Here is a 94,526-nt window from a genome sequence, read left to right on the forward strand (position 1 = left end):
CGGCTGAACTCCACAAACGCACCCGGCGTCGACATCACCGTCACACCACCGGCCAACGCCAGATCACACTCACCCGACCGCAACGCCTGCGCCGCAAGGTGGAGGGCGACCAGGGACGACGAGCACGCCGTGTCCACCGTCACCGCCGGACCCTCAAGACCCAGCACATACGACACCCGCCCGGAGAACACACTCGCCGCATTCCCCGTCCCCACATAACCGCCGAAGTCACCCTCCGACAACGACAACAACGCCGGATAGTCCTGGCCGTTCGTCCCCGCGAACACACCCGTCCGCGAACCCCTCAACGACCGAGGATCAATACCCGCCCGCTCCACCGCCTCCCACGACGACTCCAACAACAACCGCTGCTGCGGATCCATCGCCAACGCCTCACGCGGCGACACACCAAAAAACCCCGCATCGAACGCGTCGACATCGGCGAGGAAGCCACCGAGGCGGGTGTGGCTGGTGTAGGGGCCGTCGGGGGCGCTGAGGAGGTCGAGGTCCCAGCCGCGGTCCTGGGGGAAGCCGACGATGCCGTCGCGGCCCTCCGCCAGCAGACTCCACAGGGCCTCGGGCGAGTTGGCGCCGCCGGGGAAGCGGCAGGCCATGCCGACGATCACGATCGGGTCGGAGGACACGGCCGCGCCGGTGACCTGGGGGAGGTCGCTCGCGTCGGAGACGACGCCGCCGAGTTCGCCGTACAGGAAGTTCGCGAGCGCCGCCGGAGTGGGGTGGTCGAAGACGACCGTCGCCGGCAACCTCACCCCACACTCCGCGCCAAGAACGTTGCGCAGCTCCACCGCGATCAGCGAGTCCACGCCCAGGTCACGGAACGCACGGTCCGCGGGCACCGACTCCGGACCCGGGTATCCGAGCACGGCGGCCGCGCGGGTGCGGACGGTGTCGAGGAGTTGGGCGCGCTGCGCCTGGGCGGTCAGTCCGGTGAGGCGGTCGCGCAGGGCGTTGGCGGGGGCGGGCCGGTCGGCCGTGGCCTTGGGCGCCGCGTACAGCTCGGCGAGGAGCGGGCTGGTGCGTACGGCCGTGAAGGCGGGGCCGAAGCGGGTCCAGTCGATGTCGGCGACGAACGCGACGGCGGCCGACGCGGCCGCGGAGACGGCGAGGGCGTCGAGCCCGGCCGCCGGTTCCAGCAGGTTGACGCCACCGCGGCGCTGCCGGTTCTCGGAGGAGCTGTCGGCGGCCATGCCGCCGCCGGCCCACGGCCCCCACGCGACCGAGGTCGCGGGCAGCCCCTCCGCACGACGCCGCTCGGCGAGAGCGTCCAACATGGCGTTGGCGGCGGCGTAGTTGGCCTGCCCCGCGGAGCCGACGGTGCCGGCGAAGGAGGAGAAGAGGACAAACGCCGACAGGTCCCGGTCGCGGGTGAGCTCGTCCAGGTGCAGGGCGGCGTCGACCTTGGCGCGGACGACCGTGTCGAACTGCTCGGGGGTGAGGGTGTCGAGGACACCGTCGTCGAGGACGCCCGCGGTGTGCACGACGGAGTCCACGGGGTGGCTGGCCAGCAGCGCGCGGACGGCGTCGCGGTCCGTCAGGTCGCAGGCGACCAGGGAGACCTGGGCGCCCGCGGCGGAGAGTTCGGCCTCGAGTTCGGTGGCGCCGGGGGCCTCGGGACCGCGGCGGCTGACGAGGACGAGGTGCGCGGCGCCCCGTTCGGCGGCCCAGCGGGCCACGTGGGCGCCGAGGGCACCCGTGCCGCCGGTGATCAGGACCGTGCCCTCGGGCGTCCAGGGCGTCTCGGGTTCGCCGGTGACGGGGGTCAGCCGACGGGCGAGTACTCCGCCCGCGCGCACGGCGACCTGGTCCTCGTCGGTACCGCCGGACAGGACGGCGGCGAGCCGGGAGACGGTACGTCGGTCGAGTTCGGCCGGGAGGTCGATCAACCCGCCCCAGCGGTCGGGCTGTTCGAGCGCGGCGACCCGGCCGAGGCCCCAGACGGCGGCGGCGGCGAGCAGCGGCGGGGCGTCGTCGCGGGTGGCGGCGACCGCTTCGCGGGTGAGGGTCCACAGCGGCGCGGTGACTCCGCTGTCGCCGAGGGCCTGGATCAGCAGGGTGGTGGCGAGGACGGCGTCCGGGGTGCCCGCGCGCTCGCCCGGCGTGAGGGCCAGCGTCGACACCACTCCCCCGACGGGGGTCTCCCCCGCGGCGGAGGCGAGGAGCGCGGCGAGGGTGGCGCGATCGGCGTCGCTGGGGCAGGGCACGGTGACGAGCTCGGTGGCGCGGCCGGCCAGGGTCTCCGTCAGGGCACCGTGCCAGCCGTCGTGGTCGAGGCCGGCCGGGGTGACGAGCAGCCAGCGGCCGGCCAGCCGCGCCTCGCCGGGCAGCCCGGTCACGGGGCGCCAGGTCACCTGGTGGCGGTGGCCGCCCTCGGCGGGGTCGGCGGCTGAGCCGTCGGCGCGGTAGGAGCGCTCCAGCCAGTAGCGGTCGCGGCGGAAGGCGTACGTCGGCAGCTCGACCCGGCGGCCACCGGGCAGCAGGGCCGACCAGTCGGGCGTACGGCCGTGGATGTGCAGGCGGGCGACGGCGGAGGTCAGCGACTCGGCCTCGGGGCGGTCCTTGCGCAGGACGGGCACGAACAGCGCGTCCGTGTCGTCCGGGGCGCCGGACTGGGCGAGGGCGGTGAGGGTGCCGTCGGGGCCGAGTTCGACGTAACGGGTCACGCCCTGCTCGGCGAGGGTACGCACACCATCGGCGAACCGAACCGCCTCACGCACGTGCCGCACCCAGTAGTCCGCCGACTCCAACTCCCCTGCGGCGGCGAGCTGTCCGGTGACATTGGAGACGACCGGGATCTGCGGCTCGGCGTAGGTGACACTCTCGGCGACCGCACGGAACGCGGCCAGCATCGGCTCCATCAGCAGCGAGTGGAAGGCGTGCGAGACCCGCAGCCGGGTGGTACGGCGGCCGAGGGCGCCGATCTCGTCGGCAACGGCCTGCGCGGCAGCCTCCGTACCGGAGATGACAACGGCGCGGGGGCCGTTGACCGCGGCGAGAGACACGTCACCGGTCAGCAGGGGCAGGACTTCGTCCTCGGTGGCCTCCAGCGCGAACATCGCGCCACCGGAGGGCAGTTCCTGCATCAGACGACCACGCGCGGACACCAGACGAGCCGCGTCCTCCAGCGACAGCACACCCGACACATGCGCGGCAGCCAGCTCACCGACGGAGTGCCCGACGAGGAAGGCGGGACGTACGCCCCACGACTCCACCAGCCGGAACAGCGCGACCTCGATCGCGAAGAGGGCCGGCTGCGTCCACCCGGTCTCGTTCAGCAGCTCGGCATCGTCACCGAAGACGACACTGCGCAGGTCACCGTCGAGGTGCGCGCATACGGCGTCGAAGGCTTCGGCGAACACCGGGAAGGAGTCGTACAACTCCCGCCCCATACCCAGCCGTTGCGCACCCTGACCCGAGAAGAGGAAGGCCAGCTTGCCCTCGCCCTTGGTGGTGCCGGTGTGAGTGTGGTCGGCGGGGCGGCCCTCGGTGACGGCGGTGAGGGCGGCCAGCAGGTCGGTGCGGTCCTTGCCGAGGAGGGCCGCGCGGCGCGGGAGCGCGGCGCGGGTGGTGGCGAGGGACCAGGCGAGGTCGTGGAGGTCGGTGTCGGGCCGTTCGGTGAGCAGGGCGGCGAGCCGGGCGGCCTGCTCGCGCAGGGCGTCCTCGTCCTGGCCCGAGAGCACCCAGGGCAGGACGGGCAGGGCCGTGCGCTCGGTGGTCTCGGCGGCCGGTTCGGCGGCGGGGGCCTGCTCGATGACGGCGTGGGCGTTGGTGCCGGAGACACCGAACGCGGAGACGGCGGCGCGGCGCGGGCGGTCGAGCTCCGGCCAGTCGCGGGACTCGGTGAGGAGCTTGACGTTGCCGGCGCTCCAGTCGACGTGGGAGGAGGGGGTGTCGACGTGGAGGGTGGGCGGCAGGACGCCGTTGCGCAGGGCGAGGACGGTCTTGATGACGCCGACGACGCCGGCGGCGGCCTGGGTGTGCCCGATGTTGGACTTGGCGGAGCCCAGCCACAGGGGGCGGTCGGCGGGGCGGCCCTGGCCGTAGGTGGCGAGCAGTGCCTGCGCCTCGATGGGGTCGCCGAGCGCGGTGCCGGTGCCGTGCGCCTCGACGGCGTCGATCTCGGTGGCGGGCACACCCGCGTTGGCGAGGGCGGCGAGGATGACGCGCTGCTGGGAGGGGCCGTTGGGGGCGGTCAGGCCGTTGGAGGCGCCGTCCTGGTTCACCGCCGAGCCGCGCACGACGGCGAGGATCTGGTGGCCGTTGCGGCGGGCGTCGGAGAGGCGCTCGACGACGATGACGCCGACGCCCTCGCCCCAGCCGGTGCCGTCCGCGTCCTCGGAGAACGCCTTGCAGCGGCCGTCGGAGGCGAGGCCGCCCTGCTGACCGAACTCGATGAAGGCGCCGGGGCTCGACATGACGGTGACGCCGCCGACGACGGCGAGGGAGCACTCGCCGGAGCGCAGCGACTGGGCGGCCAGGTGGAGGGCGACGAGGGAGGAGGAGCAGGCGGTGTCGACGGTGACCGCGGGGCCTTCGAGGCCGAGGGTGTAGGCGACGCGGCCGGAGACGACCGACATGGAGGTGCCGGTGAGCAGGTGGCCGCGGACGTCGTCGGGGACCTCGCGCAGTCCGCTGGTGTAGCCCTGGTCGCTGCATCCGACGAAGACGCCGGAGCGGCTGCCGCGCAGGTCGGCCGGGTCGATGCCGGCGCGTTCGAACGCCTCCCAGGTGGCCTCCAGGAGCAGGCGCTGCTGGGGGTCCATGGCCAGGGCCTCGCGGGGCGAGATGCCGAAGAAGGCCGGGTCGAAGCGGTCGGCGTCGAAGACGAAGCCGCCGCGGCGGTGGCCTTCGCCGTCGGACCCGTCGGCGTCGGGGTCCCAGCCCCGGTCGGCGGGCCAGTCGGTCACGGCGTCGGTCCCGGACACGAGCAGGTCCCAGAAGTCCTCGGGGGAGCGAACACCTCCGGGCAGTCGGCAGCTCATGCCGACGACGGCCACGGGCTCGGTGTCCCGGGACTCCAACTGGCGCAGTCGGCTGCGGGTTTCATGCAGATCGACGGTGAGCCGTTTGAGGTAGTCCCGAAGCTTCGCTTCATTCGTCATGGACTGCCCCCATGCTGTTGTGGTGACGGAACGGTCGCACCTCGTGCGGCTTTGGACAGCATGTCTCGCCGACAACCCGTTCCCGGGGCCCCGACGGGCTTCTCTGGGGAAACCCTTGAAAATCATCACCGCAGGCCGGAGGGGTACGGGAAACCTCAGGCCGTACCGCCGCCACAGGGGTCGTACCCGCTCGGCTCACGCAGGGGCTTCGGCGCGCACTTCGCACCGCCGGCTTCAGTCCCGGGTCGCTGCGTCGGAGAGATCGTCTTCGCCTTCGCGGTCGGCTTCGCGTCGCCCTCGCCGTTCGAGCTGCCCGCAGGCGCCGTTGTGGGCGCGCATCGAGCCGCGGTCGCCGGTCTGCCGATTCGGTGTACCTGCGTACCTCGACCCCGCGCGGGGCGGGCCGGGATCAGGGTTCGGTCATGGAGGGCAGCAGGTGGTCGCGGATGAACTCCCTTGCGTTGATCTCCTTGTTGACGCTGTTGTCGCTGGTGTTCTCGCTTGTTACGAGCACGACGTCCGCGCCGGGGATGACGTAGACGAACTGGCCGCCGTATCCCCAGGCGAAGTACATCGAGCGTCCGGAGACGGTCTGCATCCACCAGCCCTCGGAATAGGCGAAGGTGTCGTCGACCTGTGTGGTCCGGGCTTGCGCCGCCCGCACCGCAGCACGTGGTACGAGCTGCCGGCCGGCCCACTTGCCGTCGTGCAGGTAGAGCAGGCCGAACTTGGCCAACTCCCGTGGCGTCAGGTAGACGTTGTACCCGCCGGAGAAGACGCCTTGCGGGTCACGGCCCCAGTGCTCGGCCGTGATGCCCATCGGTCCGAACAGGTATCTGTGCGCGAACTGGCAGGTGCTCATGCGAGTGGCCTTCTGCAACACGGCCGAGACGACGTGCGTATTGCCACTGCTGTAGTTGTACGTCGTGCCAGGAGCGGACACGAGCGAACGGCCGAGAATCGCCCGGACCCGGTTCGACGCCTTCTCGACACGGCTCTCGGTCGAATCCTCGGTCCAGTCGAGACCCGACGTCATGGTCAGCATGTGCCGGATGGTGATCTTTTTCTTGTCCGGCGACGTACTGCCGAAGTACTCCGGCAGATAGTCGGCCACCGGGTCGTCCAGGCTTCCGATGTAGCCCTTCGCGATGGCGATGTGGACCAGTGCCTGCAGAATACTCTTCGACACCGAGTGGACGTTGTTGCTCCGCCGTGCGCCACTCCCGCGGTAGTACCGCTCGGCCACGAGACGGTCGTGCCGGACGACCAGCGCGCTGAACAACGACGCGTTGTTCCCGAGCTTGGTCAGCCCCGTACGCAACAGGGTCGAATCCATCCCCTGCTTCTCCGGCGGGGTCGGCGACCAGTCCGCACCGTCGTCTCGGGGATCCGTGTACGTCGGATTGCTCTCGTAGAACGCCCGGCCGTCACCTGCGATCCGGTCGCAATCGACGGCCGTCGTCCTGGCCGCCTCCGTGGCTGTCGACTTCGAGGACGCCGCCCCGGCGCACCCGGCCAACGCCAGGAGCGACAGCATCGGCACCACCCAAGCAATCCGCCGTACGTCCGACCGGCCCGCCCGGACGTACGCACCGGCGGCGACGGCAACGGCGACGGCGCGGGAGCGAATCCGCCGCGATCTTTTCTTTCGCGATCTCATACCTGGCTTTGCTTCCCTCAATACGAAACGACGGCGCCGACCTCGCCGTTCCTCTTGGGCACCCGGCCCTGCCGTCACTCATAGCGCATCCGATCGATCAGCCACTCGCAATAACCGAAATTGAAGGAATCTGACCGTTCCGAGTTGCAATCTGACCGCACTCCCGAAGGGGCCGCACAGTGGCCGAGGGGCAGTCCGCCGAGGGGAGGGCGTCGAGGGCGGGCTCCCACGGGTGGGCACGGCGATGACCGCCTCGCGCAGCTCGGCGACACTGCGCCGAACGGCCGGGTGCCGGTCCGGGGACGACCCGTCCGAGGGACCCGATCAGATAATGCACGTGAACCGGTATCGATTCGCCAACTGCCTTGCCACTCAACGTAAAACCCGCCGGGGCCGGTGGGCCGGTTCGGCTTGTCGGTAGCCTTTGTCGTCGTGACGCGTGTCTGGATCCTGCCGATGCTGCTGGTGCTCTGCGGCTCAGTCCTCGCGGCCGGACTGATCGTCGGCGGAACCCCCGGCGCAGCCGTAGCGCTCCTGCTGGTCTTCGTGCTGCTCGCGGGCGTGAACTCGCCTCTGGTCTTCCCGAGGTCGATCAGCGCGTCGGAGGCACAGCGCCGCAGCGCGGTCGACGGCCGGCCGGTCGTCTTCTGGCGGCCGGGCTGCACTTACTGCATGCGACTGCGCATCCGGCTGGGCCACAGCGCCCGACGGCTGCACTGGGTCGACATCTGGCGCGACCCGGCCGGAGCCGCAGTGGTGCGGGCGGCCAACGACGGCAACGAGACCGTGCCGACCGTCGTCGTGGCGGGCCGACCGCACACCAACCCCGACCCCGCATGGGTACGCGAGCAACTGCCCCGCTCCACATGATCGGAAACGGTGCCACATCACAGAGGCGTCCGCATACTCGGTGGGCCGACCCTCACCGGAGAACAGGCATGCTGGCGCTGCGCCAGTCGTTCAGGCGCTTGCGGATGCTGGAAACCATGGGCAGGGCATCGGTGTCGGCGGGTGCGAACCAGGCCACCTCCGTGGACTCCTCGGACACCGTCGGCCGCCCTCCCACCATCTGTGCCGTGAAGCAGATCGAGAACTCTTGCCGGACTTCACCATCGTCGTAGGCGAACACATGACCGGGGTTGGTGTAGGTGCCGACAATGCCAGTCAGCCGCACGTCGTAGCCGGTCTCCTCCCGGGTCTCCCGAACAGCGCAGTCGGGCAGGGACTCCCCGATGTGCATGACACCTCCGGGCAGGGCCCACATCCCGTTGTCGCTGCGGCGCTGGAGCAGGATACGGCCCGCGTCATCGACCACCACGACGGACGCAGCGGGTACAAGACTGTTCGCCGCGGGTGCATCCGGATCGTCCTCGTAGTCACGCCGTCCCATCTGTCTCCTCCCACACTGGCCTGCCCCGACCCCACAGTTCTTCGACGTGCGCCGCGAAGCGGTCGAACATCCCGTCGTCCTGGTACCGGCGCAGGTGAAGGGTGGGTGCGTCGTGCCCCACCGAGTGCGGAAGCAACGGCGTGACGATCATGTCGTCATCGAATCGGAAAACGGAAAGGTGCGCGTGCCCGCCACTGAACCGCGCATCGATGCCCGGCTCACTGCGGATCTTCTCCAGTTCTGCCAAGGTGACGCGGATTCGTGTCGACAGAGTGAGCGCAACGCCCTCGTCCGTATGCCTTGGCCCCACTAGAGGCCACTCGGTCAGTTTTCCTGTGCCTGATGCAGAGGGTCGCGCATCATTGTTGCGAAGACCGGTGAGTCGTCGAACGGCTGCTGGCTGCCGATCTGCTGATAGCCCCAGGACTCGTACACGGCCTTCAGGCGTCCCTCGGACAGAGCCGGATTGACCAGCAGGGTGACGCGTTGTTCCGTGCGCCGCGAGAGCAGTTCCTCATGGAGGGCTCGGGCCGTTCCCTTGCCCTGGGCACCTCGCCACGGCCGACGCACAAGGATCTCGTTCAGGGCCAGGGTTCTGGCACCGTCTTCCTTGACGTACGCGTCGGGCAGAGACACCCGTTCCGAGGACCACCATCGGGTGTCCTCGCCGAGCGGTACGGCAAAGACGTAACCGACCGGTTCACCGCCCTGGTACCCGACGACAGCTTCCCAGCCGGGGCGGGACGAGTAGGCCGTCAGCCGCTCGTCAAACCTGTCCCGGTGGTAGAACGGGCGTTCCATCAGGCCGAATTCACCACGCACTTCCACGTGAATGTCGACGATGAGCCGACGTACCTCCGCCACGTCTGTGGTGCGGTGGTAGACCGTGCCGCTCATGCCGCTGCCCTGTGATCGAGCCACGCACCAGTCTGGGAGCTGAGTGGCGCCACAGCTGTGAGCCGGGTGGTGAAGTCGTTCAAGAGCATGTGTACGCGACCGCGCCCGGCCATCTCCGCCGGGACCCTACGGGCCGACGCGACAGCAGGCTCCACGTCACCCTGGCCCAGCTGGGCCAACGCCAAGTTGGCGTAGGTCAGGGCCCGGTTCCGCTCCAGGTCGGGCCGCAGCCCGCCGAGGCATCGGTGCGCGTGCCGCTCGGCGTCTTCCCACTTCCCGAGCCGGAGGTAGGCAAAGGTGGCCAGGCTGTCCAACTCGGCCTGGTCGTAGAAGCTCATCCACGACGGGCGGTGCTTCGCCCTGTCGGCGCGGTCGAAGCTGGCCTGCGCCAGGCCGATCGCACGCAGTGCGCTGCGGTCGTCGTTCATGTCCGCGTGAAAGGTGGCGAGCCGGGCGAGGGCGAGGGATGCGTACAGCGGATCGCTGCGCGTGATCGACGTGGCTCGGGCTGCCTCGCCGGCGGCGATCGCATCGGCGGGGCGACCGAGGTGGCGGTACATGATCCCGGCGTGGCCCCACACGCGATACAGGATGTGCCGGTTGTTGGCCAGGCTTGCGAGGGTGACGGTCTGGTTGAGGTAGGGCTCCGCCTGACTCAAGCGACGTCCGTCGACAGCGGCCCACATCGCGCTCGCGGTGAACGCCGCGGCGACACCGTACAGCTCGGACCGGATGCGACTGGACGCGAAGTGACTGTTCTGCATGCGCATGGTCTCTTCGGCGAGCGTGGCCGCATGCTGTTGCAGCTCCTGCGTTCCTCCGTACTTGTTGTCCATGCTGACGACGGCTGCCAACTTCGCGTTCATCCTGTCCACATCGGCCGAGCCCAGTCGGCGCTGAGTGTCGGAGGGCGCGGTGAGTGAAGCGCCGGCGGCGGTGGCGGCGGCCAGAAAAGCGCGTCGATACACGGGGTCGTCCTCGGGTACTGGGGGAAACTCTGTGTTCTTGATCCCCCGAGGAACGAAGCCTAACTCCGCGGCCGTTCGCCCCGTCACCCTTTGAAGCGCCCCCCTCAGGAGGGGGTTCGGTGATCGATGTTCGCCGTTGAGGAGCTTGTAGATGTGTCTCTCGTGGACCGTCCCGTAATGGCCGGTCAGATCGCTGATTGCCGTGTTGACCAGGGATGTCAGTTCCCTGATGGGCATTTTGTGGTCGTGTAACCACGACGAGAAGGCATCGTTCCGTGTCCCCGACATAACAGAACGTTAGGGTCTACGGCTCCAGCAAGAGTAAAGAGATAGTCAAAACGGCAGGGGGGTTGCACCCGACTCCGAGCCGATACGGCATCCACGCGAGTGCCCGGACCGCGGTTACCTGGCTGTACATGAGCCAGCAGGCGGTGCGGCATGCCCCTTCCGCTCGCTCCCTCCTGCCCCCAGAGGACGCTATGACGACGACAGCCGTACGGCTGTCCCGCGCGGTCCTATACCGCGACCGGGACGTGATGGACGAGCGGATCGAGCTCCGGTCCAGCACCCGTGGCACTCAGCCCTGCTCTGAAGACGCCGCCCGCGCAGGCGCCATACGCCGGATCGCCGCCGCGCGCCTTCGGTACTGCAGCCTGGACGCCCTGCGCGACGACGTGATGCTGGTCGTCTCCGAACTGGTGACCAACGCCGTGCTCCACGCCGGTACGAGCGAAATCCGCGTGACCATGGCAGTCCGGGACGGCTTCCTGGTCATCACGGTCGTCGACGGCGTTCCCGGGGCTGCGGCGACCAGGCACACGGACGGAAACTCGGAGTCCGGCCGGGGCCTGGAACTGGTCGAAGCCGTGGCAAAAGAACATGGCGGTTCCTGGGGAACGAGCAACGCCGGCGCGAAGACATGGTGCCGCCTCGCACTGCCCCCGCAGACACAGCCGTGAGCGCGTACGTCATCGCCCTCCAGCTGGGCGATCGATGCCCCGCCACCGGCCATTCCTTGAAATCCAGGCCCCCGCTGACAGTGAAGAAGAGATCGTCCGTGACCAACATCAACGCGCTGGACCCGGGCGCCTCGCCACTCGATTACTACGGATCCGAACTCCGCCGCCTCCGGGAAAAAGCGGGCCTGACACAGCGACAACTCGGTGACATCGTCGCCTACACGGGATCACTCGTCGGCCAGATCGAGACCGCCAGGAAACTGCCCACGGCGGAATTCAGCGAACGGGCCGACACCGCCCTGGAAACGGGCGGATCGCTGTCCCGGCTCCTGGACCTGGTCATGAGGAGCCAACTCCCCCGCTGGTTCCAGCAGACCGCGGAGCTGGAAGCACGGGCGACCGAGATCTGCGCCTTCCAGCTGGGCATGGTCCACGAATTGCTGCAGACCCGGCCCTACACCCATGCCGTGCTCACCGCGTTCCACCAGACCGGCCCCGAGGACGCGGCCACCGCGCGACCGACCCGGCAACACATCCTCGACAAGGAGAAACCACCGGTCCTCTGGATGGTCCTCAGCCAGGCCGCACTGCACCAGCAGATCGGAGACCGGGAGACCATGCACGGGCAACTCACCCACCTGGCCTCCTTCGAGTGCCACACCCGGGTCAACATCCAGGTACTGCCCTTCTCGGCCGGAGCACACCCGGGACTCACGGGCCCCTTCACCGTCTACCGATTCGCGACCGACCCGGCCGTCATCCGCACCGAGGGATACGGCAAAGGCCACCCCACGGCGGAACCGGAGACGGTCGAGACCTGCTCACTCCGATACGACCACCTCCGGGCCGCCGCACTCTCCATCAAGGACTCGGCGGAACTGATGCGACGAACAGCGGAGTATTGCTACGGAGACGCGACATGAGTCCACCCGCAGCAGCGACCAGGACAGCAATGATGCCGGGCTGGATCAGCTAGCGCACCCGCAACCCCCGCAGGAGCAGGTCGACCGCCGCCTCGAAGTCCCGGTCCGCGTCCGGGCGTTCCCACTCCCGTGCGTAGCAGGGGTCGTGGTAGCGGCCGGAGAGGTGGAAGAGCGTGCGGCCGGTGGACGCCGGGTCGCCGGGGGCGAAGACGCCCTCGGTGATGCCCGCCGCCACGATCCGGGTGAGCTGGGCGGTCAGTTCGGCGATGTGCCCGGCGACCGCGTCCACGTTCTCCCCGGCCAGCACCAGATAGGTGGCGAACAGCTCCGGGTCGTCACCCGTCTGTCCGTCGACCGCATCGGCCGGCACCTCACCGCCCGGTGGAACCTCCCGGCGTGCGCGGGGCGGCCGTTGCTGGATGCTGCGGCCCGCGACCGCGCGTTCCGCGACTTCGGCGGTGCGGTCGAGGTGGCCCGCGCGTTCTACCTCGGCGCTCGCGCGGACACTCCGACGGTCTCCGTGGGGACCGGCTCGTGTGCGGACTGCCCGGCCAGGGCCAGGGTCCGAACCTGACGGATCAGCAGCGGAACGACGGCGGCGAGCACAATCACCAGGGCGCCGCCCGCGAGGGTGGCGCGGACTCCGACGGCGCGGGAGACCGGGCCCGCGAGGAGGTAGCCGAACGGTACGGGGACGAGCTGCCCGAGCGTCGAGTACGACAGTGCCCGGCTCAGCCGGTCGGCCGGGATGCGCTCCTGTACCAGGCCGGACCATACGGTCATGCTGACGGCGAGACCGGTTCCGGCCGCCACCGTCGCGGCGACGAGCACCGGCAGCGGGGCGGCGGCGCCCATCGCGGCGAGCGGCAGCGCGAGCGACCCGGTACCCGCGCACACCACGCGGCCGACCAGCCGGGGCCGCCACATCAGCGCGACGGCGGCCCCGACCACCAGTCCGGCCGTGAACCCGGAGACGACCAGGCCCCACAGTCCGGCGCCGCCGAGAAACCGCTCCCCGTAGACCGGGCCGAGGAGCTGGTACCCGACCATCCACACCGGCACGACGAAAGCTCCTTGCACGACCATCACCCACAGCCAGCGGCGAGAGCGGAAGTCGCTCCAACCGTCCCGCAGATCGGCCAGGAAACCCGTCTTCACCTTCACCACGCCCGGCTTGAGGTCGATCCGGGCGAACAGGAGGGCGGAGGCCGCGAAGGTGGCCGCGTCCCATCCGATGGCCCAGGCCGACCCGACCGCGGCGACGAGGAAACCGCCGATAGCGGGGCCGCCGACCTTGACGAGGTTCTGCGCGATCTTCAGGAGGGCGTTCGCCGCGTGCCGGGCCTCGGCCGGCACCACTTCCTTGACGATGCCGCCCGCGGCCGGGGTGAAGAACGCCGAGGCTGCGCCGCAGATCCCGGACATGAGCACCAGGTGCCACACCCGGGCCGTGCCGGACCACAGCAGCACCGCGGCGAGGCCCTCGGCGAGCGCACACACGATGTTGGACCACACCATGACCCGGGCGCGCGGGAGCCGGTCGGCGACGACTCCGCCCACCAGGAGTAGAAGGATCTGGGGCGCGACGCTCGCCGCCAGGACCAGGCCGAGGGCGCCCGCTCCCCCGCCGATGTGCAGCACCGCGAACGCCAGGGCGATCGGCGAGACCGCCGATCCGGTCCACGACAGCACGCGCGCGGTGAAGTGCAGCCGGTACGGCCGCAGCGCAAGGGGCGCCCCTGCCTCCCGGACCCGGGACGCCCAACCAATTCGGGGGCCAGGCCCCGCCGTCCAGTTCAGCAGCCGCGCTTTTCGCAAGATCCAACTCCGCCCAGGAACAACGAAATCCCGGCGGCGAGACGCCACCGGGAAGACTGCCCCGACTCTAGGGCACAAGAAAGATCGCCTGTCGCAGACGCAACAGCCCGCACCCGAAGAACTCCGGTCCAGCCAGATATCGCCCCACGCACACGGCACAGCCGGTCACAGACGACCGACGAAGACACCAAGGTGATCACGCTCACTGCACAGAACGGCCCGGTCTTCTGAAGACCAGGCCGCTCTGTGCAGGGTGCCACGCGTTGATCCTGCTGTAGCAGAAGTAACGCTGTAAACATTTGACTGCGGAGGCGACGGGTGTCGTCCGTTCAGTCGCTGCGCCGGCCTTCGTCTCCTGGGTTCTCGTCCCGCCTCTGGCGCTCGGCGTCCACCAAGGCGTCCATGATCGTCACCATGTCCCGCAGCGATGGCGGCTCCTCCCCGGTGTGCCGAAGGGCCATCTGGCCGCCGCGGAGGAATTCGATGCTTGAGTGCAGGACACCTGCATAGAGGCCGTTGATCTGTGACTTCAAGTAGTCGGCGAGGGCTGGTCCTTCCGGCCTCGACAGGTATCCGTGTTCCACCTCGTAGTACTGCTCCAGCGGCGAGCTGTATTCGACACGTGCGCTGCGCTTTCCCTTGACGAGGTACTCGATCAGCGTGTGGGTGAGGTCGACCTCACTCCCGATCTGCCGGTAGCTCCCGGGCTGCGGCGTGGTCACGAACTTCCGGCCGCCGCTCGCGTCGGCCGGCGCCAGGGCCCGCTGTCTCAGGTAGTCGAGCCGCTCGCTGACCAAGTCCCGGTAGTAGAACTCCCGGGGCTCGCGCTCGCGGGGCGGCTGCACCGGCTCCGCGCCGCGCAGAAGCGCCCGGATGCGGTGCGGCGGGATGCCGGTCTGCTGGCGGATGTGCTCGACGTCGAGCACATCGTCGCGCCCCTTGCCGTGACGCCCGGCCGCCTCATCGAGCTCGCCGAGGAGCCGGGCGATGTCGGCGGCGGTTACCTCGCGGGGCGCGTTCACCTGAGGGTCTCCAGGGGGCCAGGGCAGACGGGTGTGCGCAGGCAGCGTATCCGTGCCAAGGCCACCGAAACCATCGCTCACGGATACGCCGAGGGCTGTAGTCATTTGTTGACAGCGGTGCGGCGGGTGAAGAAGGATCTCGATCGCTCCACCAGCGGGATCGGCCTGCCGCTCTCCGGCTGTCTGTCCCGTTTCTCCCTGTTCCCCGCGACACGGAATCCGGTGTGATGACACCCCATGCAGACCATTCCCCCCGTACCCCGGCCTCGCGGGCTGCGGGCTGTCCTGTCCGTCACGGCAGTGCCGTGCCCCTGTCGAGCCGGCAGATGGTCGGTGATCCTGCCCAGTTCTACGCCGGACTGCGCCGGCAGGCCCGGGGCAAGGGCGTGGTGCAGGTGGCGTTGGACGGCGATGTTCCGGCCTATCTCGTCATCGGGCATGCGGCCTGCGAGGCCGTTCTCAAGGAGCCCTCCCGCTACACCCGCGACCTCAGGCGGTGGCGCGTGCTGAAGGAGGGCAGGCTGCCGCCGACGTGGCCCCTGGCGCCGCACGTCCAGTGGATGCCCAACATGCTGCACGTCGACGGCGAGGAACACCACAGGCTGCGCGGCGCCTTCACGAACAGCCTGGCCAAGGTCAGCGCCCGCCGCCGGCAGGCCGTCACCAAGAAGGCGGCCAACAGGCTGATCGACAACCTCTTGGAGGCGGGGCATCCCCGGCTCGGGGCGGGGCATGCCGATCTCGTCAGCCAGTACGCCCGCCCGCTGCCGGTGCTGGTCCTGAGCAGGATCTTCGGCTTTCCCGAGGAGGATGAGCCGCAGCTCCAGGAGGGCATCAAGACGCTTCTGGAGGGAGGTGAGGGGGCTCTCGCTGCCCACGCGGAGATCACTCAGATCATCCGTGCCCATGTCGAGCGGCGCCGCTTCGTCCCCCGCGCGGACATTGTCTCCTGGCTGCTGGAGGCGGGGCTGACCGCCGACGAGGTGGTGTGGACGGTATGGCTGGCGTTCATCTCCGGCATCGCGTCCACCACGGCGTGGCTGGCCAATACGGCCGATCTTCTGGTGCGGGCCGACGGCACGCTGTCCCATCTGCGCAGCAAAACGCAGGACGAAGCGGGTGTCATGGAGCGGGTGCTGTGGGACCACACTCCGGTGCAGCAGGTCATCGGCCGGGTCACCACAGTTGACGTGGAGCTGGGCGGACTCGCCGTCCCCGAGGGGGCGTTGCTGATCGTCAGCCTGGCCGGCGCCAACCTCGATCCCCGCTTCGGCGAGACCGAGGCTCTGCGCCGCTCCTACACCGAGGGCAACCTCTCCCATCTGTCCTGGGGCCTCGGTAGCCACGAATGCCCTGCCGAGCCGCTGGCCCGCTCCACCGTCCGCGGGGGAGCCGAGCAGTTGCTGACCCGCCTGGACGACCTCGCCCTGACCTACCCCGACCAGCCCACGCAGTGGAGCCGGTCGATCATCGTGCGCGTCCCGGACGAGGTCGTGGTCTCCTACGACCCCGCTCGGGCACGTGAACGCGCCCACACCCTCGACCTGACGGGAGATCACTGATGGACCTTGCCACCGAGTCGGAGCTGTTCCAGCTCGACGGAGAAGCCACTGATGTGCTCGGGGAGGCACGCCGCCTGCACGCCCGCGGTCGCCTTGTCCCGGCAGTGGCCGACGGGATCAGATGCTGGGCCACCGGGGACCACGAGGTCGCCATGGCGGTGCTGAAGGGAGACACGTTCAAAAAGCATCCCCGTCACTGGGCGGACCTCCGCAACGGCCTCGTCCCCGACACCGTGCCGATCCTGGAGTTCGTCACGATGCCCGGCATGCTCAACGAGGACGACCACCGACACCGCGAGCTGCGCGGTCTGGTCAGCAGCGCCTTCACCCCGCGCCGTGTCGAGGAACTGCGCCCTCGCATCGAGGCCATCGTCGACGAGCTGATAGCCGAACTCTCGCAGGCATCACCGGCATCACCGGACTCGTTCATCGACCTGCGCCACCGCTTCGCCTTCCCCCTGCCCATGCAGGTCATCTGCCACCTGTTCGGTCTGGACCTCGTCAGCAGCGAGACCCTCGCCTGGGACTACGCCACCCTCCACGACAGCCGCAGCAGCCCCGAGCAGGCCGCCGAGGCAAAGGCCGCTGTGCTCGCCGTCATTGCCGGTCTGATCGCCGACAAGCGGCAGAACCCCGGAGACGATCTGGCCTCCGCTCTGATCGGGGCCACCAACGGCGAGGGCGCCACGCTCGATGACGAACTGCTGCTCTACACGCTGATGCTGTTCCTCTTCGCCGGGCACGAGACCACGACCAACCTCATCAGCAACGCCCTGAAGGCCCTGTCGCAGCATCCCGACCAGCTCGCCCGGGTCCGAGCGGGCGAGGTTCCCGTCAAGGACGTCGTGGAAGAGGTGCTGCGGTACAACTCGCCGATCCACTCGATCATGTTCCGGTATGCCACCGAGGACACGGAGGTGCCCGGCACGGATGTCACAGTGAAAAAGGGCGACGCAGTGGCCGTCTTCGTGGCGGCCACCGGCCGGGACACCGCGGTCTTCGGCCCCCAATCGGACGTCTTCGACCCGTCCCGCCGGCCGGCGGCGAGTCATCTGTCCTTCGGCCAGGGCGCCCACTTCTGCATCGGCGCCCCGCTGGCCCGCATGATGGCCACCACCGCACTCACGAAGTTCCTGCGCCACTTCGACTGGGACCCGACCGGCGCCCCCGCCACCAGGCCGATCAGCTCGTACTCCTCCAATGCGGACACCGCGTACTTCGCGCGGCTGTCCCCGCGCAAGGACGTGCCTCTCGCCGCGTGACGGCCACCGGGGCGCGGCATACCTGCGAAGGCCGCGCCCCTTACGCACGAGAGGTGAATCCCACCGACACGATCAAACCCGGCTGATAGTCTCGCTCCGCAGGTCAACGGGCACAGCCCGTCACCAAGTAGCAGGGGAAAACGGGGAACGGGGAGCGTGAGACCAATGCACCACAGCCGTCCGGGCGCTCGACCAGGCGCCGCGAGCGGAGCTCGCTCCGGCACAGCAGTTGAGCCGACCAGCGCATGAGCCCTACCGGCGCACAGCCCCCACGCCGCGCCGGCCTCGCACGGCTCACCGGGACCGCCACCCGCGTCAGGACAGCCGTCCGGGAGCACCGGTCCTGGTCCCGTGAACGGCGTGACGCACTCGCCTACTTCCACGACGAACTCGGACTGTCCGCGGGCGCAAACGTCCAAGACGTCCTGGACATCATCGGCGAGCAGCGTGGCCGCCGCCTCCGGACCCATGTGCTGTCCTCCCTCCCGCCCACCGTGAGCGGCGTGGCCCTGCTGGGAACCACGGACGAGGACATCATCGGCATCAGTGACCGGCTGAGTCCCTGGCAGCAGGCCCACGTCAAGCTCCACGAGGCGCGGCACTTCGGCCCGAGCGGCTTCGCCCGTACCGGGTCGGCCAACGACCATTCCACCACCGTGCACACTCACTTCGCCGGCGTCAGCCTCCAGAGCCTGGAAGCCCACATAGCAGCCCTGCCTCCGCGGCTGCGGGAGGAAATCCTGTCCCGCCCCATGCGACTGCGGGAGACCTTCACGGAGGACGAGGAGCGCATGTGCGAGGTCTTCGCCCATGCCGTGATGCCTCTCCTTGCCCTTGATGCCACCGACAAGCGCACCGGCCCCCTGACCACCGCCTTCAGCAACCGCAGGTCTATCTGATCATGGTGCCGCTGCGGCTCCTCACCGTCGCCAACCTGATCATCGCCGTGTCCACCATCGGCCTCAGCACGGTCAAGGCACTGGCACTGCGTCGGCAGCGCCGGGAATGGTCACTGCGCCTTACCGCCTCAGTCCTGATCTGCGCCGGCATCATTTTCCTCCTCGCCACCCCCGGCCCCTTCCGGCTGGTCGGCGCCCTGCTCCACTCACCCAACATCTGCGCCCTGATCGTCCCGGCCGCCACACTGGCGTGCGTCGCCCACGCCCATGCCCTCAGCCAGCTCTGGCAGCCCGACAAATCCGACCCGGCCTCCCTGCGCCGGACTGCCTGGCGCTGGGGACCCGTCTACGGCGGCGCCATCACCGCCATGACGGCCCTGTTCTTCCATGCGCCCCTGGGGCCGGCCGCGCCGCTCAAGTTCGCCGCGGTGTACGCCCACGTGCCGGAGGTCGTCGCCCTCCACCTTGTCTACTGGAGCACGCTGATCCTGACCGTCGTGGTGACCGTGCGCGAGTGCCGGAAGGTCACCATCCCCGGCCGCCCCGAGCTCCGCGAGCATCTCGCGCGGTGCATGGCCGCGTTCGGTCTGGCACTCGGCTTGGACCTGGTGAATGTCGTCTTGACCGCGACCGCGCTGTTCGGCACCGCTGCCGGCCCCCACCGCCTCGATGCGCTGGCCGAAAGCGCGTGGCTGGCCACCATCGCCAGCTGTATCGCCGCCAACGCGGGCCTGGGCGCCATGGTCCTGTACTCGCGCCGCGCCGAGCGCCGCGACAAGCGCCTTGTCACGCCCCTGCACGACCTCGTGGTCAGGAACGACCCCGCGGCCCAGGCGGACCCGAGCATCGTCCTGGCACCGCGGTGGTCACTGTGGGCAGGCTTCAACACGGCCATGGAACTCACGTCGGTCATGGCCGAGCTGGAGGACGGGTTCGGACGACTCAGCCCGTGGTGGAGCGCCCTTGCCCCGATGGCAGTCACCCGCCTCGCCCAGGACCAGCCGGACGGGAGACAGGACGCAATCGCCGACGACACGGCAGACATCTGGGACCTGACGGCCGCCCAGGTGGCCGCCACCCTGCTCTACGCGGCCCACGCCCGCAACCAGGGCCTCCCCGCCCTGCCCCCGCAGATCCAACTCACCCGGTTGCCCGGCTCCGACACCGAACCCCACGCCTGGCGCCAGCACCTCGTCCGCGTATCCCAGCACCTGGACCATCCAGTGGTCACGAAGGCCGTCACCCTCGTCAGCAAGGCCCAGGAAGCCAGCCCCACCCGCTAGGCACGCAGCGGATTCCGGTCATGCTCCGCGTCACTCCGTGTTCTCCGGCCCCCCCAGGGAACGGCTCTACCGAATCCACCACTCGGGAAGGGCCGTGCCCATGGGAATGCAGGCACCGAACATCGGAGCACTGCGAGCGGCGCTGTTCGGCGAGCTGCTGCGGAAAATCGCGGCACCGGTCAGGGCACTGCGGCGACGCCGGTAGACGGCACCGCCCCGTTCCTCCGGCGCCCTGGACGGGCTCAGCACTTCCGGAGAAACGGGGCCACGGTGAGTACCGTTACGACTGTTCCTCGGCGGGCAACAGCCGGAGCATGACCCCGAAGTTCGGGCTGTCCGGGAACGGACGCCGGGTGCCGATCCTGCGGTACCCCCAGGTCTCGTACAGGGCCTCCACCTTGGGGTGATCAGGGTCGACCAGGAGCACCGCCAGGGCTTCCGGCCGGCCGGCGATCAGTGCCTCGTGCAGCCGCTTGGCCGTGCCGGTCTTGCGCCACCGTGGACGCACCATCAGCTCCGAGACGGAGAAGGTGGAGGCGTCCGCCGGCGGCTCGGGCAGGTGCTCACGCCACCACTCCCTTCCCTCGCCGGCCGGGGCGCCGTAGGCAAACCCGACCGGCTCGTCCCCGTCGTAGCCAATGACGCAGACGTATCCCGGGTGGCCGCCCCAGTGATCCACGAACCACGAGAAGCGTTCATCGAACTCGGTCATGCTGTCGGCGTAGACGTCCGCGTGCACGTCCAGGAGCGTCTGCCGGATGGTCGGCAGGTCCTCGTGGGTGAAGCGTCGGAGTTCGACGGCGGTGGTCAAGGGCTGCTCCATTCGGTCCGGTAGCGGTCGGCCCACTCGTGTGCGATGCGCACGGAGGGAGCACGGGCGATCAGGTCGCGCTGGAAGTCGCCGAGGAGCTGCCGCAACCGCCAGGGAAGCGGATCGCCCTCCATGATCGTGAAGACGCTGCCGCTGGTGGCACACCCCTGCTCGACCTCGTCCTGATGCAGCTGCGCAAGGGCAAGCCGGGCTGTGGTGAGCGCCTTGTTGCGCCGGTAGGGCTCGGGCAGAGCGGCAAGGGCCCGGTAGGAGGCCGCTTCGGCCTCTGCGGGGTGGCCCATGACGTCTCTCACGATGGCGGTGAGGGAGGCAAGCTCGGCCGGCCCGTAGAAGGCGATCCACGCCGACGGGGGCCGCTCATCCACCCGCGACATGGCGTCCTCAGCACGCTCCAGGCAGGTCAGAGCCCCGCCATGGTCGCTGCTGTGGGCCAGGCCGACCGCGGTCCGGGCGTGGGCGAGCGACGCGTGCAGCGGACTGTGCCGGGCGATCTCTGTCCCCTGGGCGGCCTGCGAGGCGGCAAGGGCCTCGGTGAAGTCGTGGCGCTGCCGCGCGAGCATCGCCCGCAAGTTCCACACTTTCATGGTCATGTCGGAGTCCTGCGCCATGCCCGCGAGCGTCAGGGCCCGATCCAGGTGGCGGTCGGCCCGATCGAGCCGCCCCGCGTCGATCAGGAACCATGCCGCTGCCGAGGTGAAGTCCGCGGCGACCGCGGACAAGTGGCGCTGCACGTGCTGCGTCGCCGCGGAATCCTTCCGGAGAGCGAGCGCCTTGGCGGCTCCGTCGAGGGCGGTCTGTTCCAGGCCGTGGCCACCGCGTTTGTCGTCCAGGACGATCAGACGCTCCACCTCTTCGCGCAGCCGGATCACGTCGGACATACCGACCTGCAACGGCCGGACCGGGGCGGGAGAATGGGGGAGGGCAGCGGCGGCTGCGGCGCCGGCGGCCGTGCCGATGAAGGTGCGACGGTCCGGCGACGGTCCAGGGCGGGACGGGGGAATGAAGCCCAGTTCTTCCGGAGTCATACCGAACTCGTCCCGCAGCACGCGCCGTTGGCGTTCACGCGGCCAGCGGATCGTTCCATTGAGCCAGTCCCGGACGTGCCGACCGGAAATTACCCCGGGCGACCCTGTCAGTTGCTCGATGCGTTTGTTGAGCCGGTCGGCTAACTCGCGCTGCTTCAGTCCTGCTTGGTGCATGGCCGCCGCCAGGCGGAGGTTCTTCGGCACACCCTCACGGTAGCCCCGCCCTGGGGTGCTGTTCCCGCGTAGGTAAAAACTTCCGGTCCACCACCGGAAGAATCCTGTACTCCTGCTGTAGTCATTTGTTTACTGGTGGGGGCGAGGTAGCCGGAGTTCTCGAATCCACCGGCCTCGCCTGCCAGATCCGTCGATCCGGAGACCTAGGGCATGACGCTGACTGTGCTGGACGGCATGAGGGCTGCCTGTATGCGGCCTGGGCAGGCTGTCTATGAGGTGTCGATCGCCCGTGACCGGGCGTCGGACCCGGGCCGCCTGACGCAGGCCGATGCGGTCTGGCCCGGTCGGCTGCGCCGCATCGTCCGGGCGGCGCTGGCCTACTGGGGACGGCCGGATCTGATCGAGCCGGCCGAGCTGCTGACGACCGAGCTGGCCACCAACGCGCTCCGGCACGGCACCGGCACCGTCGGATTCCGCCTGTGTGTGCGTGACGAGCATCTGGTGATCGAGGTCCGCGACGGTTCGCCGCAGCGTCCCGTACTACGCCGTGCCGCCCTGGACGACGAGAGCGGCCGGGGGCTTGTGCTCGTCGATGCGCTCGCCGACGCATGGGGCACCAGTCCCGACGGCACCACGACCTGGTGCCGTCTCAGTCTCCGTAAAGGACCTGACGCCGTGGACCGTGTCGAGCCCCTGCCCCTGGTACGCAGGTACCCGACCATCAGGCTGGCAGCGGACGCCAAGTCCGTCATACGGGCCCGCCTGAACGCCCGTACGAGCCTGACCGTCATCGGGTGGGCGGGCAGCGTCGACGCCGCCGCCGCGGTTCTGGCCGACCTGGTGCACAACGCCCTCCTCCACGGCCTGCCGCCGACCAGCACCGCAACGATCAGCGTCGACCTCGGCATCACCGAGGACGGACGGCTCGTCATCGACGTCTGCGACCCCACCCCCCGCTTCCCCGACTTCACGGCGGCCTTGCAGAACGGGCGAGGTCTGCAACGAATCCAGCAACTCGGCGCTGGACTCACCTGGTTCATTGACCCCACGCTCTGCGGGAAGACAGTCCGCGCCACCCTGACACCGGGGCCGGTGGACCTGTGACAGCCGCCATGCCGAGTACGACCGTCACGGCCACGCCCGCGTGCCGGCCGGCCTCTGACATGTACAGCCGCCGCGTGCTCCTCGGTCACCGCTACGACGTCGTGGTCACCGGCGGCGGCCCGGAAGGCCGCACCATGGCCGTCGTGCTCGATGAGTACCAGCATGGATGCGGCCCCGTCATCGAGGACCCCGAAACCGGCTGGCTGTACTGGCTGGTCCCCCCGGGGTCCGCCCGCACCTGGTCTCCGCACACCCATGGCGTGTGCCTCGGCAGCCCACGCACGATCAGGCTGCCCTCACCCCAGCGGACGGCGCCGTCCGGCGCGTACTGGCTGCGGCCGTACGCCCACGACCGGCCGGTGCCCGTCCAGGCGCTGCGCGAGCTCCTGGCCCGCTTCCGGCCCGTGCCGACCCCGCACACCACCCTCGCCGCTCACCTGAACCAGATCACCCGTTCAGGCACCATTCCTCCGCAGGCATCCCGCGCCGACACGAAAGGGCCTGGTCGATGACACACCACAGACCCGATCTCGACTGGGCCCTGCGTGACCTGGTCGAGAGCATGCACGAGATCCGCCTGGCGCTCACCGCTTCCAGCGACGGCAAGGCACTCGCGGTGTACGGCAGCGGCAGCCGGGACGATGCCGACCGTTTCGCTGCCGTCGTCGCGGGCTTGCAGGCCCTGTCCACGCCGGTCGCCGAGCAGTTCCCCCGCGCGGGGGGTCTGCTGCGCCTGGCCATGATCGAGGTCGACGGCGGTCATCTCTTTGTCGTCCGCGCCGGCACCGAGTCCTACCTCGGCGTGCTCGCCGAAGAGGGGCTCGATCAGGGGCTGCTCGGCCATCAGATGCGGGATCTCGCCCGGCGGATGGGCGAACTGCTCGGTACTTCCCGGCGCGACAGGCCCGCCCCTTAAGCCCCGTGCCTCCGGTGAGTGCCATGCCCTTCCCCCGGGGCGCCGGAGGCACGGCCAGACGGCCCACCGCTGCCGGTAGGCACCATGCCTACCTCCCCGAGGCAGCGGTGGGTCCCCCATTCCGCATCACGAGCCGGGCCCAAGGACCGCACGACGACCAAGGAACGCCAGGTGCGCCACCTGTGCCCAACGGCTTCCGGCGTCCGACCGTCCGCGTGTGGTCGCCGCGGGCGGGGTCCACAGCCGGCGCGAGGCATTAGCCCCTATTTCCCTCTCTGTCCCTTTTCCTAACGAAAGACATGTCATGGCCATCAATACGGACGAACTATGTGTGGCGTCATGGAACGTCGCCCACAACGGACGCCGACTCGACAGTAAGGATTCGCGACGCCGTCCTGCGCACAGCGTCCTCGCCCGCTTCGTCCCTCACGTCGTGTTCCGCCACGAACTGACCGGCGCCTCGGCCAACAGCCGGGCCGAGCTGTACGAGGAAGCGAACAAACTCGCATTGCTGCCGTTCATGCCCGAGACGAAACCTGGCCGCAGTCGCAACCCGCCGGGAATCATGATCGATCCCCACCTCTTCGAGGTCGTGGCCCAGACCGATCACGACCTGCCGTGGAAGCCGGTCTGCCATGTCCGAGTCCGGCTCAAGGGCTGTCCCAAACCACTGGAACTGGCATCAGCCCATCTAACCCATTTCGATCCCACGATGCGTGCGACGGAGGCCCGGAGACTCACCGTGCTCGCCGACCACGGCCGCACTGCCCTGATCGGACTCGACGCCAACAGCTACCCCCACCGAAGTGCCGACGAGACCACCGACCCCCTCGTCTGGAACGCAGTCGACGACCCCGTCCACTTCCAGCAGCGCACCATCGAGCGCCACGGCCGACGGGTCAGCGACACCCGGCCCTCCGAGATTCTGACCGGCGGCCGGCTGCCAGTGTTCACCGACCTCGCCCATCACGCCGGTACCACCCTGCACCAGGCCGGTGCCATGGAGGCCACCGCGAGCCTGACCCGTACGGATCAGGGGCCGCCGCAGCGTATCGATTGGATCATCGCCACCCCTGACCTGACACCCGCCCTGCGCAGTGTGGAGGTCGTCGCAACCGAGGAGGTGCGGCTGCGGACTGACCATGGACTCCTGATCGCCCGGTTCAGCCTGTCCGACATATGCGACATCCTCATGTCCTGATGACGGCAGACACGCGAGGGCTCCGCTACGTGGAGCCCTTTCCCTTCGTCGCGGTCAGCCGGAAGCCCCGCAAGCCCATGGCCGGAAGGACAGGTCGGCCAGTCGGGGTGACGAACCAAAACCCGCTCCACAGGACTCAAGGAAGACCGCAATTGCCCGTGACCAACATCAACGTGCTCGATCCGGGCGCCTCGCCGCTCGATTACTACGGTTCCGAACTCCGCCGGCTCCGGGAAAGAGCGGGCCTGACACAGCGACAGCTCGGTGACATGGTCGCCTACACGGGATCACTTGTCGGTCAGATCGAAACCGCCCGGAAGCTGCCCACGGCAGAATTCAGCGAGCGGGCCGACACCGCTCTGGAAACGGGCGGATCGCTGTCCCGGCTCGTGGACCTGGTCATGAGGAGCCAACTCCCGAGCTGGTTTAAGGAGATCGCGGAGCTGGAAGCACGGGCGACCGAGATCTGCACTTTCCAGATGGGCATGGTCCATGAACTGTTGCAGACCCGGCCCTACATCCATGCGGTACTCCGCGCGTTCGAAGAGACCGAACCCGAGGACCGGACCGCCGTGCGGCTGACCCGGCAGCGCGTCTTCGAGAAGGAGAGACCGCCGGTCTTCTGGATGGTTCTCGGCGAGGCCGCACTGCACCAGGAGATCGGGGACCGGGAGATCATGCGTGGGCAACTCGCCCATCTGGCCACCTTCGAGTGCAACACCCGGGTCAACGTCCAGGTCCTGCCGTTCTCGGCCGGAGCGCACCCGGGGCTCACGGGCTCGTTCACCGTCTTCCGGTTCGGGACCGACCCGGCCGTCGTCCACGCCGAGGGGTACGGAGGCGGGCACCCGACGGCAGACGCGAAAACAGTCGACAACTGTTCGCTCCGGTACGACCACCTCCGGGCCGCCGCACTGTCCATCAAGGACTCGGCGGAACTGATGCGACGCATGGCGGAGGACCGCTACGGAGAGCAAGTGACGTAAGTCCCCTTACCGCAGCGACCAGGAAAGTGATGGTGACCGAGCCCGTCACCACCCGGTGTCGGCCCCGGGTGAGGTCGTCGACGCTCGCCCGGGGCCACTCGAACGGAAGCAGGGAGCTCAGTCGTACGGGAGCCCCGTGTCCTTTTCCAGGGTCGTGCGCAGCGCGGAGAACGCCTGTTGGAGGGACGTGAGGGCCTCGCCGATGCGCCAGGCCGCGCGGTCGCGCGGGCCCACGGTGTTGGAGACCGTGCGGATCTCCAGGACGGGCACGTCGTGCGCGGCGGCGGCCACGGCGACGCCGAAGCCCTCCATGGCCTCCGCGCCGGCGCCGGGGTGCGCGTCCGCGAGGGCGCGGGCGCGTTCGGCGGTGCCGGTGGCGGTGGACACGGTGAGGACGGGGGCGTGGAGGGCGCCGAGGGCGCGGGCGGCCTCGGCGGCGAGCCGGGGCGGGCTGTGGACGGTGGTCCTGCCGAAGCCGAGGGTGTCGACGGACAGGAAGCCGTCCGGGGAGTCGGCGCCCAGGTCGGCGGCGACGATGCGGTCGGCGACGACGACGGCGCCGAGGGGTGCGTGGGGTGCGAAGCCGCCCCCGATGCCGGCGGCGATCACGAGGTCGTAGGGCTCCTCGCGCAGCGCGCCCGCGGTGAGGGCCGCGCTCGTGGCGGCCGCCGCCGCGGCGGGGCCGACCCCCGCCGCGAGCAGGTCGGCCCGCAGCGGCCCTGGGGCGCTGCCCGTGCCGGTGCGCTTGAGCACATGGCCGGGCAGCGCGTGGTCCGCGGGGGACGCGGCGGGGTCCAGGCCCCGGGCCGCGGCCTCGCGTTCCGCGGTGACGGCGGTCACCACGAGGAGGCGCAGGGGCGGCAGGGCCGTCGCCGTCATGACGGGAGCTGCACGCGGCCGTGGTCGCCGATGACGAACCGGTGGGCGGCGGGCAGCCGGGGGGCGAGGGTCACCTGGACGTTGCGGCCGATGAGGGACGCCTCGACGCGCCGGATGCGGTCGAAGGACGAGTCGCGCAGCACGATGGAGTACTCGATCTCGCTGGCCATGATGCGGCAGTTCTCGGCGACGGAGGTGGAGGGGCCGATGTAGGAGTCGGTGATGATGCTGCCGGCTCCGATGACGGCGGGTCCGACGATGCGCGAGTTGCGCACCTCCACGCCGGCGTCGAGGTGGACGCGGCCGATGATCTCGCTGCTCTCGTCGACGTAGCCGTCGATGCGGGTCTCCAGGCGTTCCAGGAGGGTGCGGTTGACCTCCAGCATGTCGTTGACGTTGCCGGTGTCCTTCCAGTACCCGGTGATCACGGTGGAGCGCACCGTGGAGTCCTCCTGCTCGACCAGCCAGCGCAGGGCGTCGGTGATCTCCAGCTCGCCGCGCGCGGAGGGCTCGATGGCGCGTACGGCGTCGTGCACGCGCGGGGTGAAGAGGTAGACGCCCGCGATGGCGAGGTCGCTGCGCGGCTTGCTGGGCTTCTCCTCCAGGTCGAGGACGTTGCCGCCGTCGTCGATGATGGCGACGCCGAACGCGGTGGGGTTGGGGACGCGGGTGAGCAGGATCTGCGCGTCGCAGCGGTCCTTGCGGAACTCGTCGACGACGTCGGTGATGCCGTCGAGCACGAAGTTGTCGCCGAGGTACATGACGAAGTCGTCGTCGCCGAGGAAGGGGCGGGCGATGAGGACGGCGTGGGCGAGCCCGAGGGGCTCGCTCTGCGGGATGTAGGTGACGTCCAGTCCGAAGGCCGAGCCGTCGCCGACGGCGGCCCTGATCTCGTCGGCGGTGCCGCCGACGATGATGCCGACCTCGGTGATGCCGGCCGCGGCGATGGCTTCGAGGCCGTAGAAGAGGATCGGCTTGTTGGCGACCGGGACCAGTTGCTTGCTGGAGGTGTGGGTGATCGGTCGCAGTCGCGTACCGGATCCCCCCGCGAGCACGAGAGCCTTCACAGTTCCAGTTCCGTCCGGTTGACGTTGACGTGGGGCCGGGGCGGCGGCCGGAGCCGGCCGCCGCCCCGAGGGATCGGTCAGGCGCCGCCGAGTTCGTTCTCCAGGAAGCGGCGCAGTTCGTCGTCCGACACCTCGTCGGGGTGAGTGGTGCCGGTGGCCTGCCGCGCGGCGGGCGCGGCGGCGTCGAGCTGGTCGAGCAGCCGCTGGAGCCGGCTGCGCAGTTCGTCGTGCAGGTCGGCGTCGGCCAGGACCTCGGTGAACTGTCCTTCCATGTGGTCGAGTCGGACCAGCACCGAGTCGCCGTCGGCGGCGGTGCCGGCCGCGGCGGTGAGGGCGGGAGCCATCCGGGTCAGCAGGTGGTCGGTGAGCCCGGCGGGCGTCGGGTAGTCGAACAGCAGGGTGGCCGGGAGCCGGACGCCGGTGAGGGCGCCGAGCCGGTTGCGCAGTTCGAGGGCGGTCAGGGAGTCGAAGCCGACCTCCAGGAAGCCCCGTTCGGGGTCGATGGTGTCGGCGGAGCCGTAGCCGAGGACGAGGGCCGCCTGGGTGAGCACTGTCTCCAGGAGGGCGCCCTGCCGCTGGGGGGCGGTCAGGTTCGCGAGGCGGGCCAGCAGGGCGTCGGCGGAGTCCGTCCCGGTGCCGCGGGCGGGGGCCGTGGCCTGGCCGGCGGCGCGGGCGGCCCGCGGGGTGCGGGCGGGGACGAGGTCGCGCAGCAGGTCGGGCACGGTGCCGTCGGAGGAGCGCAGCGCGGCCGGGTCGAGCGCGGCGGGCGCGAGGAACGCGTCCGGGGTGGCGAGGGCCGCGTCGAGCAGGGTGAGGGCGTCGGGCGTGGCCATGGGCTGCAGGCCGCCGCGCCGCATCCGCCGCAGGTCGGTGTCGCCGAGCTTGCCGGTCATGCCGCTGCGTTCGGCCCACAGGCCCCAGGCCAGGGACAGGGTCGGCCGGCCGTCGGCGCCGCGCCGGGCGGCGAGGGCGTCGAGGAAGGCGTTGGCGGCCGAGTAGTTGCCCTGTCCGACGCCGCCGAAGGTGCCGGCGAGGGAGGAGAACAGGACGAGGGTGACGGGTCCGGCGTCGCGGGTGAGGGTGTCGAGGTGGAGGGCGGTGTCGGCCTTGGCCCGCAGGACGGTGTCGAGCCGTTCGGGGGTGAGGGCCTCGACCACGCCGTCGTCGAGGACGCCCGCGGTGTGGACGACCGCGGTCAGCGGCCGGTCGGCGGGCACCGTGGCGAGCAGGGCGGCGAGGGCGTCGCGGTCGGCGGTGTCGCAGGCGGCGACGGTGACCTCGGCCCCGTGGCCGCGCAGTTCGGCGGCGAGTTCGCTCATGCCGTCGGCGTCGGGGCCGCGCCTGCTGGCCAGCAGCAGGGAGGCGGCGCCGTGTTCGGTGACGAGGTGGCGGGCCACCTGCCGGGCGAGCACGCCGGAGGCGCCGGTGACGAGGACGGTGCCGGGGCCGGCGAAGCCGGTGAAGTCGCCGGTGTCGGTGTCCTGGACGCGGGTCAGGCGCGGGGCGAGTGCGGTGCCGTCGCGCAGGGCGGTCTCGTTCTCCCCGCTGGTGAGGACCCCGGGCAGCAGGTCGAGGGAGGCGGTGGTGCCGTCGTGGTCGAGGAGGCCGAAGCGGCCCGGGTTCTCGGCCTTGGCAGTGCGGATCAGCCCCCATACGGCGGCCTGTGCCGGGTCGGTGGCGGCGGCGTCGGCGGGTCCGGTCGCGACGGCGTGGCGGGTGGCGAACACCAGCCGGGCCGGGGCGAACGTGTCGTCGCGCAGCCACTCCTGGGTGAGCCGGAGGGCGTGGTGCGTGGTCTCCCGTGCCGCGGTGGCGTGGTCGGTGCGGTCGCCGGTGGCGGGCAGGGCGGCCAGGACGGTCTCGGGCACCGGGTCGCCCGCGGCGATCGCGGCGCGCAGGGCGTCGAGACTGTCGTACGGGGTCAGCGGGCCGGTGTGGCGGGCGGCGAGGGCGGTGAGGTCCTCGTCGGCGCCGACAAGGGCGAGCCGTGCAGTGGCGGTGCCCACGGAGGCGGGCACCCAGCGCAGCCGGTGCAGGGCGGCCGCGGAGGAGCGGCCGGCGGCCACCCGCTCGGTGTCGACGGGCCGCAGGACGAGGTCCTCGACGGCGGCGACGGGGGTGCCGGCACCGTCGGCGACCTCGACGGCGTACCGCTGTCCTCCCCGGGGGGTGAGGCGGACGCGCAGGGCGGCGGGCCCGGCGGCGGTCACCGTCACGCCGGTGAAGGAGAACGGCAGGAGCGTGGGTCCGTCGGGGTCGGCGTCGGGGGCGAGGGCGACGGTGTGCAGGGCGGCGTCCAGGAGCGCGGGGTGGACGGCGAAGTCCTCGGCGCGGTCGAGGTGTCCGCCGTCGGCCGGGGCGATCTCGGCGTACACCTCGTCGCCGAGGCGCCAGGCGGCGCGCAGTCCGCGGAAGGCGGGTCCGTAGTCGAAGCCGTTGTCGGCGATGCGCTCGTAGAGGCCGCTCACGTCGAGGGGCTGGGCGCCGGCGGGCGGCCAGGCGGCGGGGGCGGCGGCCGGCGCGGGGGCCGGTTCGTCGGTGAGGGTGCCCGAGGCGTGCCGGGTCCAGGGTTCGGCGGACCCCTCGAAGGCGGAGAGCGGCCGGGTGTGGACGCTCAGGGCGCGGGCGCCGGACTCGTCGGCGGGGGCCACGGTGACCTGGAGCTGGACGGCTCCGGTGGCCGCGAGGACGAGCGGGGTCTCCAGGGTGAGGTCGGCGACGCGTGCGGCGCCGGCCCGTTCCAGGGCCTGGAGGGCGAGTTCGAGGAACGCCGTGCCCGGGAGGAGCACGGTGTCGCCGAGGGCGTGGTCGCGCAGCCAGGGCTGGCGTTCCACGGAGACGGTGCCGGTGAGCAGGACGCCGTCGGAGCCGGCCAGCGGGACGGCGATGTCGAGCAGCGGGTGCCCGGCGGCCTCCAGTCCGGCCTGCGCGATGTCCCGGGCGCCGGGGGTGGCCTGGAGCCAGTAGCGGTCGCGCTGGAAGGCGTAGGTCGGCAGGTCGACGCGGTCGGCGGCGAGCGGGGCGAGCAGCGTGGCCCAGTCGGGGGCGTGGCCGCGGGCGTGCAGCCGGGCGAGTCCGGTGGTGAAGGACTCGGTCTCGTCGGTGTCGCGGCGCAGCAGCGGGACGAGGGTGGCGTCGCCGGTGACATTGTCGCCGGCGAGGGCGGTGAGGACACCGCCGGGGCCGATCTCGACGTAGGTGGTGACGCCCTGTTCCTCCAGGGTGCGCACGCCGTCGGCGAAGCGGACGGCGTGGCGGACCTGGCGGGCCCAGTGGCCGCGGTCGTCGCGTTCGGCGTCGCCGTAGGGGGCGCCGGTGACGGCGGAGACCACGGGCACGACCGGTGCGCTGTGCGGGAGTTCGGCGGTGCGGGCGGTGAACTCGTCGAGCATGGGGTCCATGCGGGGCGAGTGGAAGGCGTGGCTGACGTTGAGCCGGCGGGTCTTGCGGCCCTGGGCGGCAAGCGCGTCGGCGACTGCGGTGACCGCGTCCTCGTCGCCGGAGACGACGGTGGCGAGGGGGCTGTTGACGGCGGCGACGGAGGCCCGTCCCTCGTACGCACCGAGCAGGGCGAGCACCTCGTCCTCGGCGGCCTGTACGGAGATCATGGCGCCGCCCTCGGGCAGGTCCTGCATGAGCCGGCCGCGGGTGGCGACGAGCAGGCAGGCGTCCTCCAGGGTGAGCACCCCGGCGACGTGGGCGGCGGCGATCTCGCCGACGGAGTGGCCGAGGACGACGTCGGGGGTGAGGCCGGTGCTCTCCACGAGCCGGTAGAGGGCGACCTCGACGGCGAACAGCGCGGCCTGGGTGTGGACGGTCTGGTCGAGCAGGGCTGCCTCGGGGGTGCCGGGTTCGGCGAACAGGATGTCCCGCAGGGGGAGTTCGAGGTGGGGGTCGAGGTGGGCGCAGACGGCGTCCAGGGCGTCGGCGAAGGCGTCGTACGCGGCGTACAGCTCGCGTCCGGTGCCGGGCCGTTGGGCGCCCTGGCCGGAGAAGAGGAAGGCGACCTTGCCGGAGCGTGCCCGGTCCGTGGTGAGACGGGGGTGTTCGCGGCCCTCGGCGAGGGCGGTGAGCGCCTCGGTGAAGGAGTCGAGGTCGCCGGCGACGACCACGGCGCGGTCGTCGAGCACGGCCCGGCCGGTGGCCAGGGACCAGGCGATGTCGGCCGGGTCCACGGCGCCCGGCCGTGCGGTGAGGTGGTCGAGCAGCCGGCGTGCCTGTCCGCGCAGGGCGGCGGCGCCGCGGGCGGACAGCAGCCAGGGCAGGGCGGTGGCGGCAGCGGCCGGGACGGCCGGAGTGACCGGGGTGACCGTGGTGGCCGGGGCGGTGGCCTCGGCCACCGGGGTCCCACCGGCCGGCAGGGCGGCGGCCTCGGCCACGGGGCCGGCGTCGGGTTCCTGGAGGATGACGTGGGCGTTGGTGCCGCTCACGCCGAAGGAGGAGACACCGGCGCGGCGCGGGTTGTCACCGCGCTCCCACGGGCGTTCCCGGTCCAGGAGGCGTACGGCGCCGGAGGACCAGTCGATGTGCGAGGACGGGTTGTCGGCGTACAGGGAGCGGGGCAGCACCCCGTGCCGCATCGCCATGACCATCTTGATGATGCCGGCGACGCCGGAGGCGGCCTGGGTGTGGCCGATGTTGGACTTCACCGCGCCGAGCCACAGCGGCCGGTCCCCGGGACGGTCCTGCCCGTAGGTGGCGAGGAGGGCCTGGGCCTCGATGGGGTCGCCGAGCTTGGTGCCGGTGCCGTGCGCCTCGACGGCGTCGACGTCGGCCGGGGTGAGGCCGGCGGTGTCGAGGGCGGCGCGGATGACGCGCTGCTGGGCGGGGCCGTTGGGGGCGGTGAGCCCGTTGGAGGCGCCGTCCTGGTTGACGGCCGTACCGGCGACGGTGGCGAGCACTTGGTGGCCGTTGCGGCGGGCGTCGGACAGGCGCTCCAGGAGGAGCAGGCCGACACCCTCGGCCCAGCCGGCGCCGTCCGCGTCGGCGGAGAACGCCTTGCAGCGGCCGTCGGGCGACAGGGCGCGCTGCCGGCTGAACTCGATGAAGGTCTCGGGGGAGGAGATGACGGTGACGCCGCCGGCGAGGGCGAGCCCGCACTCACCGGAGCGCAGGGCCTGCACGGCGAGGTGCAGGGCGACCAGCGAGGAGGAGCAGGCGGTGTCGACGGTGACGGCCGGGCCCTCCAGGCCGAAGGTGTAGGAGATGCGGCCGGAGGCGACGCTGCTGGCGCTGCCGGTGGCGATGTAGCCCTCCAGGCCGTCGGGGGCCTGGCGGACGCGGCTGCCGTAGTCGTTGTAGTTGGATCCGACGAAGACGCCGGTGCGGCTGCCGCGGACGACCGCGGGGTCGATCCCGGCCCGTTCGAACGCCTCCCAGGAGGTTTCGAGGAGCAGCCGGTGCTGCGGGTCGACGGCGACGGCCTCGCGGGGCGAGATGCCGAAGAAGGCGGGGTCGAATTCGTCGGCGTCGTAGAGGAATCCGCCGTGCCGGGCGTAGCTGTGGCCGGCCTTGTCGGGGTCGGGGTCGTAGAGGGTCTCGACGTCCCAGCCGCGGTTGTCGGGGAAGGGCGAGATGGCGTCGGTGCCGTCGGAGACGAGCTGCCACAGCTCCTCGGGCGAGGTGACGCCGCCGGGGAAGCGGCAGCTCATGCCGACGATGACGATGGGGTCGTCGGTGAGGACCTGCGGGCGGACGGCGACCGCGCCGGCGGAGGCGGCGGTGTCGGCGCCGAACAGTTCGGTGTCGAGGTGGGCGGTGAGCGCGGCGGCCGACGGGTGGTCGAAGGCCATGGTGACGGGCAGCCGCAGGCCGGTGACCTCGGCGAAGCGGTTGCGCAGCTCGACGGCGGTCAGCGAATCGAAGCCGAGGTCGCGGAAGGCCCGGCCCTCCGGGACGGCGTCGGCGTCGCTGTGGCCGAGGACGGCGGCGGCCTGCTTGCGGACCTCCAGCAGGAGCGCGGTGCGGCGCTCGGCGGGGGCCAGCCGGGCGAGACGGGCGGGCAGCGGCGGCCCGTCCTGCGCGGCGGTCTCCTTCTCGGCGCGCTCGGTCTCGCCGGCGGCGGGGCTGTCGGGCAGCTCGGGCAGGGCCGCGAAGGCGCGGGCGGTGACGAGCTTCCAGTCGACGTCGGCGACGACGAGGAACTCGTCGTCCTGGTCGAGCGCCTGCTGGAGGGCGGAGACGGCCAGTTCGGGCTCCATGGGCGGCACGCCGTCGCGGCGCAGCCGCTGGGCGACCTCGTCGCCGACCATGCCGCCGCCGGCCCAGGTGCCCCAGGCCACGGAGGTCGCGGCGAGGCCGTCGGCGCGGCGGTGCGCGGCGAGCGCGTCGAGGAACGCGTTGGCGGCGGCGTAGCTGCCCTGGCCGGAGCGGCCGAGGGTGCCCGCCATGGAGGAGAACAGGACGAACGCGGAGAGGTCGAGGTGCCGGGTGGCCTCGTGCAGGGCGAGTGCGGCGTCGACCTTGGGGCGCAGGACGCCGTGGGTGCGCTGTGGGGTGAGGCTGTCGATGACGCCGTCGTCGATGACGCCGGCGGTGTGGAAGACGGCGGTCAGGGTGCCGCCGCCCGGCAGGTCGTCGACGAGTCGGCGCACGGCGTCGGGGTCGGCGACGTCGCAGGCGACGACGGTGGCGGGGGTGCCGAGTTCGGCGAGTTCCGCGACGAGCTCGGCGGCGCCGGGGGCCTCGGGGCCGCGCCGGCTGACCAGGACGAGGTGTTCGGCGCCGCCGCGGGCCAGCCAGCGGGCGACGTGGTGGCCGACACCGCCGGTGCCGCCGGTGATCAGGACGGTGCCGCCGGGGGTCCAGGCCGGCCCGTCGGGGCGCGGTCCCTCGCCGGCCCGGACGAGCCGGCGCACGAACAGACCGGAGCCGCGCAGGGCGACGTGGTTCTCCTCCATGCCGCTGGCGAGTGCGACGGCCAGGCGTCGGCCGGCGCGCTCGTCGATCGTCTCGGGCAGGTCGATGAGACCGCCCCAGCGCTGCGGGTACTCGGTGGAGGCGATCCGGCCCAGGCCCCAGGAGGCGGCCTGGAGGGGGTGGTGGAGCACGTCGTTGCGGTGGACCGAGACGGCGCCGCGGGTGGCGCACCACAGGGGCGCGTCGACCTGGGCGTCGCCGAGGGCCTGGAGCAGGGTGGTCATCAGCACGAGGCCGGTGGGCAGCGCGCAGCCGTCGTCCCAGGGCCGTTCGTCCAGGGCGAGCAGGGACAGGACGCCGCCGTCCACCGGGCCCCGTTCACTCTCCTGCCGCAGCAGGTCGGCGAGGCGCCCGCGTTCGGCCTCGGCGGTGCCGACGACGAGGGTGCGCGTCTCGGTGGCGCGTGCGGCCACGGCGGAGGTCACGCTCCGTACGAAGGCGTCGTCCGCGTGTCCTTCGGGGACGACGACGAGCCAGGTGCCGTCCAGGGTGGTGGCGGAGGCGATCCGTTCCGGGCGGGGGTGCCAGGCGATGCGGTAGCGCCAGCTGTCGACCGCCGAGCGTTCACGCTGGTTGCGGCGCCAGGAGGAGAGGGCCGGGACGACCTCGCCCAGGGCGGAGGCGTCGTCGAGGCCGAGGGTACGGGCGAACTCCTGGAGGTCGCCGTCCTCGACGGACTTCCAGAAGGCCTCGTCCACCGGGTCCACGACACCGCCGGCCAGGACGGAGGCGGAGGTGAACACGGGCGCGGGCGACTCCAGCCAGTAGTGCCGGCGCTGGAAGGCGTAGGTGGGCAGGTCCACACGGCGCGGGTCGTACGGGGCGAAGGCCGGCGTCCAGTCGACGTCGACACCGCGGGTCCAGGCCTCGCCGAGGGAGGTGTAGAAGCGGGTCAGACCACCCAGACCACGGCGGAGGGTGCCAGTGACCAGGGCATCGACACCGGCCGACTCCACCGTCTCCTGAACCGGCACGGTCAGCACCGGGTGCGGGCTCATCTCCAGGAACGCGCCGTGCCCGGAGCCGGCCAGCTTCCGTACGGCGGGCTCCAGCTGAACCGTCTGCCGCAGATTGGTGTACCAGTACACCGCATCCGTGACCGCGGACTCCAGCCACTCCCCCGTCACCGTCGACAGGAACGGCACCTCGGGAGTGCGCGGCTGAACGTTCGCCAGCTCCCGCAGCAACTCGTCCTGGATCAACTCCACATGGGCCGAGTGCGAAGCATAGTCCACCTCGATGCGGCGCACCCGCACCCCACGACCCTCAGCCTGCCCAACCAACTCGTCCAGGGCATCGGCATCACCCGAAATCACCACCGAGGTCGGCCCGTTGACCGCGGCGACGGAGATACGACCGCCCCAGTCGGCGATGAGCTCCTCGGTGTCGGCGACGGACAGCGACACGGAGACCATGCCACCACGACCGGCCAGGGCGATGATCGCCCGGCTCCGCAGCGCCACGACCCGCGCACCGTCCCGCAGCGACAACGCACCCGCCACCACGGCAGCGGCGATCTCACCCTGCGAGTGACCCACCACCGCGGCAGGCCGCACACCGAACGACTCCCACAGCGCGGCAAGGGACACCATCACAGCCCACAACACCGGCTGCACCACATCCACCCGGTCGAAACCGGGAGCACCCTCGACACCACGAACGACGTCGACCAGCGACCAGTCCACGAACTCGCCCAACGCCGCCGCACACTCGGCGAACCTGGACGCGAACACCGGCGAAGAATCGAGCAGTTCAACGGCCATGCCGACCCACTGCGCACCCTGACCCGGGAACACGAACACGGGGTCGACGGTCTCGCCGGTGTGCTGGGTGGCACCGCGGACGAACGCGGGGGTCTGCCCGGAGCCCTCGGCGAGGGCGGCGAGGGCGGCGAGGAGTTCGTCGCGGTCGGCGCCGACCACCACGGCCCGCTCCTCCAGCGCGGCACGGCCGGTCACCAGCGAGTGTGCGACGTCCACCACACTCAGGTCACCGGCCTCCACGGCCGACATCAGCCGCTCCGCCTGCTCCACCAGGGCCTTGTCCGACCGTGCCGACAGCAGCCACGGCAGCGCCGGCGGGGTGCCGGCGTCGGCCAGGGCGGCCGGCTGCGGTTCGGGCTGTTCGAGGATGACGTGGGCGTTGGTGCCGCTCACGCCGAAGGAGGAGACGGCGGCCCGCCGGGGGTGTCCGTCCTGCTCCCAGGTGCGGGCCTCGGTGAGCACCTCGACCGCGCCGGTCGACCAGTCGATGAAGGGCGACAGGGACTCGGAGTGCAGCGACTTCGGCAGCACGCCGTGGCGCATCGCCTCGACCATCTTGATGATGCCGGCCATGCCCGAAGCGGCCTGGGTGTGACCGATGTTGGACTTCACCGAACCCAGCCACAACGGCCGGTCCTCCGACCGCTCCTTGCCATAGGTGGCCAGCAGCGCCTGCGCCTCGATGGGGTCACCGAGCTTGGTACCGGTGCCGTGCGCCTCGACCACGTCCACGTCACGGCTGGTCAGGCCCGCGTTGGCGAGGGCGGCGCGGATGACCCGCTGCTGGGAGATGCCGTTGGGGGCCGTGAGGCCGTTGGAGGCACCGTCCTGGTTGATCGCCGAACCCCGCACGACCGCAAGGACCTCGTGCCCGTTGCGGCGCGCGTCGGACAGCCGCTCCAGGAGCACCATGCCGACGCCCTCGGCCATGCCCATGCCGTCGGCGTAGGCGGAGAAGGGCTTGCTGCGGCCGTCGGTGGCGAGTCCGCGCTGCCGGCTGAAGCCGACCAGGCCGATGGGCTCGCCCATGACGGCGGCGCCGCCGGTCAGGGCGAGGGAGCACTCGCCGGCGCGCAGCGCGCGGATGGCGAGGTGCATGGCGACCAGGGCCGAGGAGCAGCCGGTGTCCATGGTGACGGCGGGGCCTTCGAGGCCCAGGGTGTAGGAGATGCGGCCGGAGGCGATGCTGGTGACGGTGCCGGTGATCAGGTGGCCTTCGAGGCCGTCCGGGATCTCGGCGCGGGCGCCGTAGCCCTGGTGGGAGACGCCGACGAAGACGCCGGTCTGGCTGCCGTGGAGGCTGTCGGGCGCGATGCCGGCCCGCTCCAGGGTCTCCCAGGTGGTCTCCAGGAGGAGGCGCTGCTGCGGGTCCATCGCCATGGCCTCGCGGGGCGAGATGCCGAAGAAGCCCGCGTCGAACTCGGCCGCGTCGTGCAGGAACCCGCCCTCGCGGGCGTAGGTCTTGCCGGCCCGGTCCGGGTCGGGGTCGTAGAGGTTGTCCACGTCCCAGCCGCGGTCGGTGGGCAGCAGGGAGACGGCGTCGGTCTCCTCCAGGACGAGGCGCCACAGGTCCTCGGGCGAGGTGACGCCGCCGGGGAAGCGGCAGCCCATGGAGACGATGGCGATGGGCTCGTCGTCGTGCGGGACCGCGACGACGGTGGCGGCCGGCCGGTCCGCGACGGCGGCGACGTCGTCGGGGACGAGGGACGTGCGCAGGAAGCGGACGAGGTCGCGCACGTTGGGGTGGTCGAAGACGATCGTCGCCGGCAGGCCGAGGCCGGTGGCGGAGTTGAGGCGGTTGCGGAGTTCGACGGCGGTGAGGGAGTCGAAGCCCATCTCGCGGAAGGCGCGGGTGACGGCGATCTCCGAGCCGTCCGCGTGGCCGAGGACGCCGGCGACCTCGGTGCGCACCAGTTCGGACAGGGTCCGCTCGCGTTCGGCGGCGGCCATGCCGGCGAGTTCGGCGCGCAGGGTGTCGGCGCGGCTGACCGTGCCGGCGACGACGGCCTCGTCGGCCTTCATCACCTCGGCGACCTCCGGCACCTCGTGCAGGAAGGGGCGCGGGTGGGCGGCGGTGAAGACGGGGACGAACCGCTCCCAGTCGATGTCGGCGACGGCGAGGAAGGTGTCGTCGTGGTCGAGGGCCTGGCGCAGTCCCTCGACGGCGAGCTGCGCGTCCATGAAGGGGATGCCGCGCCACTTCAGCTGCTCGCGGACGATGTTGACGGCCATGCCGCCGCCCTCCGGGCTCCAGATGCCCCAGGCGAGAGAGGTGCCGAGCAGGCCGCGGGCGCGGCGGTGGTCGGCGAGCGCGTCGACGTAGGCGTTGCCGGCGGAGTAGGCGCCGTGGTCGCCGCTGCCCCAGGTGCCGGCCACGGAGGAGTAGAGCACGAACGCGTCGAGGCGGTCGTGGTCGAAGAGGGCGTCGAGGTTCTCGGCGCCGCGGAGCTTGGCGCGCAGGCCCTCGGCGAAGTACTCCTGGTCGGTCTCGGCGAGCGGCGCGAGCAGGCCGACGCCTGCGGTGTGCACGACGGAGCGGATGGCGGGTCCTTCGGCCTCGACCTCGGCGATCAGCCGGGCGAGGGCGTCGCGGTCGGCGACGTCGCAGGCGGCGACGGTCACCCGGGCGCCCAGTGCGGAGAGTTCGTCGCACAGTTCGCGGGCGCCGGGCGCGTCGAGGCCGTGCCGGCTGGTGAGGACGAGGTGTTCGGCGCCGCTGCGGGCCAGCAGGCGCGCGGCGTGTCCGCCGAGTCCGCCGGTGCCGCCGGTGACCAGGGCGGCACCGCTGGTGCGCCAGGTGCGCGGGGCGGTGCGGCCGGCGAGGGGGGAGCGGACGAGGCGGCGGATGTGGGTGCCGGAGGGGCGCAGCGCGAGCTGGTCCTCGTCACCGGCGTTGGCGAGGGTGGCGACGAGCGCGGCGCCGGTGCGGCCGTCGAGGGTGGCGGGCAGGTCGACGAGGCCGCCCCACAGCTTGGGCTGTTCGAGGGCGATGACGCGGCCGAGGCCCCAGGCGGTGGCCTGGAGCGGGTGGCGGACCAGGTCGCCGGCGCCGACGCTGGCGGACTCGGTGGTCAGCAGCCACAGCCGGGTGTCGGTGCCGGAGTCGAGGAGGCCCTGGAGGAGGGCGACGGACTGGGTGAGGCCGACGGTGGGGCCGTGGTGGCCGGGGGCGGGCCGCTCGTCGAGGGCGAGCAGCGACACCACGCCGCGGACGGGGCCGGCGGCCGCGACGATGTCGGAGAGCTGTCCGGCGACGGCCGTGCGGTCGAGGTCGGTCTCGTTCATGACGACGGGCACGGTGACGGCGCCGGCCTCGACGAGGAGGCGGGTCACGGCGCCGACGGCCTCGTCGTCCTGCCGGGTCTCGGGGACGACGACGAGCCAGGTGCCGTCGAGCCGTGCGACGGGGCCGCCCGGTTCGGGCCGGGTGCGCCACACGACGCGGTAGCGCCAGCTGTCCAGGGTGGAGCGTTCGCGGCGGGCGCGGTGCCAGGTGGAGAGCGCGGGGACGACCTCGGCGAGGACGGAGGCGTCCTCGATGCTGAGGGTCCGGGCGAAGGCCTCCAGGTCGCCTTCCTCGACGGCCTTCCAGAAGGCGTCGTCCACCGGGTCGGTGGCCGCGGCGGTGGCCTTCGGGCCCTCCAGCCAGAAGTGCTGGTGCTGGAAGGCGTACGTAGGCAGCGCGACGCGGTCCGGCCCGTACGGGGCGAAGGCCGGGGTCCAGTCGACGGCCAGGCCGTTGGCCCAGGCTTCGCCGAGGGAGGTGTAGAAGCGGGACAGGCCACCGAGGCCACGGCGGAGGGTGCCGGCCACGAAGGCGTCGGCCCCGGCGGACTCGACGGTCTCCTGGACCGGGACGGCCAGGACGGGGTGGGGGCTCATCTCCAGGAAGGCGCCGTGCCCGGAGTTCGCCAGCTCACGGATGGCGGGCTCCAGTCGCACGGTCTGGCGGAGGTTGGTGTACCAGTACGCACCGTCGGTGACCGCGGACTCCAGCCACTCCCCCGTGACCGTCGAGTAGAACGGCACCTCGGGCTCACGGGGTTCGACCGGGGCCAGAACCTCCAGCAACTCGTCTTGGATCAGCTCGACATGGGCGGAGTGCGAGGCGTAGTCCACCTCGATGCGGCGCACCCGCACGCCCCGGCCCTCGGACTGCTCGACCAACTCGTCCAGAGCGTCCGCGTCACCGGAAATCACCACCGACGTCGGCCCGTTCACGGCCGCCACCGAAATCCGGCCGCCCCAGTCGGCGATGAGCTCCTCGGTGTCCGCCACCGACAGCGACACGGACACCATGCCACCACGACCCGCCAGGGCGATGATCGCCCGGCTCCGCAGCGCCACGACCCGGGCACCGTCCTGAAGCGACAACGCACCCGCCACCACGGCAGCCGCGATCTCGCCTTGCGAGTGACCCACCACAGCGGCGGGCTTCACACCGTACGACTCCCACAGCGCCGCGAGGGACACCATCACGGCCCACAGCACCGGCTGGACCACGTCCACCCGGTCGAAGCCCGGAGCACCCTCGGCCCCGCGGACGACGTCGATCAGGGACCAGTCCACGAACTCGTCGAGCGCGTCGGCGCACTCGGCGAACCGGGCCGCGAACACCGGGGACGAGTCGAGGAGTTCGACCGCCATCCCCACCCACTGCGCACCCTGACCCGGGAACACGAACACCGGCTCGATGTCCTCGTTCTCGGCGAGGCCGCGGGCGACGGTGGCGGGCTGTTCGCCGCGGGCGACGGCCCGCAGGGCGGTGAGGAGTTCGTCGTGGTCGGTGCCGACCACGACGGCCCGCTCCTCCAGAGCGGCACGACCGGTCGCCAGCGTGTGCGCGACGTCCACCGCGCGCAGGTCGCCGGACTCGACCGCCGACAGCAGCCGCTCCGCCTGCGCCACCAGCGCCTTGTCCGAACGCGCCGACAGCAACCACGGCAGCGCGGGCGGGTCACCGGCGGCGACCGGGGTCGCGGCGGCGACCTCGCCGGTCGCCTCGTCACCCTCGGCGACCTCGGCGCCTTCGTCTTCGGGTGCCTGCTCCAGGACGACGTGGGCGTTGGTGCCGCTGCCGCCGAAGGAGGAGATGCCGGCGCGGCGGGGCCGGTCGGTCTCGGGCCAGTCGACGGCCTCGGTCAGCAGCTTCAGGGTGCCCGTGGACCAGTCGACGTGCGTGGTCGGCTCGTCGAGGTGGAGGGTCTTGGGCAGGTGGGCGTGGCGCAACGACTCGACGGTCTTGATGACGGCGGCGACGCCGGAGGCGGCCTGGGTGTGGCCGATGTTGGACTTGATCGAGCCGAGCCACAGCGGGCGGTCCGCGGGGCGGTCCTTGCCGTAGGTGGCGAGGAGCGCCTGGGCCTCGATGGGGTCGCCGAGGGTGGTGCCGGTGCCGTGGGCCTCGACGAAGTCGATGTCCTGGGGGGTGAGTTCGGCGTTGGCGAGGGCGGCGCGGATGACGCGCTGCTGCGAGGGGCCGTTGGGGGCGGTCAGGCCGTTGGAGGCGCCGTCCTGGTTGATGGCCGAGCCGCGGACGACGGCGAGGATCTGGTGGCCGTTGCGGCGCGCGTCGGACAGGCGCTCCAGGAGCACCACGCCGATGCCCTCGCCCCAGCCGGTGCCGTCGGCGCCCTCGGCGAACGGCTTGCAGCGGCCGTCCGTGGCGAGGCCGCGCTGCCGGCTGAACTCGACGAAGTTGCGGACGCTGCCCATGACGGTGGCGCCGCCGGTGACGGCCATGGAGCACTCGCCGTTGCGCAGGGCCTGCATGGCGAGGTGCAGCGCCACCAGTGAGGACGAGCACATGGTGTCGAGGCTGACGGCGGGGCCCTCGAAGCCGAAGCTGTAGGAGAGGCGGCCGGACAGGACGGCCGCGGAGCCGCCGGTGAGCAGGTGGCCCTCGACGCCGTCGGGCGCCTTGGTGCCGTCGCTGGCGTAGCCCTGGTTGCTGGAGCCGATGAACACACCGGTGCTGCTGCCGCGCAGGGTGCCGGGGTCGATGCCGGCCCGCTCGAACAGTTCCCAGGTGGTCTCCAGGAGGAGGCGCTGCTGGGGGTCCATGGCGACGGCCTCGCGGGGCGAGATGCCGAAGAAGCCCGCGTCGAACTCGGCGGCGTCGTAGAGGAAGGCGCCCTCACGGACGTAGCTGGTGCCGGTGTGCTCGGGGTCGGGGTCGTAGAGCGACTCCAGGTCCCAGCCGCGGTCCGTGGGCATGGCCCCGACGGTGTCCGTGCCCACGGTCACGAGGTTCCAGAGTTCCTCCGGCGAGCGGACGCCACCGGGCATCCGGCAGGCGGTGGCCACGATGGCTACCGGCTCGTGCGCACGGGACTCCAGCTCGGTGAGCTTGCGGCGGGTCTGCCGCAGGTCCGTGGTGACCCGCTTGAGGTAGTCGCGGAGCTTACCCTCGGTGTTTTCCATGGCAAAGTCAGCCCTTCGAGAATCGGGAGCCAGGACGGGTTTCCGCTCAGGAGATCCCGAGTTCCCTGTCGATCAGGTCGAACATGTCCTCGTCGGAGGCGGTCAGCAGTTCTTCGTCGACCGCCGCCTCCCCCGGCTCTTCGGATGCCGCCCAGGTGTCGAGCAGCGTGCGTACCGCCACCGTCAGTTCCTGCCGTGCGGCGGGGTCGGACGCCTGTCGCCAGGCGGCTTCCAGCTGTTCCAGGCCGGCCGGGACGGGACCGGCCGGGGTGCTGCCTGCGGGCGGCAGCAGCTCCGCGTCCAGGTGTTCGGCGAGGGCGTTCGGCGTGGGGTGGTCGAAGACGATCGTCGCCGAGAGCCGGGTGCCGAAGACCGTGCCGAGCCGGGTGCGCAGTTCCAGCGCGGTCAGGGAGTCGAAGCCCATGTCGCGGAAGGCGCGTCCGGCCTTGACGGTCTCGGAGGGGCCGTGGCCGAGGACCGCGCCCACGTGGGTGCGGACCAGGTCGACGAGCCTGCGCCGCCGCTTGGCCTCGGGCAGCGCGGTCAGTTCGGCGATCAGCTGGGCGGCCGCGTCGGTCTCGTCGTCGGGCGTCCCGGCGGGTTCGGCCTCGCGGGCGGCGAGGAGGTCCCGCACCTCGGGCACCTCGTCGATCAGCGGACGGTGGCCGTGGGCGCAGTAGGCGGGCAGGAAGCGGTCCCAGCGGATGTCGGCGACGACGAGCGTGCTCCCGCCCTCGGCGACGGCGCCGCCGAGGGCGCGCACGGCGAGTTCGGGTGCCATCGCGGGGACGCCGCGCCGCAGGAGCTGTTCGCCGACCTCCTCATCGACCATGCCGCCGCCCGCCCAGGCTCCCCAGGCGATCGAGGTGGCGGTCAGCCCCTGGGAACGGCGCTGTTCGGCGAGGGCGTCGAGGTGGGCGTTGGCGGCGGCGTACGGGCCCTGTCCGCCATTGCCCCAGACGCCGGCGCCGGAGGAGAACAGCACGAACGCGTCGAGCGGACGGTCGGCGAGCAGGTCCGCGAGGTGCCGGGCGCCGAGGACCTTGCCGTTCATCACGGCGGTCACGTCCTCGGGGCTCAGTTCGCCGAGCGGCCGTGCCGTCTCGACCGCGCCGGCGGTGTGCACGACGGCGGTGAGCGGCAGGTCGTCGGGGACGGTGTCGAGCAGCGCGGCGAGCGCGGCGCGGTCGGCGACGTCGCACGCCGCAAGGGTCACCCGGCAGCCGAGCGCGGTGAGTTCGTCGCGCAGGGCAGCGGCGCCGGGCGCGTCCGGACCGCGCCTGCTGGTGAGGATCAGGTGTTCGGCACCGCCCGCGGCGAGGGACCGGGCGACGTGGCCGCCGAGGGCGCCGGTGCCGCCGGTGATCAGGACGGTGCCGCGCGGCTGCCAGGCGTCGCCGCCGTTCCGCAACGGCGTGCGGACCATGCGGCGCACGCTCACCTCCGTGCCGCGCACCGCGAACTCGGTCTCCCGGCGCCCGTCGTCGGCCGCCGCGGGCGCGGCGAGCAGGGCGGGCAGCCGGGTCACGGCGGAGACGGTGCCCTCGACGGGCAGGTCCACGAGTCCGCCCGAGCGGTCGGGGTCGTCGAGTCCGACGACGCGGACGAGTCCCCAGACGGCGGCCTGCGCCGGGTCGGGAGCGGTGTCGGCGCCGCCGGTCGCGACCGCGCCGCGGGTCAGGCCCCACAGCCGGCCGGTGACCCCGGCGTCGTCGAGTGCCTGGACGAGGGTGGCCGTCGCGAGCAGTCCGTTCGAGACACCGGAGCCGGGTGCGCTCGCGGTGGTGTCGAGGGCGAGCAGCGACAGCACGCCGGCGGGCGGTGCGCCGGGCACGTCCACGAGCAGCCGTTCGGCCAGCTCGGCGCGGTCCACGCCGGGCTCCAGGGGAACTTCGACGACGTCGGCCCCGGCGGCCCGCAGGACGTCCGTGGCGGCGGTGGCCAGGGTGTCGCCCTTGAGGGCGGCCGGCACCACGACGAGCCAGGTGCCGCCGTCCAGGCCCGCGCCGGGCACGGGCTGCTCGGCCATCGGCCGCCAGACGACCCGGTAGCGCCAGTTGTCGAGGGTCGTACGGTCGCGGCGGGCGTGGCGCCAGGAGGACAGGGCCGGGACGATCTCGGCGAGCGCGGTGGTGTCACCGAGCCCGAGGGTCTTCGCGAACGCCTCCAGGTCGCCGTCGTCGACGGACGTCCAGAACTCCTCGTCCACCGGGTCCGCCGCCGTGGCGGTGGCCTTGGGCGCGTGGAGCCAGTAGTGCTGGTGCTGGAAGGCGTAGGTCGGCAGTTCGACCCGGTGCGGTGCGTACGGGGCGAAGGCCGGGGTCCAGTCGACGGTCAGGCCGTTGGCCCAGGCTTCGCCGAGGGAGGTGTAGAAGCGGGCGAGGCCGCCCAGGCCGCGGCGGAGGGTGCCGATGACCAGGGCGTCGGCCCCGGCGGACTCGACGGTCTCCTGGACCGGGACGGTCAGGACGGGGTGGGGGCTCATCTCCAGGAACGCACCGTGCCCGGAGGCCGCCAACTGGCGTACGGCGGGCTCCAGTCGCACGGTCTGGCGGAGGTTGGTGTACCAGTACGCCCCGTCGGTGACCGCCGACTCCAGCCACTCACCCGTGACGGTCGACAGGAACGGCACCTCAGGAGTACGCGGCTCGACCGAAGCCAGAACCTCCAGCAACTCGTCCTGGATCAGCTCCACATGGGCCGAGTGCGAGGCATAGTCCACCTCGATACGACGCACCCGCACACCCCGGCCCTCGGACTGCTCCACCAACTCGTCCAGAGCATCCGCGTCACCGGAGATCACCACCGACGTCGGCCCGTTCACAGCCGCCACCGAGATCCGGCCGCCCCAGTCGGCGATGAACTCCTCCGTGTCCGCCACCGACAGGGCGACCGACACCATGCCACCACGACCCGCCAGAGCGATGATCGCCCGGCTCCGCAGCGCCACGACCCGGGCACCGTCCTGAAGCGACAACGCACCCGCCACCACAGCAGCCGCGATCTCACCCTGCGAATGACCCACCACAGCGGCGGGCTTCACACCGAACGACTCCCACAACGCGGCAAGAGACACCATCACGGCCCACAGCACCGGCTGCACAACATCCACCCGGTCGAAGCCCGGAGCACCCTCGGCACCCCGAACCACATCGACCAACGACCAGTCCACGAACTCGCTCAGCGCGGCGGCACACTCACCGAACCGCGCCGCGAACACCGGCGAGGAGTCCAGGAGTTCGACCGCCATCCCCACCCACTGCGCACCCTGACCCGGGAACACGAACACCGGGGACTGGGTCCGTGCGGGGGTCACGGTGCCGGAGGTGACGGTCTCCGCGCCGACGACCACCGCCCGGTGCTCGAACTGGGCGCGGTGGTTGAGGAGGGACCACCCGACGTCCACCGGGCGGGTGCCGGTGTCGCGCAGGTGGGTGAGCAGCCGCTCGATCTGCGGGGTGAGGGCGGTCTCCGAGCGGGCCGACACCAGCAGGGGCACCACGGCGTCCACGTCGGGCGCCCCGGCCGGTTCGGTCGGCCGAGCCGGTTCCACCGGCTCCGGCTGCTCGATGATGACGTGGGCGTTGGTGCCGCTGATGCCGAAGGACGAGACGGCGGCCCGGCGGGGCCGGCCGGTCTCCTCCCAGGTCCGGGCCTCGGTCAGCACCTCGACGGCGCCGGCCGACCAGTCCACGAACGACGAGACGGTCTCCGCGTGCAGCGACTTCGGCAGCACGCCGTACTGCATCGCCTCGACCATCTTGATGATGCCGGCCATGCCCGAAGCGGCCTGGGTGTGACCGATGTTGGACTTCACCGAACCCAGCCACAACGGCCGGTCCTCCGACCGCTCCTTGCCATACGTGGCCAGCAGCGCCTCGGCCTCGATGGGGTCACCGAGCTTGGTACCCGTGCCGTGCGCCTCGACCACGTCGACCTCGGCCGCCGCCAGGCCCGCGTCGGCGAGCGCCGCGCGGATGACCCGCTGCTGGGAGAGTCCGTTGGGGGCCGTGAGGCCGTTGGAGGCACCGTCCTGGTTGATCGCCGAACCGCGGACGACCGCGAGGACCTCGTGCCCGTTGCGGCGCGCGTCGGACAGCCGCTCCAGGAGCAGGACGCCCACGCCCTCGGCGAGGGCGAAACCATCGGCCGCCTCGGAGAACGGCTTGCACCGGCCGTCCTCGGCCAGGGCCCGCTGGCGGCTGAAGGCTATGAACTGGCTCGGCCCGGACATCACGGTGACGCCACCGGCCAGGGCGAGTTCGCATTCTCCGGCGCGCAGGGCGCGCACGGCCATGTGCAGGGCGACCAGCGAGGAGGAGCAGGCCGTGTCCATGGTGACGGCGGGGCCTTCGAGGCCCAGGGTGTAGGAGATGCGCCCGGAGGCGACGCTCGACGCGGCTCCGGTGGCGAGGTAACCCTCGGCCTCCGCGGAGGCCCGCATACTGCTGACGTACTCCTGCTCGGTCAGGCCGACGTAGACGCCGGTGCTGCTGCCGCGCAGGGACGCCGGGTCGATGCCGGCCCGCTCCAGCGCTTCCCAGGTGGTCTCCAGGAGGAGGCGTTGCTGCGGGTCCATGGCGACGGCCTCGCGGGGCGAGATGCCGAAGAAGCCCGCGTCGAACTCGGCCGCGTCGTGCAGGAACCCGCTCTCGCGGACGTAACTGGTGCCGCTGTGGTCGGGGTTCGCGTCGTAGAGGTCCGCGAGGTCCCAGCCGCGGTCGGCGGGGAACGCGGAGATGACGTCGAGTTCGTCCTGCACCAGCCGCCACAGGTCCTCGGGCGAGGTGACGCCGCCGGGGAAGCGGCAGCCCATGGAGACGATGGCGATGGGCTCGTCGTCGGCCGCGGTCCGTGCGACGGCGGTGCGGTCGGCGGGCTGCGGCCGGTCGGAGCCGAACGCCTGCTGGGCGAGGAAGTCGGCGAGGACCGTGACGCTGGGGTGGTCGAAGACGACGGTGGTGGGCAGCCGCAGCCCGGTCGCCTTGCCCAGGCGGTTGCGCAGTTCGACGGCGGTGAGCGAGTCGAAGCCGAGGTCCTTGAAGGCGACCGCGGTGTTGATGCCCTGGGTGTCCGCGTGGCCGAGGACGTCGGCGACCTGGGCGCTGACCAGGCCGACGAGGGCCGTGCGGCGCCGGGCCGGGTCGAGTTCCGCGAGGTGGCGGAGCAGGTCGGGCGTGGTCTCGGCCGCCGTGTCCGTGGTGTCGGCGGGCTGTGCCTCGGGGAGTTCGGCGAGCAGGGGGCTGTGCCGGACGGAGGTGAAGACGCCGGCGAAGCGCCGCCAGTCGACGTCGGCGAGGGCGACGAACGTCTCGTCATGGTCGAGGGCGAGCTGGAGGCCGGCGATGGCGGTGTCCGGGTCGATCACGGGCACCCCGCGGCGGCGCAGGACGTCCTGGATCTCCTCGGCGATCATGCCGCCGCCCGCCCAGGGTCCCCAGGCGACCGACAGGACGGGTACGCCGTCGGCGCGGCGCCGCTCCGCGTAGGCGTCGATGACGGCGTTGGCGGCGGCGTAGGCGCCGTGGTCGGCGACGCCCCAGGTACCGGAGATGGAGGAGAAGTAGACGACGGCGTCGAGACCTGCGGGGTCGAGGACGGTGTCGAGGTGGTCGGCGCCGAGCACCTTGCCCGCGAAGGTCGACTCCAGGTCGGTGATCCCGGCGTCGTCGAGCGAGCCGAGGGCGCTGACACCGGCCGCGTGCACGACCGTGCGGATCGGGGGGACGCCCGCCCGCTCCAGTTCCCCGGGCAGGGCGGCGACGGCGTCCCGGTCGGCCATGTCGCAGGCGACGACGGTGATCCGGGTACCGCGTTCGGCGAGTTCCGCGCGCAGGTCGGTGGCACCGGGTGCGTCGGCGCCCCGGCGTCCGGTCAGGACGACGTGCTCGGCCCCGCCGGCGGACAGCCAGCGTGCCATGCGGGTGCCGAGGGCACCGGTGCCGCCGGTGACGAGGACGGTGCCCGACGGCCTCCAGTCCCGGGCGGGCCGGGCGATGCCGTGCGGGGCGTGGACCAGCCGGCGGCCGAGCGCCTTGCCGGCGCGCAGGGCGATCTGGTCCTCGGCCGCCTCACCGGCCAGGTGGTCGAGCAGCGGGACGGCGTCGGACGGGTCGAGGACGTCGACCAGACCGCCCCAGCGCCCCGGGTGCTCCAGCGCGGCGACCCGGCCGATCCCCCAGACGCCCGCCTGGACGGGGGCGGCGGGCGCGGCCCCGTCGGCGGCGACGGCGCCCCGGGTGACGCACCACAGGAGCGCGTCCGCGGCCACGTCGCCCAGGGCCTGGACGAGTGCGAGGCTGCCGGCGAGGCCCTGCGGCACGGACACGTGCTCGGGGTGCGGACGCTCGTCGAGCCCGAGCAGGGAGAGCACGCCGGCGGCCTCGGTGACGCCCTCGCCGGTGAGCCGTGCGGCGAGCCGCGCGCGGTCGAGGTCCGCCGTGCCGAGGGTCAGCACCCGTACGCCGTCGGCGCGTTCGGCGAGCGCGGCCCGCGTGGCCGTGGTCAGCGGGTCGTCCTGGTGGGTCTCCGGGACGACGAGGAGCCAGGTGCCGTCGAGCCGGGCTCCGCCGGCCGGCGGTGCGGGCAGGGCGCGCCAGGCGACGCGGTAGCGCCACTCGTCGAGGGTCGTACGGTCGCGCCGGCCGCGGCGCCAGGAGGACAGGGCCGGGACGATCTCGTCCAGGGCGGAGGTGTCGGCGAGGCCGAGGGTGCGGGCGAACTCCTGGAGGTCGCCGTCCTCGACGGTCTTCCAGAAGGCGTCGTCCACCGGGTCCGTCACCGGCGCCGTGGCCTTGGGCGCCTGGAGCCAGTAGTGCTGGCGCTGGAAGGCGTACGTCGGCAGCGCCACGGGGCGCGGGGTGTGCCCGGCGAACACGGGCGTCCAGTCGACGTACACACCGTGGGCCCAGGCTTCGCCGAGGGAGGTGTAGAAGCGCGACAGGCCGCCGAGGCCGCGGCGGAGGGTGCCGGTCACGAAGGCGTCGGCCCCGGCGTTCTCCACAGTCTCCTGGACGGGGACCGTGAGGACGGGGTGGGGGCTCATCTCCAGGAACGCACCGTGCCCGGAGGCCGCCAGCTTCCTGACCGCGGGCTCCAACTGCACCGTCTGACGGAGGTTAGTGTACCAGTACGCCCCGTCGGTGACCGCCGACTCCAGCCACTCACCCGTGACCGTCGACAGGAACGGCACCTCGGGAGTACGCGGCTCGACCGAAGCCAACAGCTCAAGCAACTCGCCCTGGATCAGCTCCACATGGGCCGAGTGCGAGGCATAGTCCACCTCGATACGACGCACCCGCACACCCCGACCCTCGGACTGCTCCACCAACTCGTCCAGAGCATCCGCGTCACCGGAAATCACCACCGACGTCGGCCCGTTGACCGCCGCCACCGAAATCCGGCCGCCCCAGTCGGCGATGAACTCCTCCGTGTCCGCCACCGACAGGGCGACCGACACCATGCCACCACGACCCGCCAGAGCGATGATCGATCGACTGCGCAGCGCCACGACCCGGGCACCGTCCTGAAGCGACAGCGCACCCGCCACCACGGCAGCCGCGATCTCGCCTTGCGAGTGACCCACCACAGCGGCGGGACGGACCCCGAACGACTCCCACAACGCTGCGAGGGACACCATCACGGCCCACAACACCGGCTGCACAACATCCACCCGGTCGAAGCCCGGAGCACCCTCGGCACCCCGGACCACATCGATCAGGTCGAAGTCGGTGAACTCGCCCAGCGCGTCGGCGCACTCGGCGAGCCGCGCCGCGAACACCGGCGAGGAGTCCAGGAGTTCGACCGCCATCCCCACCCACTGGGCGCCCTGCCCCGGGAACACGAACACCGGGGATTCGCTCCGGGAGGGGGACACGGCGCCGGAGGCTACGACCTCCGCGTCGAGCAGGACCGCGCGGTGCTCGAACTGGGCGCGCTGGGCGAGGAGGGACCAGGCCGCGTCCACCGGGACGGCGTCCGTGTCGCGCAGGTGCGCCAGCAGCCGGTCGACCTGCGCGGTGAGGGCGGTCTCCGAGCGGGCCGACACCAGCAGGGGCACGACGGTGTCCGCGGCCGGGGTCTCGACGGGCGCCGCGGGCACGGCTTCCGGCTGCTCGATGATGACGTGGGCGTTGGTGCCGCTGATGCCGAAGGACGAGACGGCGGCCCGGCGGGGCCGGCCGGTCTCGGGCCAGGGGCGGGACTCCGCGAGGAGTTCGACCGATCCGGTGGTCCAGTCGACGAAGGAGCTGGGCGTCTCACCGTGCAGGCTGCGGGGCAGCAGGCCCTCGCGCATGGCGAGGACCATCTTGATGACGCCGGCGATGCCGGCGGCGGCCTGGGTGTGCCCGATGTTGGCCTTCAGGGAGCCCAGCCAGAGGGGTTCGCCGTCCGTGCGGCCCTGCCCGTAGGTCGCGAGCAGCGCCTCGGCCTCGATGGGGTCACCGAGTTTGGTGCCCGTGCCGTGCGCCTCCACGGCGTCCACGTCGGTGGCGACCAGGCCCGCGTCGGCGAGCGCCGAGCGGATGACCCGCTGCTGGGAGAGGCCGTTGGGGGCCGTGAGGCCGTTGGAGGCACCGTCCTGGTTGATCGCCGAACCCCGCACGACCGCGAGGACCTCGTGCCCGTTGCGGCGCGCGTCGGACAGCCGCTCCAGGAGCACCATGCCGACGCCCTCGCCCCAGCCGGTGCCGTCGGCGTTCTCCGAGAAGGGCTTGCAGCGGCCGTCCTTCGCGAGGCCGTGCTGCCGACTGAACTCCACGAACATGCCCGGTCCGCCGAGGACGGCGGCGCCGCCCGCGAAGGCGAGCGAGCACTCGCCGGAGCGCAGGGACCGTACGGCCATGTGCAGGGCGACCAGGGACGAGGAGCAGGCCGTGTCGACGGTCACCGCGGGGCCTTCGAGGCCGAGGGTGTAGGCGATGCGGCCGGAGGCGACGCTGGTGGCGGTGCCGGTGAGGACGTGTCCTTCGACGCCCTCCACCGCCTCGTGCAGGCGCGGGCCGTACTCCAGGGCGCTGGCGCCGATGAAGACGCCGGTCGCGGTGGCCTGGAGGAGGTGGGGGTTGATGCCGGCGCGTTCGGCCGTCTCCCAGGCCGTCTCCAGGAGGAGGCGCTGCTGGGGGTCCATGGCGAGGGCCTCGCGGGGCGAGATGCCGAAGAACGCGGCGTCGAACTCGCCCGCGGCGTCCACGAATCCGCCCTCGCGAACGTAGCTGGCGCCGCTACGGTCGGGGTCCGGGTCGTAGAGGTTCGTGAGGTCCCAGCCGCGGTCGGCGGGGAACGCGGAGATGACGTCCAGCTCGTCGCGCACGAGCTGCCACAGGTCTTCCGGCGTGCGCACCTCGCCGGGGTAGCGGCAGCCCATCGACACGATGGCGATGGGTTCGTCGTCGGCGGAACCCACCCTGGCCGCCCGGACGGTGTCGGACGTCCCGGCGTCCGTGGCGCCGGCGTCGCGCGTGGCGTCGATGTGGCGGGCGAGCCGGGCCGGGGAGGGGTGCTCGTAGACGACGGTGGCGGGCAGGGTCAGTCCGGCGGCCCGGTTCACGCGGTCGCGCAGTTCGACCACGGTCACCGAGTCGAAGCCGAGGTCCTTGAAGGTGCGGGCGGGATCGACGGACTCGGGTCCGGAGTGGCCGAGGACGAGCGCGGCGCTCTCCCGGACGAGACGGAGGCTGTCGCCGTGACCGGCCGGGGCCGGGGCGGCGGGCAGTGCCGCCGGGGCTACGGGGGCCTGGATGGGGGCGGCCGGGGCCGGGGTGCCGGTCTCGATCCAGTGCCGGGTGCGCTGGAAGGCGTAGGTGGGCAGGTCGACCGTGCGCGGGTGGTGGCCGGCGAAGGCCGGGGCCCAGTCGACGGTGGCGCCGTGCGTCCAGAGTTCGCCGAGCGAGGTGTGGAAGCGGGCGAGTCCGCCGTCGCCGCGCCGCAGGCTCCCCGTGACCAGGACGGTCTCGCCGGGGACGGCCGCCTCGACCGTCTCGCGGACCGGGGAGGTGAGCACGGGGTGCGGGCTGACCTCGATGAATGTCCGGTGTCCCGCCTCGGCCAGGGCCCGTACGGCGGGCTCCAGGAGCACCGGCCGACGGAGGTTGGCGTACCAGTAGTCGGCGTCGGTGACCGGGCCCTCCAGCCAGTCACCGGTGACGGTGGAGAGGAAGGGGGTCTCGGGGGTGCGCGCGGTGACCGGGGCGAGCACCCGCAGCACCTCGTCCCGCACGGTCTCGACGTGCTCGGAGTGCGAGGCGTAGTCGATGTTGATGCGATGCACCCGCAGGCCCCGGCGGCCGGCCTCGGTGACGAGTTCCGCCAGCGCGGCGGCGTCGCCGGACACGGCCACGGAGGAGGGGCCGTTGACGGCGCCGATGGTGATTCGCCCGTCCCAGGCGGCGATGAGCTCCCGCACCTCGGGTTCGGAGAGTGCGACGGACATCATGCCGCTGAGGTTCTTGAGCGTGACGAGCGCCCGGCCGCGCAGCGCGACGATGAGCGCGCCGTCCTCCAGGCTGAGCGCGCCCGCCACGCAGGCGGCCGCGATCTCGCCCTGCGAGTGCCCGACGACGGCCGCGGGCTCCACTCCGTAGGAACGCCACAGTGCGGCCAGCGAGATCATCACGGCCCACAGCACGGGCTGGACGATGTCGGCGTCCGCGCCCTCCAGGGCGGGCGCGTCCGGCTCACCGCGCAGGACGGCGGACAGGGACCAGTCGACGTAGGGGGCGAGGGCGCGCTCGCACTCGGCGATGCGGTCCGCGAAGACCGGGGCGGTGGCCAGCAGTCGTACGGCCATGTCGGTCCACTGGCTGCCCTGCCCGGGGAAGACGAACACCGGCCGGTCCAGGCCGGCGGCGGCCGGACCGGGCGGTACGGCGGCGGCCAGCCTGCGCAGGATCGACTCCGCGTCGGACCCGGCGCCGACGGCACGGTACTCGTGGGTCGTACGGGTGGTGAGCAGCGACCATCCGACGTCCACCGGGGTGCGGCCGGCCACGGGGTGCGCGGCGAGCCGCTCGACCTGGGCGCGCAGCGCCTCGGGGCTGCGGGCGGACACCAGCCAGGGCACGTCGGGCGCCGTGGTGTCCCGCGCCGAGCCGTTCTGCGCCGCGGCGGACCGCGCCGACACGGCGGGGGCGGGGGCCTGTTCGAGGACGAGGTGGGCGTTGGTGCCGCCCATGCCGAAGGACGAGACACCGGCGAGCAGCGGGCGGTCCGGCCCGGCGGGCGTCCAGTCGGCGGTCTCCAGCTGGACGCGCAGACCGAGGCCGTCCAGGTCGATCGCCGGGTTGGGCACCGTGTGGTTGAGGGTCGGCACGAGCCGGCCATGGGCCAGGCACAGCACCACCTTGAGCAGCCCGGCGATGCCCGCCGCGCCCTCCAGGTGGCCGATGTTCGTCTTCACCGAGCCCACCGCGAGCGGGGTGGTGCGGTGCGGGTCGGTACCCAGGGCGGCGCCGAGCGCGGCGGCCTCGACGGGGTCCCCGACACGGGTGCCGGTGCCGTGGAGTTCCACGTAGTCGACGCTGCCGGGGGCGACGCCCGCGCGCTCGCACGCGCTGCGCACGACGGCCTCCTGCGCGGCGGCGTCGGGGGTGGTGAGGCTCGCGCCGGTGCCGTCGTTGTTGACGGCGCCGCCGCGGATCACGGCGTACACGCGGTCGCCGTCGGCGAGGGCCCGGGCGAGGGGCTTGAGCACGACGACGCCGGCACCCTCACCGCGGACGAACCCGTTGGCCCGCGCGTCGAAGGTGTGGCACTGCCCGTCCGGGCTGAGCCCGCCGAACTCGGCGGCGGCCCGGGTGCTGCCCGGTACGAGGTTGAGGTGGACGCCGCCGGCGAGGGCGACCTCGCAGTCCCCGGCGCGCAGGCTCTCGCAGGCCAGCTGCACGGCGACGAGCGAGGAGGACTGCGCGCTGTCGACGCTGAGGCTGGGCCCGCCGATGCCGAGCGCGTAGGACAGACGGTTGGCGATCAGACCCCGGTTGAGGCCGGTGAGGGTGTGGTGGCCGACGGCGGCCGTGCCCTGCTGGTGGACGAGTCCGGCGTAGTCGGAGACGTCGGCGCCGATGAACACGCCCGTGGCGTGCGGCAGCCGGGAGACGGGCAGTGCCGCGTTCTCCAGTGCCTCCCAGCCGAGTTCGAGGACGAGCCGCGCCTGCGGGTCCATGGCCTCGGCCTCGCGGGGCGAGATGCCGAAGAACGCGGCGTCGAAGTCGGCGGGGGCGTCGATGAAGCCGCCGCGGTACGCGATGGTGTCGCCCCGGCCGGTGGTGAACGCGGTGTCGTGCGCGGCGGCCGGACGGCGGTCCACCGGGGTGTCGGTGATCGCGTTGCGGCCCTCGACGAGCAGGCTCCAGTACGCGTCCGGTCCGTCGGCACCGGGCAGCCGACAGGCGAGGCCGACCACGGCCACGGGTTCGTGGGCCGCAGTGAGGGTCCGGGCCTCCCCGGATACCGGCTCGTTCATGGATGGCACTCCAAACACCAAGGCAACGGGGTCGGGGCAGCTCCCACAGTTGCACGGCGTCCCGCCCGCCCAGTTCTCCAGCCAGGTGCTCTAGGGGAATTCCTAGCGGTACCCGGACATCCCCGAAGTGCCTGGCAGACGCCCTCCGACCGGCCCTGCCGGCACCTCCCGGGCGGGTCCGGCGCGGGCCCATAGCGAAGCCGGTCGGGTCCGGGCAAGGGCGGAAGTCTAGGCGCATGCCACAACCGGTCGCGGCAGGCTCGGTGGGCGTCGGCCCGTACTGCCGCGCGCCCGTGCCCGCGCCCGACAGCGTCGCAGCCGGGCACAGTCGTCCCCCGAGCAGCAAAGGCGGATCCCATGACCGCGACCAACCCGGTGCTGTCGTCAAGCACGGCGGACCCGCCCCTCCTGGCCCGGCTGGCGGCGTCCGCGGCGGCGGTCGAGGGCGGGGTGATGACCAACCAGGAGGTGTTCGCGTGGCTGGCGGACCGGCAGCGTGAGCAGCAGCAGCGCGTCGAGCGCGTGCCGTTCGCGGCCCTGCGCGGCTGGCGGTTCGACGACCGCACCGGCGATCTGCGCCACGACAGCGGGCGGTTCTTCTCGGTGCGCGGCCTGTCGGTGCAGTCGGACTTCGGGCCGGTGGGCTCCTGGCAGCAGCCAATCATCCAGCAGCCGGAGATCGGCATCCTCGGCATCGCGATCAGGGACTTCGACGGCGTGCCGCACCTGCTGATGCAGGCCAAGTCGGAGCCGGGCAACGTGAACGGCGTCCAGCTGTCCCCGACCGTCCAGGCGACGAAGAGCAACTACACGCGGGTGCACGGCGGTTCGGCGGTGCCCTACCTGGACCTGTTCCGCCGGCCGGGCCCCGGCCGGGTGGTGGCGGATGTCCTGCAGTCGGAGCAGGGCTCGTGGTTCCTGCACAAGCGCAACCGCAACATGGTCGTGGAGGCCGGCCCGGAGGCCGAGGCCGGCGAGGACTTCGCCTGGCTGACGCTGGGACAGGTCAACCTGCTGCTGCAGCACGACAACACGGTCAACATGGATGCCCGTACGGTCCTGTCGTGTCTGCCCGACTGGCGGGCGGCGGCCGGCGGACCGGAGGCGGCCGGCCGGTCGCTGCACCCGTACCGGGAGGTCCGCACCTGGCTGACCAAGCGGCGCGCGGAGCACGAGGTCACCGTCGACGTCGTCCCGCTGGACGAGACGAAGGGCTGGCTGCGGACGCCGGACGCCGTGACGCACGAGAGCGGCCGGTACTTCGACATCGTGGCCGTGGACGTCTCCTCGCACGGCCGTGAGGTGCCCGCCTGGTCGCAGCCCCTGCTCGAACAGCGCGGCACGGGTGTCGCGGCACTGTTCGTGAAGCAGGTCGACGGGGTGCCGCACGTCCTGCTGCGCGCCCGCGCCGAACCGGGCTTCCTGGACGTGGTGGAGCTGGGCCCCACGGTGCAGTGCGTGCCGGAGAACTACGAGCACCTCTCCGAGGAGCAGCAGCCACCGTACTTCGCGGAAGCGCTGCGGCGCCGGGCCGGTGCCCGGTACGACGTGGTGCTGTCCGAGGAGGGCGGCCGGTTCCGCAACGCCCAGAGCCACTACATGATCATTGATGTGGAGAGCGAGTTCCCCGCCGTGTCGGACGAGTTCCGCTGGCTGACTCCTCGCCAGGTCGAGGAGCTGCTGTGCTACAGCCACCAGTTGAACGTGCAGGCCAGGACGCTCGTCACGGCGCTGAGGTCGCTGTGAGCGCCGCCCTCGCCCGGCCGCTGAGGCTGGGCGCGCTGGGAACGTCGTCCATCGCGCGCCGCCGCGCGCTGCCGACGGCGGTGGCGACCCCGGAGGTGGAGCTGGTCGCGGTCGCGGGCCGGTCGGCCGACAAGGCGGCCGAGTTCGCCACGCAGTTCGGCTGCGCCGCCGAGGACGACTTCGACTCGCTGCTGGCCCGGCCGGACGTGGAAGCGGTGTACGTGTCCACGCCGACCGCGCTGCACCACACCTGGGCGGCGCGCGCGCTGCGGGCGGGCAAACACGTCCTGGTCGAGAAGCCGATCGCGGCCGACGCCCACGAGGCGCACGAACTCGCCGAGCTGGCCGGGCGGTCGGGGCTGGTGTTGCGCGAGAACTTCATGTTCCTGCACCACCCCCAGCACGTCCGCGCCGCGGAGCTCGCCCAGGAGGGTCGGCTGGGACGGCTCACCACGCTGCAGGCCGCGTTCTGCATCCCGCCGCTGCCCCCCGGGGACATCCGCTACCAGCCCGGGATGGGCGGCGGCGCGCTGCTCGACGTCGGTGTCTATCCGCTGCGGGCGGCCCAGTTGCTGCTCGGCCGGGGGCTGCGGGTCGCGGGGGCCGTGCTGCGGACGCGGGCCGAGGACGGGCTCGACCTGTCCGGTCACGCGCTGCTGGTCTCGCCGGACGGGGTCCTCGCGGACGTGACGTTCGGGTTCGAGCACGCCTACGCGTCGACGTACACGCTGTGGGGGGACCGGGCCCGGCTGACCGTGCCACGGGCGTTCACCCCGCCCCCGGCCCACCAGCCCGTGCTGGTGCTGGAGGAGCAGGACCACGAGGAACGGTTCACCCTGCCGGCCGCCGACCAACTGCGCACCTGCCTCGCCCAGTTCGCCGCGGCCGTGCGCCAGGGCGAGGCCGGCGGACGGGAGGCCGAGGTCCGTGCGGACGCGGTGGCGGGAATGGAACTCGTCGACGCGGTGCACAAGGTCGCGGAGCGTGTGGTCGTGGAGGCCGGGGCAGAAGGGAAGGGACGCACGGCACGCGAGTGACCCTGCCCCGCCGACCACATCCACTGGAGTGTCCCCATGACTTCCCCGTCCTCGCCCGGTTCCGCCTTCGGAAGGCCGTCACGGCCCCCGGCGGACTCCGCGCAGGCGCCCGGCCGGACTGCCGGACCGTCGGCCGCACCCGACGGCCGCACCGGACGGCCGGGCGGCGCACCGGGGGGATCATGGGCCTTCGTCACCACCGTGGTCTGCGACATCGCCCTGCCGGTCGGCCTGTTCTATCTGCTGCGCGAGCTGGGTCTCGGTGAGACCGCCGCACTGCTGCTGAGCGGTGTCGTACCGGCGGTGCACACGCTGTACTCGGTGCTGCGGCGCCGGAAGGTCGACGCGCTCGGGGTGTTCACGCTCACGCTGCTCGTGGTGAGCGCGGCCGCCTCGCTGCTGACCGCCGACCCGCGCATCATCCTGGCCCGGGGCAGCCTGCTCACGGCACTGGCCGGCCTGTGGCTGCTGGTCACCCTGTTCACCGCCCGCCCGTTCACGTACCAGGCGCTGCGCAGCCTCCTGCCCGGCAGGTCGGAGCGGCTGGAGACCCTCTGGACCGGGGACCACTCCTTCCGCCGCCTCTGGCGTGTCCTCACCGTCGTATGGGGCACGGGCCTGCTCGTGGACGCGGTGATCCGCCTGATCATGGCGTACACCCTGCCGGTCGACTCCGTGCCCGCCCTGGACGCCGTCCTGTACGCGGTCACCTGGATCGTCCTCCAGGCGATCACGCAGGTCTCCCTCTACCGCACGGGCACCTTCCGGAAGATCCTCCAGCCCTGATCCGGCCCGGGTCCAGCCAAGGTGAGCCCAAAAGCCACCCCGGAGTCCGGGGTGCCCAACGCGCCGTCATGGATCCGCAGGGCGAGGGCGGTCACGGTGGAGGACGAACGAGGTTCTGACGGTCGGTCGACTGCAGGGAACACCCGTGGTTGCCAGTGCGGCAGCCAGGGCTCGAACTGTGTCGTGCTGCGGACGAGGGCAGCGAGCGTCTCCTCCGATACGGCGTGGACCCCGGCCATGCGTGCCGAGAAGGAGCGCCTCGTGGCGGCTTCGGGGCTCACCTTGGCTGGACCCGGGCCCGGCCACTGCCGCTCCGACCCGGTGGCCACCACTGCACCCGGACACAAAAACGATCTTTGACGTAGTTGTCATGCAAAGGTCGCAGTTGCACCCGGTCACCCTCGTCGGCCCCTGCGCGCGGACCGACGGCGGGGCCGGCCTCCCGCACCACCGGGAGCGACAGCCTCTTCCGCACCACACATCACTGACGCCACCGCGGTCACCGACAGGCGGTGCGACCAGTGGGGAAGCCATCCGATTGGCATATGCCATACGGGTGTTGGGCGAACCGGCACTCTCATGTGCAGCGATAGGGCCCGGGAGGGGGTGGCATATGCGCGGCCGCACGAACCGGCGGGCACCCTCGACCCGCACCCCGGCGATCACCGCCACCCGGCCCACCGACCCGCCGCGATCGAATCGCCTTCGCAAATATCTACGTGCGAACGAATCGGACAAGTCCCGACCTGCGGGTTTCCTCCTCCGGCGGCCCCACGCCCCCGGGCCCCCACAAGACCGTGGGGCAGAAGGAGCTGGGGTGACGGGGTGATGTCATCCCCGTATGTGAAGGGCGCTCAAAAGTGTGGACGGGATGCCGTTCGCCCGTGAGTCGTTCCGGCCATACCCGCTCAATCGAGAGGAGACAGCGGCCGGATCCAGTCGGAACACGGACAACCACCTACCCGGCTCAACAATTACCACCGGACGGGCTACTTCACCGCCAGTTCTCCTGACTTACACTTGAGATTCTGCAATCTTTACGGCCGTTGGCGCGTGCACTACAACGGCGCCGGCGAATCGCGAGGCGCGGTCTTCGTCACTGTGCCACAGACTACCTCAACGCCGTTTGCCCGAACCAGACATTGCGCGCGACCGACGGATGTGCTTGAGATCGACTTAAGACTTGATCGAGGTCCGACCGGAAGTAGCTGAATACGGCACCCGAATGTCGATGTGCGACCGTTTCAATCGGCAGTTGTTGCAGTTTCACTTACCAACCCCCACACCTGTCAGGGAATTCACTGACACCGGGCCGGGTAAACCCCACCTCCACCTGGCACTTCATGTCATGCACTGATCGACCAGCAGCTACCGCTTGGAACGCGCCTTACGGTGCGCGAGCCTGCCCGTCGACCACCGCAATCGAAGGGGGGCACAGTGCCACAAGGGCACCCCGCAGTGCCGGACCAGGAACCGCACTCCCACGAACTGGCTCTTCTCGAGGAAGAGTTGGAATATGCACACATCTCGGCCATATGCGTACGGTTGACCGGGGAACCGCTGATCGGCAAGACCTCGCTGGCCCTGCGGCTGACCCGCTCGGCCGCCCACCGGGGCTGGACCGTGGCCTACGGGCGTGCGGCCCGCGACGACGCCCACCGCCCCTACAGCGCCCTCGTGGACGCCCTGGACGACTGCGTCGCGGCGGCCGGACCCGCCGTCCTCGAACCGCTGGGCCCCGCCCGCCGCCGGCTGCTCGGCCAGGTCTTCCCCAGCCTCGGCGCCCCCCACGGCCACCCGCGCGAGGACCTCGACGTCCCCGCGGTCAACCGCGCCGTACGCGCCCTGCTGGAGCGACTCGCCGGGGACCACGGGCTGCTGGTCGTCCTGGACGACGCCCACCGGGCCGGCGGCGAGACGGCGGAACTGGCCGAACACCTGGTGCACCGTCCTCCGCAGGCCCCCGTGCTCACCCTGCTGGTGCACCGCACCGGAGGCCCCACGGCACGCAGGCTCGGCGCGCTCTCCCGCCCGAACTGCGCCGTCCGCCACGTCCCCCTGCGCCCCCTGCACCGGCAGGCCGCCGAGACCCTGCTGCCCGCCGACCTCACCCCCCTGTCCCGGGAACTGATCCTGCGGGACGGCGCCGGGGTGCCGGGGCTCCTGCGGGCGCTGTCCGACCGGGCCCCCCGCGGCAGCCGGACCGTTCCGCACAGCAGCCTCGAACTGTCCTGGGGACCCTCGCCGTTGCCGCCGTCCGTGCAGGCACTGGACCTCGGCTCCCTGTCCGCGCGGGCCCAGTGCGCCGCCGACGCGGCGGCCGTGACGGGGGACCCCTTCACCCCGGAGGAGGTGGCGCACACCGCCGGGATGACCGTCGAGGAGACCCTCCACGCGGTGGACGAACTGCACCACGAGGGCATCATCCGGCTCGACGGCTGTCTGGCCGAACACTTCCGCTTCAGCCATCCCGCGGTGCGCGCCCTGCTGTACCAGACGGTGGGCACCGCCCACCGGCGGGCGGCCCGGGAGCGCGTCCTGGCCCTGGGACCGGGCACCGGCACGGCCCGCCCCGACTCGGCCGCCGCCAACGGGGCCGTGTCCGTCCTCCTGGAGCGGGCCGCCCCGCCCACTGCCGTCGAGGCGGACGTGCTGGAACGGTCCGCGCACTCCCTCATGTTCACCCAGCCCGCCCGGGCTGCGTGGGCCGCGAGCCGGGCCGCCCAGAGACCCGGGTCCACCGTCCGCGCGCGCCTGCTGCTGGGCCAGGCCCTGGTGCTGTGCGGTCGGCCGGCCGAAGCGCTCGCCGAGTACGCCCGGCTGTGGCAGGCTGCGGGCCCGCTGCCCGCGGGCTCGCCCATGTGGCCCGAGGCCGCGGTGTGGCGGGCCCGGGCACTGCGCCTGCTCGGCGACCCCGAGCAGGCGCGGCGCGTCCTGCGCACGGCGGGCGCGGACGAGCCCTCCGCCTTCCCGGCGGCGCAGGCCGAACTCGCCGCGCTGCTGCTGGAGTCGGACGCGGCGCGCTGCGGCGCCGCGCTGGTCGCGGCGCGCCGCGCGGTGCAGCGCATCCCCACCCGGGACGTGGCCGCACGCGGTCACGCGCTGGCCGTTCTGGCGGCCGTCCACGCGGCGAACGGGGACGCCGCCGCGGCACGGGACGTGGTGGCCGAGGCGAAGCCGCTGCTGTCCGGACTCGGCCGAGAGGGCGCGGCGCCGGTCGTGGAGGCGTGGCGCTGGCTGGGCGCGGCCGGCGGGGGCGGGGGGCACGTCCAGGGAATTCTGGAGAACGGATTCGCCCTGGCCCTGTATCACGGGCAGGGCCACGTACTCGGCCCCCTGGCGCTCGGACTCGCACGGGTGTGCCTGGATTCCGGCGACCGGAAAGCGGCCGCGGGGCACGCCGCTTTCGCCGTCGAGGAATTCGACCGACTGGCCGCTCACGCATCGGCGACCGCGGCCCGGGAATTACTGGAATCCAGCAGCGCGAGCATCCCGGACGAGCGGGTGGAGATTCTCACGACAGAACTGAGCCGACGCGAGAAGGAAATCGCGACGCTCATCGGCCCCGGGCTCACCAACAAAGAGATTGCGGCGCGTCTCGACATCAGCACCAAGACTGTCGAGACCTATATGGCGCGCATCTTCAAAAAACTCGGAGTGAAATCGCGCGCGGAGGTCGTCTTTCGGCTCTCGGTTTCTCCGTCCGGGCAGGGCGTTTCGGCCATGCCCGCACAGCAGAAAAGGATTCTGCCCCCGTTCCCGGCCGGCACGGCCGCGCCGGGCGCCGAATGAACTGCAGGTGTACGGCAGGTCCGGCCGGTGGCCGGACCGTCCGACGAGGACGCCGGACCCGAGCCGTCTTTGCGGTCACAAAGCCGCGGGCCGCCATATACAGACAGTCAATAGTGGTCCGGACCACGGGGCGGCTCCGAAGCGCGGCGGACCGCCCGGGGCGGGACCCCGGTCCGGGCCTGCGCACGCCCCTCAACGGGCCTTTCCCGCCCCCCACCGCACGGCAGCGGGCGGCCGTCGGCCCGAACGGGCACGGCCGGGGGCAATCGGCGGCGACCGGCCGGACCACGCCCTTGTCCGAAACAGCAGAACGGCCTGCCGGAAACGACAGGCCGTTACTGACAGTGATAAGAAGCGGGCCGCCCGGCGCCGGGAGGAGGGGGTCACCGCGGCGGGCGGTGCGCGGTCGGCCGCACCTCGGCGGCCGATCCTCCCACGTCACGGCCGGGGCATCAGCCCCACTGGTCGTCCGCCGGGGCAGCCATGATCCGGGAATGGACGTGACCCGGCGTCAGCACCTCAGCGGCGTTCGCGTGGGCGGACACCGCAACGCCACTGCCGAGCGCGACGGCGATTCCTGCCGCGGCAAGAAGTCCTGACGTCACGATTCGCAGCAGAGCCTCGTTCATACCTACCCCTAAGTTTCGATGTGCGCCTGCGCCACTCAGACTTCCGTACACGAGTTTTACGTCCAAGCGATTCCTGATGTCGTAAAGTTGCCTGGCATGAAGTTCTCGTCCCAGGGGAAAGCCCGTAATGCCTGAAAGCTCTCTCGCCGCAGGCTCTTTCGCGACACTGGATGATGCGGAGGCGAAAGCTTACCGTAACGCGGTGCTGCTAGGACACTTTGTCCGCGAGGAGATGGCGAACGCCCTCGGAATCTCTCTCGAAATGGCGGCACAAGTGGAACACAGGCTGACCTCGCTCAGTCTGCTGCGTCCCATGCCCGGGGAGCCCGGTACGCTGGTGCCCGTGAGCCCCGACACCGCGGTGGCCGAGCTCGTCGGCCCGGCCGAGACGCGGATGCGGAGCCTGCAGCGGGAGATCACCGAGATCCGGGACCGGATGGGAACGCTGCGGTCGATCTACTTCGAGAGCCGGCAGCAGCGCAACCAGGCCGAGGCGTTCGACGTGATCAGCGATGTCAACGCTCTCCAGGCGGTGCTGGACGAGCAGGGCGAGGCCTGCCGCGTGGAAATGCTCACCGCCCAGCCCGGCGGCGCGCGGCCCTCCAACCTCCTGGCGAACGCGCTGCCCAAGACGCTGGAGCGGCTCAAGCGCGGGGTACGGGTGCGCCATCTGTACCAGCACACGGCACGCAACGACATCGCGACCACCTCGTACGTGCAGAGCGTCACCGAGCACGGCGCCGAGGTGCGCACGACCGACCAGCTCATCGACCGCATCGTCATCTACGACCGCGAGGTCGCCTTCCTGCCCGAGCCGTCGGTCGACGGCCGGGAGCCGGGTGCGGTGGTGGTGCGCGAGCCGACCCTGGTCGCCTTCATCTGCCGGGTCTACGAGCACCTGTGGTCCGGGGCCACCCAGTTCGTGCCCGGCTCCGAGGACGGCGGCGAGATCGCCGACGACGTGAAGCGGGCGATCATCCGGCTCATGGCACAGGGGCACAAGGACGAGCTGGTCGCCCGCCGGCTGGGCATGTCGGTGCGCACCTGCCGCCGGTACATCTCGCAGATCATGATGAGCGTCGACGCCAACAGCCGTTTCCAGGCGGGTGTGCACATCGCGCTGAACGGGCTGCCGGACTGGCCGCTGCCCTCGGACTTCGTCGGAGACTGACTGTCAGGCCACAAGATGTCACCGGCGGGCGTCGTTGTGCCCTCGGCGTGTCCGGCAGGCTGGCCATGACCAGCACATGAACGCCGACACGCCGAGGATGGTGGCTTTTGCAGACGTCCCGCCCCGCACCGAGACGGTACGCGCCCACCGGTCGCCACCTCATGCTGGTGCACCGGCCGCGCTACTTCGGTCCGCGTCCGGACGGTCTCGACGAGCGGACGCAGGAGTTCGTCCTCACCGGTGATCTCCCCGACTCCCACGCGCTGTTCAACGACGGGCAGGTCCGCTTCCACGACCTCCAGGCGGCCATGGCGATGGTGCGCCAGGCGAGTTCCGGCATCGGCCGGACCCACTTCGGCGTGGCCTCCGACCGGGTCGCGGTCTTCTACCGGTTCGGTCTGGACGCCGGTGACCCGGGCGCCTGGGAGCGCACCTCGGGCCCCGGCCGGCTGACGGTGGACATGCGGGTGCGGCCCGACAAGGTGATCTCCGGCGTCCCCCGCGCCCTGGAGTTCGAGACACGGCTGGACATCGACGGCGTCCCGGCGGGCACGGCGTCGGCAAGCCTGCTCTTCCTCGCCCCGAACACCCACCGCAGCCACCGCGAACACATGCGGCACGCCATGCTGAAGGCCACCATGGGCCACCTCGACCAGCCCGCCGCGCACCCGGCGGCCGTCGCCGCCGGCCCCGCACCGCACGAGGTCGGACGGATGAGCCCGGGCAACGTCCTGCTGCGCTCCCCGGTGTCCGTCGACGGGCAGCGGCTGTCCGTCGGGGTACTCGCTCCGGGCACCTGGCCGATCGCGCCCGCCCGCCGGGACGGCGCCCCCTCCCCGCTGGTGCTCGAAGCCCTCCGGCAGACGGCGCTGCTGACCGTCCACCGGCTGCACGGCCTCGACCCGCAGACGTGCGCGCCCGTGGCGTTGCACGCCCACTTCCGCGGGCACACCGAACCCGACCTGCCGCTGCGCTGCGTCGCGGTGGCACAGCCCGTCCGTCGGGACGCGCTGGGGCGCCCGCTGATCGAGGTCACCCTGACCCTGACCCAGGCGGGACGCGCGGTGACCGAGGCGACGGTGTCAGTCGTCGAGGCACTGTGACCGCGGCGCGCGCTCGGCGTCCAGTGCCCGCTGGATGGCCCCGACCGCCTCGGCGTCGAGCATCGTGGTGATCTCGGTGTCCAGGGTCCGGCCGAGGCCGATGTCGTAGACCGCGACACTCACCACGAACGCGGTGCCGCCGCTGTCGAGGAGCAGGGTGCGCAGCGACCACTCGTCGCCCGCCCCCACCGTGCCGTCCGGCCGGTTGAGCCGGACGGTGCCGCCGCCGGGCCCGAGCCCGAAGCCGAACTCCTGGAAACGGAACTGCAGGCCCTGTCCGATGGCCTTGCTGTAGGCCTCCTTGAGCGTCCACAGCCGCACCAGGTTGGGGTTGCGGTCGCGTTCGGCCAGCCCGGCCAGCATCGTCCGCTCGTGCGGGGTGCAGGCCAGCCGCGCGAGGCCGCGGCGGTAGATCTTGCGGTCCGCGCGCTCGGCGTCCACGCCGATGAGCCCGCGGCTGGTCAGCCCGACCACCAGCAGGTCTTCGGTGTGGCTCAGACTGATGTCGATCTGGTCGCAGCCCCGCAGATACGGCCGTCCCGTCGGCCCGTACGCCAGCTCCAGGTCGCTCGCCTCGGCCCCGAGGGCGGCTGCGGCCGTGTGCTTCAGCAGCCGCCGCGAGGCCGCGTAGCGGTCCCGGACCTCCGGCTGCCCGATGGCGCAGTAGCGGGCCCAGTCCCGGCCCAGCAACGCGCGCAGGGCGCCCCGTTCGCAGGCCCGGGGCCGCCAGTCGGCGAGGCGTCCGTGGACGACCACCGTGCCGTAGTACCGCAGGTCCTCGCGGACCGCGGACCAGTCGGTGTCCCGCGCGGTCACACCGATCGAGTGCGTGGCTGTCGCGTTCATCTCAGGACGGCCCCGGTGGGGGCGTGTGCAGCGGTCCCCGGTCGGGGTCGACCCCGCGCCGGGCCAGGTGGTCGACGAGCTGCGCCACCGTGGAACAGCCCCACACGAGGGACGGTTCGATGGAGATGCCGAAGTCGTCCTCGATGTCGCCGCACAGACTCAGCGCGCCCACCGAGTCCATTCCGTGCTCGGCCAGCGGCATGCTCGCCTCGATGTTCTCCGGCCGGCGGTCCAGGTAGACCGCCAGGTGTGTGGTCAGCCAGTGGTGAAGCGGGGCCTCACCGTGCAGCGGCGTGTGGGGAGTCATCACTGAAGGGTTCTTGTCTCCTGGTGCCATGAGCTGAAGCTCAGCCCGGAATCGGCGAGTTGTAAAGATCAAAACTGCGCCGCGTCCGGTACCGGATCAGGACTTCCCGGTGGATCCGGGCCGTGCACTCGGCGGGCAGGTCGGCGGGTGTCCCCAGACGCTGGGCGATGCGTTGCAGGGCGGCGGCGGCCCATGCCGGGTCGGCCAGGAACGGATCGGGGCCGTTCCGGTTGTGCTGCCACACGCCCAGCACGCAGGCGGCGGCCAGCACCAGGACGTAGCGGTCGGTCAGGGCGTACCAGGCCGGGCCCACCGGACAGGAGCCGGTCACGGGCGGCAACGCGAGGACCTGGCCGCGCAGTTCGTGCAGTTCGGCGGTCATCCGCCCGGCCAGCTCGCGCAGGGCGCGTTCGACGGGGGTGGCGCCGGGAAGGGAGGCGGCGGTCGCCAGCAGGGTGGCGCTGAGGCTGTCCCGGCCGCAGGCGAGGGCCAGCCCGCCGTAGTCGAAGGGCGTCAGCTCCCCGCCGGGCCGGAACAGTTCGGCGGGCGCCTCGGCGCCGCTGAACCAGGAGTCCTCGGCGAGCGCCCGCAGCTGCGGCACGATCGTCGCCTGGCAGGCCACCGTGTCGGCGTGCCCGAGGCCGAGCACGGGCACGTCGCGCAGGTTCTTCTGGAAGATGCCGATGGTGCCGTCACGGATGTAGATCTGCGAGCCGAGCACGGTCGTCAGGTCGTAGAGGGTGTCGTTGAGCACCCGGGGCAGCAGCAGCTTCACCGCCGCCGAGTAGACGCTGGTCTCGGCCGGCAGCAGGTGCAGCGCCCGGGTGGTGGCCACGGCCAGGCAGTCGTACAGCAGCAGGTTGACGAAGGCGCCGGCGAGGATGCCCGCCGTCCGCCCGGGGTCGCCGCGGACGGGCCCATGGCCGCGGTCCACGAGGACGGCGGTGCGCAGCGCGGTGTCCACGGCCGCGGCGGCCAGGGAGCCGGCCAGGGTGCGGCTGATCTGGGCGGAGCGCAGCGCGGTGACGACTCCCCCGCCGAACGGGCCGAGCAGCGAGGAGTGCGGCACGGGGCACTCGTCGAGCTCCACGCCGGCGAAGAAGCAGCCGCGCAGGCCGAGCCCGGCGGGCCGGGGGGTGACCCGGTAGCGGTCGGGGGGCAGGGTGTGCGGGTCGAGCAGCACCACGGAGTGCCGGCCGTCGGCACCGGGCTGGGGTTCGGTGCGGCAGTACAGCACGAGGGCGTCGGCGCGCCGCAGGTTGTTGACGACCGGCTTGGCGCCGGTGATCACCAGGCCGTCGAGGCGTTCCCCGGCGCGTACGCCGCTGCGCACGAAGTCGTTGGTGTGGGCGGTCTCGTGCTGGGCGATGGCCGCTTTGGAGCCGCCGAGCAGCAGCCGGGCGAGCCAGCCGCGCTGTCCGGCGTCGCCCTCCATCCACACGTCGGAGGCGGCCATGAAGGTGGTCATGCCGTAGCCGACGCCGAGGGCGACGTCGCGGCGGAAGACGGGGCGCAGCACGCGCAACAGGGTCTCGGCGGAGTCGAGGCGCCCGCCGAGCGCGGTGGGCACGAACTCGTGGCTCATGCCGAAGTCGTCGAGCAGGCCCTCGGCATCGGCGGAGAGCGCGGCCTGCCGGTCGGCGCGCAGCAGTGCCCGGTGGCCGGCCGGGTTGCCGGGGTCGGAGGGGTCGCCGAGCAGCGCCTCCAGGCGGGCGATCCGCGCGTCGGCGCGGGCGGCCCGATCGGCATCGGTGGCGGTCCGGTCGGCGACGGCCCGGTCCTCGGCGGCCCGATCGGGCCCGGGCAGCAGCACGGCGGTCGCGGTGGCGCTCGTCACCGGGCGCTCCGGGCCGCGGGGTGCGCCGGTCCGTCGCCGGTGGCCGCGCCGGACGCGACCACTGCGCGCACGGCCGGGTCCAGCACGTCGAACAGCGCGGGGACCTCGCCGCGCAGGAACAGCCTGCGCATCAGGACGCGCTGGACCTTGCCGCTGCTGGTGCGGCGCAGGACGCCGGGGCCCACGAGGACGATGTTCTGGCCGGGGAGGTCGAAGTCCCGGCCGAGGGCGGCCCGGATGCCGCGCACCACGTCCTCGAGGTGGGCGGGGGTGGCGCGGGCCGTGCGCAGCTCGTGGACGACGACGAGCTGCTCGGGGTCGGCGCCGACGGTGAACACCGCGCTGTGGCCCGTGGCGAGCACGGGGGCGCCGTCCCGGATGGCCCACTCGACGTCCTGCGGGTAGATGTTGCGCCCGTTGAGGATGATGACTTCCTTCAGCCGCCCGGTGATGTACAGCTCCCCGTCGTGCACGGCCCCGAGGTCGCCGGTGCGCAGGAAGACGCCCGGCACGCCGTCGAGGGCGGCGTGGAAGGTGGCGGCGCTCTCCTCGGGCCGGCGCCAGTAGCCGACCGCGACGCTGTCGCCGCGCAGCCAGATCTCGCCCACGCGCCCGGCGGGGAGTTCGGCGCGGGCGGCGGGGTCGACGATCCGCAGGTCGAGGTCGGGGGCCCGGCCGGCCCCGACCAGCGTACGGGCGGCCGACTCCTCGGCGGGGGCGCGCAGTTCGTCGTGTTCGAGGGCGGCCGCGTCCACGGTCAGGCGGCCGGCGGGGGCCCCGGGACGGCCGCCGGAGACGACGAGGGTGGCCTCGGAGAGGCCGTAGCCGGGGTAGAGGCTGGTGGCCCGCAGGCCGGCCGGGGCGAAGCGGCGGGTGAAGGAGTCCAGGGTGCGCGACCGCACGGGTTCGGCGCCGCACAGGGCCAGGCGCCAGCTGGAGAGGTCGAGTCCGGCGAGGTGCGCGTCGCTGACGCGGCGGGTGCACAGGTCGTAGCCGAAGTTGGGGCCGCCGCCGATGGTCAGGCCGTACTCGCCGATGGAGCGCAGCCAGTCGACGGGCCGTTTGACGAAGGCGACGGACGACATCTGCACGCTGTGGGTGCCGAGCCACAGCGGATGCAGCACGTGGGCGACGAGCCCCATGTCGTGGTAGTGGGGCAGCCAGCTGGTGAATCGGTCCTCCGCGCTGGAGCCGAGGAGCCGCTGCAGGCTCGTCTGGTTCGCCACGAGGTTGCGGTGCGAGACCATCACGCCGCGCGGCTGCCTGGTGGAACCGGAGGTGTACTGGAGGAGGGCGAGGTCGTCGGGGCCGTTCGCCGGGGGGCGCCAGTCGTCGGGATCGGTGCCGTCGTCCAGGTCGGACACCAGGAGGGCCGTGTCCTCGCCGCCCGCCAGGGCCAGCCATGGGGAGTGGTCCGCCGCGTGTGCCGCGTCGGTCAGCACCACCCGGGGCTCGACGTCCCGCACGATGCCCGACACGCGCTGGGGCCGTTCGCCGGGCAGTGGGGCGGGCACGGCGACCGCGCCGGCGTACAGGCAGGCGACGAAGGCGACGACGAACTCCGGACCCGGCGGGTACAGCAGCAGGACCGGTCCCGACCGGGCGCCCCGTGCGGTCAGCCGCAGGGCCAGGGCCCGGGCCCGGCGGTCGAGGACGGAGTAGGTGAGGTGCCGGCTGTCACCGTCGCCGTCGCCCAGGAACACGAAGGCGTCGGCGTCCCCCAGCGTGGCGGCCCGCTCCCGGACCACCTGGTCGAACGTGGTGAAAGCGGCGGTCAACATCAGCCCCCTCATGGCATACGCAAAGTGGAGGCACAGGACGCTCCCTCTACCGTCGAAGCATGCCCATGCTGGGTTTACGGGCTAAAGCGACGCTTGCGATGTGATGGCTGCCACCAGAACCAGGGGTATGCCTGTCCGATTCTGCGGATCCGCCCTTGTCTACATTGAGGCCACAAGCTCTGTTGTCGAACAAATCGTACAATCCGGACGTCTGATTCTGGTGTGTCGAGGGAGTCGCACCGTCGTCGGCTTCCGGCGGGAGAGCAACCAGGACTGGCTGAGTGAGCAAAGCCGCGCGTGCGGCTCTGCAACGCCGGCCGTCCGATCGCGCCGATTGGCGCTACGGGGAAAGAAGAAGGTGGAAACATGCGTTTTCGGGTATTGGGTCCCTTGGAGATCGTTCCCTCCACGACGACCGACCCGATTCGGCTCCGCGCGGCCAAGATCCGCGTCGTCCTCGCGGCGCTGCTGGTGCGCGCCAACGAGATCGTCTCCGTGGAGCACCTGATCGACGAGCTGTGGGGGGAGAACCCGCCGCGCACCGCGACGACCACGCTCCAGGTCTACATCTCGCAGGTCCGCAAGCTGCTGGACACCGCGGAGCCCGACGCGGGCCGGGACGCGCTGATCACCCGCCAGCCCGGATACATGCTCAACATCGACCCGGCCCAGCTCGACCTCACCGTCTTCGAGGAGCTGTACCAGAAGGGGCAGGCGGCCCTCCAGCGCGGCGAACACGCCGTCGCGGCAGACCTGTTGAGCCGCGCGCTCCAGCTCTGGCGGGCACCACTGGCCTGCGACACCCCGCACGGCACCCTGCTGACCCGGACCGCGGTGCGGCTGGCCGAGGTGCGCGCCGCCGCGCTGGAGCAGCGCATCCGCGCCGAGCTGGAACTCGGCCACCACCAGCGGCTCATCGGCGAACTCCACAACGCCGTCGCCGAAATGCCGCTGCGCGAGGAGTTCCACACCCTGCTGATGACCGCCCTGTACCGGGCGGGCCGCCAGGTGGAGGCGCTGCGCGTCTTCGCCCAGCTGCGGCGCGACCTCATCTCGGAACTCGGCATCGAGCCGGGCCACCAGCTCCAGGAACTCCACCGCCGCATCCTGGCCGGCGACTCCGAACTGCTGCACGCGCCGGCCGCCGTCCCGGTCCGGGAGCCGGTCACCGTCGTCGGCACCGTCCCGGGGGCGGTCGCGGCCGCCGCAGTCCCGCACGACGAGCTCGAGGGTCCCCCGCCCGGTCTGAGCCTGGACCGGATGCCCGAGCGCGACCGGCTGTTCGTGGGCCGCGCCGACGAACTGGACCGGCTCAGCGGCCTCCTGCACGACGTTCCCACCGGCGGCTGCGTGGTGGTGGCGGGTCCGGCCGGCGTCGGTAAGAGCGCCCTCGCGCTCGCCGCCGCCCACGAGTTGAGCGACCGGTTCCCCGACGGCCGGATCTTCGTCGAGCTGGGCCGGGGCGCGCCGGACGGCACGCACCCCGCGGATCCGGCCGGGCCGCTGCCGCGGCTGCTGCGCCAGCTGGGGGTGAAGGGGCCGCTGCCGTCCGGGGAGGAACGGCTGCGCCGCGTCCTGCGCCGGCTGACCGAGAACCGGCGCGTCCTGCTGATCCTGGACGGCGTCGAGGACGCCGAACGCGTACGGCCGTTACTGCCCGAGACACCGGGCAGCACCACGCTCGTCACCTGCCGCCAGGTGCCCACCGGACTGACCGACCGGGTGCTGGAACTCGGCATGCTGTCCCACGAGGAGGCCCGGCAGCTGATCGACGCGGCGGCGGGCCGGCCGCTCCCGCCGTGCGACGACAGGACGCCCGTACGGGAGATCGTCGCGCTGTGCGGCGGCCTGCCGCTGGCCCTGCGCGCGGCCGCCGCCCGGCTGGCCTCACGCCCCAACTGGGACCTGGAGACCCTGGCCACACGGCTGCGCGACGAACACCGCCGGATGTCCGAACTCACCCTGGCCTTCCCCGCCTTCCGCTACCAGCTGTACTCCGGCTACGAGCAGGCCGAGCCGGAGCTGCAGCGCGCGTTCCGGCTGCTGGGCCTGATACCCGAGGGCCCCTTCGGGCCCCGCACCGCCGCCGCAGTCCTCGGCGAGGACGTCGTCAAGACGGGCGCGCTGCTGGACGACCTGGCCCGGGCTCAGTTGCTGAACCCGGTGGCGGACGGCCCGGAACACGGCGGGACCCACCGGCTGCACCCGTTGTGGCGGCTGATGGCCCTGGAGTGCCTTGCCGCCGAGAGCCCGCAGCCGGAGGCGCGCGAGGCCACGTCCCGGCTCGCGGCCGAGTTCACCCGGCAGCTGCGCGAGGCGTACGACGGCGAGGGACCGGACGGCCCCCGCCCGGAGTGGTTCGGCCGCTGCCAGGACGGTCTGGTGGACGTCGTGCGCCGCTGCCACGAGGCAGGGCTGTGGGAGCAGACGATCCGGCTCTCGGACGCCATGACCGGCTTCCTGGAGGCCATGGCGTCCTGGGACGCCTGGGACGTCTGCCACACCCTGGCCCTGGAGGCGGCCCAGCGGCAGGAGGACCTGGCCGCCGAGGCCCGGCTGCTGCGCTCGCTGGGCGACCTGGCCTGGCAGCGGCAGCGCCTCACGACGGCCGGCGAGTTCTACGAGCGGGCGCTGCTGACGGCCGACGCCGCCCCGGCGGCCGTGGAACGCGGCCGGGCCCTGGTCGGGCTGGCCGACCTGCACCTCGACGCGGGCGGTCTTGAGGAGGCGGCGGCGCTCCTCTCCCCCGCTCTGGAGGCGGTCGGCGACGACCCCCGGGGCCGCTACGAGACCCACCGGGTGCTGGGTCTGCTGGCTCTGGAGAACAGCGGCCCGGAGACGGCCGCCGCGCATTTCGGGGACTGCCTGGAGGAGGCAGCGGCGCTCCGCGACCCGTGCCTGGAGTCGTATGCGCAACGTTTGCTCGACCGCGTACGGGGGAACGTTCATCCACCGGAGGGCTGGTCAGAAGTGCGGCCGGGAGTGTGGCGGCTGGTTCCCTGCAGCGGTTGAGCAAAGGGGCACCGGACCGGACGGCCGGGGTGGGCCCACGGGTGGCTGAAGCGACCCTGTGGATGGCCAAAGCGACCCCGCATGCGGCGCACAAAAGAGCTACAAGCGTTCGATGGTGCAGTCGGGCATGGCCTGTTGGCGTTTACCCGGTGGCGTGCGCATACCGGCGTGCAACGAGGCAGCACCCCCCGCACCAGTCCAAAGAAAGCCGGTTACGTCGCTATGACCAGTCGCCCCTCCGACGTCCTGCACTCCGCCGACCGGAAGAGCAACAACTACCTCGCTGTCGGACATCGGCACGCGAACGCCGCGCGGCCGGGCAGTGCCGCGCGGCGCATCTACACCGCCCACCTCAGCCCGGAACGGCACATCGTCGCGGCCGAACCGGACTTCTCCCGCCAGTTCGGCCGCACCTCGGCCGAGACCTGCGGCCGCAACCTCTACGAACTGCTGCATCCGAGCTCCCCGTCCTACCTCGACCGGCACTTCTCCCGGCTCTCCGAGGGGCGGTGCAACCGCTTCGACGAGAGAATGGTCGGACTCGTCAACTCGGGTCTGGTGTTCTCCGCCGGCCTCACCGGCATCGCGGTGCACGACACCAACGGCGGCCTGGCCGGCATCATCGTCCAGGTGCGGCCCGACCAGGAGAACGCCACCGCGGCGGCCGAGGAGCCGGTGGTGCACCCGCGGGAGCGGCTGCTGCTGAGCAAGCTCGACGCACAAGTCCTGGAGGGCGTGGCCGCGGGCGCCTCCACGGTGCAGCTCGCCGCGCGCCTCTACCTCAGCCGCCAGGGCGTCGAGTACCACATCGGCCTGATGCTCCGGAAGCTCAAGGCACCCAACCGCGCCGCCCTCGTCGCCCGCGCCCACTCGCTGGGCATGCTCACCGTGGGCCAGTGGCCGCCACGGGTACCGACGGAGTTCATCCGGTAGTACCGCGTCCCCTCCGCGGACGGTTCGCCGCGGCCGGCCGACAGCGTCGTCGGTCGTCCGTCGCCCGTCACACCGTCCGTGCGAAAGCGCCGGCACCGAAACCCACCGGCCCCCGGACGACACCGGTCCCCGGCGAACACCGGGCGTCGAAGGACGCGCCGGGCAGCACCGGATCCCGCAGAACGCCGACGCCCGGGAGCATCCGCTCTCAGCAGACGTCGGACGCCATGGACTCGACCAGCCCGATGCGCAGGTTGGCCGGCAGGTCGCGGCGCCGGGAGATGTCGAGCTTGCGGTAGACCCGGGTGAGATGGTGTTCCACCGTGCTCACGCTCACGAACAGCTTCGCGGCGATCTCCCGGTTCGTGTAGCCCTGCGCCGCGAAGGCGGCCACCCGCACCTCAGCGTCGCTCAGCCGGTCCGAGTCGTCGTTCGGTGCCGTGCGCACCGCCGTGCTCTCCGGGCCGCGGGACGGGAGGATTTGCTCGCACAGCGGTACGGCGCCGCAGTCGGTCGCCAGCTGCCAGGCCCGCCGTGTGATCGTCCCCGCCCGGTTGCCCTCACCGCTCATCTGCAGGGCGAAACCCAGGTCGGCGAGGGCCCGCGCGAGTTCGAGGCGGTCACCGCTCTCTCGGAGCACACCGACCGCGTCGCCCAGCAGTCTGCTGCGGTAGCGGGAGTCCGCCGTGGCCGCGCTCAGCCGCAGCGCCGTGCCCCGCGCCCGCGTACCGCACGCCTCCGGCACGGACAACTGTTCGGTGACCAGCGCGCGGGCCTCGGCGGGCCGCCCCAGCCGCAGCAGCGCCTCCGCGGCATCGGTGCGCCAGGGCAGCAGACCGGGATGGTCCATGCCCCAGTCCACGGCACGCCGCCCGACCTCGTAGAACTCCTCCAGCGCGGCCTCCGGGCGCTGCGTGGCGAGGTCGTAGCGGCCCCGGGCGCGCAGGAACTGCAGCGCGTGCACGGTCGTCCCGGGCTCCGTGCCGGCCGGGGCGGACCTCAGGTGCTGTGCGGCGGCGGCGAACTCGCCCTGTTCCGTCAGCGCCTGCACGAGCACGGCGAGCGGGGCGAGCAGGAACGGTCCACCGCAGCCGGTGAGCCGGCCGAGGGCCGCGCCCGCCTCCCGGCGGGCGCCGGCGAGGTCGCCGAGCCGCAGCAGCGCCTCGGCGTGGGCGGTGGCCAGCGCGGCGTGCCACCCGGCGGCGTGCCGGACGGGCGCCCGCTCGGTCAGGCGGACGCACCAGGCGACGGCGCTGTGCGGCCGGTGCTGGACCAGGGTGCGCAGGGCGTGCATGACGGGTTCGTACGTGGCCTGGGTCAACGACGTGTGGAACAGCAGGCGTTCGGCGGCGGGGGCCTCCGTCTCGGGGCGGGGATGCAGCCAGCGTGCCGCGGCACGGGCGGCCAGATGGGTGTGGTCGGCCGGGTCACCGGTGGCCTCGGCGGCGAAAGGACAGCCCTGGGCCGGTACGGGGAACCCGCTCCGGCCCAGGACCTCGTCCGCCTCCTCCACCCGGCCCTGCACGGCCAGTTGGCGGGCCAGCCGCTCGGCGTCCGCCGGTGTCAGGCGGCCGGCCCGCAGGGCGGCGAGTGGTTCGTCGAGCCGCCGGTGGGCGGCGGCGGGGTCGAACCTCCAGGCGTGATCGGCACGTTGGAGGTCGATGCGGGCCCGGGTGACGTCGTCAGGGCAGCCGGCGCGGGCCAGCCGCAGGAACGCCTCGGCGCGCTCGGGGTCGCCGTGCGGGTCGTTCTCGTCCCGGGCGGCGTCCCGCAGGGCCTGGATCTCCCAGGGCCAGGACGCCGTACCGGCGGCGATCAACTGGTCGGCGACGGTGGCCGGTTCACCGAGTTCGTCATGGAGCAGCAGGGCGGCGTCCCGGTGCAGGGCGCGCCGGTCCCCGGGGGACACCGCGGCGAACACGACGGCCTGCGCGGCGGGATGCGGCAGCTGGGCGGCGACGGCGAGGCCGGACGCGTCGAGGGCCTCCAGGGCGAGGCTCGCGGAGTCCGCGTCGAGCCCGGCCAGCCGGGCGGCGCGGCACGCGTCGGCGTGCGGGCCGAGGACGGCGAGGGCGAGGGCCAGCCGGCGGACGGCGGAGCCGCTGCGGCTCAGGCAGGTGGCGTACGCCTGCGCGAACGCGCCGCCGGGCCTGGGTTCGTACAGCGTCTCCCGCCCGCCGCCGGCGGAGCGGGCCTCGGCCAGCAGGGCGCGCAGCAGCAGCGGATTGCCGCCGCTGAGCCGGTACAGCCGGGCGGCGGCATCCGGTGCGGCCGGACCGCCCCAGTGGCGGGCCAGGTCGGCGGTGGCGTCGGCGTCGAGGCGGCCGAGCAGGACATGGTCGAAGCCGGGATGGCGCAGCACCTCGGTGAAGAGGCTGAAGCCGTCGGTGCGGTGGTGCGGCAACCGGGTCAGGACGGTGAGCAGGGGCGCACCGGGCAGTCCGTGGACCACCGGCAGCAGGTCGGCGAGGGAGACCTGGTCGGCGTCCTGCACGTCGTCGACGCACAGGAGGAGGGGACCGCGCGCGCAGGCCGCGTGCAGCCGGGCGGCGAACGCGGCGGAGTGCTCGTCGACCGGCCCGGCGTAGCGGCCGGGACCCGGTCCGTGGCCCGTGCTCGGCGCCGCGCCCCCGTCCACCTGGGACACGGCCGCGGTGAGCCGGTGCAGCAGGGAGCGGTCGCGTCCCGCGGGACCGGCGGCGACACGGACGACGGTGAATCCGCGGCCGACGGCGCCGTCGGCCGCGTACTGGAGCAACGAGGTCTTGCCGCAGCCGACCGCCCCCTCCACGAGCAGCAGTCCGGCCGTACCGCCGGCGCAGGCTCCGAGGGCCTTGTCGATCCGGGCGCATGCATCGTCACGACGCAGGAGCGCCATGGTGGGTGTCCTCTCGGTCTGATCACGTTCCGCCGCGGTTCGTGCAGCCTAGGAACGCGTCCGCCGGCCAAGTCGCGCTTTTCGGCCGCCACTTGCTGCCAGTCAGCTACTGCCCCACCACCTGCCGCCCCGTCGGCACCGTCGCCGGCGACCACTTGTTCCCCGCCTCCCGGAAGGACACCGTGATCACCCGCGAAACCGATACGGTGCCGGGCCGCCGATCGTTCACGGAACCAGGACGACCCTGCCGCCGACGGTGCCGGACTCGGCCGGCTGCACGGCGTCCTGTCCCTCGAACTCGCGGGCCACTTCCAGGGGACGGGCTTCAACGTCGAGCGGCTGTTCCGGTCGGAGGTGGACCAGCTGAGCGCCGACTGACGGGTGGTGCGGGACACCCCCACGGATGGGGTAAGGTGGATCTTGTGCACACCGGTTCGAACACCGGGAAGCGCACAGTGCGTTGGTGGTCCAAGGAAAGACGCCCCGCTTCCTGCGGGGAAATGCAGGTGCAAGGCCTGCCCGGCGCTCTATGAGAAACCCCGCTCCCGGTCACCGGGGGCGGGGTTTCCGCGTTACGTGATGTCGCCCTCGCCCTCCAGGTCGAGCGGGGCGACGGAGGCGAGCCTCCGGGCCGCGTCCAGCGTCATCTGGCGCCGCACGGCCCGCAGGATGTAGTCGTTCAACGACGAGGCGTGAGGGGCGTGGGCCGCCGCGTCACGCAGGGGCTTGTCCATGGCGTCGGGGATCCGCAGGGTGATGGCCGTCATGCCACCAAATCTAGTGGCACAGGTGATGTCACGGCCAAGGTTCCGGCCAAGGCCCGCTCGCCCCGTGACCGCTTAGGCTGGTCGGCCGTGGAGACGGAGGTTCCCTTGACGCACGACGCCGCACCCGCCTTCCGGCGCGCCCGCAGTCCCGAGCAGCAGGACGTGCGCCGGCGCGAGATCCTCGACGCGGCGGAACGCCTGCTGGGCGAGGCCGGCGTCGCCGAGATCAGCCTGCGGGAGATCGGCCGCGCCGTCGGCTGCGCCAACTCCAACATCCTGCGCTACTTCGGCACCCGCGAGGGTGTGTTCCTGGCGCTGCTGGACCGGGAGTGGGCGCAGTGGCTGGAGCGCCTGGAACGTGAGCTGCCGCCGTCCGGCACCGACGTCCCGGTGCCGGTGCTGGCCGACGTGCTCGCGGACTCGATCGCGGGCCGCCCGGAGCTGTGCAAGCTGATGAGCGCGCTCGGCTCCCTGCTCAGGGAGGGGGCGCCGCCGCCGGTGATGACGACGTTCAGGGCGCAGGCCGTCACCCGCAACCTGGAGGCGGCCCGGCTCCTGGCCGACCGGGTGCCGGGCCTGGAGACAGCCGCCGCCTCCGAGTTCGTCGTCCTGGCGAGCGCGTACCTGGCGGGCTGGTGGCCCCTGGCCTCCCCACCGGGCGCCGTCGAGGACACGCCCACGGCACCGCACAAACCGACCCCACCGAGGAACTTCCGCGACGGCCTGGCTCGCGGCCTCGCGGTCCTCCTCACGGGCCTCCTGTCGGACCACTCGTAACAGAAGACAACCCGCGGCGAGCCGCCTCCGGCGAATCACCCACGGGCAAACCACGCACGACGAACCACCCGCAGGCGAACCACGCACGGCGAATCACCCGCGGCGGACCGCCCGCAGTGAACCATGCCCGGCCACCCCGCGCGGCGAGCCGCTTCCGGCGAACCACCCGCAGGCGAACCCACGCACGGCAGACCGCCCGCCGGCGAACCACGCACAACCACCCCCCGCGGCGAGCCGCCCACGGCGACCGGGCATGCCCGCACCACTCCCGCCGTAGACCACACGCGGCCGGGCCCGTCCGTGACGGACGGGCCCGGCCGCGGGCTCGGCAGGCGCGAGGCCGAACAGTGATCGCAAGGTTTCAACAGCGGTCTCGCGGCTCACCCCCGGCCAGCGGGCTCACCCCCGGCCAGCGGGCTCACCCCGACCGGCAGGCTCACCCCGGCCAGCAGGCTCACCCCGGCCAGCAGGCTCACCCCGGCCAGCAGGCTCACCCCGGTCGGCGAACTCACCCCGGTCGGCGAACTCACCCCCGGTCGAGTGGCCTGGGGGCCGGTGCGTTGCCGAACGTGCCGTGGCTTCCGTCGCCGTAGCCGAGCCACGGGCCCATCGGCGGCTGCTGTCCCACACCCGGTCGCGACCAGTCGCAGACACCGGCCGGGAAGACCGCGCGCAGGGCCTTCTTCTGCGCGGCCGTGAACGGCACGCCGTACTCACCGAAATCGACCGGCCGCAACCGGCACTTGAGGACGTCGGACGCCTGGGACTCCCCGGCCACCCACCGCGGGTCCGAGCCCACGGGGTACAGCTCCCCGCACGCTCCCGACGCCGGATAGGTGAGCGGAGCGTCGATGCGCCGGTCCGCCGAGACGTAGCAGCCGTCGCCCAGCCCCCGCGGCTTGCCCGCGAGCACCTTGGCCCGGGCATCGCGCCCACTGCCGTCGGCGGCGATGTTCGCGAGCCACTGGTCCATGGCCCGCAGCGCGTACGCCTGCGCCGCCGCCGTCTGGTCGGGCGCGGGCCCGTTCTCGATGATGACCTGGTTGGCCGCCGACCCGTTGGCCTTCACCAGCCGCGCCCGCACGGCGTACGACCACTGCGTGGTGTGGATGTCGCTGAGCTCGCCCGCCCGGTCCAGGTCCGTGCGCTGGTCGATGATCGGCGTGCTGCGCAGCCCCTGCGTCCCGGACGGGATGATGTCCTCGCGGTAGGCGGTCGCGATCGCGTCGGCCGGGGCGCTCGTGCGCGCGGCGGCGAGCTTGCCGAGCCGGTCGTAGCCGCCGACGGACCGGTTGAGCGCAATGAACTGCTCGGGCGTGACGGTCCCGTCCCGCAGCGCGGAAAGCCCGTACTGGACACCGGTGTTGTCGTACATCATCGGCGCGAAGCCGGTACGCCGGTCGATGCCGAGCTGATTGCCGAGCTGCTGCTGGAGGCTGCACTTCACACCGTCGGGACGCACGTCCGGGTCCCACATCCGCGACGCCGGCACCGCGTTGTCGACGGAGACCAGCTGCTGGTTGCAACTGTCCGTCGGTGTCAGGCGGTTGGCGAAGTACTTGTCCCACGAGCGGCAGCTGCCGTAGTCCAGGAAGCCCGCGACCGCCCGCCGCTGCTCCTCGGTGAACCCGCTCCCGGCACCGTCGAAGTAGTGGTCCAGGAGGCGGCAGTCACCGGCGCGCTGCTCCACGGCCAGCGGGTCCGGGAAGGAGACGCCGGGCACGATGCCGTCGAGGATGCCGGGATAGGCGTCGGCGATGGAGTACTGCTGGATGCCGCCGCCCGAGCCGCCCCAGCCGATGGTGTAGCGGACCGGGCCGTTGACGTTGACGAAGTGCTCCTTGACCATCATCGCGGCCTCGGCGGAGAGCATCGTGCTGCAGTTCTGGTCCAGGACGTTGAGCGTGGAGGAGGCCACGCCGTAACCCTGCGACAGCGCGAGGTCGTTGAGGACCCCGCCGGTCACGTTGCCCTGGTGGAAGCCGCCGTTGCAGCCGCCGCCGAAGGAGTAGACGAGCTTGCCGTTCCAGCTCGTGTTGCGGCGCACCGGCGAGGGCGAGCGGCCGTCGTACAGCACGGCCGTCTCGTAGACCGCCCGGTCGATGGTGCCCCTCTCCACCCGCACGACGTACGGCACGTCCTTGCCGTCCACCTCGGCCGTGGCCAGGTCGGCGGGGGTGTCGCGCGGGTCGGCGAGCGCCTTGAAGTCGCCGGAGCGCGTGCGGTACTGGTACGTGACCTTCGTCGGCGCGGAGCAGTCCGGCTCCCGCGCCTCGGCGAGGCCGAAGGCCGTGGTCTCGCAGAAGTACGGGTGCTGCTGGGGGCCGGAGAAGACCGGGCCGGTGATCGGGTGCGCGGTGATGCGGACCGTGGCGTGCGCCGAACCGGCCGTGGCGGTCACCGAGTTGGCCCCGCGCCGCAGCCCGCGGGCCAGGCCCAGGTAGCTGCCGTCCTCCTGGACCTGGAAGGCGGAGGTGATGTCCTTGCCGTTCTCGCGGACCGTCGGCCGGTGTGTCCCGCCCGCGGGCGGTGTCACGCGCAGCAGGGTCTCGGTGCCGCTGACGAGCTGCGGGCGCGGATTGGCGACGGTGGTGACGGTGAGGCGGTCCGCCCGGCCGCCGCCGGCCGGAGCGCGGTCCGCTCCGGCCGCGGCGAGCGCCGGTTGCGGAGCCATCAGCGCGGCCGTCACGAGCACGCCGGCCGCGCCCGCGAGCAGGCCGGTGTATGGGCGTCGGTGCATGGGAGTGGCTGGTCCCTTCACGTCCTGGGCAGCCGTGACTGCCGCGGTGGTCGTCCCTGCACCGCAACTTAAAGGAACATTGTTCTCTTGTATACCCGCGGGCGGCCTCTCCTCAGTTTTCGCAGGTCACGGAGAAGGGGACCTCGTTGGATGCGCCCGTGAACGGCTGTCTGATCTCCACCCCGATCCTGCTGGCCAGCGTCCCGGCCGCCGAGTACGCCGACAGCCGCACCGTGTCCCGTCCGGTGCCGGCGTCGCCCTTGCCGAGCGTCAGCAGGCGCCAGTGCGGATCGACCACCGAACCGTCCTCGGACACCCAGCGGTAGGAGACCTGTAGTGGCTTGTCCGAGGTGAACGTGGCGGTGAACGTCGGCGCCTGCGCGGCAGGCAGCGGACAGGCACCCGAGTACGTCGTGTTCGTCCCCGCCACGGAGACCCGCAGCCCCTGCCCGTTGCCGGCGGGGGTCTGGCCGTCGCCGCCACCACCGTCGCGGTCCACCAGTGCGTAGACGGCCCCGGCCGCGATCAGGACGCCCACCGCGACCCCCGCCGCGACGAGGGCGAGGCGCGGCCTGCGGCGGGCGGGGCCCTCCGGGGAAGGCGGGGCGAGGGGGGAAACCGAGGGCACGGCGGCCGTCGGAAGCGTGGAGGACGTGGCCGACGTGGCGGGCGGGGCAACCGGAGCAAGAGGCTCCGTAGGCCCGAAGGCCGCGGTGCCCACGGCCGTGACCCCGCCGCCCGGAGGCTCAACACCCGCGGGCTCGGCACCCCGAGGCCCAACACCCTGAGGCCCAGAACCCGCAGGCTCGACACCCTGAGACCCAACACCCTGAGGCCCAGAACCCGCAGGCCCGGACCCCTGAAACCCGACCCCCGCAGGCCCAGAACCCGCAAGCTCCGCACCCCGAGGCCCAACACCCGTAGGCCCAGCGCCCGCAGGCCCAGCGCCCTGAGACCCGACCCCCGCAGGCCCAGAACCCGCAGGCTCCGCACCCCGAGGCCCAACACCCGTAGGCCCAGCGCCCGCAGGCCCAGCACCCTGAGACCCGGCCCCCGGAGGCTCGACACCCGCGGGCTCGGTTCTCGTCACGGCGGCGGTCCTCCCCACCTCCGTCAGCGCGGTCGTCTCGGACTCACTCCCTGCCGCCCCCACCGCGGGAGCGGAGTCCTCCGCGAGGCGCGGATCCCCCGCCTCCCTGAGGGTCTCCGTGAAACCGGCCGGCAGGGTCTCGTCGACCGTCGTGTCCGAGCCCAGCCGCGTCGCCACCCGCGGGTCCGCCACCCCGGGGGCCGCCGCCCTGGGGTCCCCCGCCGGGCCCGCCGGAGCCTCCGCCGGCCCGTCCGCCCCCGGCGCGGCACCCTGGGCGACCTCCCGCAGCGCCGCCGCCGCGAGGTCGGCCGGCATCCGTTCGCCGGGCTCCTTGCGGAGCAGCCCTTCGAGGACCGGAGTCAGCGGGCCGGCCCGGCGCGGGGCAGGGGGGTCGGAATCGACCACCGCGCGCAGGGTGTTGAGCGCCGTGGCGCGGCGGAAGGGCGAGGTGCCCTCGACGGCGTCGTACAGCATCACCCCGAGGGACCACAGATCCGACTCGGGACCGGAGGGACGGCCCAACGCCCGCTCCGGCGGAAGGTATTCGGGGGAACCCACCAGCTCGCCGGTCATGGTCAGCGCGGTGGCGCCCTCGACCACGGCGATGCCGAAGTCGCTGAGCACCACCCGCCCGTCGTCGGCCAGCAGCACGTTCGCCGGTTTCACGTCGCGGTGTTCGACCCCGACAGCGTGTGCCGCGCGCAGCGCGGTCAGCACCTCGACACCGATCTGCGCGGCACGTCGGGGGCTGATCGGCCCCTCGGCCTTGAGCAGGTCGCCGAGCGACCGTCCGCGGACCAGTTCCATCACGATCCAGGGGCGGCCGTCGTCCATGGCCACGTCATGGATCGTCACCACGTTGCGGTTGCTGATCCGTGCCGCCGCCCACGCCTCCCGCTCCATCCGCTGGTACATCCGGGCGATGTTGCTCTCGCTCAGACCGACGGGCGCGCGCACCTCCTTGACCGCGACCTCCCGGCGCAGGGTCTCGTCCTGGGCACGCCACACCGTCCCCATGCCCCCCTCGCCGAGCCGTGACAGCAGTCGGTAGCGTCCGGCCACCAGCCGTCCGCCTCCGGAGTCTCCCGGCGCGGTCCGTTCGTTGTGCATCGGGGCAGCTCACTCTCTCTTCATGGCGTGTCCGGCAGGCGGCGGGGCGGATACCCTTCGAACTGTACGTTCGGACTCGGTGCCGCGGTTCCGTCGGGTGCGGGGAAGCCCTCGGCCGGGTAACGACGTTGCCCCGCGGTGATTTTCGAAAGGCTTGTGGAGTGCCATCGATCATTGTGGGGCGTACCGGCCCCTTCGCGGGCCAGAGCGCTGTTCTGGACAGTGCCCCCTTCACCTTCGGGCGCAAGAGCGACAACAGCGTGGTGATCGTGAGCCAGCGGGCCTCCCGGCAACATGCCGAGATCCTCGAGGAGAACGGCGCCTACGTCCTGTACGACCGCGAGAGCCGCAACGGCACCTTCGTCAACGAGGAGCGGATCACCCGGCACGTCCTGCGCCCCAACGACTGCATACGCATCGGTGAGGAGACCTTCCTCTACGAGGCGCAGGAGGCGCTGGAGACGGTCATGGACCTCTCCCTGCTCGACGCCCCCCGCGTGGACACCGCCGATCCCGGTGTCCTGCGGGTCAGCGTCAGCGGCGGTGGTCCGGTGGGGCTGGCGTTCGCGCTGTCGCTGGAGGAGGCGCTGCCCGGCCGGGTCGCCGTCACCGTGTACGACGGCCGCTGGACACGGGAGGGCTCCACCGTCGTCTGGAAGGGCGAGGCCGACGGCAACGTCCGCCGTCAGCAGGTGGTGACCGTCCAGAGCCGGCAGTACCTGGCGCTGTCCGACGAGGTGCGGTCGGCGCTGTTCGACGACGCGGCGGACTTCTCCGAGATGTGGCCCGTCGGACCGGACTCGGTCGACGGCCGCCCGCCCCGCAACATCCGGATCGCCTACATCGAGGACCGGCTCCTGGACCTGGCGAACCGACGGTCCGCCATCCGGCTGGTGCCCCGCAGGTTCGACCCCGAGGACCAGACCCACCGGCTCGACCGGGAACACGTCCTGGTCATCGCCGAGGGCGGGCGCTCCCGCACCCGTGAGTTCTACGCCGACCGCTTCGGCGCCGCCGACGCCTCGATCTACTCCCTCGACGGGGAACACCTCCAGGACTTCGTCCTCGGCCTGCGGGTGAAGTCGAAGCTGTCGGACCCGATGAGCGTGCTGCTGACCGTCTCCCAGAACCGGTTCCTGCTCAACTCGCTGCGCGGCGAGGGCTTCCTGAACATGCGGCTGACCCGTGAGGAGGCCAAGAACGTCATCGGGATCGACCCGGTGCGCCAGGTCTTCGAGGAGTGCGTCGCGGCCCGCCCCTGTCTGATGACCCGCGACGAGGGCAACGAGTTCCGCTGCCCCACCCACGGAACCCTCTTCCTGCCCGCCCTGCTGCGCAGTTCGCCGCTGTGGAAGGAGATCCTCCAGGGGCTGAACCTGTTCGGCGTGGCGGAGGACGACCTGTCCGCGGTGACCTCGTTCCGGCTGGACATGGTGCAGCGCCCCCGGTTCACGGCCCAGCTCACCCGCCCGACCGCGACGAGTCCGGGGACGTACGGGTTCCTGCTCGGCGACGCGGCCAACGCGATCCACTTCTGGCCGGGCCGCGGCCTCAACAGCGGTCTGGCGTCCGCCACTTCCCTCGCCCGTTCGCTCAGCCGCGCCTGGCGCGGCAAGCCGCTGCGGGACGCCGACTTCATCCGGCACGAGGCGGCGATGTCCATGCTCCAGTACCGGCACAAGAGCCGCGCCTGGAACGCCATGGTCACCACCGACGAGCAGGGTGTCACCCGCGCCATCAAGGACATCATCGCGGACAGCGCGGCACGGGGCCGCGAGGCCGCTCCCGCGGCGGCGCCCGGTCTCCCGCAGCAGCGCGCGCACGGGACGGCCCCGGAGTCCCACGGCACCGACCTCGACGAGCTCCTGGAGCGGATGTCCGCGATCCGGGAGCGTCTGGCGCCGCGGCTGCCCGGCATGCCCACGGACGGTGAACTGCGCGACCGTCTCGCCACGGTCGCCCCGGCCACCCTGCGCACCCTCAAGGAGAGCGGCGCCTGGGACACCCTGATCGTGGGCGGCGAGGAGGCCGACATCGACCTCTTCTACCGCGACGACGCCCCGGTCTACGTCCCCCGCAGCCCCGACCCGCGGACCGGCCCGCCGGCCGGTGTCCCGCGCGAAGCCATGTCGCTGAACCCGTACAACGCCCTGCCGCCCCAGCAGCCCGAGGCAGGCGCCGGCGCCCACTGACCCGAAGGAGAACCGCCCCGGCGAGCACGAACACCACGACCGCGAAGCCCGCACCCGCCGGGGCGGTTCCCTGTGCGGGCGACAAAGCTGACAAACCTAGTAGTCGAGGTCCAGCTGCTCGATGTCGGTGAACTCGACGCTCAGTCCCTCGGCCCGGCGGCCACGGTCGCGGAAGTACATCTCGCCCAGCCCCTCGGCGAGGATCGTGCGCAACTGCCGCTCGGTGGCGCCCTCCTCCTGGGCCGCGAACAGGCGGGCCGCGTAGTCGGGCGGCAGGGCCTGGTTGAGGTGGCGGACGCGGGGGTCGTCGCTGCTGCCGGGTGCCGCGGTGAACCCGAAGCGGGCCCGCGTCGACACGAAGATGCCGCCCGTGGCCGCCGCCTGCCGCCGCGCCCGCCGCCGTACGCGAGGCTGCCAGCGCCGGCGGGTCTCGGCCGCGAGCCGGTCGGCCAGGTCACGGCGGGGCCGCTTCAGCTGGCCCGTGAGATAGCGCTCGACCGTGCGCTGCGAGACGCCCAGCAGCTCGGCGACCGCCCTGGTCCCCTTCAACTGGCCCACCAGATAACGCATCTGGGCCTGCGCCGACTTGGGGACCGGCCGGGTGAAGTGCGCGGCCGCGGCCTCGTCGAGCGTGTCCCCGATATCGACCATCGCCCCGACCCGCTCCCGCTCCGACCCGCCCTGCCCGTCCGTATGACGTCCCTGACGTTACAGGGCGCCCCGGCCAGGTGTTCTCACCCGCCGACGGATTCCCGGGCCGCTCCTGGCATCCCTGGCGTCCCTGCTGTCACCCCTGCCGGGGCAGGTCCCGCAACCCGTTCTCCAGCAGCGTGAACGCGTGTTCCGCGTCGGCGACCGCACCGGCGTGGCGCTCGTCGGCCGACTCCCCGTACGCCAGGCGTTCGGCGTTGTCCTGGGCCAACGCCCAGTGCACCGCGACGATCTGGACGGAGGCCAGACGCGCGGTGAGCTCCGGGACGTCCGCCGTGTCGCGCAGCGCCTCGGCGAGCGCGCGTTCGGCACCGGCCTTGAACCGTTCCATCCGCGCGACCAGCGAGGGCGCGTCGAGGATCATCCGGTGGAGCCTGCGGACCTGGGGCAGGTCGTTGAGCCCGGTGATGGGGTCCCGCTCACGCAGCCCCTCGATGAAGTGCTCCCGTACGGCGGCCAGCGGGTCGGCACCGGCCGGGCGGGCCCGTACGACGCGGGCGAGCTCGGTCTCGTGGTCGGCGAGGCGGTGCACGACCAGGTCCTCCTTCGCCGGGAAGTAGGCGAAGAGCGTGCGCTTGGACACCTCGGCCGCCTCGGCCACCTGGGCGACCGAGACTTGCTGGAAGCCGTGTTCGAGGAACAGCGCGATCGCCGCCTCGGAGATCGCCGCGTGCGTGCGCTGCTTCTTCCGCTCCCTCAGCCCCGGCTTGCCGTCCACGGGCCCACTGTAACAACTCATTGCCCTCAGAGTATTTCTGCACCTGGTATACATTTGCCCTCGGGCGACAAATACGGAAGCGGAACATGACCGCACAATGCGGACGAGAGGGGACACAGGTGCTGACGGAGAGCACGGCAGAGGTGGTCGTCGCGGGCGCCGGCCCGACCGGGCTGACGCTGGCGTACGAACTGGCCCTGGCCGGGGTCGAGACCCTGGTGCTGGAGAAGCTGGACCGGCGCGTCGAGCAGGTGAAGGGCGGCTCGCTCCAGCCCCGCACCTCCGAACTGCTGGACGCACGTGGGCTGTTGGAGCCGTTGCTGAAGCGGGCGACACCGCGGGAGCCGGTGGGCGGGCACTTCGCGGCCCTGCCCGTGCCCCTGGACTGCGCCCCCTGGCAGACCCGGCACCCCTTCCCCGTCCCGGTCCCCCAGTGGGAGATCGAGGAGGTGCTCCAGGAGCGGGCGACCGCCGCCGGGGCGCGTGTCGTGCGCGGCGCCGCGGTCTCGGGGGTGGAGCAGGACGAGGAGGGCGTGACCGTGACGGCGGGCGGTCAACGGGTGCGGGCGCGTCACCTGGTGGCGTGCGACGGCGGCCACAGCACGGTCCGCGCACTGCTCGGGCTGCCGTTCCCCGGCCGGCCAGGGACCCGTCAGTCGGTGCTGGCCGACATCCGCCTGACCGCCGTATCGCCGCTGGTGCCACGGCAGTTGGGGCACATGAGCACCCTGCTGCGGCAGGCCGGGGACCACTGGGCCATGCTGGCGCCGCTCGGCGGCGACCGCTACCGCTTCACTTTCGGGCTCACCAGCGGCACCCAGGACACCGAACGCGAGGCCCCCGTCACCGCCGAGGAGATCACCACCGCGCTGCGGGTCGTGTACGGCGCGGAGACCACCCTCGGCACGATCGACAACTCCTCCCGGTTCAGCGACGCCACACGGCAGTTGGAGCAGTACCGCACGGGCCGCGTCCTCTTCGCGGGCGACGCCGCGCACATCCACCCGCCGCTGGGCGGCCAGGGCCTCAACCTCGGCATGCAGGACGCGTTCAACCTCGGCTGGAAGCTCGCCGCGGTCGTCCGGGGCCGGGCGCCGGGCAGCCTCCTGGACACCTACCACTCCGAACGGCATCCGGTCGGGGCCCAGGTCCTGCACCACACGTCGGCACAGCGCGTCCTGGCCGACCCGAACCCCGGCGAGGACGTGGCCGCCCTGCGCGACATCGTCACCGACCTGCTCCGCCTGCCCGACACCAACCGCCACCTGGCCGGCCTGATGTCCGGCCTCGCCCTGCGCTACGACCTCCCGGGCGACCACCCCCTCACCGGCCACCGTCTGCCCGACACCGACCTGCTCACCGAGACCGGCCCCACCCGCCTGTCCACGCTGTTCACCACGGGCCACGCACTCCTCCTGGACCTCACGGGCACAATCCCGCCCACCACCCCCCTCCCCCCGCACGTCACCCTCACCCACGCCACCCCCACCTCCACCACCCCGCCGGCAACCGCCCTCCTCGTCCGCCCCGACACCTACGTCCACTGGGCCACCGACGACCCGGCCCCCGACGTCGACGACATCCCCCTCGCGTGGACCGATCGGCAACCCACCCCAGGACCATGACCCACTACCCACTCACCGCTCCTCGAACAGAACCGCAAAGAGTTCTTCGCAAAAATCTCTTTGCGAAGAACTCTTTGCGGTCTAGCTTGGACGCATGGCTGACACGTCGAAGGCCCCGGACGACCCGAGGGCCGAACTCAACGCGGTGGTGCTCGACGCCAAGGGACTGCGAGCCCTGGCACACCCGGTGCGCGTCCAACTGGTCGGGCTGCTGCGGAAGTACGGCCCGTCGACGGCCACCCGGCTCGCGGAGCGCCTGGGCGTGAACTCCGGAACGGCCAGCTATCACCTGCGCCAGCTCGGTGCGGCCGGCTTCGTCGAGGAGGACACGGAACGCGGGAACGCACGCGAGCGCTGGTGGCGTGCCATGCACCAGATAACCGAGTTCAACGACCCAGAGCTGGCCGACCGCGAGCCCGAGGCCACCCTGGCCTATCTCCAGTCCGTCGCCGCCGTCTACGCCCTCCGCACCCAGCAGGCACTCAACGAACTCCAGACGATGCCCCGGGAATGGACGGACACCTTCGACCTGAGCGACTTGGCCCTGCGGCTCACACCCGACGAAGCACTCGCCCTGCGCCAGGAGTTGTGGGCCGTCGTCGCCCGCTACCGGAGAGACACCCCGGAGGAAGCGGCCAACGCCCCGGAAGGAGCCAGGCGGGTCGGTTTCATCAGCCATCTCCTGCCCGAACTGGACGTCCCCGGCCCCCAGTCGCCGTCCGAGACCTCCGAAACATCCGAGACCTCCGAAACGAAGACCCGGTGAGAGGGCGCTCGACGAAACCCGGCACCCCTCCGCCTCCGCCTCCGCGGACAGGACGCTCCCTGCGGCCGCTGGGCGGCGTCCTCACGGCCATGGCCGTGTCCCTGACGGGCACCCGAGTGTCGGCCGTGGCCCTGCCCTGGTTCGTCCTCGTCACGACGGGCAGTGCCACCAGAACCGGGCTGGTCGCCTTCTGCGAGATGGCCCCCTACGTCCTGGCCAAGGCGCTCACCGGACCGCTGGTCGACCGGATCGGCCCGAGAGCCGTCTCCTGGACCACGGATCTGGCGAGCGCGACCGCGGCCGCCGCGCTCCCCCTCTGCCACGCCCTGCACGTCCTGTCCTTCCCCCTCCTGCTCGCCCTGGTCGCGGTGATCGGCGCGGTCCGTGGCCCCGGCGACCTGGCCAAGGAGGTCATGGTCCCGGAAGCGGCCGACCGCGGCGGGGTGCCGCTGGAGAGGGCCACCGGCCTGTCCGGTGTGACCGAGCGACTCGCCTCCACCATCGGCCCCCTCGCCGGCGGCGCCCTCGTGGCACTGCTCGGCCCCCTGACGGGGCTCGTCGTCAACGCGGCCTGCTTCGCCCTCGGTTCGGTGATCATCGGCCTCGTCCTGCCCCGCGGCATGGGGCACGCGACGCCGGAGGGCGCACCTGCCGCGGGAGAGAAGGAGCCGGGTTACTGGCGGCGCTTCGCAGAGGGGTTCGTCTTCCTGCGGGGCGAGATGCTGCTGCTCGTCGTCATCGTCGTGGTGGGGGTGACCAACCTGCTCGACGCCGCCTTCATCACGGTGCTCGTGCCCGTGTGGGTGCGGGAGTCGGGCAACGGTCCGACCGCGATCGGTCTGATGGGCAGCGTGATGGGTGCCGCCGCCGTCGCCGGCAGTCTCATCGCGGCGACGGCCGCGCACCGACTGCCCCGCAGATTCGTGTTCTTCGCCGGATTCCTGCTGGCCGGCGCGCCCAGGTTCCTGATCCTCGCCGCCGACGCCCCACTCGGCGCGGTCCTGGCGGTCTTCGCCGTCAGCGGGTTCGGGGCGGGCTTCATCAACCCGGTGCTGGGAGCCGTCCTCTTCGAACGGGTACCGCGGCACATGCTGGGCCGCGTCAGCGCACTCGGCGACTCGCTCGCCTGGGCCGGCATCCCCCTGGGCGGCCTGCTCGCCGGCCTGGCCGTGGCCTCCGCGGGACTCCTGCCGGTGCTCGTCGTCTGCGGAGCCGCCTATGCCCTCACCACGAACCTGGCCGGCCTGCGCCCGGAATGGCGCGACATGGACCGCCCGGCCGACCGGGCGCGCCGAAGCCGCCCCCTCCCCGAGACGATCCCCTGATCGTCCGGCTTAAGGTTGTTCACGACACATGAACTCACGTGCCTGGAGGGACAGTTGGTGCGACGGCATGCACTGCGCGGCGCGACCTGTGCCGTGTTGCTCGCAGTCGTGGTCACCGCGGCCGGTTGCACACACCGATCGGACGACGCGTCCCGCGACGACATGTCTCCCGCCGCACGGGCCTACTTGTCGAAGGCCCTGGACATCATGGAGAAGCACTCCCTCCTCCGCCACCACGTGGACTGGGCCGACATACGCGAGGCGGCGTACGCGCGGGCTCATGGCGCCCGGAAACCGGCGGACACCTACGGGGCGATCAACTCGGCCCTGCGTTCCCTGGCCGACGGCCACAGCGTCTTCTGGGAACCCCAGGATGCCGCGCAGAACCTGGACGACACCGGGCAGTCGTTCGACGGCCTGCTCGGCCGTCCGCTGCCCGGCGGCATCGGTTATGTGTCGCTCCCCGGCGTCCAGGGCTCCGAGAAGACGTACGACCGTTACGTACGCCAGGGCCGCGACGCCGTGGCGAAGGCCGACCGGGGGAAGGCCTGCGGCTGGGTGGTGGACCTGCGCTCGGACACCGGCGGCAGCGCATGGCCCATGCTCGCCGTCGTCGGGCCGATCCTGGGCGACGGCAGGGTCGGCAGCTTCGTGGACGCCGACGGCAAGCAGTCCGTCTGGTCCGTCGAACACGGCGACCCGTACCAGGACGGCAAGTCCGCCGGTTGGAAAGGCGGTCGGCCGATCGCCCGGAGCGGTCCGCCGGTAGCGGTCCTGACCGGGAAGCGAACGGCCAGTGCGGGGGAAATGGTCGTGGTGGCCTTCCGGGGACGCCCGGGAACCCGGTCCTTCGGCGAGCGGACCGCCGGTCGCCCCACGGGGAACAAGGCGTACCGTCTGTCCGACGGAGCGGTCCTGATCCTCACCGAGGTCAAGGAGGCGGACCGGACGGGCCGTGTCCACAACGGCCCGATCCCACCGGACGTCGAGATCGTCAAGGACCCGCGCCCGGTGGCCCGCCACCAGGACGACGTACTGCGGGCGGCCCAGGACTGGCTGCTTGAACAGACCCCCTGCCGACACCCGTGAACCACGACGCGAGCCGCCCGAGCGACGTCACCGCACACCCCGCTCACCGCCCATGAGCCGGAGCAACAGCGCGTACGTACGCGGACGTCACGTTCACCCCAGCACGCGCGCCGGCACCCCCGATGTCACCACGGCGGAACCCGCGACACCACTCCCCTCGTCACGCACCCCGCACCACAGGATCCGCTCGAACCCGGCGGCCCGCAGCGCCCGTTCGGCACGATCGGCGCCGTACTCACGCGCCCCACGCCCCGACACCACCCGCCGCACGGCCTCCTCCAGCCCGAGCACTCCCCCGACGTACGCCGCCGCGAGACCCCCTGTGCCGTCCCCGGCGACCGCACCCACCGGCACGCCCCGCTCCCGCCACAGCCGGTACAACGCCACCTGGTAGGCGAACTGGGCGGCCCGCCCGAACTCGGCGCGGTGCAGCAACCGGGCGTCGACCCCGTCCTCCGGGGCGAACACCACGGCGGCGAGCGGCAACGGCAACCGCTGGTCCACCGCCCGGGACATCGTGTCGAACTCCTGGCGGAAGGCGGGAAACGTCCCGTACAACGCCCGCGCCGCATCGGTCCGTACGGAACGGCCGGCCGCGAACAGCACCGCCATGTCACCGCCCCCGTCGACCACAACGGGCGTACCGGACACCGTGGATCGCCCCGCCGAGCCATTACGCCGTAATAGCCCCTGCCGAACCCACCCCGATTGCGCGGACATCAAACCCCCTCCTCCCGTACGACAGTTGAGCCAACGGCATACGGCAGCGCGCATCCACACAGTCACGCCACCGCGAAGAGACGGGACCGAAGCCCCGTAAGAAGTGCGATACCCGGTGTCAGGCCGCCGCAGCCCGAGGCACCAGCACGTCGTGACACTCGGTGATCCGGCCCGCCGCGTCGAAGCGGAGCTCCACGACCAGCGACCAGTCCGCCCGGCCGTCGTTCACGCTCACCCGCAGCGCGACGGCGTCCCCGTCGGCGAGCACGCTCTCGGACGTCAGCCGCAGCCCGACGGGGGGCACCCCGTCCCGCGCCCAGTGCCGGGTGAGCGCGTTCGACTCGCCCCGATTACCGCCGGCGACCAGCGCGAGGGCGAGTTCCTTGTTGCGCTCCACCAGGCAACGGGCCGTGAGGAGTTCATGCAGCGCCCCGCTCAGGGGTTCCGTCAGCGTCGGCACCATGCCCGGACGTCCTTCCTCACGGCTCGTCGTGCAGCGCACCTGTCGCGGAGAGGATGCCCGACCCGAGTAAAGAAGCGTTGGAGAACGGGTGAAGCTCCATCCCCCGCCCTCACGCTCCCCTCTCCCTCGGCACCCGCGCCGCTCCGCTACTGCGGGGGGTTGCCGTGTTTGCGGGAGGGCAGGTCGGCGTGTTTGGTGTGGAGCATGGCGAGGGACCTGGCGAGGACTTCGCGGGTCTCGGCGGGGTCGATGACGTCGTCGACCAGGCCGCGTTCGGCCGCGTAGTAGGGGTGCATCAGTTCGGCCTTGTACTCCTTGACCATCTTCTGACGCATCGCCTCGGGGTCCTCGGCCCCGGCGATCTGCCGGCGGAAGATGACGTTGGCCGCGCCCTCGGCGCCCATCACGGCGATCTCGTTCGTGGGCCACGCGAACGTCAGGTCCGCACCGATGGACTGGCTGTCCATCACGATGTACGCCCCGCCGTACGCCTTGCGCAGGATCAGCGAGATCCGCGGCACTGTCGCATTGCAGTACGCGTACAACAACTTGGCACCGTGCCGAATGATGCCCCCGTGCTCCTGCGCAACACCGGGCAGGAACCCCGGCACATCGAGCAGCGTCACGATGGGGATGTTGAAGGCATCACACATCTGGACGAAGCGCGCAGCTTTTTCGCTGGCCTCGATGTCCAGCACCCCGGCCAGGGTCTGCGGCTGGTTGGCCACAATTCCGACCACGTTCCCGTCGATCCGGGCCAGGGCGCAGATGATGTTGCGCGCCCAGCGCTCGTGGACCTCCAGGTAGTCGCCGTCGTCGACGATCTCCTCGATGACCTTCGCCATGTCGTACGGCCGGTTCCCGTCGACCGGCACCAGGTCCAGCAGCACCTCACCACGCCGGTCGACCGGGTCCCCGGACTCCACGTGCGGCGGGTTCTCGCGGTTGTTCTGCGGCAGCAGTGACAGCAGGTAGCGGACCTCGGCGATGCAGGTCTCCTCGTCGTCGTACGCGAAGTGACACACACCCGACGTCTCCGCGTGCACATCCGCACCACCGAG

Annotated in this window: 56 protein-coding genes and 2 pseudogenes; 28 read left to right on the forward strand and 30 right to left on the reverse strand. The window is 72.2% G+C overall.

Annotation, left to right across the window (positions count from 1 at the left end):
• Together AB0F77_RS31895 and AB0F77_RS31900 are read right to left on the reverse strand one after the other, a co-directional pair.
• On the reverse strand, positions 1 to 5,120 hold a 5,120-nt coding region (locus AB0F77_RS31895), incomplete at its 3' end, for a type I polyketide synthase (RefSeq protein WP_361955151.1).
• A gap of 409 nt (positions 5,121 to 5,529) precedes the next feature.
• Positions 5,530 to 6,657, reverse strand: coding sequence for a serine hydrolase (locus tag AB0F77_RS31900; protein WP_361955152.1), 1,128 nt, complete (start codon positions 6,655 to 6,657; stop codon positions 5,530 to 5,532).
• Positions 6,658 to 7,212: 555 nt separating this feature from the next.
• Here AB0F77_RS31900 and AB0F77_RS31905 point away from each other — a divergent pair.
• Positions 7,213 to 7,650, forward strand: coding sequence for a glutaredoxin domain-containing protein (locus AB0F77_RS31905; RefSeq protein ID WP_361955153.1), 438 nt, complete (start codon positions 7,213 to 7,215; stop codon positions 7,648 to 7,650).
• A 52-nt stretch (positions 7,651 to 7,702) separates the two neighbouring features.
• Here the strand turns inward: AB0F77_RS31905 and AB0F77_RS31910 are convergent, their stop codons facing one another.
• From AB0F77_RS31910 to AB0F77_RS31925, 4 genes are all read right to left on the reverse strand, one after another.
• Positions 7,703 to 8,170 (reverse strand): NUDIX domain-containing protein, encoded by a 468-nt coding sequence (locus AB0F77_RS31910; protein ID WP_361955154.1) that lies wholly within the window; start codon positions 8,168 to 8,170, stop codon positions 7,703 to 7,705.
• A complete protein-coding gene (locus AB0F77_RS31915) occupies positions 8,157 to 8,417 on the reverse strand; it encodes a hypothetical protein (protein WP_361955155.1) in 261 nt (86 codons plus the stop codon). Before AB0F77_RS31915 ends, AB0F77_RS31910 begins: the two co-directional genes overlap by 14 nt.
• A gap of 77 nt (positions 8,418 to 8,494) precedes the next feature.
• Positions 8,495 to 9,067, reverse strand: a complete 573-nt coding sequence (locus AB0F77_RS31920) for an N-acetyltransferase (RefSeq protein WP_361955156.1) — start codon at positions 9,065 to 9,067, stop codon at positions 8,495 to 8,497.
• Entirely contained in the window at positions 9,064 to 10,272 is a 1,209-nt protein-coding gene (locus AB0F77_RS31925; RefSeq protein WP_361955157.1) for a Tat pathway signal protein, read from the reverse strand. The genes AB0F77_RS31920 and AB0F77_RS31925 overlap by 4 nt, the downstream gene beginning before the upstream one ends.
• A gap of 242 nt (positions 10,273 to 10,514) precedes the next feature.
• On the opposite strand from AB0F77_RS31925, the gene AB0F77_RS31930 reads away from it, so the two are divergent.
• Together AB0F77_RS31930 and AB0F77_RS31935 are read left to right on the forward strand one after the other, a co-directional pair.
• Positions 10,515 to 10,994 (forward strand): ATP-binding protein, encoded by a 480-nt coding sequence (locus AB0F77_RS31930; RefSeq protein ID WP_361955158.1) that lies wholly within the window; start codon positions 10,515 to 10,517, stop codon positions 10,992 to 10,994.
• A gap of 98 nt (positions 10,995 to 11,092) precedes the next feature.
• The gene (locus tag AB0F77_RS31935; protein ID WP_361955159.1) at positions 11,093 to 11,917 is read left to right on the forward strand and encodes a helix-turn-helix transcriptional regulator; all 825 of its coding nucleotides are present in this window, start codon (positions 11,093 to 11,095) and stop codon (positions 11,915 to 11,917) included.
• Between the two features lie 49 nt (positions 11,918 to 11,966).
• On the opposite strand, the gene AB0F77_RS31940 is transcribed toward AB0F77_RS31935, so the two are convergent.
• The 3 genes from AB0F77_RS31940 to AB0F77_RS31950 all read right to left on the reverse strand — a co-directional run bounded on the left by AB0F77_RS31940 (position 11,967) and on the right by AB0F77_RS31950 (position 14,661).
• Positions 11,967 to 12,287, reverse strand: coding sequence for a hypothetical protein (locus AB0F77_RS31940; protein ID WP_361955160.1), 321 nt, complete (start codon positions 12,285 to 12,287; stop codon positions 11,967 to 11,969).
• 113 nt (positions 12,288 to 12,400) lie between these two features.
• Positions 12,401 to 13,735: an MFS transporter gene (locus AB0F77_RS31945; RefSeq protein ID WP_361955161.1), complete on the reverse strand. Its 1,335-nt coding sequence runs from the start codon at positions 13,733 to 13,735 to the stop codon at positions 12,401 to 12,403.
• Positions 13,736 to 14,064: 329 nt separating this feature from the next.
• Positions 14,065 to 14,661 carry a hypothetical protein gene (locus AB0F77_RS31950; protein ID WP_361955162.1) on the reverse strand — a complete coding sequence of 199 codons (597 nt, stop codon included), beginning with the start codon at positions 14,659 to 14,661 and terminating at the stop codon, positions 14,065 to 14,067.
• Here AB0F77_RS31950 and AB0F77_RS31955 point away from each other — a divergent pair.
• The 5 genes from AB0F77_RS31955 to AB0F77_RS31975 all read left to right on the forward strand — a co-directional run bounded on the left by AB0F77_RS31955 (position 14,644) and on the right by AB0F77_RS31975 (position 19,763).
• Positions 14,644 to 14,985 (forward strand): hypothetical protein, encoded by a 342-nt coding sequence (locus AB0F77_RS31955; protein WP_361955163.1) that lies wholly within the window; start codon positions 14,644 to 14,646, stop codon positions 14,983 to 14,985. The genes AB0F77_RS31950 and AB0F77_RS31955 overlap by 18 nt on opposite strands.
• Before the next feature lie 77 nt (positions 14,986 to 15,062).
• A complete protein-coding gene (locus AB0F77_RS31960; RefSeq protein WP_361955164.1) occupies positions 15,063 to 16,319 on the forward strand; it encodes a hypothetical protein in 1,257 nt (418 codons plus the stop codon).
• The gene (locus AB0F77_RS31965) at positions 16,319 to 17,581 is read left to right on the forward strand and encodes a cytochrome P450 (RefSeq protein ID WP_361955165.1); all 1,263 of its coding nucleotides are present in this window, start codon (positions 16,319 to 16,321) and stop codon (positions 17,579 to 17,581) included. The genes AB0F77_RS31960 and AB0F77_RS31965 overlap by 1 nt, the downstream gene beginning before the upstream one ends.
• Before the next feature lie 245 nt (positions 17,582 to 17,826).
• Positions 17,827 to 18,480, forward strand: a complete 654-nt coding sequence (locus tag AB0F77_RS31970; RefSeq protein ID WP_361955166.1) for a hypothetical protein — start codon at positions 17,827 to 17,829, stop codon at positions 18,478 to 18,480.
• Positions 18,481 to 18,482: 2 nt separating this feature from the next.
• The gene (locus AB0F77_RS31975; RefSeq protein ID WP_361955167.1) at positions 18,483 to 19,763 is read left to right on the forward strand and encodes a hypothetical protein; all 1,281 of its coding nucleotides are present in this window, start codon (positions 18,483 to 18,485) and stop codon (positions 19,761 to 19,763) included.
• Positions 19,764 to 20,043: 280 nt separating this feature from the next.
• On the opposite strand, the gene AB0F77_RS31980 is transcribed toward AB0F77_RS31975, so the two are convergent.
• Together AB0F77_RS31980 and AB0F77_RS31985 are read right to left on the reverse strand one after the other, a co-directional pair.
• Positions 20,044 to 20,586: a GNAT family N-acetyltransferase gene (locus AB0F77_RS31980; RefSeq protein WP_361955168.1), complete on the reverse strand. Its 543-nt coding sequence runs from the start codon at positions 20,584 to 20,586 to the stop codon at positions 20,044 to 20,046.
• Positions 20,571 to 21,824 carry a helix-turn-helix transcriptional regulator gene (locus AB0F77_RS31985; RefSeq protein WP_361955169.1) on the reverse strand — a complete coding sequence of 418 codons (1,254 nt, stop codon included), beginning with the start codon at positions 21,822 to 21,824 and terminating at the stop codon, positions 20,571 to 20,573. The genes AB0F77_RS31980 and AB0F77_RS31985 overlap by 16 nt, the downstream gene beginning before the upstream one ends.
• A 180-nt stretch (positions 21,825 to 22,004) precedes the next feature.
• On the opposite strand from AB0F77_RS31985, the gene AB0F77_RS31990 reads away from it, so the two are divergent.
• The 5 genes from AB0F77_RS31990 (at position 22,005) to AB0F77_RS32010 (ending at position 26,001) form a co-directional block, all read left to right on the forward strand.
• Positions 22,005 to 22,898 carry an ATP-binding protein gene (locus AB0F77_RS31990; protein ID WP_361955170.1) on the forward strand — a complete coding sequence of 298 codons (894 nt, stop codon included), beginning with the start codon at positions 22,005 to 22,007 and terminating at the stop codon, positions 22,896 to 22,898.
• A gap of 74 nt (positions 22,899 to 22,972) precedes the next feature.
• Positions 22,973 to 23,410 carry a hypothetical protein gene (locus AB0F77_RS31995; RefSeq protein ID WP_361955171.1) on the forward strand — a complete coding sequence of 146 codons (438 nt, stop codon included), beginning with the start codon at positions 22,973 to 22,975 and terminating at the stop codon, positions 23,408 to 23,410.
• Positions 23,407 to 23,814 (forward strand): roadblock/LC7 domain-containing protein, encoded by a 408-nt coding sequence (locus AB0F77_RS32000; protein WP_361955172.1) that lies wholly within the window; start codon positions 23,407 to 23,409, stop codon positions 23,812 to 23,814. The genes AB0F77_RS31995 and AB0F77_RS32000 overlap by 4 nt, the downstream gene beginning before the upstream one ends.
• A 304-nt stretch (positions 23,815 to 24,118) precedes the next feature.
• A complete protein-coding gene (locus AB0F77_RS32005; protein ID WP_361955173.1) occupies positions 24,119 to 25,015 on the forward strand; it encodes an endonuclease/exonuclease/phosphatase family protein in 897 nt (298 codons plus the stop codon).
• A 158-nt stretch (positions 25,016 to 25,173) separates the two neighbouring features.
• Complete coding sequence (locus tag AB0F77_RS32010; protein WP_361955174.1) at positions 25,174 to 26,001, forward strand: helix-turn-helix transcriptional regulator; 828 nt, start codon at positions 25,174 to 25,176, stop codon at positions 25,999 to 26,001.
• A gap of 117 nt (positions 26,002 to 26,118) precedes the next feature.
• On the opposite strand, the gene AB0F77_RS32015 is transcribed toward AB0F77_RS32010, so the two are convergent.
• The 4 genes from AB0F77_RS32015 to AB0F77_RS32030 form a co-directional block, all read right to left on the reverse strand.
• Positions 26,119 to 26,856 carry a futalosine hydrolase gene (locus AB0F77_RS32015; RefSeq protein WP_361955206.1) on the reverse strand — a complete coding sequence of 246 codons (738 nt, stop codon included), beginning with the start codon at positions 26,854 to 26,856 and terminating at the stop codon, positions 26,119 to 26,121.
• 20 nt (positions 26,857 to 26,876) lie between these two features.
• Positions 26,877 to 27,947 (reverse strand): glucose-1-phosphate thymidylyltransferase, encoded by a 1,071-nt coding sequence (locus AB0F77_RS32020; protein WP_361955175.1) that lies wholly within the window; start codon positions 27,945 to 27,947, stop codon positions 26,877 to 26,879.
• A gap of 77 nt (positions 27,948 to 28,024) precedes the next feature.
• A complete protein-coding gene (locus AB0F77_RS32025; RefSeq protein WP_361955176.1) occupies positions 28,025 to 43,051 on the reverse strand; it encodes a type I polyketide synthase in 15,027 nt (5,008 codons plus the stop codon).
• A gap of 46 nt (positions 43,052 to 43,097) precedes the next feature.
• Entirely contained in the window at positions 43,098 to 55,514 is a 12,417-nt protein-coding gene (locus AB0F77_RS32030; protein ID WP_361955177.1) for a type I polyketide synthase, read from the reverse strand.
• A gap of 357 nt (positions 55,515 to 55,871) precedes the next feature.
• On the opposite strand from AB0F77_RS32030, the gene AB0F77_RS32035 reads away from it, so the two are divergent.
• The 4 genes from AB0F77_RS32035 (at position 55,872) to AB0F77_RS32050 (ending at position 62,875) form a co-directional block, all read left to right on the forward strand.
• Positions 55,872 to 57,260, forward strand: coding sequence for an NDP-hexose 2,3-dehydratase family protein (locus AB0F77_RS32035; RefSeq protein ID WP_361955178.1), 1,389 nt, complete (start codon positions 55,872 to 55,874; stop codon positions 57,258 to 57,260).
• A complete protein-coding gene (locus tag AB0F77_RS32040; RefSeq protein ID WP_361955179.1) occupies positions 57,257 to 58,297 on the forward strand; it encodes a Gfo/Idh/MocA family oxidoreductase in 1,041 nt (346 codons plus the stop codon). Before AB0F77_RS32035 ends, AB0F77_RS32040 begins: the two co-directional genes overlap by 4 nt.
• Before the next feature lie 36 nt (positions 58,298 to 58,333).
• The gene (locus AB0F77_RS32045) at positions 58,334 to 59,083 is read left to right on the forward strand and encodes a VC0807 family protein (protein WP_361955180.1); all 750 of its coding nucleotides are present in this window, start codon (positions 58,334 to 58,336) and stop codon (positions 59,081 to 59,083) included.
• Positions 59,084 to 60,541: 1,458 nt separating this feature from the next.
• Positions 60,542 to 62,875 (forward strand): LuxR family transcriptional regulator, encoded by a 2,334-nt coding sequence (locus AB0F77_RS32050; RefSeq protein ID WP_361955181.1) that lies wholly within the window; start codon positions 60,542 to 60,544, stop codon positions 62,873 to 62,875.
• 452 nt (positions 62,876 to 63,327) lie between these two features.
• Here the strand turns inward: AB0F77_RS32050 and AB0F77_RS32055 are convergent, their stop codons facing one another.
• The gene (locus tag AB0F77_RS32055) at positions 63,328 to 63,504 is read right to left on the reverse strand and encodes a hypothetical protein (protein ID WP_361955182.1); all 177 of its coding nucleotides are present in this window, start codon (positions 63,502 to 63,504) and stop codon (positions 63,328 to 63,330) included.
• Between the two features lie 343 nt (positions 63,505 to 63,847).
• Here AB0F77_RS32055 and AB0F77_RS32060 point away from each other — a divergent pair, with 343 nt between their 5' ends.
• Both AB0F77_RS32060 and AB0F77_RS32065 read left to right on the forward strand, forming a co-directional pair.
• Positions 63,848 to 64,675, forward strand: coding sequence for a hypothetical protein (locus AB0F77_RS32060; protein ID WP_361955183.1), 828 nt, complete (start codon positions 63,848 to 63,850; stop codon positions 64,673 to 64,675).
• Positions 64,676 to 64,782: 107 nt separating this feature from the next.
• Complete coding sequence (locus AB0F77_RS32065; RefSeq protein WP_361955184.1) at positions 64,783 to 65,778, forward strand: AfsA-related hotdog domain-containing protein; 996 nt, start codon at positions 64,783 to 64,785, stop codon at positions 65,776 to 65,778.
• On the opposite strand, the gene AB0F77_RS32070 is transcribed toward AB0F77_RS32065, so the two are convergent.
• Genes AB0F77_RS32070 through AB0F77_RS32085 form a run of 4 tightly spaced genes read right to left on the reverse strand, consistent with a single transcriptional unit; the run spans position 65,758 to position 70,549 of the window.
• The gene (locus tag AB0F77_RS32070; RefSeq protein ID WP_361955185.1) at positions 65,758 to 66,624 is read right to left on the reverse strand and encodes a 4'-phosphopantetheinyl transferase superfamily protein; all 867 of its coding nucleotides are present in this window, start codon (positions 66,622 to 66,624) and stop codon (positions 65,758 to 65,760) included. The genes AB0F77_RS32065 and AB0F77_RS32070 overlap by 21 nt on opposite strands.
• A gap of 1 nt (position 66,625) precedes the next feature.
• Entirely contained in the window at positions 66,626 to 66,931 is a 306-nt protein-coding gene (locus tag AB0F77_RS32075) for an acyl carrier protein (RefSeq protein ID WP_361955186.1), read from the reverse strand.
• Positions 66,932 to 66,971: 40 nt separating this feature from the next.
• Positions 66,972 to 68,768, reverse strand: coding sequence for an acyl-CoA dehydrogenase (locus tag AB0F77_RS32080; protein ID WP_361955187.1), 1,797 nt, complete (start codon positions 68,766 to 68,768; stop codon positions 66,972 to 66,974).
• On the reverse strand, positions 68,765 to 70,549 hold the full coding sequence (locus tag AB0F77_RS32085) for a fatty acyl-AMP ligase (RefSeq protein ID WP_361955188.1): 1,785 nt from the start codon (positions 70,547 to 70,549) through the stop codon (positions 68,765 to 68,767). Before AB0F77_RS32085 ends, AB0F77_RS32080 begins: the two co-directional genes overlap by 4 nt.
• Positions 70,550 to 70,939: 390 nt before the next feature.
• Here AB0F77_RS32085 and AB0F77_RS32090 point away from each other — a divergent pair, with 390 nt between their 5' ends.
• Complete coding sequence (locus tag AB0F77_RS32090) at positions 70,940 to 73,561, forward strand: BTAD domain-containing putative transcriptional regulator (RefSeq protein ID WP_361955189.1); 2,622 nt, start codon at positions 70,940 to 70,942, stop codon at positions 73,559 to 73,561.
• A gap of 222 nt (positions 73,562 to 73,783) precedes the next feature.
• Positions 73,784 to 74,494, forward strand: coding sequence for a LuxR C-terminal-related transcriptional regulator (locus tag AB0F77_RS32095; RefSeq protein ID WP_361955190.1), 711 nt, complete (start codon positions 73,784 to 73,786; stop codon positions 74,492 to 74,494).
• A 208-nt stretch (positions 74,495 to 74,702) separates the two neighbouring features.
• On the opposite strand, the gene AB0F77_RS32100 is transcribed toward AB0F77_RS32095, so the two are convergent.
• Positions 74,703 to 77,372 carry a LuxR C-terminal-related transcriptional regulator gene (locus AB0F77_RS32100; RefSeq protein ID WP_361955191.1) on the reverse strand — a complete coding sequence of 890 codons (2,670 nt, stop codon included), beginning with the start codon at positions 77,370 to 77,372 and terminating at the stop codon, positions 74,703 to 74,705.
• A gap of 270 nt (positions 77,373 to 77,642) precedes the next feature.
• Here AB0F77_RS32100 and AB0F77_RS32105 point away from each other — a divergent pair.
• Positions 77,643 to 77,750, forward strand: a pseudogene (locus tag AB0F77_RS32105) (TetR-like C-terminal domain-containing protein); the annotation flags it as partial.
• Between the two features lie 194 nt (positions 77,751 to 77,944).
• Here AB0F77_RS32105 and AB0F77_RS32110 read toward each other — a convergent pair.
• The gene (locus tag AB0F77_RS32110; RefSeq protein ID WP_361955192.1) at positions 77,945 to 78,139 is read right to left on the reverse strand and encodes a hypothetical protein; all 195 of its coding nucleotides are present in this window, start codon (positions 78,137 to 78,139) and stop codon (positions 77,945 to 77,947) included.
• Between the two features lie 105 nt (positions 78,140 to 78,244).
• Here AB0F77_RS32110 and AB0F77_RS32115 point away from each other — a divergent pair, with 105 nt between their 5' ends.
• Complete coding sequence (locus AB0F77_RS32115; protein WP_361955193.1) at positions 78,245 to 78,916, forward strand: TetR family transcriptional regulator; 672 nt, start codon at positions 78,245 to 78,247, stop codon at positions 78,914 to 78,916.
• Between the two features lie 380 nt (positions 78,917 to 79,296).
• Here the strand turns inward: AB0F77_RS32115 and AB0F77_RS32120 are convergent, their stop codons facing one another.
• The 3 genes and pseudogenes from AB0F77_RS32120 to AB0F77_RS32130 all read right to left on the reverse strand — a co-directional run.
• Entirely contained in the window at positions 79,297 to 79,428 is a 132-nt protein-coding gene (locus AB0F77_RS32120) for a hypothetical protein (RefSeq protein WP_361955194.1), read from the reverse strand.
• 14 nt (positions 79,429 to 79,442) lie between these two features.
• Entirely contained in the window at positions 79,443 to 81,656 is a 2,214-nt protein-coding gene (locus AB0F77_RS32125; RefSeq protein ID WP_361955195.1) for a DUF6351 family protein, read from the reverse strand.
• A gap of 1,348 nt (positions 81,657 to 83,004) precedes the next feature.
• A pseudogene (locus tag AB0F77_RS32130) lies at positions 83,005 to 83,856 on the reverse strand (serine/threonine-protein kinase); the annotation flags it as partial.
• A gap of 161 nt (positions 83,857 to 84,017) precedes the next feature.
• On the opposite strand from AB0F77_RS32130, the gene AB0F77_RS32135 reads away from it, so the two are divergent.
• On the forward strand, positions 84,018 to 86,048 hold the full coding sequence (locus AB0F77_RS32135) for an FHA domain-containing protein (protein WP_361955196.1): 2,031 nt from the start codon (positions 84,018 to 84,020) through the stop codon (positions 86,046 to 86,048).
• A gap of 96 nt (positions 86,049 to 86,144) precedes the next feature.
• Here AB0F77_RS32135 and AB0F77_RS32140 read toward each other — a convergent pair whose 3' ends face one another.
• Together AB0F77_RS32140 and AB0F77_RS32145 are read right to left on the reverse strand one after the other, a co-directional pair.
• On the reverse strand, positions 86,145 to 86,699 hold the full coding sequence (locus AB0F77_RS32140) for an XRE family transcriptional regulator (RefSeq protein WP_361955197.1): 555 nt from the start codon (positions 86,697 to 86,699) through the stop codon (positions 86,145 to 86,147).
• A gap of 136 nt (positions 86,700 to 86,835) precedes the next feature.
• Positions 86,836 to 87,477 (reverse strand): helix-turn-helix domain-containing protein, encoded by a 642-nt coding sequence (locus AB0F77_RS32145; RefSeq protein ID WP_361955198.1) that lies wholly within the window; start codon positions 87,475 to 87,477, stop codon positions 86,836 to 86,838.
• An 86-nt stretch (positions 87,478 to 87,563) separates the two neighbouring features.
• On the opposite strand from AB0F77_RS32145, the gene AB0F77_RS32150 reads away from it, so the two are divergent.
• The 4 genes from AB0F77_RS32150 (at position 87,564) to AB0F77_RS32165 (ending at position 92,282) form a co-directional block, all read left to right on the forward strand.
• A complete protein-coding gene (locus AB0F77_RS32150; RefSeq protein WP_361955199.1) occupies positions 87,564 to 89,102 on the forward strand; it encodes an FAD-dependent monooxygenase in 1,539 nt (512 codons plus the stop codon).
• A gap of 94 nt (positions 89,103 to 89,196) precedes the next feature.
• Positions 89,197 to 89,868 (forward strand): helix-turn-helix domain-containing protein, encoded by a 672-nt coding sequence (locus AB0F77_RS32155; protein ID WP_361955200.1) that lies wholly within the window; start codon positions 89,197 to 89,199, stop codon positions 89,866 to 89,868.
• An 89-nt stretch (positions 89,869 to 89,957) separates the two neighbouring features.
• On the forward strand, positions 89,958 to 91,193 hold the full coding sequence (locus AB0F77_RS32160; RefSeq protein WP_361955201.1) for an MFS transporter: 1,236 nt from the start codon (positions 89,958 to 89,960) through the stop codon (positions 91,191 to 91,193).
• A gap of 162 nt (positions 91,194 to 91,355) precedes the next feature.
• The gene (locus AB0F77_RS32165; protein ID WP_361955202.1) at positions 91,356 to 92,282 is read left to right on the forward strand and encodes a S41 family peptidase; all 927 of its coding nucleotides are present in this window, start codon (positions 91,356 to 91,358) and stop codon (positions 92,280 to 92,282) included.
• A 93-nt stretch (positions 92,283 to 92,375) separates the two neighbouring features.
• On the opposite strand, the gene AB0F77_RS32170 is transcribed toward AB0F77_RS32165, so the two are convergent.
• The 3 genes from AB0F77_RS32170 to AB0F77_RS32180 form a co-directional block, all read right to left on the reverse strand.
• Positions 92,376 to 92,933 carry an acyltransferase domain-containing protein gene (locus tag AB0F77_RS32170; protein WP_361955203.1) on the reverse strand — a complete coding sequence of 186 codons (558 nt, stop codon included), beginning with the start codon at positions 92,931 to 92,933 and terminating at the stop codon, positions 92,376 to 92,378.
• A gap of 187 nt (positions 92,934 to 93,120) precedes the next feature.
• Complete coding sequence (locus tag AB0F77_RS32175) at positions 93,121 to 93,465, reverse strand: hypothetical protein (RefSeq protein ID WP_361955204.1); 345 nt, start codon at positions 93,463 to 93,465, stop codon at positions 93,121 to 93,123.
• Between the two features lie 146 nt (positions 93,466 to 93,611).
• A partial coding sequence (locus tag AB0F77_RS32180) for a carboxyl transferase domain-containing protein (RefSeq protein ID WP_361955205.1) occupies positions 93,612 to 94,526 on the reverse strand: 915 nt, incomplete at its 5' end.

The organism is Streptomyces sp. NPDC026672, assembly GCF_040638185.1.
In the GTDB taxonomy this organism is placed as follows: Bacteria; Actinomycetota; Actinomycetes; order Streptomycetales; family Streptomycetaceae; genus Streptomyces.

Coding starts and splice junctions, on each gene's coding strand:
- AB0F77_RS31900 (WP_361955152.1), bottom strand. CDS start 6,657: ATGCTGTCGCTCCTGGCGTTGGCCGGGTGCGCCGGGGCGGCGTCCTCG.
- AB0F77_RS31910 (WP_361955154.1), bottom strand. CDS start 8,170: ATGGGACGGCGTGACTACGAGGACGATCCGGATGCACCCGCGGCGAAC.
- AB0F77_RS31920 (WP_361955156.1), bottom strand. CDS start 9,067: ATGAGCGGCACGGTCTACCACCGCACCACAGACGTGGCGGAGGTACGT.
- AB0F77_RS31925 (WP_361955157.1), bottom strand. CDS start 10,272: ATGCCCATCAGGGAACTGACATCCCTGGTCAACACGGCAATCAGCGAT.
- AB0F77_RS31930 (WP_361955158.1), top strand. CDS start 10,515: ATGACGACGACAGCCGTACGGCTGTCCCGCGCGGTCCTATACCGCGAC.
- AB0F77_RS31965 (WP_361955165.1), top strand. CDS start 16,319: ATGGACCTTGCCACCGAGTCGGAGCTGTTCCAGCTCGACGGAGAAGCC.
- AB0F77_RS31970 (WP_361955166.1), top strand. CDS start 17,827: ATGAGCCCTACCGGCGCACAGCCCCCACGCCGCGCCGGCCTCGCACGG.
- AB0F77_RS31975 (WP_361955167.1), top strand. CDS start 18,483: ATGGTGCCGCTGCGGCTCCTCACCGTCGCCAACCTGATCATCGCCGTG.
- AB0F77_RS31980 (WP_361955168.1), bottom strand. CDS start 20,586: ATGGAGCAGCCCTTGACCACCGCCGTCGAACTCCGACGCTTCACCCAC.
- AB0F77_RS31990 (WP_361955170.1), top strand. CDS start 22,005: ATGACGCTGACTGTGCTGGACGGCATGAGGGCTGCCTGTATGCGGCCT.
- AB0F77_RS32000 (WP_361955172.1), top strand. CDS start 23,407: ATGACACACCACAGACCCGATCTCGACTGGGCCCTGCGTGACCTGGTC.
- AB0F77_RS32005 (WP_361955173.1), top strand. CDS start 24,119: ATGGCCATCAATACGGACGAACTATGTGTGGCGTCATGGAACGTCGCC.
- AB0F77_RS32025 (WP_361955176.1), bottom strand. CDS start 43,051: ATGGAAAACACCGAGGGTAAGCTCCGCGACTACCTCAAGCGGGTCACC.
- AB0F77_RS32030 (WP_361955177.1), bottom strand. CDS start 55,514: ATGAACGAGCCGGTATCCGGGGAGGCCCGGACCCTCACTGCGGCCCAC.
- AB0F77_RS32035 (WP_361955178.1), top strand. CDS start 55,872: ATGACCGCGACCAACCCGGTGCTGTCGTCAAGCACGGCGGACCCGCCC.
- AB0F77_RS32045 (WP_361955180.1), top strand. CDS start 58,334: ATGACTTCCCCGTCCTCGCCCGGTTCCGCCTTCGGAAGGCCGTCACGG.
- AB0F77_RS32055 (WP_361955182.1), bottom strand. CDS start 63,504: ATGAACGAGGCTCTGCTGCGAATCGTGACGTCAGGACTTCTTGCCGCG.
- AB0F77_RS32070 (WP_361955185.1), bottom strand. CDS start 66,624: ATGAACGCGACAGCCACGCACTCGATCGGTGTGACCGCGCGGGACACC.
- AB0F77_RS32075 (WP_361955186.1), bottom strand. CDS start 66,931: ATGACTCCCCACACGCCGCTGCACGGTGAGGCCCCGCTTCACCACTGG.
- AB0F77_RS32085 (WP_361955188.1), bottom strand. CDS start 70,549: ATGTTGACCGCCGCTTTCACCACGTTCGACCAGGTGGTCCGGGAGCGG.
- AB0F77_RS32095 (WP_361955190.1), top strand. CDS start 73,784: ATGACCAGTCGCCCCTCCGACGTCCTGCACTCCGCCGACCGGAAGAGC.
- AB0F77_RS32100 (WP_361955191.1), bottom strand. CDS start 77,372: ATGGCGCTCCTGCGTCGTGACGATGCATGCGCCCGGATCGACAAGGCC.
- AB0F77_RS32110 (WP_361955192.1), bottom strand. CDS start 78,139: ATGACGGCCATCACCCTGCGGATCCCCGACGCCATGGACAAGCCCCTG.
- AB0F77_RS32125 (WP_361955195.1), bottom strand. CDS start 81,656: ATGCACCGACGCCCATACACCGGCCTGCTCGCGGGCGCGGCCGGCGTG.
- AB0F77_RS32140 (WP_361955197.1), bottom strand. CDS start 86,699: ATGGTCGATATCGGGGACACGCTCGACGAGGCCGCGGCCGCGCACTTC.
- AB0F77_RS32150 (WP_361955199.1), top strand. CDS start 87,564: ATGACCGCACAATGCGGACGAGAGGGGACACAGGTGCTGACGGAGAGC.
- AB0F77_RS32155 (WP_361955200.1), top strand. CDS start 89,197: ATGGCTGACACGTCGAAGGCCCCGGACGACCCGAGGGCCGAACTCAAC.
- AB0F77_RS32160 (WP_361955201.1), top strand. CDS start 89,958: ATGGCCGTGTCCCTGACGGGCACCCGAGTGTCGGCCGTGGCCCTGCCC.
- AB0F77_RS32165 (WP_361955202.1), top strand. CDS start 91,356: ATGTCTCCCGCCGCACGGGCCTACTTGTCGAAGGCCCTGGACATCATG.
- AB0F77_RS32175 (WP_361955204.1), bottom strand. CDS start 93,465: ATGGTGCCGACGCTGACGGAACCCCTGAGCGGGGCGCTGCATGAACTC.